The sequence below is a fragment of the Marinobacter sp. LV10R520-4 genome (assembly GCF_002563815.1).
Taxonomy (GTDB): Bacteria; Pseudomonadota; Gammaproteobacteria; order Pseudomonadales; family Oleiphilaceae; genus Marinobacter.
In genome coordinates, this window is record NZ_PDJM01000001.1 from 1,382,717 (window position 1) to 1,496,553 (window position 113,837).

The window sequence follows — 113,837 nt, forward strand, 5'->3', positions numbered from 1 at the left end:
CTCCAGGCCACTCTTCAGACCCTGCGACACCACCAGTATCACCAGTGCCATAAACACAGTGTGCCAAGCCAGCAGCTGCACAGGGCTGGCCAACAGACCGCCGAACAGATCACCAATGGATTTCGCAGTGCCACCGGTAAAGTCGCCCATGGCCGCATGGCCAACGTAAGACGCCGCCCAGCCACCAATCACCGAATAGAACGACAGAATGGCAAAAGCCGCGATCATGCCGATCACCGCCGAAATGCGCCAGGCTGGCGATTTCAGGTTACGCTCGGCCACCAGGCGCATGCTGGTGATGGGGTTGTGGCGACCGTTGCGGCCAATGAACACCTCCGCCATCATGATCGGGACACCGATAACAGCGATGCACAATAAGTACACCAGTACAAAGGCACCACCGCCGTTCTCACCGGTTACATAAGGGAATTTCCAAATGTTGCCAAGGCCAACGGCAGAGCCGGTTGCCGCCAGAATAAAGGCGAAGCGGGAGGACCAGAGACCACGGGACAAACCTGTGTTGCTGCCCGAGGTCGTTTTCGACTGAGTCATGTTCTTGTCCTGTGCTTTGGGCTAAAGAATGAGTTTAAAAAGGATCGCCCTGGTTCAGGCTAGGACTCTTGTGGCGGAATTTTGCCAGCACTGGCCAGCTGATGCCAGCCAATTGCTCAGATTCTGCCTTCAGCCCCGCTCCAGCGAACCCGTAACCACGAGTTCAGCCACAAAGACGCCAGAATAATAGCGCCGCCCACAGCCAGGCGCGGAATATCTGCGTCGCGGTTCCAGATCAGCAGATTCACCAATAAACCGGCAGGCACCAGGGCATTATTCATCACCGCCAGGGTGCCGGCGTCAACGTAGCAGGCGCCACGGTTCCACAGAAACAGACCCAGGCCCGATGCCGCCAGCCCGAGCCAGGCCAGAATGCCCCACTGCGTGGGTGTGGCGGGCAACTTGTCGGCGTTGCCAAACATCAGAAACGACGGCAGCGCCACAATTAAGGCGCCAAAGAAAAAATAACCAAAGGTGCGCCAGGCCGGAATGGGCAAGGGGTAGCGTGCCATCACGTGTTTGTAGCCCACCTGGCCCGCGGCAAAGGTGATATTGGCCACCTGCAGCAATAAAAAACCGGTGATGAAATCCTCACTCAGGCCATCATAACGAATAACGCCGGCGCCCAGGGTGGCCACTGCGGCCGCCACCAGCCCCGCCGGGGAAAAACGCCGGTTCAGGGCGTCGTCCGCCAGGGTCACGTACAGAGGGGTGAAGATGGAAAACAACAGTACCTCTGGCACCGACAGATAGCTAAAAGCTTGGTACAGGCACACGTAGGTAATGCCAAACTGCAGCATACCGCTGACCAGAATGCCTTTTTTCAGCCCATCAGGCACACCGCGCCAGCGGGTAAGCGGTAAAAACACCAGCGCCGCCAGTAACACCCGGGTAAGAACGGCAAAGTAGCTGTCTACCCTGCCCGCCAGAAACTCGCCGATCAAACTGAACGAAAACGCCCAGAGAACAGTAACAAATACCAAAAAACCCATACCCGCTGCGCCGACAAAAATGAAGGGCGACATTTTACCTGCTTTTGCGACCGATTACAGGACGCAAAAAAGCCTTGGTATTCTGTCTGGCCATCGCCTATGCGGACAATGCGCAATGCCCCTGAGCGCCCAGATCCGGTAACATCCGCTCCCCGATAGACGGCGCCTGACTGGTCATTCAGAGCCGCCACCGAATTCGACCGTATTTCGGACACTTGTTATGGATGAACTGCACCAGCCACTGCCCGCTACTCGCCAGCTTTTCGCTACGCGGGTGCTGCTGGAATGGAAAACTCTGGCGGTACTGGGCGGACCTATTCTGGTGGCGCAGGTTGCACAAATGGCCAACGGCGTGATTGACACCGTCATGGCCGGCCATGCCAGCGCTCAGGATCTGGCCGCCGTGGGTATCGGTTCCAGCTTATGGATGCCACTGTTCCTGTTTTTCTGGGGCGTTCTAAGCGCCCAGCAGCCGATCATTTCCGGCTATAAAGGCGCCAACAAACTGCGGCGAATTATGCCAACGGTCTGGCAAGGGCTTTATATTGCCGCCGCTGCATCTGTGATCATGATTGTTTTGCTAACCAACGTGCATCCGGTGTTAACCCTGCTAAAACTGGAACCCGCCACCGCCGGCATTGCCCAAGGCTACCTGGACGCCTTCGCCTGGGGCATTCCGGCGCTGCTAATAATCACCGCGCTACGCGGGCTGACCGATGGCTTGGGCCATACCCGGGTGATTATGGTGTTCTCACTGATCAGCACCCTGTTCAACCTGCCGCTGAACTATTTGTTCATCTATGGCGGTTTGGGTATTCCCGCTATGGGCGGTGTCGGCTGCGGCTGGGCCACGTCGCTGTCTAACGGTATCGCAGCAATCGGGTTACTGATTTACCTGAATCGCAGCCGGGTGTATCAGAATTTTCGTCTGCTGGCCTATGTCGCCCGCCCCAATCCGCGGGTGCTGCATTATGTGCTGCGACTGGGTTTGCCCATTGGTTTTACCATCTTTGTGGAAGCCAGCATGTTTGCAGTGATCGCATTGTTTCTGGCGCCTTTGGGACCCGTGGTGGTGGCCGGGCACCAGATTGCGTTAAACGTGGTGTCTTTATTGTTTATGTTGCCGCTGAGCCTGGGCATGGCCATCACCCTGCGGGTGAGTTTTCTGGTAGGCGCGGGCTCGCCCGAATCTGCGCGCCTGCTATCACGCAGTTCGATTATTTTGGCCGCCTTTATTTCACTGCTGTTTGCGATTGTCCTGTTTGTATTCCGCGCGCCCATTGCCGCGCTCTATTCCAGTGACCCCGAAGTTCAGGCGGTCAGCGTTACTCTATTGATGTACGCCGCATTCTTTCAGGTGGCGGATGTTATTCAGGTTACCTGCATCAGTGGCCTGCGGGGTTATAAAGACACCCGCATTCCGATGATCATCATGCTGTTTTCATTCTGGGTTGTGGGCATGCCGCTAGGCTATACGCTGGCGTTTACCAGCGTTCTGGTGCCGGCAATGGGCGCCGCGGGCTTCTGGGTAGGGCTCACTGGCGGGCTTATCTCCGCCAGTGTGCTGATGGGCTGGCGCCTGTTCAGCTATAACTGGGGCTGGGCCAGGCCCAAAGCTTCTGCGTGATGGTGCAGATGGTCGTCAATAAAAGACGCGATAAAGAAATAGCTGTGATCGTAGCCAGACTGCATGCGCAGGGTTACCGGATGGTTAACGCTGTGGCAGGCCTGCACCAGCGCCTGCGGATTCAGCTGCTCTGCCAGAAATTGGTCCGCAGTGCCCTGGTCAATCAGTAACGGCAAGCGTTCCTGGGCATCCGCGATCAGCAGGGTGGCGTCCCACTGTTTCCACTTCTCCTGGTTGTCACCCAGATAGCCGGCAAAGGCTTTCTGGCCCCAGGGGCATTTCACCGGGTGGGCAACGGGTGCAAACGCCGATACCGAGCGGTAAAGCCCGGGGTTTTTCAGCGCACATATCAACGCTCCGTGGCCGCCCATCGAATGGCCGCTGATGGATTTTTCAGCGCTGACGGGCAACTCGCTTTCTACCAGTTGGGGCAATTCCTTCACTACGTAATCGTACATACGATAGTGCAGAGCCCAAGGCTGCTCTGTGGCATTCACATAAAAGCCTGCACCGCTGCCAAAATCGTAGCTGTCGTCTTCCCCCGGCAAATTGACGCCTCTCGGGCTGGTATCCGGGCACACAATCGCCAAACCAAGCTCAGCGGCCAGTTTCTGTGCGCCGGCTTTTTGCATGAAATTTTCATCATTGCAGGTCAGGCCCGACAGCCAGTACAACACCGGTACTTTACAGCCCGGCTCTGCCAGCGCCTGCGGCGGCAGGAAAACAGCAAATTCCATCGGGCATTTCAGGGCGGCGGCGGTGTGGCGGTAACGACGGTGCTCGCCGCCAAAGCTGGCGTTGGTTGAAAGCAGTTCCATGGTGTTCTCGGCAGTGATGTGTTTGACCAAGCCTAACCCTCAGTCATCGGAGTTAGCAAACCTTGGTGTGCCCACGCTGCAACCTGCATTGACAAGGTGTTCCAAAATGGCGCTGCGGGTGACTATACCTACTAGTTTGCCGTGATCAACAACCGGGTACACTTTCGGTTTGCCAGCACCGAGTTTCTGGGCAAGGTCAACAATCGACGTGCCAGGTGAAATCGACAAGGGCTCACGGAACATAACATCGTCCACGATTGGATCACCCTCACAGTGATAATTGCTCACCAGCAGCGCATGGATACAATCCTGCTCAGACACAAAACCAAGCAAACGCCGACTCGCATCGACCACCGGCAGCCCGGAAATATGATTCTCCAGCAACGCCTTAACCACTTTGGTCAGGGGTGTCCCGCAGCGGATGGGCTCAATATGATTGGACATAACATCGGAAACTCTGAGTGCACACATGGGCAATTCCTCACATTTCTGTTTGACCCGGCCGGCATTGGCCAAACCTTAACCCTGTGTTGTAAACATAGGCAATATTCGCCGAATTCTCCAGCTTTCACCAAGTGCCGGTTTACACAGACCAGTAATTGAGTAAGCTCAGTATGTTATACCCATTGTGGGTGGAATCAAAAAATCAAACCATGGCACATACACATCGAACCATGGCATATATAAAAAGGGATTCTCATGGAAACTATTGAAAACGTATTTAGTGCAATTAACGGGCTGGTCTGGGGGCCACCCATGTTGATACTCATTCTTGGTGTGGGGCTGTTTTTAAGTCTCGGCCTGAAGCTGATGCCCATATTCAAGCTCGGTGCGGGTTTCCGCCTGATGTGGAACGGTCGCAACGCCACAGATGCGGAGTCAGATGGTGAAATTCCGCCGTTTCAGGCTTTGATGACCGCCCTTTCAGCCACTGTCGGAACCGGTAACATCGCCGGCGTGGCAACCGCGGTTTTCCTCGGCGGTCCGGGGGCCCTGTTCTGGATGTGGCTAACAGCCCTGGTGGGCATGGCGACCAAGTACTCCGAAGCGGTGCTCGCGGTGCGCTTCCGCGAGGTCGATGAGCGTGGCTCTTATGTCGGCGGGCCCATGTATTACATTCGTAACGGGCTTGGCAAAAAATGGGCCTGGATGGGCGTGCTGTTTGCGATTTTCGCCGCTATTGCCGGTTTCGGCATTGGCAATACTGTACAGGCCAACTCGGTTGCAGACGTAATGGAAGCCACATTCGGCCTGCCACACTGGATCAGCGGCGTTATCCTGATGGTTCTGGTGGGTATGGTACTAATTGGCGGCATTCGACGCATCGGGCAGGTTGCCAGTGCGCTGGTTCCTATTATGGCCATATCGTATCTGTTGGCTGGCCTGGTTGTACTGGCCATTAATTTCGCCGAGATTCCTGCCGCATTTGGGCTAATCTTCGAGCATGCGTTCAGCCCCATCGCGGCAGAAGGCGGCTTTGCCGGTGCGGCCGTCTGGGCAGCCATCCGGTTCGGTGTTGCAAGGGGTGTCTTTTCCAACGAGGCCGGTTTAGGTTCTGCGCCTATCGCCCACGCGGCAGCGCAAACCAAGAACCCGATCAATCAGGGTATGATCGCCATGCTGGGCACCTTTATTGACACCATCATTATTTGTACGATTACCGGTCTGGTCATCATCACTTCTGGTGTATGGACATCCGGCGAATCCGGCGCGGCACTCACTTCCATGGCGTTCTCACAGGCGCTTCCAGGCGTTGGCGGTTATGTGGTGGCCATAGCTCTGGCTGTCTTTGCCTTTACGACCCTTCTTGGCTGGTCATTCTACGGTGAGCGCTGCGTCGAATTTCTGTTCGGCGTAAAGGCTATAGTGCCTTATAGAGTTGCCTGGGTCCTCGCTATCCCGGTTGGCGCAACCATAAACCTGGGCCTGATTTGGCTGGTGGCAGACACGTTGAATGCCATGATGGCACTGCCCAATCTGATTGCCCTGGCGTTGCTCAGCCCGGTGGTGTTCAGACTGACCAAAGAACATTTTGAGAAAGAAAAAGCGGCAGGCCTTTGATACAACAGCCATTACGGCTAAGAACTAGCAGACCTGTGCCGGATGAGGTGAATCAATTAGCCCTTGCATTCCTGTCATCCGGCACCAGTTATTTTCGTATACAAAAGATAAACGCGCCCGACGGTTAACCTGCCGGAACCTCAAGCAACGCGATCAGATACTGCATCGAAGGAGAGCGAACATGAGTTTACGCCTTGGAGATACTGCACCGGATTTTGAACAGGATTCCAGTGAAGGCAACATCAGTTTCCACAATTGGCTGGGCGACGGCTGGGGCGTGTTGTTTTCACACCCGGCAGACTTTACCCCAGTGTGCACCACCGAGCTGGGCCTGACCGCCAAGCTGAAGGGCGAGTTTGCCAAGCGCAATGTGAAAGCCATGGCGTTAAGTGTTGACCCCGTTGATTCCCACCACGACTGGATCAAAGACATCAACGAAACCCAGGGTTGCACCGTTAACTTCCCGATCATTGCTGACCACGACGGTAAAGTGGCCGAGCTGTACGACATGATTCATCCCAATGCCAACAGCACGCTGACCGTGCGCTCGCTGTTCGTGATTGATCCGAACAAGAAAGTGCGTTTGATCATCACTTATCCGGCCAGCACTGGCCGCAACTTCAACGAAGTACTGCGGGTTATCGACTCCCTGCAGCTGACCGATGAGCACAAAGTAGCGACCCCGGGTAACTGGGAACGCGGCGGCGACGTGGTTATCGTGCCTTCACTGCAAGACGAAGACGAAATCAAGCAGCGCTTCCCGAAAGGCTATAAGGCGGTTAAGTCGTACCTGCGTATGACTCCAGACCCGACCTCTAACTGGTCTGGCGGTTAAATCGCACTGTTTGCATTTGTAGAAATGCAAAAAGGCCGGGCTGCTAACGCAGCCCGGCCTTTTTTATATCAACGCCCAATCAGAACGCAGGTGCTCTTAGAATGCAGGAACCACAGCACCCTGATATTTCTCGTTAATAAAGTCTTTCACGTCTTCGGATGTTAGCGCGGCTGACAGCTTCTTCATGGCGTCGCTGTCTTTGTTGTCTGGGCGTGCCACTAAAATGTTGACGTAAGGTGAATCCGAACCTTCGATGATCAACGCGTCTTTGGTCGGGTTCAGGCCAGCTTCCAGCGCGTAGTTGGTGTTGATCAGGGCAACGTCTACCTGGTTCAGGATGCGCGGCAGGGTAGCGGCCTCAAGTTCCTTGAATTCCAGGTTCTTCGGGTTGTCGGCAATATCACGCGGTGTCGCGGTGATTTTGCTGCCTTCCTTCAAGGTGATCAGTCCGGCTTTTTGCAGCAGCAAAAGGGCACGTCCACCGTTGGTAGGGTCGTTAGGAATGGCAACCACGCCGCCGTCTTTCAGTTCGTCCAGAGATTTGATTTTGCTGGAGTAAGCGCCGAAAGGCTCAACGTGAACACCGGTAACCGTGACCAGGGTGGTGCCACGGCCGGCGTTAAACTCGTCCAGATACGGCTGGTGCTGGAAGAAGTTGGCGTCCATGCGCTTCTGGTCAACCTGAACGTTGGGCTGGATGTAGTCGGTGAATACTTTTACGTCTAGCTCTACGCCCTGCTCGGCCAGCATCGGTTTCACAAATTCCAGGATTTCCGCGTGGGGGACCGGAGTCGCAGCAATGCTGAGTTCTTCGGCGCTGACAGCAGCAGAGAAAGTGGCCGCTGCAGCCAGGGCAATCAGGGTCTTCTTGAAGGTCATCGGTGTTCTCCTTGGGTGAATCTGAAGGTTAATTCGCCGCTATTTACGACTGAAATGTATAACTAGACGATCGCCTAGCATTTGTAGCAGCTGTACGAAAATTACTAGCAGCGCTACGGTGATGACCATAACGTCGGTTTGGAACCGTTGATAACCGAAACGAATGGCCAGGTCGCCCAGGCCGCCTCCGCCAATCACGCCGGACATAGCCGCGTAAGACACCAAGGTTATTGCAGTGACGGTAACACCGGCGATGATGCCCGGAAGTGCTTCCGGCAACAAGGCGCCGAGGACAATTTGCCGCACGTTAGCGCCCATGGCCTGGGTGGCTTCGATAATGCCGCGGTCCACTTCCCGCAGCGAGGTTTCTACCAGGCGGGCAAAGAAGGGTGCGCCACCGGCGACCAATGGCGGTATGGCTCCCGCAACGCCCAGGGACGTGCCTATCATCATCACGGTGAACGGAATCATCACAATCAACAGAATGATAAACGGCACCGAGCGCAGTACGTTCACCACAAACGACAGCACCGCGTAGGCCAAGGGCTGTTCCAGCAGCTGGCGTTTGCCAAACAGGAACAGCAGCACGCCAACGGGCAGGCCAATCACCACGCTGAACAGCAGCGACATAGCCACCATAATCAGGGTGTCCCAGCTGGCAATGCCGATTTCCACCCAGTCTACGTTGCTCAGTAAATCCTGCATCAGGGCTTCCATCAGTTCATCACCTCTACGTGCACGTCTGCGGCTTCCAGCGCTGCCATGGCCACAGCCAGGTCGCCACCTACCAGTGCCAGAGTCAGCTGGCCGTAAGGCGTATCTTTAATGTGGTCGATGCGCCCGGAGATAATGCTGAAATCAACCCCGGACTTGCGCGCCACGCTGCCCAGTAACGGGTCGTAGGTCGACTCGCCTTTGAAGGTCAGGCGCAGAATGCGGCCTTTGGCCTTTTTAAAATCCTGCTGCAATGCCAGGCTATCGATATTTTCGCTTTCGAAAACAAAGTCGCGGGTGGTGGGGTGTTGCGGGTGCAGAAACACATCGCTCACCGGCCCCATTTCCACCACGCGGCCTGCATCCATCACTGCAACCCGATCACACACCCGGCGCACTACGTCCATTTCGTGGGTAATCAGCACGATGGTTAAACCCAGCTCGCGGTTGATGTCGGCCAGCAGCTTCAGCACCGATTGTGTGGTTTGCGGGTCTAGCGCGCTGGTGGCTTCGTCGCACAGCAAAATGGTGGGTCGGCAGGCAAGAGCTCGGGCTATGCCCACTCGCTGCTTTTGGCCACCAGAAAGCTGTGACGGGAACTTTGTGGCGTGTTCAGACAGGCTGACCAGCTCTAACAACTCCGCAACCCGCTGCTGGATCTCGGTTTTTGAATAGATGCTGGCCAGTTTCATGGGGAAAGCAATGTTGTCGTTAACCGTCTTCGATGACAGCAGGTTAAAGTGCTGGAAGATCATGCCAACGTTGCGGCGAAAAGCGCGCAACTGGGCGGCGTTATAATGGGTAACGTCTTCGCCGTCGATCTTGATGCTGCCGCCGGTCGGGCGCTCCAGCAGGTTAATCAGCCGTACCAGGGTGGATTTTCCGGCGCCGGAGTGGCCGACAATACCGAACACTTCACCGGTTTCAATGGCGAAGCTGGTGGGGTGCAGCGCAGGTACGGCCTTGCCCCCCACCTGGTAGGATTTCTCTATCTGGTCAAATACGATCACGGATCAGCCTTGTTGCGCCTTGGGCGTCAGTGTCTTGTAGGTGCAAATTTTAAAGGCCGCAATTATAGACTATTCGCTGATCAAACCCGAGTCCGCATTAACCGGCTGAGGCTCGTTCCACTAAAACAACGGTGCTTAGTGCAAGGCCCGCAACTCGCGGGGGTAGAGCGCTGCGCTTACTTCTGGTTCTTCCAGCAGGTCTGAAAGTTGGCGGTCGGTGGCGGTTTCCTCGCCTTCGTTGGGCAGTGGGTCGAAAAGGGTACTGAGCCACGCTGCGACCGAGGGCGCTTGATCGCGCTGGTAATCGGTGGACAAGGCTTTGATTTTACGGAAACCAATAATCCGATGATGCCGTGGGTCACGAATTTGCTCAAAACCACGCCAATAGATGTGGTCACGGGTGTGCAGTTGCACAAACAGGGTGTCGATGGGACCATCTGCTTCGTCTTCCGCATCCGCCTCGATGTCGTTCTCGCCATTAGGTTCTGTGCCCGCAGCAGAATCGGTCGCCGGCCCTGGCTTTTTGTTGCGGATGGTGGTCCAGGCCGGGTAAAGCACCGCTACCGCGTCAGCTTCTACGTGCTCCCTGGCAGCGCGAAGAATCAGCCCCCAACGGGCTTTGTCGGCGTCGGTTTCCAGAGATTGAATGGGTAAATCGTAGCTGTGTTCGCTGGCCAGCACTATGGCCATCATCGGGGCATCTAACTCTCCCATGGCTTCCGCCTGGGCGACCGATACCAGTTCTTCGATTGCCATCGGTTGGTTCATAATGCTCTAGCCTCCTCGATGCCATCAGAATAAAACAGGGAGAACCGCACTCCCTGTTTATCAGCATAGCCTGTTACAACATGGAAAGATAAACGTGAGGGCGATAACAGCAGATCACAAGCCCCGGCAAATAATGAATCCTCTTTCAACCGTCATCACTTTTGCTATTGTGAGCCCACATCCATACCTTTAACGACGTTGGCCGGCCAATGGGTCAATATTCAAACACTCAATGTTCGAAACCGCCTTTATGACACCTATTTTTTTTCCCATAACCCGGCTGTTACAGGCTGCCCTGCTGGCAACGCTGCCGTGGTTTTCCAGCGACGCCGCAGCTAGCCCTGGCAAGGCCGACGCCTGGACCGATGTGGTGCGGGCCGCCCCGTATTGGTCCAGCCAGGGAGTGTATCGCAACGTGCTCACCATTCGCAGCTGGGTGTTGAACGAGTCCAGCTACTGCACCAACCAAAGCCGCCACATTTTTTACGATATGCGCGGCCAGTTTTTAGGCTGGAGCGAAGACGCTGACACCGTCGAAGCCAACCAGCAGCAGCTCAACAACACCCGCCAGGACATGTTCAAGGATGGCCGCAGCAGCGCCTGGGCCGCCGGCGCGGCGGATGTGACCGGGTATCCATTTGCACTGGCCTGCGACCAACCCCACGTTGATCTTCCCGGCTCTATTACCCGCTACCTTGGCCAAAAAGAGGAAGACCGCCTGTGGGGCGCGTGGGATGACATCAAGGTGGGCGGCCAGGGCGATTCAGTGTCGCTGCACCAAACGCTGATGGCCGTGTACAAAAAGCGTAATGAGCAGCAACGTTTAAGTGAACTCCCGCCGGCGTTACCGCGCTATTTAGCCGGGCAATTACTGATCGAAAGCGGCGGCCAAACCCGGGCTCATTCAACGGCCAACGCCCGCGGCATTATGCAATTGTCGCCTGCAGCGCTGTCGGACTGCCGTATTCCGCCAGAGAACTATTGGCACAGACTGGCACAGATGGACTGCGCTCTGCAGTTGAACAATCAGAATGCGCGTAATTTGCGTCCGGCATTTACCGATCGCTTTGGTGAGTTGCCCGCGCAAAAACGCGATGAACTGTTCAGTTTATTGCTGGTTCAGGCCTACCACGGTGGCGCGGGGCGAGTGAAAAGCCTACTGCAAGATGAGCTACTAAGCCGGCCTGCAGCGTATTTTGCCCGCCACCAGGCGCGCTATTCAGCGGGGGATATCGCGTTCGGCATGATTTTCCACAACCTGGGACGGGATCGTTTTGGCCTGTCGTCACTGTACTACGTAGCTGACGTACAACTGGCTACAGAAGCCCTCTGTGAACAAAACGAGTTGAAAAACTCCGGGTTCTGCCAGTGGAAATAACGCTGCTTCCAGGTGGCCTGGACGTGGGCGTTGCTCTGCTGCTGTTACTGGCCTCGGTGCTCGGCTCGATGATCAGCGCCAGCTTGGGTGCCGGTGGCGGTTTGCTGCTGATCGTCATTATGGCCGGTTGGATGCCCCCAGCCGCCATTATCCCGGTGCACGGGCTGGTGCAGCTGGGTTCAAACTGTGGCCGAGCCGCACTGACCTGGCGCCATATCGACTGGAAAGTAATTGCCGCTTTTGCTCCCGGCGTCGTGCTTGGAGCCAGCCTGGGTGCGTGGTTACTAGTGGATCTACCCGCTCAAATCTGGCAGCTGACCATTGCACTGTTTGTGCTGTTTTTGTGCTGGGGACCCAAGCTGCCGAAAGCCGCCATCGGCGCTCCAGGAATTGTTATAGCCTCGGCGTTTACCAGTTTTATCAGCCTGTTTGTCGGGGCCAGCGGGCCACTGGTCGCAGCGTTTATCAAACAGATTCACCGCGACCGCTTTAGCACCATCGCCACGTTTTCAAGCGCCATGGCTCTGCAACACGCGCCGAAAGCCCTTGTCTTCGGACTGACCGGGTTTATGTTGAGTGACTGGCTGGTGTTGATCGTGGCGATGATTGGTTGCGGCTTTATCGGCACCTGGCTTGGCCTACGCCTGTTGAAAGCGTTCAGCGATCAGCGCTTTGGCACGGTGCTGAATCTGCTGCTGACAGCCTTGGCTCTGCGTCTGCTTTGGCAGGCCGCTGCCGCAGGCGTTTGGTGGTAAATGATATCCGCAGGTTTTAGGCGCCTGACACCAAAACCACAACCACCTGATTACGGCCGCGGCCTTTGGCCAGGTACGAGCCCTCGTCGGCACGGGCCATAATGGCTTTTGTGCTGGTGTCAGTGGGGTTGATCTGGGCAAGGCCAATACTGGCGGTTACGCTATAGTGTTCGCCTTTGTGTTCAACGACCAGGGCTTCGATCCCTGCGCGAATCCGCTCCGCCAGAGCCTCGGCGCGTTCCATACCGCAGCTGGGCAGAAGTATTCCAAACTCATCCCCGCCCAGGCGCGCAACAGTGTCAGACTGGCGAACGGTCTGCCTTAGCAAGTCAGCCAGGCGGCGCAGAATCTCGTCACCGGTGAGGTGTCCGCCTTTGTCGTTCACCGGTTTGAAGTAGTCAAGATCAATCAGCAACATCACAGTAGCCACTTTATTCTGGCCGGCTTCTGCCAACGCTTTGTCCAAACCGTGGCCAAAAGCGCGGCGGTTTAAAAGCTGGGTCAGTGGATCGTGGGACGCTTCCCACGATAGGCGCTCGTTTTCTCGTCGGCGCGCGCTGTCGTCGCGCAGTACAAACACCAGGCGTTCTTGGGACTCACCGTTGCGAACCTTCAGCATGGTTAGGTCGATATCAAACTCACCGCCGGCGTGATTGCGCAAAATGGCGTAGAGATTATCGATCTTCTGGCTGGCCCGGAATTTCTCCAGAGTATAGCTGCAATCCTGATCATTGATCGACACAAGATCAAAGAAATTAGTTGGCCCAGTGATTTCACGTATCCCCAGCAGTTGCAGCGCGGCGCCATTGGCGTAACGCACAGCGCCAGTGTTATCCGCCATCAACACGCCCTCTTGCAGCACGCCGATAATGCTTTGTGCCCGGCGCTGCTCATCTTCCAGCGCGCTGGCCACGGCTAGTTCCCGGGTGACATCCCGCATGACGGTGATGGTGCCCAGAGTACGATCTTCGGTTTCGATCACCGCCGACATCATGTCAACCCACAAACCATCGTGCCCGCCAAACGCCGCCAGTTGGACGCGGCCATGAAAGGTTTTTTTCTTGTGCAAATCACGCTGCCAGCCGGTAATTAACGTTTTCCGGTCGCTATTTTTCAGGTAACCCATCATTGGCGTATCAATAATCTCAGCGGCCGAACGGCCAAGAATTACCTCCAGCGCAGGGTTGGCAAATTCGATCCGGCCCAACACGTCAGTTTGGGCAATACCAATGGGCGCGCTTTCGGTCAGCGAACGGTAAAAAGCTTCGCGTTCTGCCAGCGACAGCATGGCGCTCTCACGTTCGATCATCAAGGTGTTGAATATAGTGGCTACGCGCTGGATTTCGATGCTACCGGGAATGGCAACCGGCAGCGAACGCAAGCCCAGGTGGCGGTCCTGTACTTGCTGGCCCAGCAGTTTCAACGGGCGCATCAGCTTGCGAAAACGCCAGCCAGCCATGGGTACCAGCACCAATAAAATGACCAACAGCGTCCAGGCCAGGCCAATGGCGATACGGCCAATCGGCGCAAAAGCTTCCTTTGTAGGCCAAACCGCAGCTACAAACCAGGGTGCCTGGTCCAGCTGCCGCACCGACATAATGGTTACGTCGCCATCGCCGTTATCGGTTTTAGTGGTTCCCTCGAATCCACCCATGGCTTGTATCAGAATCGGGTTCTCCGCTCGCAAGGGCACCATAAACTGCCCGGAACGCCCGTTGACCAACGTTGTACCACTGTGGGTAGCAATACCAATATAACCGGTTTGCGCAAAGCGGATGTTTCCGAATTTATTCAGAATATGTTCGTCTTCAAGCAGCATAACGCCGCCAATCACCCCGATAAAACGCTGGTCATGGTTGAACACCGGCGCACCGATCATAACGACAGGTTTATCTTCGTAAGAAGAGATGTAAGGCTCGCTGATGATCGGTGTCATGAGCGTAGATATGCGCTTAAAATATTCGCGGGTGCTAAAATCTAACCCTTTAGGCAAGCCAATGCGTGGAAATTCCGCCTGCAGAAGACCCTCGGCATCGAGAATGAACAGGCTATCAAAAAGGTGCAGCAACTCGGTTTGGCGCGACAATAACAACTCGGCCCGGTCACGGAACACCAGTTCGGTCATGGTCAGGTTTGTTGCCACGTGGCTAATAATATTCAAGCGCATGGAAAGTTTATCGTCCAGTTCATAGGACACCAGAGCGGCTATGGACTCAACCTGTGCCTTTGCCTGCTGCTCCAGTTCCCGCTGGCTCAGCAGCCCACCTACCAGCATCACCGTCAGCGCAACCACCAGAATCACGACAGCAACCAAAGCGGTCGCCCGATTCACCAGACTGCCTAACCAGCGTTTAATCAACACAGTGATATTTGCACATTTTTGAATGACCGGCACTCATGGCTCCCTGATCACAGCGTGTTTGTAAATAGCTGCTCAGTTTAGCAGACCCGTACACCCACAAAATACATGGAATAGGCTTATAACCGCACGGCAGACAGCGCTTGGCGGCCATGCTCATTCTACGCTGGCAACAACTTGCCCGCGCCGCAATAACTGGCCCAGACCGCGGGCAGCTCTTCGCCCTGAATCTCTTTCAAGCCTAACAAAAAACCATAAACCACTGATCTTAAATGACGTTAACAATCTGGCACAGGGTTTGATTAGATTACCGGGTCCACGTTAGGACAGCAGGAATGCAACCTTTAAACACGTCACGGAGCAGACAATGCCAACTCCTTGTTATATCAATATCGAAGGCCAAACCCAGGGCCACATCACCGCCGGTGCTTTCACCGCCGATTCCGTCGGCAATATCTATGTAGAAGGCCACGAAGATGAAATTCTGGTGCAGGAATTCAGTCACGTCGTTACGGTGCCTACCGATCCACAATCTGGCCAACCCTCAGGCCAGCGAGTGCACAAGCCGTTCAAATTCACCTCGGCCCTGAATAAAGCCACACCGCTGATGTACAACGCTCTGGCGTCTGGTGAAATGTTGCCAAAAGTGGAACTGAAGTGGTACCGCACCTCGGTAGAAGGCAAACAAGAGCACTTCTTCTCGACCATTCTGGAAGACGCCACCATCATCGATATCAACTGCAACATGCCCCACTGCCAGGACACCTCCAGCTCTGACTTCACCCAACTGGTTACCGTGTCGCTGTCATACCGCAAAGTCACCTGGGAGCACGGCGTGGCCGGCACTTCCGGCGCTGACGACTGGCGCACGCCAATCGAAGCCTAATCCGGCTTTGTAGGTCGCTGGTGCCTTGCAGCGGATAACACACATCCGCCACAGGGCATTAGCGCTTAAAGGCACTGGCAAACTAGCCATTGTGCTCATAATCTTGTAAAACCTGCAGTGAATTCATAGCAACGCGCTGCCACTCGTAATGACGACATCTATTTCACAGTTCCAGGTAATAAACCTTGGCCGGCTTATGTGCCAGGCTACCGACCAAATTTTGTGGCAACCCGCTGCCGGCTGGATTAATGCACAAGGCAAGGCGAAGTCACTGCTATGCCGTGTGGGGTCCGGGCAGGCTACCTATCACCGTTACGACACCCGCAGCCATACCCACGTCATCAACTACGGGCTACGCATGATTTTGGCCAAATACCAGCCAGAAACCGCCGTTAGCTGGCTGTCGGCGCGGGAAATTCGGAAAAGAGGTTATTTTGACGGTGAGGTAAGCCCGCTTAATCTGCTGGCCCATACCTGTTGCCACGAGTTTGCCCATCTGCTGCAACAGGTGGCAGGCCAGCGCCACTTCGGTTCGGTGCACAATCGCCATTTTTACGACATTCTGGACCAGCTGCATGACAGCGGAGCAGCCCAGGGTACCCGGGCATTTTTACAGCAGCAGGCGGGCGAGCGCGGGCTAAGCCTGCCGGCGCAGCCGTTCGCGCCAATCCACGCCGAAGCCGGGGTTTCCCAGCGCCAATGGCAGGTAGGTGATCCAGTGAGTTTTGGCGAAGGGCAGCGCCAGCGGCAAGGCATCATTAGCAGGGTGAATCGTAAGACCTGCACGGTGAAAGGGACCGGTGCTAGCCGCGGGCTGCTCTACCGGGTACCCAAAGTTATGCTAGCCGCCCATTAAAACGCGGCAATCAGTTAAGCAGGCTGCCGCGATTACGCTCTGAAATCTGAGTGTTCAGTGTCCAAAAATCGTACAGAACGCCCACCAGAAACAGGCCGCCGGTAAGCAGGTAAAGAATTCCGGTTATCCATTTTCCCATGTACATCCGATGCAGGCCCAGCAAACCGGTAAACGTCAGCAGTAACCAGCTAACGTTGTAACTGATGGGGCCTTCGGCAAAACGGTAATCGGCTTCTTCATCCATACTTGGAATCAGGAAAAGGTCGACGATCCAGCCCACCAGAAACAGGCCAAATGTGAAGAACCAGATGGTGCCGGTGATCGGTTTGCCGTAATAAAAACGGTGCGCACCCAGAAAGCCGAAAATCCAGAGTAGGTAGCCAAAAAACTTACTGTGTGTATTCGGTCTTTGCATAGTTTTCTCAATAGTGCTTTAGAGCGTGCTTTAGAAAATGCTTTAGAGAATGTTCTGAATTGGCATTAACGCTTTAACCCTAGCCCAACTATGACTCTATATGGGCCTGAGCTGGCGCCGAATCAACCCCCGCCAGTGCCAACCACACCGCTCTGGATGACTTCTCCCTTGCGCCACAAACGCCACTCTCCGGGCTGATACACATCCCACTGTTCATCAGAGGTCAAAGGTTCGGTCACCACCACGCTGACAATGTCATTGGGGGTGGTCTCTGCTTCAAAGTCTATAGTTACGTCGGTGTCTTTCAGTCGCGCCGGCCCAAAAGGTGCGCGGCGGGTAATGCTGGCCATTTTGGTGGAGCAAAAAGTGAACAGCCAGTCGCCGTTGCTGAGCAGGAGGTTGAATACGCCCTGGCGACCATAGGCCGCTGACAGCTGAACCAACTGGTCCACCGTATCCTGCTCGGTGCTGTGGCGGTCGCTGTTATCGCGCAAATGGTTCAGTAAATCACAGAACAGGGCTTCACTGTCGGTGCTGCCAACGGCCTCATAAAACCCCGGTTTCGCGCTAAAATCCGACAGCTGGCCATTGTGAGCAAATACCCAGTAACGGCCCCAGAGTTCACGCATGAACGGGTGGGTGTTGGCCAGGCAAATTTCACCCACATTCGCTTGGCGAATATGGCACAGCGCCACTTCGCTTTTAATGGGATGGGTTTGTACCACCTCGGCAATGCGGGAATTGGCACTGGCGTCGACATCGTGAAACGCCCGTACGCCCTTACCTTCGTAAAAAGCCACGCCCCAGCCATCTTTATGGGGCCCGGTGTCGCCACCACGGCGGGTCAGGCCGGTGAAGCTGAAACACAGATCGGTCGGGGTGTTGGCACTCATCGCCAGCAGTTCACACATAACGCAGTTTTACCCTCGGCAAATCAGACATAATTCAAATATACAGGGTTTGGGCAGCACGCGTCCTGCGAACCCCAATTCATTCCATGGCAGCAGCACCCAATTTGGGTACAATTAGGACTGATCTACGAATTTACGCTGATAACGCACACCCTACGGAAATCACTATGGAATGGAGTATTACCCACCTCTGGCTGATTCTGGCGCTCTTACTGGGCCTGGCCGAGCTGACATCCGGCGTTATGGTGCTGTTGGCCCTGGCGATTGCTGCTGCATTTACGGCGGTACTGGCGTTTTTCGGCTTTTCCCTGGAGTGGCAATTGGTGGGAATGGGCTTATTTTCGGGCATCCTGGTGCCCGTTGTTGTTCGCTGGCTGAAGCCGCATTTCTCGCCTAAAGGCGTAGCCTATGGCACGACCGGCACCGGCGTAGATCAGGGAAAGCAATTCCACAGTTTACGCCGTGGTTTTGACGACGCCACCGGCATCAAAGTAAACGGTGACTTTTATCGCCTGCGGGTACGATCGGGCGGACAAACCGAACTGCCAGAAGGCACAGCGCTTATTTTTGACCACTTCGATGGCACCACCGCCATTGTTGAACTTGCAACCCCCAAGGAACTGTAACCATGGAAGAGTTTCTAACCCCCGGGCTGGTCATCAGCCTGATTGTTGTCGCCATTGGCGTTTTTATCATCACCAAAGGCCTGGTGATTGTGCGCCAGTCTGAAGTGATGGTTATTGAGCGTTTGGGCTCTTTTAACCGAATTTTGGAAAGCGGCGTGAACATTATCATTCCGTTCATCGAACGGCCGCGCGCCATCACCATGATCCGCTATGTGCGCACGGGCCAAGATTACCAAACCGTGATAAGTGATGAAGCACGCATCGACCGACGCGAAACCGTGATGGATTTTCCCGGCCAGCCGGTGGTTACCACTGACAACGTAACCGTGTCGATCAACGGTGCGCTGTATTACCAGATTATTGACCCGCGCCGCGCCGTGTATGAAGTCGCCAATATGAGCCAGGCGGTGGAAGTGTTGGCCAAAACCACCCTGCGTTCGGTGGTAGGCAAAATGGAGCTGGATAAGCTGTTTGAATCCCGCGCCGAAGTCAACAACGCCATTCAGGCCGAAATGGAAGAGCCAGCGTCCAAATGGGGTGTAAAACTGACTCGGGTAGAAGTGCAGGACATCAGCATGCCCGAAGAAGTTGAAGAGGCCATGCGCCTGCAAATGGCCGCCGAGCGCAAACGCCGTGCCACCGTGACCGAAGCCGAGGGCGAAAAAACCGCCGCCATCGCCAAGGCCCAAGGCCAGCGCGAAGCGGCCATCCTGAACGCCCAGGGCGACAAAGAATCCGCTATTCTGCGGGCCCAGGGCGAACAGGAGTCCATTCGCTTGGTGCTGAGCGCCATCGGCGACAGCGAAGACAACAAGCAAACCGTTATCGGCTATTTGCTGGGGCAAAGCTACATCAAGGTGTTGCCCAATATGGCCAAAGACGGCGAGCGAGTATTCGTACCTTACGAATCGTCTGCGCTGCTGGGCTCTATGGGTATGTTCCGCGACCTGGCAGGTAGCCCGGAAGATGCAGTGCGCAGTACCCTGAAAAAAGATGGCCTACGCGCTGGAATGCTGGGATCTTCCGGCCAGTCCTGAGGCTTTCTTGCACTTGACCTGCTGGGCCTTAGCCCAGCAGGTTGTCTAAAGGCTGGTCGTAGCTAGGGGCGAAAACCTCCAGAAAATACGCCACTTCGGGCAAGATTTCTTCCGTCAGCCGCCGGTGTATCTGCGCCGCGGCTGGCTCAAACTCGCGATTTCCTGTCGCCACTTCAGCACGGCATTTCAGCCACGCCGATAATCGGTCTGCGGCTTTAATGATTGCCTTCTCTTCCTTTCCCAAAGCAGATTCCTGTACGTAGGGCGCAAACGCTTTTTGCAACTGTGGCGGTAATAACGCCAACAGTTCGGCCTCGGCTTTGTGCTCGATGTCTCCGAACGCCTGGCGCATCACCTTCGAGTGATATTTCACCGGTGTCGGCAAATCCCCGGTAATCACCTCGGTGGCGTCATGATAGAGCGCCGCCGCCGCAATACGGTCGGCGTTCACCGAACCGCCAAACTGTTCATTACGGATCAGCGCCAGGGCGTGGGCCAGAGTTGCGACTTCCCAGGAATGGGTAGCGACGTTTTCATCGATAGCGTTGCGCATCAGGCCCCAGCGCTTTATCCAGCGCAGGCGGGAAATATAGGCAAAAAAATGGCTCACAGGGCGGCTCATATTAGTTAGCGGGCGTCCAGAGTGAAATTTACGGCAATATTGCCATTGGCATCCACGCTGGCGTTGGTTTCGGGTGCGCGCACGAAGATCTGTTTCGAGTTTACACCGTGAGTATTCACCAGTAACTGGCGCAAAGCCATGGCGCGGCTATCAGCAAGGGCGCCCGGTGACTGTGCACCGGCGCTGGTGTCGGCTTCGGGCGCTGCGGTGCCGCGAATATTCAGAATAAGCTCTGGTTTTTGATTTAAGACCTGCGCCAATGCCGCCAGCTTTTGGGTGCTGGCTTCAGTCAGCTCGATACCCCCCGGCGCAAAGCTGACCTGTTGCACCTGCTCGCCCCCCAGGCCTGCGATATCCGCCAACGAGCCTATCAGGGCAAACGGCGACGTAGCTGCTTTTGTCAGCACGTTAACGAAGGCACTCATCATTACTTTGCCCATCTGAAATTCGGGGTCTGCCAGATCGCCATTTATCGGCACGTTTAATTCAATCACATTATTGCCGTCGCGCAGCAGCGCCAGCCCCAGTTTGATGGGCACGCTGGCCGCCTGTTCGCTGGCAATGGGCTGTCCCAATTCCAGACGATTCAGAATAATCTGATTTGAGGCATTAATACGGGTGCCCTGAAGCTGATAGTCCAGCTTAAGATCCATTTTACCGCCCGCAATGCCATAACCCAGGTAACGGCCGGAATAAGGTGACAGACGCGGTAGCTCCAGATTTTCCAGATTCAACACCAGGTCACTTTGCTGGTCGGTACCCAATGTGGCAATAGAGCCGCTCATATCAACATTGCCCACCTGATTGACCTTACCTTTCAAGCTCACCCGGCCCTGCTGTGGGGGAATATTACTCAAACCACTGAGGTTGCCCTGAAGCTGCCCGAAGCGGGTGGTCAGTTCCGGTTCCAGAGTGCGGTCGGTGTAGTTCACATCAGCGTTGTCTAACTGCAGCTCGCCAATGCGGAATATGAAACCCTGGTTTTCGTCAGTATCCGCAGCAGTCGGCTTATCAACCGGAGCTGCGGTTAGCAGATTGGTGATGTCGTGACTGCCATCGTCGTTACGGGTAATGTTTGCGGCAAGGTCAGTCAGCGTTACGCGGCCAATTTCCAGACGAGCCGGGTTCACGTTGTATTCAACGGGTGCCAGCTGCAGCATTTGCCAGGCCAGCAGTGGTTGGTTGTTGCCGGGCAATCGGGTTTCCAGACCGGTCACCGACGCACTGCCGCTAAAAGTGCCGGTCAGAGGTGAACGCTGCTGGTCCAGATTCAGGCTGCCATCCACTGACAGCATGCCCGCCGGTAACTCTAATGCCATGCGCTGTTGCACGTAAGGCGCGAACGCAGGCAGTGCCAACTCATTGCCCATAATGGCCATTTCCAGATTAAATGGCTGCATGGTGAACTGGCCATTCACGTCCAGACTACCGCCACTGGCAAGAACGGCTTCTGCACGGTAATTTACCGGCTCGTCAAAGTGGTCCGTAAATGGCCCCAGGCTCAGGTTAAGGCCATTCAGTTGCAACTCTGCAGCGTTAGCGGGCACCTGGTCACGCCAGCTCAACTGACCATCGCGAATGTCTACTCCGGCCACCGACCAGCCAAATTCCGGGCCGCTACCTGGCGGACCAGAATCCCCGGCAGCATCGTTAACGGTGGCCCGGGAACCCGCAACCAGCCAGTCGATGTCACCATTGGCGCTGCGGTTCAGGCTCAATTCCGGCCCGTCGAACTCGATCTTGCCGGTTTCTATTCGCCTCGCGGCAAGGTCAAAACGAATCTGGTCGACAGTAAGGGCACCGCTGCGGAAGGCTACGTCACCAGGCTCGGCCCCCAACGCCAGAGAGGCATCATCAAACGTCAGCTTGCCGTGCTGGGTTAACAACTCCATGGGTTGCCCTGCCTGCCATTGATAATCGGTGCTAAGACTGACTTGGCCGGAGCGCAACTGGTAGGGCATATAGGGCGCTAGCAGGTACGACAGCACACCCGGCCCCAGGTTATCAATACTCAGACTGCCGCGGGAATACATCGGGTCTACCTCAAAACTGCCCCGCCAACTCAATGCTTGCTGGTCCAGCATGGCTTCCAGCCGATATTGGCCAATATCGCCGGGCCGCGCCCAGGTCGCCAAATTCTGCAAACTAAAGGTGAGCGGTGTTATGCGGAACTCAACGCTGTCACTCTGACTGCCATTTTGACTGCTTTTCTGGCCGCTTTTCTGACGAAAGTCCCGTAACACCAGCGTGCCGGCACTCAAGTCACCCTGCTGCAAATAGATTCGGGGGCTGTTCGGCCCGGTATCGCTTTGAATATCGGCCGTGTCTGCCGGCTGCCCGGCGCGGGCCGGAGCTCGTTGCCAGTCACGCAGCAGGTTCAACTGCCCGCTTGCCAACACATCCAGCCGCAACATGGGTTGTTCCAGCTCCACAGCCTGAAAACCGGTGGTGCCGCTAAACAAGTCAAACGCGTTCAGATTCACATAAAGCCGCTGAAAGGCCAGCACAGGCTCACCACTTGCGTCGTTGGCCTGAAGATTCTGCAGCTCTACGCTGAACGTAAAGGGATTGGCATGGACCTCGCCTACCGTTGCCTGCCAGCCCAGCTGTTGCTGAGCGTAGTGCGACAAGTTTTTCTGCACCCACCAAGGCAACAGCAGAAAGCCGCCCAGCGCGTAACACAGCAACAGAACAATCAACACAACCACAGCTAACCGGGGCCACAGGCTGCGTTGACGAATCTGGCGAACAGGGCGCTCGGCCACAGGGGTCTCCTTGAAAAATAGTCAATGTATTGGAAGGATAGACGCCAAACAGGTCCTTTGTCAGCTCTCGTGAACCCAATAAGGTCCCGTTTCGTATACGTCCTGTGGGATAATGCTCGCAAGGCACACGCACACATCGCAAACGAGGAAGGTTGATGGACATTGGAGATATGCGCCGGGATTTCGAAAGCGACGGTCTGGACCGGGACCAGCTGGATGACAATCCTATTCAGCAGTTTCAAGCCTGGTTTGAAGATGCTCGGAAAGCCGACATTCTGGAACCCAATGCCATGTCGCTAGCCACCGCCGGCAGCGATGGCCTGCCCGATTTGCGTACCGTGTTGCTGAAATACTTCGACGACCACGGTTTTGTATTTTACACCAATTATGGCAGCCGTAAGGCTCGTGAAATGGAGCAGAATCCACAAGCTGCCCTGCTTTTTCCGTGGTTAGGCCTGAATCGCCAGGTGCGCATTCAAGGCAAAGTCGAAAAAGTCAGCAAAACCGAATCTCTGCGCTATTTCGCCTCGCGCCCCCGCGGCAGCCAGATTGGCGCTTGGGTGTCAGAGCAGAGCAAGGCCATTACCTCCCGCGGGCTGCTGGAACAGAAAGTCGCGGAAATAAAACGCAAGTTTAGTGACGGTGAAGTGCCGCTGCCTAGTTTTTGGGGTGGCTTCCGGGTGGTGCCCCACAGCATCGAGTTCTGGCAGGGTCGCCCCAGCCGACTGCACGATCGCTTCGAATATAACCGCACTGAACAAGGCGGTGATGAACCTTGGGCCATCGAAAGGTTGCAACCCTGAGTGACACCGACTGTATGGCTGTGCCATCAAACCACAAGCACTCGCTTTGAACTGCCACCCTGGTTAAATGCCAGTGAACATACCAGAGCTTTGCCTTGTCAAGGCACTCGGCGTGCCGAGTTTCTCAGTAGCCGCTGGTTGATTCGCCAGGCACTGGCGGGTGCCAGCGGCGAGGCGCCTAGCGCGTGCTCGCCAAGCGCGGGGCGACCTACAGAGTCGCAGTACCCTCCTGACTGGCGGCTGTCGCTCAGCCACAGCAACGGAATAGCGGCCTGCGCAACGAACCTGCAAGGCGAGGTAGGCCTGGACATAGAACCTTGTCAACGCCGCCCAAACTGGCAGAAAGTCGTGCAGCGCTGGTTTTCACCGGTTGAACAGGAATGGCTGCTGGCTCAAGACGACGCCTTGGAATTTCTAAAAGTATGGACACTGAAAGAAGCCTGGCTGAAAGCCACTGCCCGCGGCATTGCCGGCAATCTGCAAACCCTGGAGGTGCGCCGCGGGTTCGAACTTTACGGCGACCAGTGCGACAGCGCTCGGCCATGGCAGGCCTGCTGCATCTATGTAGACGGCTTTTTGGTCACGCTGGTGTATCGCCGATTAGCAACAGAGGCGCCTGAAACGCCTCTTACCTGGCCTCCCATCCGTTTGCTGGAGCCGCCCCTGGACGACTACAGGCTGACTCCGGCAGACACTCTGGACTCTCTCTGGGAACCGCTGCTTCAGCGCCCGATACGCTCTATGGCCTCCCTCGATAGATGATCTCAAACAACTGATCCTGCGTATCTAGTTCGGTAAGAAGTAAACCGGAGAGTAACTGTGCGTATTACCCTGGAACAACTGAAAAATCGCAAAAATGCGAGCATCGAACTAATGGAAATACTGTCTCTGGAAGGCCAGAGCTATATGGCACGGCTCACAGTCGACGGCCAAGAAATGATTCTGTCTGATGAGCAGGGTACAACTTCGCAATTTCGTAGCACCTGGCATGCCCAGGACATGTTGAGCAATTTACACATACTCGAAACTCAAGTCGTTCATGTATCAGCGTACAATGAAATGGTTGGCATGGAACCTAGCAGCGTTGAACCGCTGAGGGTTCGAGTACAGAGGCAAAAGCCGTGATTGCAGTGGCCCGATTGGCCATTTTTGTTGGCTTGGCCGGCCTGGTTCCCTTTATCAGCGCAGTTTTAGCGCTGTTTTTTATGCCCCATCACAGCTTGGTGGTCAGCAGCTGGTTTTACGTGTATAGCGCTGGAATACTGGCCTTTATGGCGGGTGTTTACTGGACCATCGCGCTTCAGCGTGAAGACCGCTGCTACCCAATGTCACCGCTGGTGTCGATGTTGTTCAGTCAGATATTTTTTATTGCGGCAGGTGTGGGCTTATTAGTGTCCTCGCCGTGGAAAGCCGTACTGTTCACATTGGCATTTTTGGGGTTGTATCTGGTGGACGCACGCTGGATGAAGGTTTACTGGCCAGCGTGGTATCTTCGCCTGCGCTTGGGGCTAACGCTGACAGTGGTGGTGTGTCAGGTAATTGTTGCCACCTGGTTCTTTGCCGCTCATTACGGCTGATATTTCCCAGAACCAAGTGGTTCGCTCCGCTGACAAACCTATACGCGAGGGGGTTTACTAACCTAGAGTGCGCTTTAATCCAAAGCGCACTGCTCGGCCGAGGCAATCGCATATTCGTGATTGTGGGGTTCTATCAACGCGGCGTGCAGAGCCACAATCGTAGCCTTGTAGTTGTCTTCATCAATGACAAACTGAATATCCACCTGGCGCATGCACTGGTGCAACGCCAGCACACTGATGTCTGCATCGGCCATCGCTTTTACCGATCTTGCCAGAATGCCCGGCACTTTTATGTCACTGCCAATGGCCGATACCAGCGCCACTTTGCGAGTATTCACCTCAGCATTGGGAAAAGTCTCTTTCAGCGCGTTCACCACCCGCTTTACGTGTTTCAGCGTAGTACTCACGTAATGGGTAATGGTGTTAGCGTTGGTGTCTTTTGACACAAAGCGCACCTTAAAGCGGGTCAGCACGTCCAGAATCTTGCGGTCTGAACCTGGCTCGCCCTGCATGTCTTGATCAAACACCTCAATGGCGAAGATGCCCTTGGCACCGGCAATAATTTCTACCTGGGGTTTTTCGCTAATGTAATCTTTAGTGATCAGAGTACCGGTATGTTCCGGCTCAAAGGCGTTCATCACCCGCAGTGGAATATCATTCTGGCGCAGGCCTTTACCGGCACGTGGGTGAATGGCTTCCATACCCAGGTTGGCCAGTTGGTCGGCCACGTCATAGTTGGTGCGACCCAAAGGTACTACTTTATCGGCACCCACAATGTTGGGGTCAGCCGAACTCAAATGGTATTCCTTGTGAATAACGGCTTCACGGGCCTCGGTGATCACCGCCACCCGGCTGAAGGTCATTTCACTGTAGCCGCGATCAAAGGTACGCATCAAGCCTTCCTTGCACTGCGCATAACCGGTAGCAATGGGCAGCTCACGGCTTAAGTCTACTGCATCGAACGCCTGTTTGAGCTTCTCATCCAGCGGCAACAGTCCTGCATCGCGCCAGCCGGTCAAGTCTACAAAGCGGGCGTTGATACCTTCCTGCTGCAGCTTCAACGTAATGTTGAAGGCACTATGGGCTTCGCCGATACCGGCCAGCATTTCACGCACCGTCAGCAAGTGTTCTTCAAGCTGAAACTGACCATAGGAACACAAGCGCTGCAGGTCGATCAGGCAGCCGCGTACGCCTTCAACCCGATCCGTAATGAACTGGTCGGCCTGCTGTTTCAGCATCGAATCTTCAAACATCTCGCCGTTGATGTCGATAAGCAAGCGCACCAGCTTGCTGAGATCGTCGCCCCAAGCCCAGTCCGATTCCGCATCGGCGAACAAGGCGTAAACGCCAGGCTCACCGGTTTTTTTATGCTCCAGTAACTCGTTGGTGACACCGGCGTAGGCCGATACCACAAAGATGCGCTGATACAGCTCGTCTTTGCCGCGATTACCAATAATGATGTTGTCGCGGACAGCTTCGTAGTTGGTCATGGAGGTGCCGCCGATTTTTTCGACGGTGTGTAGTTGCGTAGTCATAATGTTGCCTTTGCTATCCATTCTGTGGAGCACGTTTGTGCGGTGTTTACAGCGGCCCGGATTCAGGACACCTTTTTCATGCGTTCCTGCATGATTTCATCCACACTTTCAGCCAGCAGACGCGCGCCTTTTTTCAGGTCGTCTTCGCTGGTGGTCAGCGGCATCAGGCATTTGATCACTTCGTCATTAGGGCCACTGGTTTCGATAATCAGGCCTTTCTCAAAGCAGCGGCTGGTGATCGGATCGGTAATGTCTGCGTTCGTGGCCTCAATACCGCGCATCAATCCGCGGCCTTTAACCTTAAACTCGCCAGGGTACTTGTCACAAATAGCCTGAAGCGCATCACCCAACACTTTCGACTTGGCTTTCACTTCATTGGCAAAGTTGTCGTCTTTCCAATAGGTTTCCACGGCCGTGCGGGCGGTAATAAACGCCATATTGTTACCACGAAAAGTACCGTTGTGCTCGCCGGAATCCCACACGTCCAGCTCTGGCTTGAGCAACACCAGCGCCATCGGCAAGCCATAACCACTGAGTGATTTCGACACAGTCACCATATCCGGCTTGATACCGGCAAACTCAAAGCTGAAAAACTCGCCCGTGCGGCCATTGCCGGCCTGAATATCGTCCAGTATCAGCAGAATGTCGTGTTTCTTACACAGGGTTTCCAGACCTTTCAGCCATTCGGCACGCGAGGCGTTCAAGCCGCCTTCGCCCTGTACCGCTTCTACTATAACGGCCGCAGGCAGTTCAACACCGGAAGAACTGTCAGACAACAATTTGTCCATCACTTCCAGAGTGTCGATGTTTTCGCCCAAATAGCCGTCGTAAAACATGAAATCAACGCCGGACAGCGGCATGCCAGCACCGCCGCGATGATGCTTATTGCCGGTGGCGGCAACCGCTCCCAAGGTGACACCGTGGAAACCGTTAGTGAACGAGATAATACCGGTACGCCCTTTTACCTTGCGCGCCAGTTTCAGAGCGGCTTCTACGCAGTTGGTGCCAGTGGGGCCGGTGAACTGAATTTTATAATCCAGACCGCGGGGATCCAGAATGTACTTTTTGTAGGATTCAATAAAGTCATGCTTGGCCGTGGTGAACATATCCAGGCCCTGGCTAACACCGTCGGCTTCGATATATTCCAGCAGGGCTTTTTTCAACACATCGTTATTATGGCCGTAGTTCAGTGAACCGGCACCGGCTAAGAAATCCAGATACTCTTTGCCATCTTCGGTGTACAAGTGAGCATTTTTGGCGCGGTTAAAGATGACCGGGAAAGCACGGCTATATACACGTACTTCAGATTCAACGGTTTTGAATAATTCCATGGTGTTACCTCTTGGCATGTCGGATTCAAGGGGGCACGCTATGCCAAGCTAACCGAAGTGAGCTTGGCGGCTGGCGAATTCACTCTGGCATTAGGGCTCAGCCGGGTTGGGTAAAGGGCCCAATGCGCAGCAAAATTTCGGATTCGTGCTGACCGCCAAAGTGCACGTCTTTCGTGAAGTGCTCCCCAAAGGTCAATTCGGCGCCCATATCCCGGGCGAACGAGCGGAACAGCGCCCAGGAAGCGTCGTTGTCAGCGGTAATGGTGGTTTCCATATGGCTAATGTGGCTGAGTTCCTGACGAGCCACAATCGCCTTAAGCATGCGCTTGGCGAGCCCTTGGCCCCGGCCTTTCTGGTGAACCGCAACCTGCCATACAAATACGGTTTCCGGCTTCTGGGGGGGAACGTAACCGGAAATAAAGCCGACCAGATCGCCGTCTTTCTCTGCAGCCACTGCCGTGTCGGCAAAGTCGCTGCACTGCAAAAGATTGCAGTAAATTGAGTTCGGATCCAGCGGTGGACATTCCGTTACCAGCTGGTTCAGCCGGAAGCCATCATCCTTCCCAGGTTTGCGCAGGTTAATGGCGGTGGTATTCGATCCTTCTGATGTCATAACGAATCTGTTTACCTTGAAAATTTAGAATTGAATTATATAGACCACAAATTAAATTTCAAGTTTACTCTAAAGTAGACGGACAACTATGCTATCCACAACAGCATAATTCATCAGAATAATAGCCGTCAATACCGAGATTCGATAGCAAGTTTTGATTATTTTTTGTACGGAATCGACGAACTCGGAGGCTTTAATCTGTGCCGACGCAAAAAGCTCCAGGAGAAATCACGGAAGAGTTATGAAAACAAATTCTTAGGCCCCGAAAGACCAACTACTTACGAATTTAGCCAGGGAACCGAAACCGAGCGGAACCGACATAATCACGCCACAGGCCACTGAAAACCCCAAAGCAATGTGGCTTCGGTGATATTCATTGCTGTTTATTCCCTTCGGTTCGGATTTCCAGGTGGGGTAGATACCATACAATCCAGCGGGTTCAACCTCATCAGGAACAAAAATCATGTCAGACAAACCCCAGGTACTCATCACAAACATCCGCCAGCGCGCAGCCGAAGGGCTAAATGTCGGCGATCGCTTTACCATAACCCGCCGTTTCAGCCCCGAAGACATCGCGTCCTTCGCGACAATTTCCCGAGACTTCAATCCGATCCATTGCGACAGCCATTTTGCCCAGCTAAAAGGTATGCGCGAACCGATTGCTCACGGCCTACTCACGGCAAGCCTGATCACCGAAATCGGCGGCCAGATTGGCTGGCTTGCCTCCGGCATGTCGTTCAAGTTCAAACGGCCGGTCTATGCCAACGAGACGCTGACCTGTAACTGGATCATTCAAGAGATCGATGAAAAAGGGCGCGCCAAGGCCGGGATCAACGTCAACAATGGCGACGGAGTCACCGTTCTGGAAGCAGAAATAACCGGTGTACTGCCCAATGAACACGAGCGAAAACGCCTGGCCGAATTACTCAACGAAGGGCACTGATGGCGAACTTCAAGCTTTCCAAAATACCGGAATTAAGTCCGTCAGGCCTGGGTGGTGGGGCTTTCTTTCCGCCCGGAAAAGGTGTCTGAGCGCAGCGAGTTCTTTTCCCAGGAAAGAAAGCCCCGCCGCCCAGGCCGTTAACTCCAATGCCAGAATGACCAAGCCCAAACACCCAAAACAAAACCTAAGCAGGCGCCGAACAACTGGCCCCATAGCGATAGCAGGAAAAGCACCGATGATGGCGCAACATAACGCGCTCATCCATGCTCTGGGCCAGCGAGCCACCCAAATCGTACTGCGGATCATCATCCACCAACGTACAGGCATACACCCGCACATCGTCACCCTTCTTCACCAACATCCGCGTGTACGTGCACATAAAATGCGCGCGGCTATCAACGGTGGGGTATTTCTCCATGCAGTTTTCAGTAATCTCCGGACTACCGTCCTCCGAACCTGGCGTACCCAGGTCTGGAAACGCGGTAAACGCCAGAGTCTCAGGAATGCCCCATTCGCGAAAAATCTCGCGGAACGCAGCCTCTACCTTGGCCGGCACTTCGTCAACGTCGGTCTGGCGGGCAATAGACACCTTAAAACCCTGCTTAACCAGCCAGTGCACGCCCTCTAAGGCCTGATCAAAACTGCCTTCACCGCGGTCTTTGTCGTGGCGGGCGCGGTCGGGGAAATCTAGGCTGACGCGGAAATGAATAGGGTAAGGATTGTTCAGCAGCGGCAGCACCTGATGTCGGCGTTTCAAGAGCGGCTCGGTGGCGTTGGTCAATACAAAACATGGCCGGTGCTGGCTGGCGTAATCCAGGATATTCACAAAATCCCGAATCACAAACGGCTCGCCGCCGGTGAACGAAAACTGCTCCACGCCCATGTCCATAGCTTCGTGGATAAACGGCTTCACATCGCTCAGCTTCATCCCGGGAATGCGGCCATCACCGGGATGACTGCCTTCCAGACAGAACGGGCAAGCCAGGTTGCAGGCGGTGCCGGTGTGAATCCACAGCTCTTTTAGCGCGTTCGCATCAATATATCCGCGAGGATCGCCGTTGCGAGTATGGGTCCAGCTGTCAGCCGCACGGGGCTCTAAAACTTCCACCAACGGGATGCGCGTGCGGGTCGCCTTAACCGGCGTGCTGGCTAGGGTGAGGGGCATACAGACTCCATAGTTAAAAAATTCGACACTCGTTATATTAAACATTCAGACAACATTGAAACAGACGTCAAGCAGCAGCCATCAGACCGGCGCTGACGCTGAACGTTTCTCAACCGCGACGCCAACTGTGAATCTTTTCCGCTATGGCCAGCAAACGCTGGGGCGCATTGGCCTGTTTCCACTGGCCCGCCGTGGCTTTGGCCGCTTCATTCCAGGTCGGGTACGGGTGAATCGTGCCAAGAATTTTATTCAACCCCAGGCCGTGCTTCATCGCCAGAGTGAACTCCGCCAGAATTTCGCCAGCGTGGGAACCCACCACCACCACGCCAAGGATTTTGTCTTTGCCCGGTGGCGTCAGCACTTTTATAAACCCGACGCTGTCGCTTTCGGTAATGGCACGATCCAAGCCGCCCAGGTCATAACGGGTAAGCTGATAGTCGATCTTCTGCGCCTTAGCCTCCGCTTCGCTCAAACCCACACGGGCCACTTCCGGCGAGGTAAAAGTAACCCAAGGCATCACTCTGTAATCCACCTTGAAGCGCTTAAACGATCCAAACAGGCCGTTTACCGCCGCGTACCAAGCTTGATGGGAAGCCGCGTGGGTAAATTGATAAGGCCCGGCTACATCGCCACAAGCAAAAATGTTGGGAAAGCGCACGCTCAAATCGTCTTCAGTGGGTAACATGCCGCTTTTTTGCGGTTCGATACCCAGCGCTTCCAGGTTCAGGCCTTCAGTGTTCGCGGCTCGCCCTACGGCCACCAATACCTCGTCAAAGGCAATACATACGCGATCGCCCTGATAGTCGCAGTAAGCGATTTTTTCGCCGTTTTCGACACAAAATTCGACCGCCTTGTGATTCAGGCGCACGTCAATACCGTCGGCGCGGAATTGCTCCAGCACCAGTTCAGCTACGTCGGCGTCTTCCTTGGCCAAAATCTGATTGCCGTGTTGCACCAGCACAACCTGCGAGCCCAGGCGCGCAAAAGCATGGGCCAGTTCGGAGCCGATGGGTCCACCACCCAATACCAGCAACCGCTGGGGTTGCTGTTCCAACTGCCATAGATTGTCAGAATGCAGCGGGTTCATGTCCGCCAGCCCCGGTATGTCCGGCACGGCCGGCTTACCGCCGGTGGCGATAACAATACTGCGGGCCGTCAGCCGTTCGCTGCGGCCATCGTTATGCTGCACTTCCAGTTCCCAGGGGCTAACGAAGCGCGCGCTGCCAAGCATTACGTCTACTCCCAGCGAACGGTAACGCTCCGGCGAATCGTTTGGTTCAATGGTTTTTATAGTCTGCTGCACCCGTTCCATGATGGCTTTAAACGAGCCTTTCACCGGCACTGATTCCAAGCCATACCGATTGGCATGGCGCAGGGTGTCGGCGGCTTTAGCGCTGCGAATCAGCGCTTTGGAGGGCACGCAGCCGGTGTTCAGGCAGTCACCACCCATTTTGTGTTTTTCTATCAAGCCCACTTTGGCTTTCACCGCCGCAGCAATATAAGCCGATACCAGGCCGGCAGAACCGCCGCCAATCACTAGCAGATTGTAGTCAAACTTTGCCGGCTTCTTCCAGCCTGCGTAAACCTTGCGACGACGGAGAAAGCCCACCACAAATTTCGCAATCAGCGGGAAAAGCCCAAGCAAGGCAAACGACAGCAGCAAATCCGCAGAAACGATATCGCCAGTGGACTGAATCTGACCCAACTGTGTGCCGGCATTCACAAACACAAACGTGCCCGGCAACATGGCAACCCAGCTAACCAGTGCGTAGGTCCGCAGCTTCATCCCAGTGAGGCCCATCGCCAAGTTGATCAGAAAGAACGGGAACACCGGCACAAGACGCAGGGTTGCCAGATAGAACGCACCGTCCTTTTTAATGCCACGGTCCATTTTAGCGATGGTTTCCCGATAGCGCTCCCGCAGGGTGTCGCGCATGAGGAATCTCGCCACCAGAAACGCCAGGGAAGCCCCCAGCGTTGAGGCAATGGAAACCGCCGCCAAGCCATACAGGTTACCGAAAAAGGCACCGCCGGCCAGTGTCATGATGGTCGCCCCCGGCAGGGACAGAGCTGTGACCACCACATAAATTGCGGCATAACCGACAACGGCTACAAGAAGGTTCTGATCAATCCATTGCGCCAGAGCGCCCTGATTCGCCTGCAAGCTCTCCAGAGTCAGCAGCTTGTGCCCGTCGAAGCCGAGAAAAACACCCGCAATCACGGCGATAACTAAAATGAGTAAAAGCTTGCTACGCGTCATATCCATGCCTTTTAAGATGTATAAACCAATACGCTGTTCACGCTAAGACACAATCACCGACTGGATGTTACATAGCGATTGAACTAAGGTTTTTGAACATTCGTTCCAGAATACTGAAACTTTCCCTTAATCTGAAACACTATACAAACATAACGACCAAACCCAGACTGATAAGGAACGGAATCCCATGAACACCGCAGTGCATCCGGACCCCCAAAGTTCGCTGATCGAAGACCTGAAAAGAGGCGATTCATCTGCCTACAAAAAAGCCGTTCGAGAATATTCCCCGGGTATGTTGGCCGTCGCCCGGTTTTACCTGGATTATTCCAGTGCTGAAGAGATTGTTCAGGATTGCTGGGTGACGGTGATCGATGCCATTCACAAATTTGAAGGCCGTTCCGGCCTGAAAACCTGGTTGCACCGAATTGTCGCCAACCGCTGCAAGAACAAGCTCCGATCCAGCAAACGCGAAGTAGCCATTGATTTTTCCGAAAGTATGGAACCGGAGCTTGCCAACCGCTTCAATGCAAAAGGCCGTTGGGGCCTACCTCCTTCACTTAAGTTCCATGAGTCCGCAGATACCTTGATGGAGAATGACGCGCTCAGCGATTGCCTGGACAAACACCTGTCCGCGCTACCAGAAACCCAGCGCTCAGCCCTGATGCTGTACGAAGCTCACCAACACAAATCCGAGGACGTCTGTAACATTCTGGATGTCAGTGCCTCTAACCTTCGTGTCCTTTTACACCGTGCCAGGCAGAAGATCTTTCTTATGGTGGAAACCTTCCAGGAGACGGGCGAATGTTAATGTGCAGGGACCTGGCCGGAATCGCCAGTGATTACATTGATGGTGAGCTGACCGGCCGGCGGAATCTGTCTGTGAAAATGCATCTGATGATGTGCAAGCACTGCCGCTCGTTTATCGGTAACCTTCGCGCCAGCACGGATCTTATGAAGGTGCACTCCTCCAGCAAGCCGGACGAGGAATTCATACGTCGGATTGATAAACGGGTAGCGGAAGCGCTCAAGACACGAAAACCCCGTGATGGGAATAATGAGTGATTGTTCAAAATTCGTTCTAAAGTGCCATTGGCGACGTGCTGCGGATGCGGTTCACTAAAAGCCTTATATTAACTTCAAAAAGCGAGAACCCAATAATGATAAAAGTCAGCGTACTCTACCCCAAGGCTGCAGATAGCACGTTCGACATTGCCTATTACCGTGACACTCATATGGCGCTGGTTCGTGAAAAACTCGGGGGCGCGTGCAAGCGAACAGCCATCGAATCAGGCCTGGCAGGAGGCACGCCGGAAGAGGCGCCCACCTACATCGCCATGGGGCACCTGTATTTTGACTCCCTCAGTGTTTTCGAGGCGGCGTTCGGGCCCCACGCCAAAGAGATCCTGGGGGATATCCCGAATTTCACCAACGTACAGCCGACGGTTCAGATCAGCGAAGTCATCGAGTAAGCGCATACGTTCTCTGCCCTGCAGTTTCAGAGCCCCGGCGTAAGTACGGATCTCTGCTGATACTGTTTTATGGATCAGCGCTGTAACAGTCGTTCCAGTCGCCTATCTGTGCTATCGCTAACAACAGAAACATCATCGGGGCAATGCATGCTACTGAATTGGCTTTCGAGGCGCCTGGCCGCTTACCTTTCAAAAGAAATCGCCCGACACTCCATCAGAACGTCCACCTGGGGCGCGATGGTGAATACTCTCCAACCCGGAGACGTTCTGCTGGTAGAGGGCAACACGCGGATCAGCGTTGCCATCAAGTACCTGACTCAGTCCACCTGGTCTCACGCCGCGCTTTACCTTGGACCGAATGCCGGACTTGGAACAGCGGTCGATGGTGAAGCCCACGGACTCATTGAGGCGGACCTTGAACACGGTATCCGTCCGCTGCCACTTTGTTATTACCGGCACGCCCACACCCGCATCTGCCGCCCGGTCGGGTTAAGCGACAAGGACCTCCGAACGCTTACTGAATACGCTTCCAGCAGACTCGGCCATCAGTACGATATGAAAAACGTGTTTGATCTGGCCCGTTACCTTTGGTCAACGCCTCCGGTGCCAACCCGCTACAGACACAAACTGCTGGCGTTCGGAAGCGGCGACCCCACCCGGGCGATCTGTTCAACGTTCATTGCCGAAGGTTTCCAGCAGCTGCGCTATCCGATTCTGCCGGTGGTGAAAACACTTCCCGCCAACGATCCTGACTGTGCCGACTGCGTGCATGAGCGTTTCCGGGTGCGGCATCATTCCTTGTTCACCCCGAGGGACTTTGATGCCTCACCCTATTTCCGGATAATCAAACCCACCATTGAAGGCGAATTCGACTACCGAGCCATCGCCTGGGAGGACGGTTAACTCTGAGGCTGCCAGCAATCAGAACCTGCATCTGTAATTCTTTGCCATCCAAAAAAAGTGGGGCGCGCGGCCCCACCCAAGATCGACAATGGACTTGTCAATGCAAACAACGCTACTGCTTATCGATATACTTCTGCTGCTCCTGGGGAGTGTATTCGGTCAATGCTGCCAACTCCTTGGAATCCCATTCAAGAGGCTCGGCGACCATCGGTGCCACCATGCATATCTGGACCATTTCATCCAGGTGCACCCTGTCCATACCGAAGTCCCGCTTGCCCATGGCAACAAAATGCGGGTACCGATTCTTGAAAGTGTCGAGGTAGACCATGCCGTTCGTATGGCCTTCCAGATATCGCAGCGTTGAGGGGTGAACGCCAAAATCAGAGCTGACCTTCACCCCGGCCTGTTCGGCCAGCATCCCGATGATGGCCATATGGTGGATGGTGTGGCTGGCCAGAAACACCAGCTCACGTTCCACGCTTGTCTTCACAGTCTGATGCTTACCGGCACTGTTATGGCGCATGTTCAGCTCATCCGCACAGGGTCCTTCAAATCGACTGCGAAGGGCCTCAACGGTCTCCTCCAGGCAATCCCGTGCCGCCCGTCTGTCTTTTTCCAGGGACAGATCCCGGTTGCGGTTCTCGTAGTCAAGCAGACCGCCAGCACCAGAGGTGGCTGTCAGCAGCGCGCTGTAGTGATCGATAATGTGCCGGACATGCTTGCCGATAACGTGTTGATTTCTGAAACCAAAGCACTGCCGGTAAAAAGTTCCCGCCATCTGATCAAGCAGCTGGACAAGCTGCCCGATCGCATGAACATTTTCATCAACGATCTGGCCCAAGGCCCGGTTACTGTCTGAAACTGGCTGTTTCATCGCACTTATCCGTTTTACGTTGTTCTTTACGGCGCTGTTAACAGTCGTGTGGACACAAGACAGACTCATGCCCACACTTGTTCGCTCATCAGCCCTTGGCTTTACCCTCGGCCTCTGCTTCGCCCGCAGCGACCATCAGATAGTTAGCGTCAAGGGTGGTTTCGGCGGCCGATACGTTGAACGCCGAAGCGCCGACAATAACCTGCAGCGGCAACCCCAGCGCCGAAATCTGGTAGTCGGTGCCCGAGGGCAGCAGCGCGCCGCGGCTATGGTCAGCCTTCAGACAGGCTGACAACGCCAGGGTCGGGCCCGCAATCAGACCGGCGTCTATGGCAATTTCCTGCGCTTCGGCGGCATGCGTCGCCGCTGAGGCAACGCCAGACAGGGGCAGACGGGAACAAAGCACCCTGCCCTCCAGAATCAGGGTGAAACCCGGTGTATCGCGCACGATTTCCAGCCTGGCAAGCAACTCGGTCCCGGCGACACCGGCAACCGCCATAGGCTCAAGCAAGGCTTCGATCCGGCCAATCAGCGGCGCACTGTCCGTGAACAACCGCACCCGGAAGCGTCCGCAGTCCAGTACTCTCGAAAACGGCGTGGATTCAGGGCTCGGCGAGGTTGCCGGTGCTGCCGGCTGGTTAGCGGATGCGTCGGACTGGATCAGGAATCGGTTATTCACCCAGTCGGACAGCCGTGGCAGCGCCATGAAAGGCAGATACGCTGCCGGGTCTGCCCCGGGAACCAGGTTCTTGAAGCCGCCGCTGCGGGCTATTTCATCTTGGGATTCCCGCACCAGCCGCTCAACCACCGAGCCGGTTTCCAAAGCAACAGGCTTGCTATTAAGGCCCACGATTTCAACCATGTCGGCAACCAGTGAGCCCTTGATGCCCTCCTCAATGTCGCCGCCGCTTTCCGGCCCGGCGCACACTTCCAGGGAGGGGCTCAGGTTGCACTCCAGCACCCAGGGTTTGAGCTTTTCATCGACCAGGCAGTCAATACCCATCAGCTCATAACAGCCCCGGGGATCCGCGCCCACCACCCTTGAGCGTTCTCGCATAGGTTCCAGGGCTGCCAGGCAGGTCAGGGCCACCAGGTCTTCAATTTTGGCAAACAGGGCTTTGTCATCATGGCCATGTTCCCGAAGCCACTCCCGGTAACGCTCAAAGTCCACGAACTCCACCGGCACCTCGGCGTCCAGGTTCAGGGCATTAACGTCCGGGTTGGTCAGATAGCTGTAGGGATTGTTTGCGTTTTCCTCGTTATAGGGCGCGGAAGCCAGCTTGGCAAAACCCTGCCGGTAGAGATACACCCGAAAGGGCGACACCGAGGACACCAGAACATAAAGACGGAGAACATACTTCCGGCCATGCATGGTATCGGGATTTTCGAGGTATTCCTGAACCATCCAGGAGGATTCCAGCGGCACATCGGCCGGGTCCCCAACCAACTGGATACCTTTACCTCGCGCGGCGTTCTTCGGCTTCAGAATCCAGCGTTTACCCGGATTGTCCAGCGCTGCCTGCTGGAACGCGTGGTAGTCTTCCGGCATAGAGAACACCCTGGGCACAAACGCGAGGCGTTCGGTCAGGTGTCCGCTCCCTTTGTCCTGTCGTTCAACCCGCTCGCGCAGGTCCATCAGGCTGCGGTAAAGGCGGCTCTTTACTGTGAGCGCATTGTTGCCCGGAATGTGATTGATTTTCCGTTCCGGCCCGACCTCGCTGAAGTCGTTCTGATCCGGCATGCCGGTATACCAGCAGGCGTCCCACTTCTCAGCACTTTCTGCCTTTTGCCACTGAGATTTGTCCAGCGATTGCTCAAAGAACCTGTCCTGCTCGTAGGACCTGTTGCCACCCATCCAGTAGTATCGAGTCATGGTGCCGCGCGCTCCGTTCCGATTGACCACTGTCCCGACACCTCGCAAGACAATGATTTATTAGCGTTTCAAGGATTCAGACACATGATAATTACAACTTTTACACCACGGGCTGAATTTTTTTCATCGGCTCAGAACCCCCTTCTTGAAAGCTGGCTGCCGGAAGCCGGAAAATGTGGCAGGGGCCGCAATGAGGTGCCTGTAACAAAGCGGGTAACGGGCGTGTCTTTTCAGTATTAAAAAAAGCGTGGAGACCAACCACCTCGTTTCATAACCTACTGACTTGGCTGCCAGGAACCTTGAACTTCAAGGCGCGGCATGGTTTGATTGGCCAAAGGCGCCAAACTTATCCTTAACAGGAGCCCAGACCATGACAACGCAAAAGCCCGCAGACTTCCCTTACCCGTCACACTTCGCGGATGTACTGGGTTCGCGCATGCACTATGTGGAACATGGCAACGGCGACCCGATACTCTTCCTGCACGGGCAGCCCACCTGGTCTTACCTTTGGCGAAAGGTTCTGCCCGAACTTGAGGGCAAGGGTCGCCTGATTGCCGTTGACTTGATCGGCTACGGGATGTCTGACAAGCCCGATATCCCCTACGACATTGACGACCACATTCGTTACCTTGACGGCTTTATTGAGGCCCTGGGCCTGGATCGCATTACCATTGTCTGTCACGACTGGGGATCGTTTTTCGGCTTTCACTACGCCCACCGTCACCCCGAGCGCATCAAGGGGCTGGCGTTCATGGAGGCCATGCTGAATCCAATACCGGGGTACGACGCATTTGATCCCCAAACCCGGGCGTTTTTCCAGACCCTGCGTTCATCGCAGGCCAATGCCGAGCGAATGATGATGGACGAGAATCAATTCGTCGAGAATATCCTACCCGCTATGATCTGCAGACCTCTAGAACCGCAGGAGCTTGATGCCTATCGCGCTCCCTGGACAGATCGGCAATCCCGCAGGATTCTTTGCACATTTCCACAAAATTTGTGCATCGGTAAGGAGCCGGCGTCTGTCTACCGGATGCAAACGGCCTACATAGAATGGCTTGGGCAAACGGACCTGCCCAAGCTGCTGATTCACGCGGAACCCGGGTTTCTGATCCCAGCGCCGGCTGTGGACCAGTATCGCCAACAGTTACCCAACCTGGAAACAGCGTTTGTGGGGTCTGGCCTGCACTACATCCAGGAAGACCAACCACAGAAAATTGGCCAGGCTATCGCTCAATGGATGGGCCGTTGCGGGTTGTGACGGACTGGCCGGTGCCCGTTAACCTGGCCCCGAGCCAGATCCCTGCCAGCATGATGCCGCTCCAAAGGCGCCAGCGGTAGCGAAACTTCCAGTAAACCAGTGCCGAGACCAACACCAGGCTACTCACGCTAAACCAGGGCAGCAGCCCGAGCTGGTAGGGCGTACTCCGGAGGTCTGGCTCGATGTCCGCCACGATCAGCAATAGCCATCCAGCCAGCCAAACATGGTCAGCAGCATGCGCAAATCTCCGCTGGAGAGACGGGTTGCGGTGGAGATGGAACAGGCGCCATTGATCGCTGAACCAATGCCGAACACAAAACCACCCAAGGGAGTAGACCAGTGAAACGGGTAGACGGCCAGAAAGGAGCGATCGTGATACGCAATCAGAGGGGTAAACAGATAGATCCAGAACCCGGCCATAAGGATGGCTGTCAGCCGCAAACGTCTGCCTCTGACCCAGTCGCTGACGCCACGGACCATGCAGAGACCGGTTACCTGGGCGGTGTAGCCAATCACCGCAGCAATGGCCAGTGCTATCAAAACTGCAAACATGAGTACCCTCCGCCCGTATCCTGATGATCAGGACACGGAAACAGGGTAAATGTTACCAAAAGGGACTCTTTAACATCTGCCACAAACCAGTGTCAGTGTAGATGTACTGGCACTTCGGAAAACCTCACCAACAGTAAAGAACCGGCTATGAAACATTCGAAAGCTCTGCTGACCTTCATTCTGCTGTTTAGCAGTAGTCTTCTGTGGGCATCCGAACCAGCGGCAACGGTAAATATGGGCAACCAGCTTAGGTTTGAACCGGCATCCATCACTATTAAATCAGGAGAAACGGTTGAGTTTGTAAATGGCTCACTGCTGGTCCACACCGTCACTGCAGACCCCGCTAAAGCCAGAAGTGCGGACAACGTCTCATTGCCAGCGGGAGCAAAGCCCTTTGACTCTGGTAATCTGGCGTCTGGTGAAAGCTTTAGCCATACCTTCATTTAGCCCGGCACCTACCAGTATTTTTGCATTCCTATATGAGGCTGCCGGAATGACGGGTACGATCATCGTGCAATAAATTCCCGACAGCCATCGTTTTGAGCAGTTTAGTGCTCCAACGTTTTCTTGAGTTGCTCCAGCAGCCCGGCATAAATGCCGTGACAAAATTCAGCGGCCGCCTCATCATTGCCTTTCCAACTTGAATACCACTCCACGAAGGTGCCACCATCGCCTTCCGTTACCGAACGAACCCGGACGTGCCCCTCGTAGCTGCTGATTTCATCCGGAGAAACTGGAGATCGGCCCTCATCGATGCTGTAGCTAATCTCGCGATTGTCGTCGTCGAGAGCATGCAGGGTCTGATAAGTGGTTACCACACCACCGAAGCCGCTGGTGTCACGCTCGATCCCGCCCATGGGCATAGCAACGGCCAGCTCTTTATTGAAGAAGTAGGGAGCCATGCCGAACACTGCGAGCCTTGAAGTGACGCCATAACCCAGTACGCTGCCCAGGGCCTGTACCGAGACTTCGCGATCCATGGGTCCGTCGTCGGATCGCTCCCGCAATACAAGCTGCTCACGCCAGATAGTTTGGCCCTGGGCCACCGGCAGAGCCATGCTGAATATCAGAACCGACAGCAGCAGGGTAAGTTTTCCAACCGTGGCAATGTCCTTGTTGGCATCAAATCAGTGTAGAACCTTGTACCTGCTCCCACGTCAAGGTGCATTCCCCTTTGTCACCCGCCTCGCCGGCGATCGCCTGGACCCCAAGCAACCGTCCTGAGCCACGCTCGGCCACCATCTTGATAAAACCGCCAGTCTCGAAATTCACCAGCGCCCGTGGCACGTTTTCCAGATTGAGCGAACGGGTGTCCACTTTGAAGCCCCGCCTGATGGCCTCGGCTGCTGTCAGGCCGACAGTAGCCACCTGGGGATCGGTAAAGACCACCGCCGGCATGGCGCTGAGGTCCAGCCGTGCATCGCCACCGGTCATATTCACCGCAGCCCGGCTGCCTCCGGCTGCTGCTACATAAACAAACTGGGGCTGATTGGTACAGCCGCTGGCGGCGCAAATGCCTGGCACTCTTACTCATTCACGATCGCGGTCCCTTCGTGGATCTCTAAATCGATCGCATCCGGGATGGGGGTGCATGCGAAGCTCATGCGATTTTGGGGCCGTCGATATTGGCGGGTATTACTGGCCCCCTCTTTTTCTCATATCCGGGCTGTCCAACTACCCGTTAGCATCACTGAAATAGCCCTGGGTGCCCTGTTGCGCCATGGCATCGGCAATCCGCCGGACGCCCTGGAGATAGGCTGCCGTGCGCAGAGGTACGGCTTTCTCGTCCGCCAGGTCAAAGCATGCATTCGCTTCACGCTCAAGACGCTGGCGGAGTTGCTTTTCGACCGTATCCCCCGACCAGTAATCACCCATTCGGTTTTGAACCCATTCCAGATGGCTGACAATAACGCCGCCGGCATTAGCAACGATGTCAGGGATCACCGTGATGTCTCGGTCTTGCAGAACCCGGTCACCGCCAGTGCTGATGGGGCCGTTAGCGATCTCGACAATGGTCTTGGCCCGGATATGGTCCGCATTGGCGTCCGTTATCTGGTTTTCCAACGCGGCCAAGACCAGGACGTCGACATCCAGTTGCAGCAACTCGTCACCACTCAGGGTCTGCATCTCCGTCTCCGCGACGTCGCAAACGGAATCGCCACAATAGACCATGCCTTTGAGTTCGCGGGTACGATTTTTGTGACGCAGGATTGGCTCAGGATCCAACCCGTCCTCATTGTAAATGGCACCCTGGGAGTCGGACAATGCAACAATTTTATAGCCGGCATGGTGTGCCAGACGAGCAAAATGCTGGCCGGCATTGCCGAATCCCTGAATGGCCACACTCAATTCGTGAGGCTCTTTGTTCTGCCGCTTCGCCCACAGATCCAACACCTGCAACGCGCCTGCACCGGTGGCCTCCTCACGGCCGATGGAGCCCCCCAGCCCGAGGGGTTTACCGGTAATGACACCGGGGACGTGCCGCCGGGCGATCTGGGCGTATTCATCCACCATCCAGCCCATGACAATGGCGTTGGTATTGACGTCGGGTGCGGGAATATCGCGGTCGGGTCCGATCACATCGTGAAATGCGCGGATGTAGCCACGTGATAACCGCTCCAGTTCCAAGCGGGAGAGGGTCTTCGGATCAACACAAATACCGCCTTTGGCACCACCAAACGGGAGATCGACTGCAGCGCACTTTAACGTCATCCATAAGCTCAGTGTCGCGACCTCATCCTCGGTTACGCTCGGATGGAAACGAATACCGCCCTTGGTTGGTCCACGGGTATCGTCGTATTGCACTCGCCAGGCCGGAAAGACACGCAATGAGCCATCATCCATGCGCACCGATAAACTTGCCTGATGGATGCGTTTAGGCTGCCCCAAGCGGCGGCGACTATCGTCAGCCACCTCCAGTCGTTCGTAAATGTCGGCCATTCGGGATAGTGCGTCTTCAAGCAAGTGGTTGGTATTATTGCTCATGATCACCTCGATATCTCGATACGAAAAGAATGGGATGGACAGAAAAGCCTGTTCGGTCGGCTACTGTCCCAGTGCCGATTTTAACTTAAGGCCGGTTTAAATCGCTCAATTCGGTTCCACCCGCCCGCCCCGGCCTGTCGGGAGGTAAAGAAGAGGACGTCGCAAAAAAGAAGCACTTCGAATGTATCCCTCTGCGGCCGCCAATGCTAAAAAGATTACAGCATTCTCCGGCTGGAGCGAAAGCACACCCCTATGGCGTCTCCGCCTTATCCCGCACAGCAGGATAGCTGGGTGACGTCTTTGGTAAACGTCTGGGCACATAATTTCAACCCCTCGACCATGGTCAGATAGGGGAACAACTCATTGGCTATGTCATTTACCGTCATGCGCGCACGCAACGCCATCACGGCGGTCTGAATCAGTTCACCTGCCTCTCCTGCCACGGCCTGAACACCCAGTAATCGGCCACTTTCACGCTCAGCGACGATCTTTATGAATCCCCCGGTATCGAAGTTGACCAGGGCCCGTGGCACGTTATCGAGGGTCAGGGTGCGGCTGTCGGTGGCGTAGCCTCTCGCTTCGGCTTCCGCCTCGGACAGACCGACGGTCGCAATTTGCGGATCGGTAAAGATCACCACCGGCATGGCGCTGAGATCCAGCCGTGCATCGCCACCGGTCATATTCACCGCAGCCCGGCTGCCTCCGGCGGCTGCTACATAAACAAACTGGGGCTGGTTGGTACAGTCGCCAGCGGCGTAAATGCCCGGCACCCGAGTCTGGAGTTGCTCGTTCACGATGACGGCGCCGTGATCGGTCTCTACGTCGATCGCATCCAGGTTCAGCATTTCAGTGTTCGGGGTGCGACCCACCGCCACCAGAAGTCGATCGGCCCGCAGCTCCCCGACATTCGAGGCGACAATGAACTCATCATTGGTATAGCTGATCTGGCTCGCCTGCGTGTCATTCAGGACGCTTATACGCTCAGCCTGGAACGCTGTTTGAATGGCTTCTCCAACAGCGGGGTCTTCACGAGATAATAGCCGGCTGCGTGCCAGAATCGTCACCTCGCTGCCCAGCCGGGCAAACGCCTGGGCCAGTTCCACCGCCACCACCGAGGCCCCGATGACAATCAATCGGTCCGGAATGGTGTCACTGGCAAGCGCAGTGGTGGAGGTCCAGTATGGCGTATCGGGCAGGCCCGGAATCGGGGGAATGGTTGGTCGCGCACCGGTACCAATGAACGCACGGTCAAAGCCGATCTCGTGTGCCTTGCCGTCAGTACCCTTGACCAACAGCGTACGGGCATCCATAAAACGAGCCTCACCCTGCACGACCGTGATATCAGGATTGTCTTGCAGGATCCTTTCATACTTGGCGTGACGCAGTTCATCGACACGGGCCTGCTGTTGGGCCAGCAAAAGGGACCGGTCGACCATGGGTTCAGTTGCCGTGATGCCCTCATCGAACGGACTTTTGCGGCGCAAATGAGCGATGTGGGCTGCCCGGATCATGATCTTAGAGGGCACACAGCCAATGTTGACGCAGGTTCCGCCGATGGTGCCGCGCTCGATCAGTGTCACTCGGGCACCGCGTTCAGTCGCCTTCAGGGCGGCGGCCATGGCACTACCGCCGCTGCCAATCACTGCAATGTGCACGTTGTTGTCACTCATAAACGTTACTCCTTAGTCGATGGGCTATCGCAGCAGGCATCGTGTTTCTTCTTGCGCCATAAGGCATAGCAGGTCAAGCCAATAAAAAAGGCGAGCGCGGGCAACAGCACGTAGTCGAGATAACCGGTCAGTGCAGCCAGGCCTACCGTCCCAAGCAAAATCACCAATATCGGCGTAAAGCAGCAAAGCGCAACCAGTACGGTGCCAATAACACTCACCCGCAACAGGGTTTTGGGGTTGTGCATGGTTACTCCTGTGTCGCCTGGATTTGTTTCAGCGTGGACGGATAGCCTGCGTTAGTCGTGGCTTGAGTCAGTGCCTCAACGGAGGTTTTCGCATCGTCGAAGGTGACCGTAGCATCACGTTCTTCATAACGGACATCGACAGCGCTCACTACCTCGACCCGGTTGAGAGAAACTTTGACGGTGATTGGGCAGGCCCAATGAACCATGGTCGGAAGGGTTCCAGGGCGGCCAGGTTGCCGATCCAGGCGCCGGAAATACCCAACGCAATTAACACCAAGGGGCCAAGACAGCAGGCAGACGCCACGACAGCTGCAATGCCCCCAGCAATCAGCGAACCGCGACCTGCTTTGGCTTCTGACATTACAATGGTTCCTTTCATGACATGGATGACGGCGTTAAGGTTACTCCCGTAGTCAGCTACAGAATCAACCCATATGTCTAAAAAAATACGCTCAATGACCATTGGAACCTTGGCCAAGGCCTCCGGTATGGGGGTGGAAACCATCCGCTATTACCAGCGCAGGGGGCTGGTAGCAGAACCTGAAAACCCTATGGCAGCATTCGTCATTACGACGAGCAGGCATTGGCACGCCTTCACTTCATTCGAACCGCCCAATGGTTGGGGTTCAGTCTGGATGAAATCGGAGAGTTGCTTAAGCTGGAAGACGGCGCCTATTGTGATGAAGCTCGAGCCCTGGCTGAGCGCAAACTGGATGATTTGCGACGCAAGATCGCCGCCTTGCGACAGATGGAATCCACTCTGGATAGCCTAGTGGAAAGTTGCCGGTACAGTGAAGACCCGCAGCGATGTCCGATCATTCATTCGCTGCAGGGTAAACGCAATGACCGAGCGCGAGTTGATTAAAAGAGCACAGAGCAATCTTCTGAACATCAAGTTCTGAGGCTGTTCATCCTCGCTTTAAAAATCGGGCCATCCGGGGCCTTTATGCTGGGCATAACATAGCAACCGAACCTGGAGTAGGCCGAGGCTTCCGTGCGTCTCTGCGACGCACTCCATCAACACGCCCGCTTTTACCGGATCCGTTACAATAACTTTGCCTTCTCTCTTGGCGATCGGAAAGGCGAGCATGGCAACGGTGGGGAGCATTCATTGTAACAATCAGACTCACAGCGTGTCGTTTATTACTGATCAACAACAAAACTTCATCATTAGAAAACAGGGTTTGCTTTATGGTTTTCCGCCACATTTTTATTCTTTCAGGTCTGGTGCTAAGCGCTGTATTGCTCCTCGCCGGTACTGTATGGCCGGGGGTGAACTGGGCCTGGGTGATCATCGGGCCGTTGATTGTTCTGGGTATACATGACCTTATCCAGAACAAACACACTCTACTCAAGATCTATCCGATTGTTGGCCACTTCCGTTACCTGTTCGAGTCAGTTCGGCAGGAGATGCAGCAGTACTTCGTGGAATCCGATCTAGATGGTGCACCGATCAATCGGGAATTTCGCAGCCTGGTTTATCAGCGCGCCAAAAAAGCTAACGATACTCGCGCCTTCGGCACCATCTTCGATGTTTATCGCGACGGTTACGAATGGATAAACCATTCCGTGGCACCCAAGGCGTGCCTCCCGGTCGATCTGCGGGTTACTTTTGGTGGGCCAGAATGCACCAGGCCCTATGAGGCGTCCTCGTTGAACATCTCCGCCATGAGTTATGGTGCCCTGAGCCGCAATGCCGTAATGGCACTCAACCGGGGTGCGAAACTCGGAAATTTTGCCCACAACACCGGCGAGGGCGGGATCAGCGAGTGGCACCTTGAGTACGGTGGTGACCTGATCTGGCAGATTGGAACCGGCTATTTTGGTTGCCGCACGCCAGACGGGGTATTCGATCCGGACCTGTTTACAAAGCAGGCGACACAGGATGTGGTCAAGATGATCGAGATCAAACTGTCCCAGGGTGCCAAGCCCGGGCATGGCGGTCTGCTGCCAGCCGCCAAGCTTACCGAAGAAATTGCCCGTATCCGCATGGTGCCCATGGGGGAGGATGTATTGTCACCACCCGGGCACTCGGCTTTCTCCAGTCCCGTGGAATTATTGCAATTCGTCGCCCAGCTCCGCAAACTCTCGGGTGGCAAGCCGGTGGGATTCAAGCTGTGTCCCGGTAACCGGCGGGAGTTTCTGGGTATCTGTAAAGCCATGCTGGAAACCGGCCTGCGGCCCGATTTTATTACCGTGGACGGCGGTGAAGGCGGCACTGGCGCCGGGCCGGTTGAACTGACAAACTCGGTGGGCATGCCGCTGCGCGATGGCCTGCATTTTGTGCACAATGCCCTACGAGGTATCGGCGTACGTGACAAGATAAGGATTATCGCCTCCGGCAAGGCCTTTTCCGCGTTTCATATGCTGCGGATGATGGCCATGGGGGCAGACACCGTGAATTCAGCCCGCGGCATGATGCTGGCACTGGGCTGCATCCAGTCCCGCAGATGTAATACTGACAAATGTCCTACCGGTATCACCACCCAGAATCCCGCCCGCTACAAACAACTGGATGTCACCGACAAAGGCGTGCGGGTTGCGAACTACCACCACACATCCATGGAAGCCCTGGCGGAACTGATCAGCATCATGGGCAAGGATCAACTGAAAGATCTGGAGCCCTCAGATATTAATCGGCGGGTCAATCAAGGCAGCGTCAAGAACTATGCCGAGCTTTATCCCTGCATTGATGAGGGGTGCCTCTTACACACCAACTCTGCACCGAGTGCCTGGGCCAGTGACTGGCACCAGGCAACGACCGACCACTGGCACTGACGGCTTGAGCAGCCAGTATCTTCACAAGACCGCCTGGGGCCTTAGACTGCAATTTGGACGCCGTTACCAGCTTTCCCCGAAGGGCCGGATATCCAGTTCGAAGGTCCAGGCCGAAGCATCCTGATGACACAGCGTCCAAATAGCATCCGCCACGGCGGAGGGCTTGACGAAAAAATCATCCGGTTTGTCATGCAGCCACTCACGGGTACGTGGCAAATCCATCACGCCGTCAATCAACACATTGGCCACATGAATTCTTTCCGGCCCCAACTGCCGGGCAAGGGATTGCGCCAGGCTGCGCTGGGCCGCCTTGGCCGAAGCGAAAGGCGCGGAATTCGCTCTGCCCCGGGTTGCCGCAGACGCACTGGTTACCACGATACTGGCAGTATCATGCTGGCGCAGCTGCGGCAAAACCGCCTTGGTCGCCGCTACAAGGCCCTGGACGTTGATGCGCCAGTTGGCCTCGAAGTCCTCTAGGCTGGCCTCCTCCACATTCTTGAAAACACCACCCCCGGCATTGTAGAGCAGCACCGATACCGGTCCGAGTTTCTGCTCAATCGCTTGGAACGTTGAATCCACGCTACCCATCTCTGTGGCATCGTACTCGTAGGCATGGGTATTCGGAATTTGTTGCACCAGAGATTCAAGATAGTCCCGACTGCGCGCCAGCATCGCCACCTGGAAGCCCCCTTCGCTGAAACGGCTGGCCAACGCTTCACCGTTACCGGGACCTACCCCAATGATCACACACACTTTGTTCATCAAACGCTCCTTTTTTAACTATCTCGGACACCTCCTAGCGACGTACTATCAACCGACGACGCAATGAGCGCCACTTCCAACATGTGCCCTTACGCACGCGTGAGTTCGAGTTTCTTGCCCTCATCCACGCGCGGCGCTCGCCTGGTCGTCCAAAAACCGCACGATACAGGTAGCCACCTCGCGGGGGTTTTCCTCCATGATCCAATGCGCTGCATCCGCGATCCATTCGAGCTTTGCATTCGGAATGGCGTCGGCCAGGCGCTGGGCATATTCGGGTTTCTGAAACGGATCCATGTCGCCCCACAGCACCAGCGTCGGCATATTGATCGTGTCCAGTTCCCGCGCAATCGCCATGGTGTATTCGGGGTTAAGCCGGCGGAAGTTGCGGAAAAGAGCTGCCTTACCAGCCTCTCCTGCCCAAGGGCTCAGCATAATCGCAATTGCCTCATCGCTGAGCCCGTCAGCAGAGACCACACCCTGAGGCAAGAAATTGCGCAGCATCTTGTCAAACTCCTCGACGCTCATGCCCGCCTCGGCATCGGGGTCTTGCAGTGGCTCGAATTCGGGAATGGGCCAGCTGTCGAAACAGATTGCGCTGGCCAGAATGAGGCTGTTCAAACGCTCTGGATGACGTACCGCAACGATTTGCGCGACGCCGCCTCCGATGTCATGCGCTGCCAGATCGACGCGGCCGAGACCGAGCGCATCCATGAACCCAATCAGAATGCGCGCCTGCGCCGCGATCGAGACATCAACGCGCTCCGGCTTGTCCGACCGACCATAGTTCAACATATCCAGTGCGATGACCCGCCGGGTTTGCGCCAGCGTGGGGATCACATTGCGCCAAAGCAGGCTGGAGGTCGGAATGCCGTGCAGCAGAACCAGAGGAGGACCATCACCTTCGTCCAGATATGCGATCCGGTGGCCTTCGACCATGAGGAAACGGTGGGTATGGCGGTTATCAGTCATCGGGTAGCTCCTTTCTTTTGGGTTACGCACTGCATGATTTCCTTGGGCACCTGCATAAGCGCATCAATGTTCGAAAGTCGACCCGTGGGCTTGAGCGTGCAATTCAGCAAAAGCGCCTTCAGGCCGGAAAAATCCATCCCGTGGCTCGCGCTCAGGCTTTCGTTGTGCCGGGGCGCAGGGCGGCGTAGGTGACGCCGAAAACGGCGCCGAAGATCACATGCAGTATCAGCGTGGCTACCGGCACCATCATGCCCGACAGCATGCCGATCACGTCGAGATCCGGCATCATGCCCATCATTCCTTTAAGCATCATCAGCGCCGAAAGGACGACAGTGGCGATAACTCCGGCGGCGACGCCGGCGATATAGGTATTTATGCGGTCTTTCTCCTTCTATTATTTATTATCGGTTGGAAGGTATTAATAACCATAAATCTTGACCGCGGAACGTGTCAATCCTTCGGGCCTATTGACTCGTAAATACGTAACGCACTTCTACATAGTCATTATTGAACGTGCGCCCAACACACTTGGCGCATTTAAACAGCTATCCACTTGTGCGGCGGCAGCTCGGTATCACTGTCGCTTACCATGGCTCTGACGCAGAATGGCAGTCCGCTTCTCGGTGGTTAAATTGCGTCTAGGCTTTCATGGCGACGCCTTATCTAATGTGCTACACCTGAATCCTGAGTCCGCCTCCTTTAAATTTTCATACAAGGACGAGCAAAATGATGAAAGCATCCGACTTATTTGTAAAAGCATTGGAAAATGAGGGAGTCCAGTACATTTTTGGCGTTCCCGGCGAAGAAAATCTCGATTTACTGAATTCATTAAAGAACTCGAGCATCCGCTTGATTATCACCCGCAATGAACAAGGCGCGGGTTTCATGGCCGCCACCTATGGCCGTTTAACCGGTCAGCCCGGCGTCTGCCTGGCAACCCTTGGGCCTGGCGCAACCAATCTGATCACGCCGGCGGCTTTCGCCCAGCTGGGCGCCATGCCGATGCTCATGATTACTGGGCAAAAACCAATCAAAACAAGCAAGCAAGGTCGCTTTCAAATCCTCGATGTGGTGGATTTGATGCGCTCGGTCACCAAATTCACCAAGCAGATTGTCAATGGCAACACTATCGCCTCACTGGTGCGCGAGTCGTTTCGCTTGGCCATCGAAGAAAGGCCGGGGGCCGTGCATCTGGAATTACCGGAGGACATCGCCGACGAGGAATGTGCGGAGACGGTTTTTCCGCCCATTGGTCATCGCCGCCCCCACGCCACGCAAGACGTACTGCGCGAAGCAACCAGCATGATCGAGGCGGCAAAAAGCCCGCTGCTGCTGATCGGTGCGGGTGCTAACCGCAAACGCGTCAGCGAGGCATTGACGGCTTTCGTCGAGGCCACCGGCATGCCGTTTTTCACGACCCAAATGGGCAAGGGTGTTATCGACGAACGCCACCCACTGTATCTGGGATCAGCCGCCTTGTCCGACCACGATTTTCTGCATTGCGCCATTGACCGGGCGGATCTGATTATCAATGTGGGCCACGATGTTGTGGAAAAGCCACCGTTCTTTATGGAGCATGACGGCCAGCAAGTACTTCATGTGAATTTCTCACCCGCCGAGGTGGACGCGGTGTACTTCCCCCAGCTCAACGTGGTGGGGGATATCGCCTTTTCCGTGCAACAACTGGCGAGGCTTATTAAAAACAAACAACATTGGGACTTGTCCTTTTTCAAAACCATCAAAACAGAAGTAGACCAGCATCTGTCGAAGTATTTTTTCGATACCCGGTTCCCGATGCTGCCGCAACGTTTAGTACATGTGCTGCGAGAAACCCTGGCGGAAGATGCAGTGCTTAGCCTGGATAACGGCGTTTACAAAATATGGTTTGCCCGCAACTACAAATGTTACTCCCCCAACACCATGCTGCTGGATAATGCACTGGCTACGATGGGCGCGGGCCTGTCCAGCGCCATAATGGCTAAAATGCTGTACCCCAATACTCAAGTCGTGGCTGTTTGTGGTGATGGCGGTTTCATGATGAATTCACAGGAGCTGGAAACCGCTGTTCGCCTGAAGCTTAATCTCGTGGTGATCATCGTCAACGACAATGCCTACGGCATGATTAAGTGGAAACAGCATGCCATGGGTTTTGACAATTTTGGCTTGGATTACGCCAACCCGGATTTTGTTACTTACGCCCAAAGTTACGGCGCCCACGGCTACCGGATACAAAACGATGAGCACTTTCAACAAACTCTGGACACCTGCTTGATGTCTACCGGGGTTCACGTCATTGAACTGCCCGTGGATTACTCACTCAATCACGAAATCCTCAACGTCATGCTTAAGGAGAAAACCTGCCAACTGTGAACACAACCAACAGCATGGAAGTGTTGCGGCCTTATGATCAAAGCGTCATCCGCGAGATTCCTATGGACTCGGCGTAAACGGTCATGGGTGCCCCGGCTTAGGCGCGTCAACTGTTTCAGGATCAGTCGCGCTGGCCTGCATTAGAACCACTTCCTGATCCCGGATTTACGAATCTACGCAAGGCCCCGGGGCGGATAGTCCTGCTTCTGAATGAATGCTATGCCGGATGTCAGCATCTGCAGATCCGGCCTTGAAAAGGGGGCATTGGCGACATCCATAATCTGAAGCGTGCCATCCGGGCGAACCAGATAAGTACCAGGCTCGGCAAAGGGTTGATCAGTCTCGGCACTGCTCAAAGGATCCGAAATGAACAAACCCAGGGCACGGGCATCACGGATCGCCAGCCCGTAACCTACGGCGAAGCTCAGGTCATTATCGTCGCGGAACTGCCTGGCCTTTTCCTCCGGATCCGTGGAAATGGCAATGATATCCACATTGATCTTGTCAAACTCGTTCTTAGTGGTTTCTATCTGGCTCAGGTAGGCCTTACAGATAGGACAATGCAAACCACGATAGACCACAACCAGTTGCCACCGGCCATCATTCGGGCGTCCAGGCTCGATGGCCTGATCATCCAGTATCTTCACAAGACCGCTTGGGAATAACTGCCCGACTTTCGTTTGCTGAGTCATATTGCACCTTGATGGTGTGAGTGAATATTGTCTCTCCTGACTCTGATATGTTGGCTATTCGCTCATTTTCAACCCCGACAGACCGCATCGCGAGTTCTAGGCATCAGCCACAGCTGCAGGTTTCACGAAGAAATCGCCCGCCTCGTCGGTCACACCGGCTAGTTTGTCAGGAACTGGTCAGTCTCGTGTTGAGGGGCAAGGTGCCCCACAAGGCGCGCAAGCCGTTTCGTCCCTCTGGCTTAACGCTGTCTCCACGTTACCCTGCCCGGAATTAAATGCATAGGTTGGACTGTTCAGATGATCCACCAAGATCAGCGCCAAAATCATCGCGAGAATCAACAGGATACGGGTGCGATTGTAGGCTCGTTCCATAATTTTCTCCCGCATCAATTTGGCAACCGGAACCAGGGCCGTAGCCGGATACCAATCAACGACCCGACGAAAGCGCTGGCGAACCATACCCAGGCATGCAGGCTGGCCGAGGCAATGCCAGAAAACAGCGCCCCGATGTTGCAGCCAAAGCCTAGGCGGGCGCCATAGCCGAGCAGCAATCCGCCCACCACTGAGGCCAGAAACTGCCGGCCTTCGGGCCTGTTGCGACTGGCTTCATTGAAGCGGTTAGCCAGGCCCGCCGCGAGCATGGCGCCGAGCAGCAATCCGAAGTTCATTACCGATGGGATGTTGGTGAGCACCGAATCCTTGAGAGCCATCGCCGGGTAGTCCCATTGCCAGAACTCGAACTGGGACATATTCACACCCACCACCTCCAGCGCCTTGGCGCCCCAGACGTTAAACGCGAAGGTAATGCTCCAGGGTGCGCCACCGATGGCGAGGGTGAGGGCATTGCCAGCGGCCAGAATCAGGATCGCCCAAGTAAATGGCCAGCGGCCACTGAGCAACGTTCTCAGCACGCCGTGGTGTTGGCTTTTCCACAGCAGTTCATCCCGTTCAATCGAGCCATGGGCCTTGCGCTCAATGCGATTGACCCACCAGGCAAGGAGCCCGAGCGCGGCAAACTGAACGAGGATGGCCCCGCTGACGCCGAAGGTGTTGACCAGTGGCACCGGATCGAACCCCGGCTGATCCAGCCACCAGGGCAGATGAATGGAACCAACAACGGTACCGGCGATAAAGAACACCAGCGTCACCACCATCCGTATATTACCGGCACCAACGGTGAACAGGGTGCCGGAGCCACAACCACCACCCAGTTGCATTCCCATACCAAACAGGAAAGAGCCCAAAACCAGAGAGGTACCTACCGGCGCCACCGCACCAACCAGACCTTCCTGGCCACTGTGCAGCATGGGCACCATGATCAGTGAGGTCACGCCGAACAGCAGTAACTGAGCCCGCATGCCGGCACCGCGTTTTTTAACCACCAGATTGCGCCAGCCGGCAGTGAAGCCAAAAGCTCCATGATAGAGCGCCATGCCAAGCACCGCGCCCACCACAAACAGTGCCACCATGAACGGCGCCGTTTCCAGCCAGATTAGCCCACCCAACAGAGCAAGGCCGACCAGGGCGGTTGATACAATAAAGCGGTCAACCTGCCATACCGGCTGTTGAATACTAGGCTGCAGAACTGCGGAATCAGTCATTACGTCGCCTCTCAGTTAAACCAGTCCAAAACTTTACCCAATCCTTTTTTGGCAACCTGGATCGGACGACTGCGGTCCAGAGACCATTCCGCCATGGAGCCATCGTAGAGGGCAACCTCTTCAAACCCAGCCAACTCACTCAATACAAACCAGTCTGTGGCGGCCCAATGGCCAGTGTTGCAGAACGCGATGGTGCGGGTGCCAGGGTTCAGTTCGGCCTGGTTTACCCGCTCGGTGATGCTGGCCTGGTTGAGATACCAGACTTGACCGCGTTCACCCAAAAAATCTCCATGGGGCATGCTTCGTGCGCCGGGAATTGTGCCCAGTGACTTGACCGCTGGCGACTTATTTTCACCCCGGAAATAATCCGAAGGGCGTGCATCTACCAGCTGGGCCTGGGTGCCCCGGGCGTTCTGTACTTCCTCCAGTGAAGCAATCAGATTCTGCTGGAGTGATCCTTTGAATTTGGTCACCGCACCCTGACCACTCTCACCGCTGGCCACCTCGAAGCCGGCAGCCTGCCAGCCAGAAAAACCGCCGTTGAGAATGGTCACGTCATTATGGCCCAACACCCGGAAGGTCCAGTATACCCGGGCGGCGCTGCCAAAATCCGTCGCGCCAGTACCGGCCGGGACAACAACAACGACATCGTCATTACTGATCCCGAGGCCACCAATCAGGCGCTCCAGGCTGGTAACCGGTGGCAAGAGGCCAGCCACGCCACCCCGGCTTTCACGCCAACCATCCCCAGTGTAGCTACTGTACACAGATCCTGGAATGTGGGCCTTCTGGAAACTGCTGCGGTCACCACCGTTATCGATGCCGGAACGAACGTCCAGCACCACCAGATTATCCTGATTGAGATTAGCGTCCAGCCAGCTGGCATCCACCAGAGGCGGCGTTCTGTCGCTTTCAGCCACTGCCAGTGAACTGACGGCAAAAGCCAAAACCACTACCAAGATCCGAACCATGATGCTACTCCTGTGCTGATAATTCTTGAGCAACCATTCTAGTTTTAATCCTCTGGAATGAATAGACCCCTATCTATTGCGTTTTGTTATAAGGAAATCTCTGGATTTTTTGTCCGATAAGCGACAAAAGCCGCTATTATGAGAAATAGCGGCTTTTAAATGGGCGGTTTTTGACGATCAATGACTAACGGAATTCGGAAAAGTTAGCTCGCAGGTTCAAAGCCTCCCTAAGCATCCAGATGCAGCCAGCGCGCCAGCCGGGAGTGCGAGCGTCTGCCGAGATACAACGGCAGGGTGCTCATGACCACCAAAATGACAGCAGCGGCCACGACCGTCAGCATCGCATTGAGTTCAAAACTGTGGCCCAGTCCGGCAAACACGAAGGTCATGGGTAGCATCCCGATGGTTGTCGCGAGCGCGTAACGCCAGAGCGAGATCGCAGTGACACCGGCTGCGTAACTGATCAGGGCAAACGAAAACAGCGGAATCAAGCGGGTCAACATCACCGCAACGAACAGAAAGCGCTGGGAACCCCGGGTTATCGCCCAGCTGGCGAAGCACCAGCCAAATCACCGTCATCAAGAGCGCGACAACGACTAACACGGAAACTCGGAAAACCCATTTCGAACGGTTCATCCGGGTATACTACCCGTCTTTTAGACGACGGGAAGGGGCGGCGAAAAATTGCAGACCGTGCGGGACCTGCCACGTGGCCTGCCCGGTCATTACTGGCTCTTGCTCCAGGCAAATTTCTTGAACGGCTCATCCACCGGCGTTTCGGCGATGTGGTTGATGTAGTTACTCATTACCTTCTGGGACAGCACCATAATGACTTCCAGCACCTGGCGGTTTTTGTAACCGGCCTTGAAGAACGCTTCCAGATCATCCTGGCTAACATTGCCCCGTTTGTTCATAACGGCCAGCGTGAAGGTGCGCAATGCTTCCAGTTTGTCGCTGGGCAGCGGTGTTTCATCACGCAAGGCGTCGATAATGTCATCAGACACTTTCATCATTTTGGCAATGCCGGTATGCGCGGGCACGCAGTAATGGCAGGCATTTTCGACGTTGATGGTTTGCCAGACCACGGTTTTCTCGTCGTTGTCGAAGCTGCTGTCCAGAACCAGCTGGTGCAGTTTCTGATACGCCTCAAGCACCTGAGGTGACTCCGCCATTACCGCATGAAGCCCCGGGATCATGCCCATGTTCTTCTGTGAGTTTTCCAGAAAAGGCTTGGACCCTTCCGGCGCACTGTCCATATCATGCTTTTTAAAATCTGTCATGTTCACCTCCAGATTAATGAGCGATTGTTCAATTACTTGGTCACCGTACCTGTTGTTGAGCGATCAATCAATATATAATTGATTCCGCTGAACGCCTTTTAATGACTTGTGCAGCAGCCTTTGGCCGAGACTGCACAGCCACATCGAGAAGTTGAACACCATGGCAAGAATCGCACGCTACGACAGACAATCCGCACTCGATAAAGCCGTCGTTCTGTTCTGGCAGAAGGGGTACCACAATTCCTCTATCAAACAGGTCGAGCATGCTCTTGATATGCGCCCGGGGAGCATCTATGCGGCGTTTGGCAGCAAAGACGGTCTGTTTCTCGAAGCGTTGGCCTGCTATGTCAAAGAGTCCGGCGACCATCTTTCCAGTCACCTTGCAAAATACACCTCCATTATCGAGGGCCTTCAGGATTACCTGAGAAACATTTCTCTGGCCTGTACGCCGGGCGGTCCAATGCCATCGCGCGCTTGCATGGTGGTAAAGACCCTGCTGGAAACCAGCAACACCCATCTGCCGATCAACCAGGAAGTTAATCGGGTACTTGATGCCATCGAACACCGCCTCGGAGAAGTGCTGGAGCAGGCCAAAAGTAATCGCGAACTAAAACCGGACGTGGACTGCAAACGTCTTGCCCGCCTCCTTCAGGCGCAAATCATTGGTTTGCGCTCCTTCGCACAGAGAGATACCTGCGCTCCCAAAGTGGTCGAGCTGGGCGAGGATATGGCTGGCATTCTGGACTATTATCGGCTTTAGCCTGGACCTCAGGTCTAACCTTTTCAGCCCTTCGATTTGCCGGAACTGAATAACTCTCCTAACGCGAAAGGAGCGCAGAAGCCGCGAGGTGTGCCAAAGCGGCTGCCGATATCACGCTGCGATGCGGCCTCTACAGGAAACGGCGATGAGCCGCCATGAGCGATGGCGACAGGTCACGCTCTTTCTCAAGAAGGTTCTTGACGGAGGCGATTGCCGAATCAATGTCGATATTGTCTATTTTCAATGTCTGCCCGCACTGGGATGGTTTTGTAAGACAGTCATTACCGTGGACGGCGGTGAAGGCGGCACCGGCGCCGCGCCGGTGGAACTGACAAACTCGGTGGGCACGCCGCTGCGCGATGGCCTGCATTGCATTGGCCACATGAATTCTTTCCGGCCCCAACTGCCGGGCAAGGGCCCAACCAATCAGTCGATCGTGACAATAATACCGCCAGCCGCGTCGGCATCGTCCTGATCATGTGTTACCAGCACCGCGGGCACATTCTGTTGCCGCAGGTGCTCAAAAACGACAGCGCGCAATTCCCGCCGCAAGGGCGTATCCAGCTTGGAAAAGGGCTCATCCAGCAGGATAGCCCGGGGCCGGGAAAGGATCAGCCGAACCAGCGCGACCCTTGCCCTCTGTCCACCTGAAAGCGTCTCGGGGTCGCGGTGTCCGAACCCCGCCAGGCCAACACTGGCAAGCGCTTTTTCTACCCGCTCGGCGACGTCGTCTTTTCCACCGCGAGCGCCAAATCTTACGTTTCCGGCTACTGATAAGTGCGGAAACAGCAACGGGTCCTGAAACAGTAAGCCGACCCCGGTCTGTTCTGCCGGTCGGCCGGTAATATCCTCACCGTCCAGAATGGCTCGGCCGGTCGCGTGAAAGCTGGGCGACATGAAACCGGCAATCCAGGCCAGCAGCGTCGATTTGCCAGAGCCGGAAGGGCCCATGACGGTCAGCACTCCGCCAGGACTGATGGTTTCGTTCAGATGAAGCAGACGATTCCCATGGAGCTCCAGGGCAACGCCCTGAAGTTGTAAGCAGCCAGCCTCAGCTAAAGGGCCTGCATGCCCCGACGTTCTTTCCATAATAACCTCGGAATCAGTAATGCCAGCACAAAGCCGATGAAAGGTGTAATTGCCTGCACCATGGCCCAGACCCCGATAAGGCGGCGGTCCCCGCCCGATGACAGTGCCACCGCCTCCGTCGTCACCGTGACGATGCGCCCACCCCCCAGCATCTGGGTAGGCAGGTACTGACTGACGCTGATCGCCACGCCCAGAGCCATCGCGGTTAGCACCGGCCTCAGCATCATCGGCAATCGAATGCGCCAGAAAGCCTGATTGACCGAGAGTCCCAATGATCGGCCCAGAATGACCCACCGGAAATCAAAGCGACGGTAGGGTTCCACCAGCGTCAGATAGACGTAAGGCAACACGAAGAGCAGATGGGCCCAGACCACTACCCAAAGCGCCGGAGCCTGCCCCGCCATCTGGCTTAGCACGGTAATGCCAGACAAAAAGCCCACCTGCGGCACCAGCAATGGTAGATAGAGCAGCCAGAGCGCGCGGGTAGCCGGTCGGTTCCGGCGCTGCTCATGCTCCAGCGCAGCGAGCACCATGGCCACAGCCAGCGCGGATGCCGCCGTCGCGATGACCATGGTCATCCAGAACGGCCGGGCCAAATCCGGCAGTGCCTGCAGCCAGTGGCTCAGGGTAACAGACCCTGGCCATGCGTCGGGAAAACGCCAGAAGCCGGCGACGGAATTGAGCGCGAGGGCGAACAGCCCCAGCACCGGCAACAGCGTTGCAATCAACATGAGTCCCCGGCCGACCAGCCATAACGTGCCGTCAGATCGTTGCCGGTTCCCGCCGGCGACCCAGGCATTGAAACCCGTGCCAATCAGTTTCTCCAGCCCCCACCAGGCTGACAACGCCGATGCGGTCACCAGAAGCTGAAGCAAAGCTCCCGCCGAGGCCAGGAAGCGGCGGGTAAGATCCGGGTCATTGAACCACTGCACCACCTGAACACTCAGGGTGGAAGGCAGATTAGGCCCCAGAATCATCGCCACATCCACCGTGGACGTGGCAAACGCCAGCACCGCATACACCGGCAGGCGAATCAGCGGGTACAGTGCCGGGGCCACCGCTTTAAACCAGGCAACCCGGGGCAGGTAACCCAGGGAACGTGCCAGCATGACGCGCTGAGCTGCATTGAGCTGGGGCAGTCCGGCCAGGCTGACCAGCAGCAGGAATGGAATTTCCTTGACCACCAGGCCGCTGATCAGCGACATGCCAAAAGGATCGTTCAGCAACAGCCAGTCCGGTGGTCGCTCAAACCCGGTCAATGACGGGGACAGCCACCGCAGCATCAGGCCAGACGGCGCGACCAGAAAGGCAAACCCGAACGCCGCAGCGGCATGGGGAACCGACAACAGCGGTGACACCAGCCGCTGAATCCAACGATCAAACCGGGTATTGGCAATGGTCGAAAGAAACAGGAATACGATGATCAGCGCCAGGCCGGTTGCCAACAGGCCACTACCGAAACTCACGGCAATCGACCGCAGAATGCCGGGCGTTGCCGCCAGCTCAAGCCACGGACGAAGCGACCAGTCATCGCCCCCAAGTACAGGCAAGTAGCCAAAAGCCGGTGGCACGGTAAACAAGGTGCCTCCTACCACCGGCAAGACCAGACTGAGAACAATAATCCAGGGTGCAAGGCGCAGCATTGGCAAGCTCAGGTCATCATCAAATGGGGTCAGTTGCCGCTGTATCGCTCAAGCCAGGCGGTTTCCAGGGCCTCAACCCAGCTGGCATGAGGTTCCTCCACGACCTGCTGGAGCTCTGCCGGTGTCACTCCGCCCTTGGGCGACGGCAATGCTTCGAACAGGGCTTTCTGTTCGGCGTCCAGTTGATCCATAGACAGCACAGTCAGGAAGCCCCAGTTGTCCGGATGCTGCGCGTAGGCTTGGGCCTCCGGGGACAGCAGAAAATTCGCCACCACCATGGCGGCTGACTTATGCTGGGCGTTGAAGGGTATGGCCAGAAAGCTGACGTTGCCGATGGTGCCCCCGTCTAGCACATAGCTCTTCACCGTTGGCGGCAGCTCGTTGTTGGCGATGGCGGCTGGCACCTCGGCGGGCCAGAAGGAGAAAGCCAGGCTGAGCTCGCCATCCCCCATCAGGCGGCGTAGGGACGGACCGTTGTCGGGAAAATTACGGCCGGACCGCCAAAGGTGTGGGTGAAGCTGGTCCAGGAAACTCCAAAGGGGCGCTGTGACCGCCTCGAAATCTGCCTCGGCAACCGGTCCATACAGCGCGTCTCCATCGCCTGTCAGTTCAATTAAAGCCTGTTTCAGGAACGTGGTGCCCAGATACTGAGGCGGCTTGGGATAGGAAAACTCACCAGGATTTTCCTGCGCCCATTCAAGCAACTCAGGCATCGAGCCCGGAGGGTTGTCCGTCAGCGATGTGTCGTAATAGAACACCACCTGCGCCTTGCCCCAGGGCGCCTCCATGCCCTCCACCGGCACGGTAAAGTCGGTCGTTACGGCAGGGTTGTTTTCGGGGTCTGTCAGGCTGAAGTTCGGCAGTTTCCCGACCCAGGGGCCAAACAGCAAGCCTGCCTCTTTAAGCGTTGCGAAGTTCTCGCCGTTGACCCAGATCAGGTCAACAGCGCCTTCGGAGGTGTTGCCTCCCTGTTTCTCTGCAACAACCCGTGACACGGCTTCGGCGGTATCGCCCAGCTTCACGTGGACAAGGTCGATGCCGTAGCGTTCCTCGACCTGCCCCGCGGCCCAGCGGATGGTGTTATTGGTATTCGATTCTCCGCCCCACGCGTTGAAATAGACCGTTTGTCCGCGCGCCTGCTCAACAATGGCCGGCCATTCATCGGGTACTGCGGCATGGCTGCCCAGCGGCAGCGCCAGGCTCACGGATAACGCCAGTAAAGTAGACTTCATCAGGACCTCTGTTTGTCGTTGTCGCTATTAGTTGGTTAAAAACTGTTCAGCTCACCGGCTAAGCCAGCAGCCGTTTCAGATCATCGAATTCCGATACGATGGCGTCAATGACCGCCGGTTCCAGGTAATGGTTCGCCCGATCCCGCACATGAGCATTGAGGGCATCTTCATTATTGGATTCAGACCAGTTCTGGCCCCTGTCCGGCCCGGATGTATCCCGGGACAATGCCAGCCACTTTGCGCACCAGGTCGTTGACCACAACCACATGAGCCGGCGAAGCGGCACATGCCAGGGCCGATGATCGGCGCCTCTGGCACCAAAAGCCTGCTCCCACGACTGATACGCGTGGGCGATATCGTGAACCCCCAGAACGGCGTAAGAGTTCATGTCCCAGGTGGTCGAGGTGTACAGAGTGCTATGGGCCAAGTCGAAGCCCGGGTAGCTGATGCGACACTTTTCAAGGTCCACCATCCAGGCGGCGCCTTTTTTGTCGACCAGAAAGTTGCCGGGGTGGGCATCAAAGGTGATCAGGCTTTCTGGCGGTCGCTCATCCAGGCCGGCCAGTCTGGTAGCAATCTCAAGCTGTTCCCCCACCCTGTTTTGAACGCAAGCGGACACACCGGCACGCGCCAGGAACTCCGCCTGAGTCCGGATTTCCCGAATCATGCTGACCAACGGATCTTCAGGAAGGCTCAGGCGCCGGTGACTCGCTTGCGGCACATCAACACAATGTATCCTCGCCAATGACAGGCTCAGAGACGCCACATGCTCAGGCAACGCCAATGGAACACCATCCACATAATCCAGCACCAGAGCACCCCGGGGCAGCGCCGGGCTTACCGGTAACACCTGGTGCAATGCCGGCGTTACCAAAGAGGGTGCCGCCGCCTGAAAACAGATTGCTTCGTGGGCCAGATGCGGTTCCGGGTCCAGGCCCACCTGGCTTTGCTTGGGAATACGCAGTAACTGGCCGCTGTCGCCAAGACGCACATGGGCGTGGGCCAACCCGGTGTCCGGGAGGAAGCGCAGGGATTGTCCGCGCCAGACGGTGTCCGCAAGGCGCTTTTCAAGGCCCGTTTCCGATACGCCGAGAGCGTGGAACAGTCTGCTTTGCCCGTGGTTCAGATTCCGGGTCACGATACTGCCACGACACCATGTCGACTGGCACGCCGCTGATTGCGCAGGTCATCCAGCAACGGGCCGAGTACTTGGGCGAAATAGCGGTCACAGCCGATACAGAGATTCTGATAGGGCGAACCATCCGGCATTTCTGTGCGGGAAGCCTCAACAAAACGGTCAATGCTCCAGCCTTCGGTGATGCCCATACGCTCCGGCTTGCCGGCGTTGATTGCCTCCAGGGCGGGATGGCCTTTGAGGCTGTCGAGTATGTCGTATAAAGGTTCTTCCACCAGGTTGCCGATGGGGCTTTTGGTCTTCAGGCAACAGGGGTAAACATCCCCGGTGGGATCAATGGACACTTCGGAACCGGAACGACCATATTCAAGGAAATTGAGGCCGCCGGACCAGGCATTGCAGAAATTGTCGGTGAGGTTGGCCTTGGACAGACTGTTTTCCCAGGCTCGCCCCCGGGGCCAGAGTTTTCCGATCCAGGCATCATCGGTGGCGCCGAAAGCGCTGTAAACGGGGCCTTCCTCGTCCATCCACTCACGATGGTCGGACTTCAGGCCAGAGCGGTGCATACCCGCGGCCTCGAATTCGCGGATAAGGGAGTCCAGCAGCGTGTCCTTGCGATCGCCTGCCATACCCACGTGATAGTCGTCGAGGCCGGACACCGAGATCATCCATACACCCCTGTCCAGCAGTTCACGAATGATTTTTGGCGTCAGCAGGTCTCCAGTGGTCTGAACCACAATGTTTACCCCGCCACGATGCTGGTAGCGGGCAGTGATTCTTTCGAGGGCCGGGTAAAGCAGACGCTCCCGCACTGGGTCGGTGAGCACATCGCCACCGGAGAGAATAATGCGGCTGCGTCGCTTGGGAATCGCGCCATCAGGCAGTGGTTTACGCCAATCCTCATAGGCCATCTCCCGGGGAAGATGGTCCACAATCTGAGGCATGTTGCGCTCGGCCTCTTGCAGAACATCCTCCAGCTCGTCTCGAACGTAGGGGCGGAAACGGGTTTCGTAGCAGTGTTTGCAACGTCGGTGACAATGCCAACAGAGGACGTAATAGATGGATTCCACGGTCGTCGATCCTTGCTCGGTTAGAAAATTCAACAACTTCAGCCTTCAGGACACATAATTTTGATGAAAGTTACAGCCTCCCGCTGAGAAATAATGGAAACATCTTCAATCCGTTAACACCTTACCGGCAACGCCATCCCAGCCCGCCCCTGGCTCAAGATCAGATAACTGAACTTCAGCGGTCATAAAACCTTCATCACACTGTCATAAGCTCCCCCTAAGGTCATAGGCAACTTAACTTGTATAGACATGCCTATGAGCCTTTACATCCTGCAACGCGAAACCGGCCATGCACTCTACCGCCAGATTGCCCTGCACCTGGAACGTGATGTTCTGAACCAGTATGCCCCAGGTGACATGCTGCCCTCGGAAAACGAAATGGCTGACCGGTTCGGCGTCAACCGTCACACCCTGAGACGCGCGATCGATGTTCTGGTTGCCGACGGCCTGCTGGAGCGACAGCACGGTCGGGGCGTGTTCGTCATCAATAACCAGATCGACTATCCGCTGAGTTCCGACACCCGGTTTACCGAAAATCTGACCGCCATGGGGGCGGCGGCAGGCGGACGTGTTGTGCGTAAACAGGTTCTGCCAGCCACAGAGCGAGTGGCCGATCGCCTGGCCATTACGGCGGGTTCGCCGGTGATCTGGATTGAAAGCGTGCGAACAGTAAACGGCTCGCCCGTCTGCGTGAGTTCGCACTTTTTGCCGGAGGCACGTTTTCCGCTGGTGCGGGACAAATACGATGGTGGGTCTTTGCACGGGTTTCTGGCCGAACATTACGGCTGCTCGCTCAAGCGTGTTCAAAGCCTGGTAACGGCGATGCTCCCGCAGGGCGATGACGCAGGACTTCTGGCAATGCCCAGGACACAACCCGTGCTGCGGGTAAAGAGTACCAACGTGCATGAGCAGGATCTGACCCCGCTCGAGTACGTGATTACCCGGTTTCGCGCAGACCGAATCCAATTGTGCATCAACCCATGACTGTTTGCTAACGGTCGAATACCTGAATACACACCCTACGGGAACTTACCTAATGTATCCGAAACTGCACACTCTTCTCAAATACGCGGTGTCCGTGCTGACTGCCATCATCATGCTCGGTTCAAACACTGCCATCGCCGCCAATGACGGTTCCAGCGATCGGCCTTTACGGGTGGTTCTAATTCCCGCCGACGGCGGCACCGAAGACGGCAGCCGCAAAGACTTCGAACCCATCTTCAATGCCGTATCGGAAGCCACGGGGCTGAACTTTGAATTAAAAGTTGGCCAGAGCTACGGCGCGGTGGTTGAGGCTATGTGCAACGGTTCTGCCGACATTGCCTGGCTCGGGCCTGTCGCTTATCTGCAGGCGCATGACCGTGGTTGCGCCAACCTTCTGGCCGTGGCTGTCAGCAAAGGCAAGTCAGTTTATTATTCCGGCATTTTTGCCCGAAATGACAGCGGCATCAGCGAAATAGCCGACATCCGGAATAAAAAGATCGCTCTGGGTGACATCAACTCCGCCTCCAGCTTCAACATTCCTGTCGCCATGATGCTTCGCGCAGGCATTGACCCTGCCAGTGACACAGCCAGCGTTACCATGGCAGGCAACCACGCCAACGTTTTGTCCGCTCTGTCCCAGGGCCTGGTGGATGTCGGTGGAGCTTCCTTCGATTCCTATGAGAAAGCTCTGAATGCCGGGGCCATCGATGGCGCCGCTGTAAAAGTTATTGCCAAGAGCGCTCCCCTGCCTTATCCGCCATTGGCCATACAGCCGCAGGTGGATGCCGATATCAAGGACCGCCTGAAGCAAGCCTTTAACAGCGTGCATAACTCGCCAAACATCAAACCGGAGCAGATTCGTGGTTATGGCGGCAAGCGTGTCGACCGTTACACAAGCGACGTCAGCGAAGAAACCATGGCTGAAGTCGGCGACATGCTGAATGCAGTCACCCGCGACGTTAAACAGGCCATCCTCGCAGCCAGCAGCAACCGCTGAAACCAACGATGTTTGCCTGCCCCAGCGGGGGCAGGCATTCACCAGGAGAAATAACAATGAACCAGACACCCCGACCCATGGTAAAGCTCAGCGCAATCGATAAGACCTGGGCAGACGGCACCCGCGCACTGAATGGCGTTGGTCTGGAGGTTCCCGAAGGTCAGTTTTGCGTCATTCTTGGCCCTTCAGGTGCGGGCAAGTCCACTCTGCTGCGATCGGTCAATGGTCTTATGCGCCCCACCGGAGGGAGGGTTCAGGTGGACGGTGTTGAATTGACACCCGCCAACGAACGCGAGCTTCGCAAAAGCGTGGCTATGATTCACCAGCATTTCAATCTGGCGACCCGCGCCAGCGTAGCAGCCAACGTTTTGTCCGGTGCCCTGCCTGATGTATCACTGGCGCGTGCCTTATGCGGATGGTTTCACCCCGAACAGCGCCAGAAAGCCTGCCATTATCTCGAACGGGTGGGGCTGAAACCGGAACATCTTCATCGCCGCGCAGGCAAGCTGTCCGGCGGCCAGCAGCAGCGCGTCGGTATCGCCCGTGCCTTCATGCTGGACCCCAAGGTCGTTCTTGCCGACGAGCCAGTGGCCAGTCTCGACCCGCAGATATCCCGGGATATTCTGACGCTGCTTAAAGATGCCGCGAGGGAACTCAACGCCACCGTTATCTGCAGCCTGCACCAGGTAGATCTTGCCCGGGAATTCGGTGACCGGATTGTGGGAATGCGTAACGGTGAGATCGTGTTTGACGGCGCACCGGAAGAGTTTGACGACCAGCGCCTTCGCAGGCTTTACCAGAATGCCGACTGGGGCGATGGCGAACCCTCCCAATTACAGGAAGAAACGCCCGAGCTTTATGCCGCTGGGGGTATGTAATGATTGACCGACCGATTCCTGTGCCGCCCCAGGGTACGCGATTGCAGTGGCATCTTGACCAGCCGTTTCGCCTCAAGCACCTGGTGATCGCGATATTGATCTTCGCTCTGCTGCTTCTGACAGGACACCGGACCGAAATGGACCGGATGGTGGCCATGACCACCCAGGCTGTTGGCAATCTGGTAGGACTGAACGACGAATCACAGGTTGTTCGCGGCCTGAGCAAGGTGGCCGAGTCCATGTGGCCACCCCAGCTGGCAACATCGGACCAAATTGCACGGATGAACGATTTCAATCCCAACGATCTGCCCTGGTTTGCCCGCGTGGAAACCAAAGAAACCACCACCCAGCGCATTAACGAAGAAACATTGCAGCTCCAAAGCACAACGGAAACCACCGAAGTTCTCTACGACCCTCTGGGTTATGTAAAGACCGTGATGATCAAAATGGTGGAAACCCTGGAAATGGCGCTTTGGGGCACCATTCTGGCCGTCAGCCTGTCGATTCCGCTGGCCTGGTTTGCCGCCAGCAACTACTCCCCCAACCGGGTGACCTACACCCTAGCAAGAGGCTTCATAAGCCTGCTGCGTTCAGTGCCGGAACTGATTGTTGCGCTGTTTCTGGTGTTGGCCTACGGCTTTGGCCCCATTGCCGGGGTACTCGCTCTTGGCCTGCATGCCGCCGGTTTTCTGGGCAAGTTCTACGCCGAAGACATCGAAAATGCTGACAAGCAACCGCAGGAAGCGCTGGAAGCCATTGGCGCGGGCAAGATCAAGACAGTTCTGTATGCGGTGATGCCACAGGTATTACCCCAATACGTCGCCTACACCGCTTACATACTTGACCGGAACCTGCGAATGGCAACGGTGGTCGGGCTGGTGGGTGCGGGCGGTATTGGCCAGGAGCTAAAAGGCCGCTTCGATATGTATGACTACGGCCATGTGATGACCATGCTGATCGCCATCTTCCTGTTCGTTTTCCTACTCGACCAGCTTTCAGCCCGCATCCGGTCCCGGATGATCTGAACCGGCACCCTGTTAGCGCTCACCAAACAGATATAGATATCCGCATAACCAAGGAGTACCAAAGACCATGAATCACAACCCTCCAGGAACAGACGGGCCGCCTGCCCGCAACCAATGGCTCCGCTATTGGGCAGCCGTGCCGGCAGAACAGGCCGAAGCCCTGGCAGCGGACATAGCGGCGGAATACACAGTTAAGGATGTGACTTTGCCGCAAAGCGGGCTTGGCCTGCTGCAACTGCCGGATTCGGCCCTCAACGATCTGTATTTCCTGGGTGAAGTACCGGTCAGCCATGCTCATGTGGAGGTCATCAGCCATGACGGCATTCACGCCGAAGGCGGTGCTCGCCTGCTGGATGACCGGCAATCACTGGTAAGGGCATTGGCCGTTCTGGATGCCACGCTGGCTTCCCGCTTATCGCACCACGAGCAAGCCCTCGATCTGCTCAAAAAAGGTATGGCAAAGATTCAGGAAACTGAGGCCGAACGCCACGCCATGCTGGCAGCAACCCGTGTGGACTTTTCCCTACTTGGTGAAGGAAGTGATGACGATGATGAATAGCACCAACACAGCCGAACAACACAACAGCGTGTGGAGCCCGCTCTACCAGCAGCGGGGGTTCCGGGCCCTTATGACGGCCTTCGCCTTTCCCGGGCGGCGCCAGCCACTACCGCCATGCACCGACGCCAAAGGCCCGACCTGTGTCGCTGCCATTCTTTGCGACAAAGAAGTCACTCTGGCAGACCCTCATCAATTGATTCAGCCGGTGGATATCCGCCGGCTGGGCACGGTTGAAGCCGAAACCGACCACGCCAGTTTTATAGTCGCTGACGGCAGCAGACCACCGGCTTTTGACCTCACTCTCGGCACCCTGGGTGAGCCCGAGCAGGGCGCAACTATCATTATCCGCGTCGCCAGCCTCGAAGACAGTTCCGATTTCCCTCTGATTCTCCGTGGGCCGGGTATCGACGGTCAGCAATCGCTGGCTGTTCGGGGCCTGAACGGCGACTGGCTGATCGCAAGGGCACGATGGAACCAAAACTTTCCGATGGGCGTTGACCTGATTCTGGTGGACGACACTCAGATGGTCGCGTTACCGCGAACCACCCAGACCAGTGGAGGAAACGACTGATGGGGTACGTTGCAATCAAAGGCGGTGAAAAAGCCATTGACGGCGCCGCCGATGCGCTGGAAGCACTTCGCGGTGGCGGACAACCTTCAGGCTCAGACCCGTTGTCTCTTCATGCCATTGAACACCAGCTGCGGCTGCTGACCTCACGGATCATGTCTGAAGGCGGGCTGTATCATCCGCAGCTTGCGGCTCTGGCCATCAAACAGATGCAGGGTGACACCCTGGAAGCCGGTTTCGCTCTGCGCGCTTACCGGTCAACCAGGCCCAGGCTGCTGGAAACCCCGCCCCAAGACACCGGGCAGATGCGGCTGATCCGACGAATTTCCAGTGCGTTCAAGGATATTCCTGGCGGGCAAATGCTGGGGCCGACCCACGATTACGCCCTACGCCTGATGCGATTTGAGCTGGCCGAGGAGTCACCGGAACCTTTCCGGCAGATGGCGTCACAGTTTATGCAAAACGCGCCCCGGGAAGCACTTCCCGATAGTTTCCCGAAAGTACTGGATGCGCTCCGCGCAGAGGGCCTGCTGCCGCCAAAACCAGAACACCGGAACCCTGCGTTCGACATTACCCGGGACCCGCTGATCTTCCCCGTCAGCCGTTCTGCGGCGCTTGCCACCATGGCCCGGGCAGAAACCGGCTCGATGTTGGCCATTGCCTACTCCAACATGCGCGGATACGGCGATGTCCACCCCACAGTGGCGGAGTTACGGGTGGGCTATCTGCCCGTGATGCTGCCCCACCCGGTGACAGGTGAACTGACGGAGGCCGGTGAAGTACTGATGACCGAATGCGAGGTCATTGCCATGTATGAACCAGACGAGACCGCAACAGGCAAAGACGCAGCACCCGAATTTACGCTGGGGTACGGCGCCTGTTTCGGCCACAACGAAACCAAAGCCATCAGCATGGCCATCCTGGATCGCGCCTTACAAAAGGGCATGCGCGACGGCCCTGCAAACGCGTCCGAAGACCCGGAATTCGTGCTGATGCACATAGACGGTGTGGACTCCATGGGCTTTGCCAATCACTACAAAATGCCCCACTACGTTACCTTCCAATCCGACATGGACCGGCTGCGTTCAACCCGCAGCAAATATCAACAGTGCCGCCAGGACCAACAGGAGGTGAACCATGAATCCGAACTATAAACTGCCCGCTGCCCAGGACGGCTACAACTTTGGCTTTCTTGATGAGTTCGCCAAGCGTGAAATACGCCGGGTTATCCTCAAGGCTATCAGTATTCCCGGTTATCAGACCCCTTACGCCTCACGGGAAATGCCGATGGGCCGTGGCTTTGGCACCGGCGGATTGCAGCTGACCCTGGCGATGATCGGCCCGGACGATGCGCTTAAGGTGATTGACCAGGGCTCTGACGATTCCGTAAATGCCGTCAATCTGCGCAAGTTTGCGGAGCTGACCTGCCCTGGCATATCCACCACGGAAAGCACCACCGACGCCAGCCTGATTCAGTCCCGTCACCGCGTGCCGGAGATTGCCCTGCGGGAAGACCAGATTTTGAACCTTCAGGTACCCTACCCCGATCCGCTGGTCATCGTGGAGCCGTCGGAGGCGAGGCGCAAAGTCATGCACGGCGAAGGCGATTACGCCCGCCTGCTGACCAAGCTCTACGAGGATCTGGTGCAATTCGACGAAATCACCATTTCCCACCGCTACCCCACGCGAATCAATGGCCATTACGTGATCGACCCCAGCCCCATACCCCGTTACGACGTACCACGACTGCACCACTCCAAGGCGCTGATACTGTTTGGTGCTGGGCGCGAGAAGAAAATTTACGCGGTGCCGCCCTACACCGCAGCCGAGCCGCTGGTGTTTGACGATGTGCCGTTTCGCACGGAGAACTTCCATACGCCCGGCGGGGAACGACGGGCCTGCGCCCGCTGTGGAGCCACCGACAGCTTCCTGGATGAGCTGAACCTGGAGCAAGGTGGCAAAGCCTGGCAATGCTCGGACACCGACTACTGCAACCGCCAACTGGCTAAAACCGAAGCCCGGGAGGTCACTCAATGAAACCGATTCTTGAGGTAGAGGGCCTGACCCGCATTCACGGTACTGAATGCCCGTCCTGTTTGGACCTGACCGGCCCGGAGCACGATACCAACGTCTGCCCCGCCTGCGGTTCGGTCGTTGCAGCGGCCAATGTCAGCTTCAGCCTTCAGCCAGGCGAAATTCTGGGCATCATGGGGGAGTCCGGAAGCGGCAAATCCACGGTTGTGAAAACGCTCTACTTCGACCAGGCACCGAGCCGGGGAACTGCACGCTTTCGGGACGAAGAGCAGATCCACGAACTGTTCCACCTCAACGGAGCGGAGCAACGCTGGCTGCGTAATCACCGATTCGGCATGGTGTATCAGAACCCGAATCTGGGTCTGAATTTCAGTATTTCAGCCGGCGGCAACATCGCCGAGCGATTACTGATGAACGACATTAACCACTACAGCGACATCCGCCGACGAGCCAGCGAATTGCTTAGCCGCACAGACGTGATGGTGGGTCGCATGGACGAGTCGCCCAGGCAGTTTTCCGGCGGCATGCAGCAGCGGGTCCAGATCGCCAAGGCACTGGCTACCCGGCCGCCATTGCTGTTGCTGGATGAAGTCACCACAGGGCTGGATCTCTCCGTACAGGCGCGGATTCTGGACCTGATTCTTGAAATCCAGCACGAGCTGGACACCGCCATGATTGTGGTGACTCACGATCTGGGCGTCATCCGCCTACTGGCCAGCCGAACGCTGGTCATGAAGCACGGCCGGATAATTGAGTCGGGGCTGACCGATCAGGTTCTTGAAGACCCGCAGCACGCTTACACCCAACAACTGGTGGCATCCACTCTGTGAGACATAAAGACATGACACCCATTCTTGAGATAACCGGGCTGGCCAAACAGTTCAACCTGCACGAACAGAACGAAACCGTTCCTTCCTGTTCCGACGTGGCACTGACCGCCTTTCCGGGCCAGCTGACGGCACTGACCGGGCCTACCGGGGCGGGTAAGTCGTCGGTGCTGAAGTGTATTTACCGCACTTACCTGCCCAGCGACGGAACCATCAAGTTTCACAAGGCCGACGGCACCACCGTGGACCTGGCCCGCGTCAGTGAACAGGACATGCTGCAACTGCGCCGCACCGAGTTGGGCTTTGTCACCCAGTTTCTGCACTGTGTTCCCCGCCGCCCCGCGGAAGAAGTCATTGCGGAGCCCTTGATTCTCAGAGGCGTTCCACCTGCCGAAGCCCTTGCACAGGCCCAGGATCTGCTGGCCCGGCTGAACGTGCCTGCACGCCTGTGGCGTTTGCCTCCGGCAACCTTTTCAGGCGGTGAAAAGCAGCGGGTAAACCTCGCCAGAGGCCTGATTACGAAACCGCGACTGCTGTTGCTGGATGAGCCTACCGCAAGCCTTGATAAGGCTACGACAGCCCAGGTGATCGAGCTGATCCGGGGATTCAAACAAGCTGGTGTGGCCATGATTGCCATTTTCCACGATCCGGAACTGGTAGCCGCTCTGGCAGATACCGAATATCGCCTGACACCGCCCCAAAGCCTGCCCCGGTCAACCCCCGCTCTGGAGACCGTACAGCCATGAAACCCCAACTACTCACAAATGCCCGGATTGTTTTGGAAAACGCCGTAGAAGAGCAAGCCGATCTGCTGATTGAAAACGGCACGATTATGGCAATCGGCCCAACCAACACCCGCAATGCGGAGCGGGTGGATCTGCAGGGCTGCCTGCTGGCGCCCGGCCTGATCGATTTGCACTGCGACGCTCTGGAAAAAGAAGCTGAACCCCGGCCTGGGGTTCATTTCCCCTTTGCGTTTGCCTGCGCTTTAGCCGATAAACGCAACGCCGTTGCTGGCATAACCACGGTTTATCACGCGCTGTCATTCGCTAACCACGAGCTGGGCGTGCGCAACAATGACGTTGCCGCCGATCTGGCACGGGCCATGGCGCGGCATCAGACATCAGCGATGGTGGACAACCGTATCCATGCCCGCTATGAAGTGACCGATGAGTCGGCCCCGGAGATTCTGAACGGTCTGCTGGCCGAGGGGGTTTTGCAGATGTTGTCGTTTATGGATCATAGCCCGGGGCAAGGGCAGTTTCGGGATGTAGAAGCCTATCGGAACTATCTGGCCAAAACTTACAGGACCACCTCCGACGATGCGGATGCCATTCTGGACCAAAAACGCCTGGCCGCCCGGGGCGCCATGTCCCGCATGAAACAGCTGGCCGAGCAGGTCCGGCATTATGGCATTCCTTTGGCCAGCCACGATGACGACAGCCCGGAAAAGGTGGCGATTCTGAAAAGCTTGGGGGCTTGGATTTCGGAATTCCCCATAAATCTAAAAACCGCCGTTGCGGCCAGGGAAAACGGCTTGTCGACTCTGTTCGGCGCGCCAAACATTCTGCGCAACGCGTCGCAATCCGGCAATATGAAAGCTATTGAAGCTGTTCAGGAACAGGTAGCCGACTGCCTGTGTAGTGATTATTCACCGGCGGCACTATTACCGGCGGTATTGTACCTGGCCGAAAACGGCCAGCTTTCCCTGCCGCAAGCCTTCGCTCTGGTCACACGTAACCCCGCCCGAGCCACGGGCCTTGACGATCGGGGCGTGATTGCACCGGGCAAGCGAGCAGACCTGATCGCCATCACCGGCACCGGGCTGCTGGCACACGCAAACCGTGTCTGGTCCCGCGGGAAGGAGGTTCTACGATGGCAAACGAACTGATCTTTATTATCGGCCCCTCGGGCAGCGGTAAAGACACCCTGATCGGCCTGGTCCGGCAGCGGCTCGGGCGCGAACCCGATGTCTGCTTTGCCCACCGTTACATCACCCGGCCCGCCTCAGCCGGGGGCGAAAACCACATAGCGCTGACCGAAGATGAATTCCTGGCACGCCAAAGCGCCGAACTTTTTGCCATGAGCTGGCACAGTCACGGCTGCCATTACGGCATTGGCATTGAAGTCAACCAATGGCTGGCCATGGGACTGACAGTGGTCGTCAACGGCTCCCGCGGCTATCTGAGCACAGCCTTGCGGCTTTACCCGGAGTTGTGCCCGGTGCTGGTGGACGTCTCGTCGGAGGTGTTGAGGGCTCGTTTGATCCAACGTGGTCGTGAAACACAGGAAAGCATCGAACAGCGACTCTCTCGCAACAGCGAGTTTGGCGTAGAATCCGGTAAAGACTGCCTTCGCGTAGATAACAACCACTCACCGGGCGCGGCCTGCGAGCGGCTGCTGTCCATTATTAACCGGTATCGGGAGAAGACAGCTTGCGCGTAACCTTTCTGGGAACCGGCGGAGCCGGAGGTGTTCCACGTTTCGGGTGCGCCTGCCCCGCCTGTCAGCGGGCAAAGGCTGAGTCGCGGTATATCCGCCGCCCCTGCTCAGCTTTGATTGAAGATGGCAAACAAAAAATACTGCTGGATGCAGGCCTGATGGACCTGCACGATCGCTTTGAACCGGGCGAGCTTTGCGCCATTGTTCTGACCCACTATCACGCCGATCACGTGCAGGGATTGCTGCACCTGCGGTGGGGCAAGGGCAGCCCGATTCCGGTTTACGCTCCACCGGACCAGGAGGGCTTCACCGACCTGTTCAAACACCCCGGTATTCTGGACATTCGCAGTCTGACCGCTTTCGAAGCGCTCGAGCTGGGCGACTTCAGCCTGACGCCCTTGCCGTTGAACCATTCAAAACTTACCTTTGGCTACGCCATCGCCCATCGCAACGGTGCCCGTTTTGCCTATCTGACCGACACCCTCGGGCTGCCGCAGGATTCCGATCATTTCCTCAAACAATGGGGGGCAAACGACATTGCCGTGGATTGCAGTCATCCGCCTGCTGCCCCATCAGGCAAGCCCCTGCGAAACCACAACGATGTTCCGGCCGCGCTCGACATAATTCAACGCAGCGGAGCGTGCCGGGGCTGGCTGACACACCTGAGCCATGAAACCGACTGCTGGCTAATGGATAATCCGGGCGCACTGCCGGGGTCGACCACGGCCGCTATGGACGGCCAGGTCGTCGACCTCGCCAGCGACCATTCGCCATGATGATCAGTGCAGCTATCGCACTGACGGCTTCGGTGCTCATGCATGTGCTTTGGAACCTGATCGCCCGGCATCAGCCCGCTGCCGCCTGGCCACTTTGGTGGGCACTGCTGGCACATCTTGTTTTGTTAGCGCCCTGGGGGTTTTACGCGCTGTGGCAGGCCGACGCCTGGTCATTCTCGTTTCTGGGGCTGATGGTCATTTCCGCCAGCGCCAACGCGTGTTACTTCTTCGGTTTATGGAACGCGTACCGGCACGCACCTGTGGCCATGGTTTACCCACTGGTGCGAAGTGCGCCGGTGCTGATTGCCCTTTGGTGGCTGATACTCACCGGAGACTCTCTCAACCTCATGGGCTGGTTAGGCATCCTCATCAGCGTTGCAGGGCTAGCCCTGGTGGCGGGCGGTAAGTTGGGCAATAAGGAACGGGCTGCTATTCCCTGGGCCGCTCTGGCTATGGTTTCCACCAGCGTCTATTCCATCTCCGACAAGCTGGCCACCGTTCATCTGCCGGGGTTCGCCGCCATCATCGGGTTTATATCAGTGGGATACAGTGCAGCGTTTATCGTGCTGACCCTGGCCCTGCGCCAACAAACCGGACGCTGGACTCCGCCGCAACGACTGCCAGTGCCGATCACGATCATTGGCGGGCTCTGCGTTGGCCTGGCCTATGCCCTAGTCATCCACACCATGCGCTTTTTGCCATCGGCCGAAGTTGTTGCCTATTCCAATACCGGCATCGTGCTTGCCACCCTGGCGTCCATCTATCTGTTCGGCGAGAAAACGCACGCGGGGAGGCGGCTGTGCGGCGCGGCTGTTATCTGTGCCGGGTTGTTGTTACTGGCGCTTTAAAAAACCTTGCCTGCTGTCTCTCTCGCTGGCCATACCTGTCTCATTGAAGCGATTTAAAACCGTGAAGAAAGTCGCGGACGTAAAAGTACCCGCAAAATAATCAGCAAACGAAAAAAGCCGCTATTCCTCGGAATAGCGGCTTTTAAATGAACGGTTTTTGGTGATCAATGACTAACGCAATTCGGGAAAGTTAGCTCGTAGGTTCAGGGCCCAGTCGTAGTGGATGAACTTTATATCCGATGTGCCAACAACCCCTTCCACCACTGCAGAATCCGCCCAGTCCTCAATAAAAGCCTTTGTAGAACCGGATGCCTCGTTAAAATCGTCTTCATACCACTTGAACAATTCCGTCACGTACAGGGTATCGCCTTGTATTTTCAGATGGCGGTCGGTGTTCAATGCGCGCCGGGTGTTCTCAGCAAATAAGCGCTCAAGATTATCAGCAGTATAGAGCGTGTCCCGCAGAGGTGGGCATCCAACAGAGGCACAGTTCACCGCAAAGTGACCCGCGCATCCTTCCAGCCCCGGGATTGATAATCCTTGCCCAGCAAAACGCCCTTTTCGATCTGGCTCAGGCTGAAGCGTTCACCACCAATCACAAAGCTCTCCCGCTCAAAAACACTGTCGACAAACGGATTTACCCGGCCGCCGTAATCCCAGACGGAGGAAACAAGCTGGCCATCTGGCCGTTCGGTAAGAATCTGTTCGAGCATGAAGAAATTGTAGGCATTAACCCAGAAAGCCACGGACTCTTTCTGAGCCTCCAGGGTTCCAGTATCAAATTCCGCCAGAGCTTTGCGCTGCTGTTCCAGCGTCTGTGCCAAATCTGTATCCGCCAAGGCGGCTTGGTAATCAAAAGCAGAGACCAGCCCGTTACCGGGCAAGGTTTCTTCAATAAGATAATTGGACAAAAGGCTTTGGTAGGGTTGGTAGAGGCCGGGATTGATATCCGCCCATACCAGGCCCGGCAATAGAACCCACCCAAGAAAGCTTGTCACTAATTGATATCCACGCATAATTACTCCCAAGTCACTCTCACGTCACTCTCACGTCAGTTTCATCAGTCATACTTCAAAATCATGGCTACAGACAAAGACAACGACGTTCTGTTACACAGGCAATGATCGAACCCTCAGGCCTTCGTATCCAGACGCAAAAAACGAGACAGTCGGGAGTGGGGGCGCCGGCTGAGATACAGCGGCAAGGTGCTCATGACGACCAGAATAACAACAGCGGCCACCACGGTCAGCAAAGGGCTCAGCTCAAAGCTGTGACCCAGTCCGGCAAAAACGAAGGTCATGGGCAGCATGCCAAGAGTGGTCGCGAGCGCATAACGCCAAAACGAGATTGCCGTCACACCGGCTGCATAACTGATCAGCGCAAACGAAAACAGCGGAATCAGGCGCGTTAGCGTCACCGCCATGAACAGAAAACGCTGAGAACCGGTGGCTGAAAATACCGGGTTACCGCCCAGTTTTCGCCGAACTGCCTCACGCCCCAGTACCCGCGCCAGATAAAAAGCAATGATAGACCCGGCGAGGGCACCCGACACTGCGATTGCAGTTCCGGTGAACACGCCGTAAACGAGACCTGAAGCAGCACTGATGGGCAGTGTCGGAATCGGTCCGACAACCACCGCGAGGATCATCAACAGCATCAGCAACAACGGCCCGGACATACCCTGCTGGTTAAGCCACTCAGCCAACGCTTCTGGCGCCAGACTAACAGGCATACCCAATTGACGAAGAAGCAGCCAAATGGCCCCCATCACGAGTGCGACTATGATCAGAAAAGTGAGCCGGAAAGCCCATTGTGAACGGTTCATCAGAGTATTCTACCGGCCACGTTGAAGGCGGGAAGGGTTTTTTCGAATTTTCAACTGCGTCATCACGGTACTTGTTACTGAGCGATCATTCAATCTGCCCGCTATGCCGAGACTGGCGGTGCGGAGCTGGCCAAGCATATGGCTGGCTACAATATGGCGCATATTCTTGACGCTTACTGACCCGCCACGAGAACAGACTGGCGTCAGTCGCGGGTAGACGGACAAGGCGCGCCACAAGGCGCACAAGCAGACTCGTCTTTTTGTGACAGCGCAGTTTGCACATTGCCCTGGCCCGAGTTGAACGCAAACGTCGGGCTGTTCAGGTGGTCGATCACAATCAGTATCAAAATGGCACCCAACAACGCCAGAACGCGACCTTTACGGTAAGCTGGATTCATAACTGTGCTCCCGTTGTCAGTTCGGCAGGCGAACCAGATCCAGGCGTGCAGGCTGGCCGAACCAATACCTGAGAAAAGCGCACCGATATTGCAACCAAAACCCAAGCGAGCACCGTAGCCCAGCAACAGGCCGCCCACCACGGCCGCCAGAAACGGGCGACCTTGCAGCTTGTTGCGACTGGCTTCGTTGAAACGATTAGCCAACCCTGCGGCCAGCATGGCACCCAACAGCAGGCCAAAATTCATCACCGATGGAATGTTGGTGAGCAGCGAATCCTTCAAAGCCATGGCGGGGTATTCCCACTGCCAGAACTCAAACTGACCCATGTCGACACCGATGGCTTGCAGTGCTTTAGCGCCCCATACGTTGAACGCAAAGGTGATGCTCCAGGGCGCCCCACCGATGGCCAGGGTAAGAACATTACCGGCGGCCAGAATCAGAATGGCCCAGGTGAACAGCCAGCGGCCGGTCACCAGAGTGCGCCAAAAACCTTGATCTTTCTGTTTCCACAAGAGCTCATCGCGGGCCACCTGGCCGTGGGCTTTGCGTTCAATGCGACTGACCCAGCGAGCAACTTCACTCATGCCATTCTCTCTTGCTGTCTAAAACATCACGCGGAATCAATTAAATACGTCGAGCAGTTTCGCTAAACCCGTCTTCTCCGCCTGCATTGGCCGATCGCTGTCTTGAGACCACTCGGCCATGGAGCCGTCATACAGCGCCACTTCGTCAAATCCGGCCAGTTCACTCAGCACAAACCAGTCGGTGGCGGCCCAGTGGGCGGTGTTACAGAAGGCAATAGCGCGCTTGTCGCGATCCAGATTGGTGCTCTGCAGTTGGCCGGCAATGGTGTCGGAGTTCAGGTACCAGGCTTTGCCCTGCTGGCTGAGAAAGTTCTGATGGGGAAGATTCATCGCACCAGGAATGGTACCAGCAGCTTTGGTTGCAGCTCGCCTTTGAAAGCACCGAAAGGACGCTGGGCGCCTTCACCACTGGCCACTTCAAATCCGGCCTCGTTCCAGCCGGCGAAGCCGCCGCTCAAAATGGTCACCTCATCGTGACCCAGTACCTTGAAAGTCCAGTACACCCGGGCAGCACTGCCAAAGTCGGTGGGGCCGGTACCGGCTGGCACGAGTACAACCGTATCGCCATTATTGATGCCCAGGCCGCTGATCAGCCGCTCCAGGCTGGACACCGGGGGCATAACACCGTTTACGCCATCACGGCTTTCACGCCAGCCATCGTCGGTGTAGCTGCTATAAACCAAGCCAGGAATGTGAGCTTTGCGAAACGTGCTGCGGTCGCCGCCGTTATCAATCCCGGAACGGATATCGACAATAACCAGTTCAGACTGCTGGCGCTGCTATTGCAGCCAGTCGGCATCTACCAGCGGAGGTAAGTCGCGGTCAGCAGCTGTTGCCAGCGAGCTGAACAGAATAAGGAAGGAAACAAGAAAACGGGCCATAACACCACTTCAAACATAGGCTCAAACGAAGTGGCATTATGATCGTCACAAAAAAGAATTAATACACAGACTTTTATTCTTTTTTAGAATAACCTAATCATAATCATTTCTGGCACTCGGGCAATTCGGGATTCAGCGTGTAGTGGCCAACCACCCGAGCGCTGTCTAGCACATGGCCTTTCATGGCCTTGCGTACCGCTTCGCCGTCAAACTCGCCGCTAAGGCCCAAAGACTCTACATCTAGCGCAAACACTTCATAGTGATAGTGGTGCAGCAGTTCGTCATTCCAGGGCGGGCACGGGCCGTCGTAGCCAAAGTAGGTGCCGGCCATATCCGGATTGCCTGCCAGAAACTGGGTGAAGTTGTTCACACCGCGCACGCCTACCGGGCCGCCGCCGAACTCTTTGCCCTTCGGAGTAACGCCGTCGCTGTCTTCGCCTTCCGGCAGGCAGCGCATGCGAGCAGGAATATCTAACAGCAGCCAGTGGAAGAAGTCCACCCGTGGAATGTCTTTGGAGATGGTTTTACCTTCCTGGTTGGCATCGTCTGCGATGCTGGGGACATCTGGATCGAACATAATAATCGCAAAGCTGCGCGTGCCTTCCGGCACTTGGTCCCAGACCATTTCCGGGCTGCGGTTGGCGCCAAAACTCATGTGGTCGTCTTCATTGAACACGCCAAAGGCGAACTTCTCTGGCACCGCTTTACCGTCTTCAATTCCTGACACTGTCAGTTTCACGTCAAATTCTCCTTAACTCTGGCTGATTTTGGCCAGTGATTGATCATCAGTGATTGATCGTCAACGTTTTTCACCATCATTGTGGCAGAATTCCAGCAGATCTGTGATACAAAGGCCAACCATATAACAGCCATTTTTTATCAACGGTCACTTTTTAGTCATCACTACAGCATGGAACCATAGTCTGCCTTATGTTCAATAACGGAGAAATCATTCATCATGTGCGAGATGCCATGGGCAGTGTGCTGGTCATTGACGAACGCAAACATCGTGTTCTCACGTTTAACTCCATTTTTGAACAGAGCAAGATAGACCGCCGCACTCCCCACCTGCCCGTGCACGAATACAGTCGCGCCATGATGCTGCCTGCCGCCTTCTATATGCCGGCCCGGGTAACCGTTCTGGGCCTGGGTGGAGGCGCGCTGGCGAGTGCTTTTCATCATCTGAACCCCGAATGCACCGTACACGTGGTGGAACTGCGACAGATTGTGGTGGATGTGGCGCGGGAATTTTTCAGCCTGCCGCAAACCGACCGCATGCAGGTTACCGTCGCCGACGCCCGCGTTGCGCTGGAGCAAATGCCCGACGCCAGCAGCGATATGATCCTGGCCGACCTGTACAACGCCGACCGTATGAGCCCTGCCCAGTCACAGCGAGTTTTTATGGACAGCTGTGCCCGCGTACTCACAAACGACGGCTGGCTGGCGCTGAACTACCATCGGCCACCCGTACCCAACGACGCCTGGTTCCGCCAGCTGAGGAAACACTTTCCGGTGTTGTTGGTGTTCCGCAGCAAAACCAACAACACCGTGCTTTACGCCAGTAGGCAGCCACTTGAAGCCATAAATGCCAAAGATCCGAAGCTGAACGCTCTTGAGCGCACGCTGCCGATTGGATGGCGCAAACTGATGGCCAAAGTGAGCCGCCTGGAATAAAAATGAGTCGCTTGGAGTAATGCGCATGGCGCGTTAATATCACACACTTGCCATGGGTCTCAGTCACGACAACAAAGCGCTTTTATACGCCAGCAGCAAGAGCGCTTTGTTCTCTTTTCTGTAAAGGCCCAATGCGATGATTGCTCCGAAAAATAAAACCAATAATAGTAGTCCCCACCACATAGTGATCGTTGGCGGCGGTGCCGGCGGCCTTGAGCTGATCACCAGCCTTGGCAACACATTGGGGAAAAAAGGCAAAGCCCGCATTACCCTGGTGGATGCCGGCCTGACCCACGTCTGGAAACCTCTGCTGCACGAAGTTGCCTCTGGCTCCCTAGACGCCAATGCCAACGAAATCAATTACCGCGCCCACGCTCGCAAACATCATTACGAATTTCAGCTCGGCCGCATGAGCGGTCTGAACCGCGCCACCAAAACCCTGGTGGTTGCGCCATTTATGGGCGAAGACGGCGCAGAAGTCGTGCCCGAAAGGGAAATTGCCTACGACACGCTGGTGATTTCTGTAGGCAGTACCGCGAACGATTTTGGCACCCCCGGGGCTCAGAAAAACTGCTTGTTTCTAGACAGTCTGATACAAGCCCGGCGCTTCCATAACCTGATGTTGAACGCATTTTTGCGCAAAAACCACGAAGCTCAGCAAGGCCGCCAACACCGCCTGCACATCAATATTATTGGCGCCGGCGCTACCGGTGTGGAGTTGGCAGCCGAATTGCGCCTGGCCTCGCGCGAACTGCCGGTGTACGGCATGAACCACCTGCGCGCGTCCGACGTGTCTATTTCAGTGATTGAAGCGGCCGACCGTATTTTGCCTGCGTTGCCCACACGACTGTCTTCTGCGGCAACTCGCGAGCTGGAACATCTGCATGTGAAGGTGCTAACGGGCCAGCCGGTCAGCGAAATAAAAGAAGACCTTCTTGTGATGAAGGACGGCACCGAGCTGCCATCCGACATGACCATCTGGGCTGCTGGCATCAAGGCACCGGTGTTTCTGAGTAATCTGGAAGGTATCGAAGTGAATCGTAATAATCAATTGGTGGTACTGCAAACCCTGCAAACCACCCATGACACAGATATTTTTGCTCTTGGCGATTGCGCCGCCTGCCCTCAACCAGGCTCGGAGCGCCCGGTACCCGCTCGCGCCCAGGCTGCACACCAGCAAGCAGACGCGCTGTTCAAAACTCTGTGCAACCGCCTGCAAGGCAAAGCAGCCGTGCCATTTGTATACAACGACCACGGCTCGCTGATCAACTTTAGCCGCTACACCACCGTAGGTAATCTGATGGGTAATCTATCGGGTCGCGGTATGTACATTGAGGGCAAGGTAGCACGATTGTTTTACGTGTCTCTGTACCGTATGCACCAGGTGGCCCTGCACGGTTTTCTGCGCACCGGCGTTATCTGGCTGATGGACAAAGTCAGCCGTGCGATGCAGCCACGTTTAAAGCTGCACTGAGGAGTATCGGGTGGCGCTGCGCCCGTCCGGCAGTTTTCGACTGTGACTGTGCGCAGGCCATGATTCGCTCTATTTGATGGCCGCTACTCTCATTGCCAGCGCCGTTCGACTTGTCACTTCGGTCTTGCGGAATAGGGCATGAATCTGGTTTCGAACTGTATTCGGACTTGAGCCCAGCTCTCGTGCAATCTGTTTGTTACTGATACCGCTGGCAACGAGTTTGAGGATTTGCACTTCCCTGGTCGTGAATTGATACCAGTCCAGCCCTACATCATCCTGCTCAGAAGGAGCACAAGGCGGAAAGTCATCAACGGCGTATATTTGCCCGGCTTGCTCAACCAGCTCGGCCACTATGCGCTTGACAGTTTCGACGTTGTTCCAGCGCTTGGTCGAGCTAATGACGGCAAACAGGAGACTGTGATCACCAAACTGGCTAGCGTGTACGGCAAAACGCCGGCCAAGTGTCGGTTCCTGCTTCAACAGTCGTCGACCAATACACGTGCATTGACCCAAATCCACCAGCGATGGCGTTCGCATCGCCATCCACAGCGCAACAAGCGACGCGCAGTGGCTCTTCAAGGTTTCGGGCTCTTCGTGAATTTCGCCTTCAAGAAAGAGAATTTCTCTAAAGTGCACAATAGGGCCATTTACATCTGCAATACCAACGGCGGTGCAGTCGACGTCCAGTTCCAGAAAGGATGGAGCCCTCATGCTTTCTTGCAGCACTTGCCAACTATTACTATTCTTGACACCTTCCATGATGTTCAGCCCTTCCTTAAGAGATGTGTCTAGTTCCCCCATTGTAGAGCCATCTGTTGAAAGACTGGTACATTTAGCAACATCCGTTTTCCGCGGAACAAGAGGCTTCTGCCTGCCCACCATCAAAAGGCGCCAGTCCCTTGGTCACCTTCGGATCACGAAGTGTTGACGTGTTACAACCAAAGGTTACTGCTCGTGCCAGCGGTGGCTCATTAACACTGCGCAACCCCAGAAAAGCGCCCTGATAAGGCGCCCGCATCATCAAACCAAAGGTTTTTGCACAGACTGCGACCCGTTCACCGCGTCGGTACACATGTCCATCATCGTCCTGCACCTCAAGCCAGGGGCCGCGACACATTACGGCCTGCCCCAACTCCCAGCATGGACCCTGCTTGCCTTTGTAGGCCTTAATGCTGCACATCCGCACGTCTACATCACCAATTCGGTCAATGATGTTTGCTGCCGTTGACCAGTGAAACGTAATGCCGTGGAAACCGGCTTGCTGAAATGCAGCTATTACAGCTGACTCCGAGGGTATTTGAAGGGCTGCTCCGACAGGAGCTGATTTAACGCTATGGCGGGCGGATACCGGTTCATCACCTACCAACAGAGTACAAATTATACTGCCGGTTGCACTCAGTGTGCGAAATGCCTCTGACATCAGCTTGCTTTCATGGTCGACATCGACGCGGTTAAGGGTAAAATCCATGAACAGGTGATCAGCCCAGCCGTCTGCGACTGCGGGTGACCGCTCAGCGCTGGATCGCAGTTTTTCCTCCAATGCGAGGTAGGCATCGATATCACGCATCACAGCGCCCTGAAGCAGTAACTCAATAGCCTTAGCGTCACGAGACAAATCGGCAAGCGCTACCAGGCGAATCCCACTGGCATTATCCACCAACGCGGTGCTGGTGCGAAGTCGTCGCGGATCACTGTCCGCAATGATCAATTTGCCGCGTATACTGCCTGCACAGAGGGACAACAAATCGGAATAAGCCGCTCCCCACCATAGGATGTTGGGCGTAAAACCAAGCTCATCTGTGTCCTTGAGCTGATTACCCAGAACAGTGGCGGCATGGTACAGCTCGCGCTGCCAGAGATTCAGTCTCAACGCTGCGGTCTCAAGCATGCTCATTGACGTTAATGTCCCGGGTGTTGGAGTGTTCGCGGTATTCAATATGCTCCGGCAAGTCTGCACCAAAGCGCTCATAGTAGCGCGGTATGAGTACAGATGAAGAGACAAATCGATCCTGACAGATTTGCAGTGTGTCCAGGGTTGTTTCGGTAAAGCTCAGCCCATGCTGGCACAAAGCCTTGAGCCATTGACGATCAAACTGCCAGGGATAAGCGCCGATTTCGAGATTAGTTTGGGCAAAGATCAGATAGCTCCGCTGGCGAACATTTATTGCTTTAAGATCAACCGCCTTGAAGCTTTCGTAAAAGATCACCGTCCTGGGCCTTAGTACTTCACAGAACAGTCGCCATATATCTTTCATGGATGGAGTGATCTGGTTATCGACTACCAGATTCACGTATTCACTTTCAGGCACCCATCGAACGATACTTGCCACACTTGATTGGAACACATCCTGATGCAACAGGTTGAGGGCTTGGTTTGTGGCTACTGTATGCAATTCAGCATGATGGCGATCGCTAAGCAGTCTCTCGATACCCATCCACTGTTGATAAAGGCCATAGCGCTTACCGCTGTACCGACCATCCACTGAGCTACCGATAACAACCGAGGGTCTGATAACGACAAAAGGAATACCACACTGCGCAACCACACGCTCGGCGGCTCGTTTGGTCAAGGTATAGTTGGTTGGATCGCTTCGCGGCTCAGGCAACGCCGTTTCTGATATGAGTTCACCGGAATAGCCTGCCGCGTAGGCCGTCGAAACGAAGATAAAAAAACCCACGCCGGCGCCTTTCGCTGCGATTGTCAGCCTTGTAGTGAAATCAACGTTTATGGCCTTCAACGCTTCATTGTCAAAGTAATCAAGGCAGCCTGCGCAATGGATCACGGTATCAACTTTACCTGAGCGGAGCATGTCCTCGAGCAATTCTACCGACGCTGTCTCGGCACCCTGCCAATGAACGATAGTCAGACGCATCTGAAATTTGTCTGGAATCCGGCCCAAGGCCATCAGCTCACGCTGAATTTCTTGCGGAATGTTGTCGCCAGTATTGCTTTTCCGGGTGGGGATAATCACGTGATCCGCCCAACCATCGCTCAGCAGTTGAGCTGCCATGAGTGAACCGAGATGCCCCGTACCTCCAGTGAGCAGGACGCGTTTGCCGCGACGTGGCGTCTGAAGCGGCGTTTTCATTGAATCCCCTGAAGTGCTGCGTCTTTTTTGGTTTCAGTCGCTTTGGACAGTGCGTTCAGTATCATTGCCTGATCTGGCGCACCACCATAGGAGACCAACGTCTGGTCAACGATGATAATCGGAAATGCGCTGAGGCCATGCGTCATAAATAGCTCGGAAACCTGGCTGGCAAGCTCTCCTGCTTTTACGCTCAGCTCTGCTGAAATTTTTGGCAGAATGGATTGGGCCGTTGTTACGGTAATGGTAATGACTGGCCAGTCCAGCGTAGTTTCCGCTAACGCATTGCGCGCTGTCGCTTCGATCTCCTCATCCACCTGCGACGTGCCGGGCATGCAGCAACTGGCAGAGACCACCACGATGGCATCGGGACCCAGTGCACGTTTGACCTGATTAATGTCTTCTTTCGACGTTTTTTTGAAGAAATCGAGCATGTCTTACCCTCTTTGTTTGATTGGTTACACCACAAATGCGACAGCCAGTCCGAGAACCAATGCGCACGTAATGACGGTCAGCGTGTGAGCTATCACCAGTGGGAGTTTGAACAACCTGAACAGCAGCATGACCTCGGGTAGGCTGGTTCCTATCGCGGACACCAGAAAGGTTACAAGCGGTCCAACCGGGAAACCTTTCTCGATGAGCGCCAAACCGATTGGCAATGCGGTGATAGGCGAAATGTAGAGTGGCACGCCCAGCAGTGCGCATGCCAGGTAGAGCCAGCCAACCGGCAATTGATCGAGCAGACTCACCAGTGCTTGCTGCGGTACAGCGCCATAGATCAAGCCCCCAATCAGCAAGCCCACCAGCAGATAAGGCGCGACGGTGCGCAACTCCTGCTTTGCCGCTAGCCAAGCAAAGCGTGATGAGGGTTTCCAGCCCTGCCATTTCGCTGCAGCTTGACCCAGAAAAGCGGCACTGCTTTGTGGGGTTGGTTTCAGCGTGACGTAACGTGCCAGCCCAAAACTGCCTGCTGTCACGCCAGCTGCAGAGGTCAAAACCAGGCCCAGGAAAACAAACACGACAGCCGGGATAATACCCACAGTGAGCAGCAGCAAGATAAATACACCCTCGCTCACTACGGGTGAGGCCACCAAAAAGGCAAAACTCGGCACGAAGCCAACTCCTGCCCTGAGCATTCCGCTCAGCACAGGAATTGTTGAGCAGGAACAGAAGGGAGTTAGTACTCCACCGATACTGGCAACAAATGCCGATCGCCAACTGGAGGAACCCATCAGTGAACCTTGTGCCGCCTGAAATGAGACCCGCTGTTGCAGCATCACGACCGCCCAGGTGATCAACAAAAAAAGTCCAACAAGCAAGGCACCGTCCATGAGCAAAAACTCAAAGAACGGGCGAATACCTTGCATTAAGGTGGTTGTGCCGAACATGTAAGCCCTTCCTGAGCTGTCGAGCGCAGACGGGGTAAACGCCTTAAGCGTTAGCCATATCTGCATGCATGGACGGTGTGCCGCCATAGGTTTGCATTGACTCGATCAGAACGGCGGTTACCGCAGGATCGAAATTGGCCCTATCGAGCGTTTCTACGTAGGTGTCCAGTGCTTCGATACGAATTCCGTCGATATCTGTTTTCATGAACCACTGGGGCTCAACGATTTCACGCATGACGTTGTAGTCGTGACGCTTGCCCAGACTGGCCAGCATCAGAATGTGCTTGGACTCCTCGTACGCTTGTTTGACGGTTTCGATCTTGCTCTCGGTGTCCGGCATTAACGGAACCATTTCGGAATAATTCTCAATAGCCATGACCTCACCGGCGATGGCATTGGAGGCAATGTACGCAAGCAGGTTGAAATAACCATCGCTTTTGTCGTGTTCATTACCAAGTTCATCGCGGCGGCTCGCCGCTCGCAAATTGGCAGGTCCGGACTGAGTTGACTCTGTATGACTGGACATCTCGTTCATGTTGCTTCTTCCTATCAGGCTTCAAGGACAATCCCTTGAGAACATGATCGGATGTGATGCCCCAGCAAAACAATAGAACATATATTCTATTCAGCCTGTATGCCTTTTCACATTAAGGCGGCGCCCATCAGCATTGCCGGCTCAAGCACAATGTCGGCGCTGCTAAGTGAAATGGGCAAGGCCTACGAACAAGAAACTTCCGGTATAAGAATCGATGTACAGTCAGGCGGTAGCTCCCGAGGCGTCATGGATGTTCGGGCCGGCACAGCGGCACTGGGCATGGTTTCTCGAGAGCTGAAAGCGGAGGAAGGGGATCTTCACAATGTTCTGATCGCCCGCGACGGCATCGGCATGATCGTCAACGCAGACAATCCTGTCACTGGTCTGAGCAAAAAGCAGGTCATCGATATTTACACCGACCGAATCACCAACTGGAAAGACGTCGGTGGCGATGATCTGGCCATTACTGTGGTGAGCAAAGCAGAGGGACGTTCAACACTGGAAGTATTCAGTGACTATTTCGGCATTTCCTACCGACAAATACGCCCCGACGTCATCATTGGCGACAACCAACAGGGCATTCAAACCGTTGGCAGCTCAGTCGCTGCGATCGGTTATGTGTCTATTGGCTCGGCAGAGTACGAGGCGGAGCAGGGCGCCGCTATTCGCTTGATTGCGCTTGACGACCAGTTTCCATCTACCGAGAGTGTGGCGTCGGGCGACTACCAGATCAGCCGCGAGCTGAATCTGGTTTATAAAGAGCCAATCACCGAGCAGATCCGGGACTTTTTAACGTTTACCCGCTCCAGTAAGGCGGCTGAACTGGTCAGCCGCATGTATTTTATTCCGGTGACTCCATGATCGTCAGTCCCTGCTGAGCTGGCGAACCCATGACACCCGCGACCCTTTCAGTGACCTCATCAAAACGACAAGGATGGTTATTTTGGCCAGCCTTGAGCCTGCTCGCCTTGATGGCTGCACTGGTCATCTTTCTGATCGTCGCTTTCCTGCTGCGAGAAGGTTCCCCGCTGATTGCGCAGGGCGGAATCGCCAGGTTCTTTACCGACGACGGCTGGTGGCCGCTCGAAGCAAGTTTCAACATGACTCCCATGTTGCTGGCTAGTCTATACCTGACCATCGGTGCACTTTTCGTGGCAACGCCACTCGGCGTGGCTATTGCTCTTGTCACGACATTCAAGGCTCCCGCGAGACTTGCGCAACTACTGCGTAACCTGGTGGAAGTCAGTGCTGCGATACCGACTGTGGTCTATGGTCTGTGGGGTGTGACCTCAATCGTGCCTATTTTGAACATGTGGAGCTCCCCCGGCGCCAGCCTGTTGGCTGGCATTCTGGTGGTAGCCTTAATGATTATTCCAACTATAACGATCCTGACCCAATCGGCACTTCAAACAGTACCCCAGGCCTACATTCAAGGTTCTGCTGCGCTTGGCGTGTCGAGCAGTCAAACCCTGCTCCGAGTTGTCATTCCCGCCTCCAGCCAGGGCATTTTTTCCGCGATGGTACTCGGCGCTGCCCGTGCAATAGGTGAAACCATGGTGGTGCTAATGGTCTGCGGCAATATTGTGCAAGTGCCGACGTCGCTGTTTGATCCGGTGCGCACGTTGACTGCCAATATCGCCTTAGAAATGCCCTATGCCATGGGTGATCACCGCGCCTCCCTGTTCGTTGCAGGACTCGTTATGTTGCTGCTGGTCAGCGCGCTGGTGGCCTTGGGATACTCAATTCTGGCAGGCGGGTTGACGCTGGCTTGCATGATCTTGCCTACATTGGCACGTTCCATGGCCTTTTCCCTGGAGTCCGCCGCTTCTGCTCATCGCGCTGGCGGAACTGCACTAGGGCTATCGCGACAATCAGTTTTATGGCACGTGCTTGTACCGGTAGCCCTGCCCGGCATTTGCGCAGGCATTGTACTGGCCTTGACCAGAGCCCTGGCAGAAACCGCCGTACTGCTGTTCACCAGCGGCTATTCGGACCGTATGCCCGAATCACTTCTGGATTCCGGCCGCAGTATTTCTGTGCACATTTACGACCTTTCAACCAACGTACCAGGCGGCAGCCCCAATGCTTATGGTTCAGCCCTCGCGCTTCTGTTGCTGCTGGCCATGCTCAGTTTTAGTGTGCATGCCATAACACGCTGGATGCAGCTGCGCATGACGGGCACCACAACACGGAGTCACTAAATGATGAACAATGAGCATCGTGCAATTACGCTTGTGCCCCCGGCAAACACCGCTCCGCGTGCGCCCGAGAACATCACTCAACTGAATGTTCTAGCGGGCGATTACATCGAAATCGAAAATCTGTCGGTGAGCTATGGCAACTGCACCGTCGTGGAGAAGGTGACGCTGCGCGTTCAGCGTAACTCAGTCATGGCATTGATCGGTCCGTCCGGATGCGGAAAGTCCAGCCTGCTTTACTGCTTGAACCGTCTGAACGATCTTGTGCCTTGCTGTTCCGTGGAGGGGTCAGTCAACTTCAGCTGGATGGAAACCAAGCTTTTGGGGAAAAACTCAACCCAGCTGCGCCGACAGGTCGGGATGTTGTTTCAACGCCCCAACCCTTTCCCGTTCTCGATTCGCAAGAATCTTGAATTTGCCCTAAGGCAGCATGGTATCAAAGCCCGTATCGAGATCAACAACCTTATTGAATCCGCGCTACGCGAAGTCGGCTTATGGGACGAGGTTCACGATCGGCTCGACAGTTCAGCCATGGCTCTGTCGGGTGGTCAGCAGCAACGCCTCTGCCTTGCGCGCGCTCTGGTAATGGATCCAGATGTGTTGCTGATGGATGAACCCTGCAGTTCTCTGGACCCGATGTCGACAGAGAAGATTGAAACGCTGATTCGCAACCTGTCCAAGCGAAGAACCATTGTCCTGGTTACCCACAGCTTAAGTCAGGCACGGCGTGTGGCTGATGAGGTAGCAGTATTCTGGAAGGTTGATGGGGTCGGCAAGTTGATTGAGTGTGGCAATTCCAAGGACGTGTTTGAGCGACCTCAGCATCCCTTGACTAAAACCTATTTAGAGTTCGCCTGAACCGCGCTGCAGCTCTGTCACCACAGCTTGGTATATCTGTTCCATTGTCGACTGAGCGCTGCAATTCCTACTATAGCAACATGAAAACACATGTCCCTGATCCGTTAGATTATCCCCATGCGCGAGTGCAATCGCTCCCGCTTCATGTTCACGATCTACTGAAACATGTCGTGCTGCAGCAGGGCATCTGTGTGCCCAGGGGAACCGGCGAGCTTATGGCCCGCGGACACTGGGTTGCCCATTACCCCAGCGGTAACGGTGAGTGGCTGGCCACGGGCGACTTTGCGATCCTGAACGACAGTGCCCAGCTGGAAATTATCGATCGAATGGAGGATGCCTTGATCAGCAATGGCAACCCCCTGTGTTCAGCGCTGATTGAACACCAGGCGCGATTGGTCCCCGGTGTCGCAGATGCTGCGTTGCTGGTCACCGGGCTCGACAACGGTCACTGCGTGTTGGCCTGGATTGCCGCAGCCGACTCTGATCCTTCCGCAGTTGATCTTGAACTGCAACAACAGATTGCCAGTGCTTTCGACGGCTGAAGCCCAACGCAATGCAAGCGGGTGGACAGTTTTCCCTACACCCCGTCTGCAAAGGTTCAGAAGCACCTGCTTAAAGCCCAAATCGCCCGCCTTCATAACAATAACGAGGCTTTAACTCCCAGTTTTTCCTGCCGAGGTCATGAGTCATGACAGACATAACTAAAACACTCACAGCAGATCCGGCTGAGCACAGCGATAGCCCACTGCCCCTCGAAGGTTATCTGAGATGGGTGGTTAACCACCGGCTTTGGATCATCATGTTGATACTGGCGCTGTCAGCCTTTTTTGGTTTTTTTGCGGCCAAACAACAGGTCATTATCAATCCGGCCGCTGTGGTGCCGCAAAGCCATCCCTATATCATCGCAACCAACACCATTGAGCGAATTTTTGGCTCGAAATACCTGGTTGTGATTGGCCTGACGCCAACCGAGGGCAATGCCCTGCAGCCTCAGGTACTGGAGGCGGTAAGACGCATTACCGACGATCTGTATGGCGCCTCCTCAGTGACCAATAAGACACTGCTCAGCCTGTCATCCCGGCAAGCCAAAAGCATAGCCGGTCATGCAGAAAGTTTCGAGGCCAGGCCCTTGCTGGCTGAACCGATACCCCGCACGACAGAAGAGCTTGCAGCCCTGAAAGCCACAATTATGGCCAACCCCATCTACCGCGATGCGGTGATCTCAAGTGACTGGCGTACTGCTACCATAATGCTCGAGCTGAAGGAAAACCCCAATGGTTTTGGCGCTATGCTCTCGGAAGTGCACGAAATTCTGAGTCGGGAAGACCTGCCGGGCATCAACATTTCCCTGAGTGGCAATCCGGTTTTTCTTGAGCAGGCAGAAGTGTTTGCAGACCGCATAAACTGGCTGTTTCCTATCGCTGTACTGGTCATTGGCCTGTTGCACTTTGAAGCCTTTCGAACTGTTCAGGGTTTGATTCTGCCTCTGGTCACGGCCGTGCTGTCGGTAGTCTGGGGCGTCGGCATCATGGGTTTGATGAAGGTACCCATGGACATTTTCAACTCGCCCACGCCGATTCTGATCCTTGCCGTGGCCGCCGGGCACGCTGTGCAGTTGTTGAAACGCTACTACGAGCATTTCATCGACTTGGTCAATGTACAGAACATGGCACCACAGGCGGCCAACCGCCTGGCCACCATTCAGTCTCTTGTTGCGGTAGGCCCAGTGCTGGTGATCGCCGGTGGCATTGCCGCGCTGGGGTTCTTTTCATTGGTGGTATTTGAGCTGGAAACGGTGCGAGCCTTTGGTATTTTCACCGGCATCGGCCTGCTCTCTGCCGTGGTGCTGGAGTTCACCTTTACGCCGGCTGTGCGTGCCAGTTTAAAGCCGCCGTCGGCAACCCATATTGATACTGAAATGAAGCCGCGCATCTGGGATCGTCTGGCCGGCCGCATCGCCCAAACGGTTGTCAGCTCGGTCAGTCGTCGATGGGTGTTATTGCTCTTTGTAGTACTGATAGGCGTGGCTGTTGCTGGCTGGCCCAAAGTGCACGTCGACAACTCAAGCAAGAGCTTTTTCTCTGACTCGTTGCCCATCCAGCAGGACGATAATCTGCTCAACGCGCAAACCGGCGGCACTAATGTGCTGTACATCATGGTTGATACCGGACAGCCCGACGGCATCAAGGACCCGCAGATTCTGAATGCCATTCGTGCACTGCAGGTTGATGCCGCCGCGCGTCCGATAGTCGGCAAAACCCTGTCTATCGTTGATTTCGTTCAGCGCATGCATCAGGCCGCCCTCGGTGACCCGACGCAGCCTGTGCCGCTGCCCGATGATCAGGATCTCATCGCCCAATACCTGTTCCTGTACTCGATGTCCGGCGACCCTGAGGACTTTTCGGCCCATGTCGACTACGACTATCAACGAGCAAAGATCTCGATCATGTTACGCACCAACAGCAATGCTGAAATCGATCAGCTGGTCACTGAACTGAGCACCTTGGCCAATCAACGCTTTCCCGAACACGTGACCCTGTCCTATGGCGGGGAAGTGGCGCAAACGCTCGCCGTAACTGACGTCATGGTGCACAGTAAACTTTTGAATATCGGTCAGATTCTTACTGTGATCTTTCTGGTAGCAGTGATTGCCTTCCGCTCGTTTATTGCTGGTTTGCTGGTTCTCTCGCCGGCGCTTGTGGTGTTGTCAGTGGTGTTTGGTGTAATGGGCTACTTCGGCGTGCCGCTAAACATCCCCAATTCACTGATCTCAGCCATGGCGGTGGGTATCGGTGCCGATTACGCGATCTACCTGATTTACCGCATTCGCGAATATGCCAAGCAGGGCCAGAGTTTGCCCCACGCTGTCGAAATGGCCATTAAAACCGCTGGCAAAGCCTGCCTTTTCGTCGCCACAGCCGTCGCCGGCGGTTATGCCGTCCTGATGTTTTCCTACGACTACAAGGTTCATATGTGGCTCTCCACCTTTCTCGTGCTGGCCATGCTGACCAGCGTTTTGGCAACCCTGACGCTCATCCCGAGTGTGATTCTGACCTTCAAACCAGCCTTTATTTTTCGCCGGCGTTCCGGTGATGGCGGCGCTGTGCTGCTAATCATCCTGGCGTCCATCGGGTTCCTCACATACTCCCAGGTGGGTTGGTCTGCTGAGCAGGGGGCAGTGGAAATTATGGAGCGCAATGCTGCGGTAACACGCTTTAGCACCTCCACAGCGGAAGCGGAATTTGTCTTGCAGAACAAGAGCGGATCAACCCGCACGCGCCGGTCAAATATGGCCTCCAAGCTCCAGGAGAACGGCCAGGACACCATGCGCCTGGTCCGCTTCAACGCCCCGGCAGATATTCGCGGCACCACAACGCTGTTGATTGAACACACTGCCGCCGACGACATGTGGGTCTATCTTCCAGCTATGCGTCGGGTACGCCGCCTTGTGGCCTCCAACAAAAAGGACAGTTTTATTGGCACTGACTTCAGCTTCGGCGATGTGATGGGCCATAAAGTTGATGACTGGCAGCACAGCCTGCTGAGACAAGAATTGCGCGGCGGCGTCGAGCACTACGTCATCGAGTCACTGCCTATCAACGACAACCTACGCACCCATTCCGGCTATGCCAAACGGGTTACCTGGGTACGCATGGACAACTTTGCCACGACCTATGTGGAAGCCTTTGATGTACACAGCCAACCCTACAAGACCTTCAGTTTCTCCGATATCCAGCAAGTTGATGCCGAGCATGACAAGTGGCAACCGATGCGCGCCCGATGCACCAACTTGCAAAGTGGTCACAGCACAACCATCAGCTTCAGTAACTTCAAGGTCGGTGAGCCGCTCAACGACAAGCTGTTTTCCGCGAATAATCTGGCTATAAATTAAGGTACAAACGATGCGCCAATCTCAATTGTTACGCTGGGGAGCCGGCGCGCTGGCAACGCTGCTGATTACAACCCAGGGGTACGCCAGTTCGCCGCAGCTGAACGGTGAAATCACCTCAGGCCTGTGGTCATCCAATCGCATGCTGGACGACAGGCATGCGGTGTCCTCCAGTCGTCTGAAGCTCAATTACTATTGGCAGGCCTCCGACAACCTGCAACTGCGTTCTTCGCTCTCGGCACGCTCTTCACAAGAGCGGCTGAATGACAAGCGCGAAGGTGCCGGGGTAGATGAACTCTATATCCGCAACAGGGATTGGCCCTGTACTGCGGCGCTAGGCAAGAAACTGGTCATCTGGGGGCGAGCAGACGGTATCAATCCGACCGATCTGGTGTCACCCACCAACTACCGCCGCCTGACCCCGGAAACCAACGATCAGCGTACCGGCAACTGGGGCCTGCATCTCGATTGCGCCGCGGGTCAGGGTCGGCTGCAAATGCATGTGCTGGATCGTTTTCGCTTCAATGATGTGCCCTTGCGCGTAACACCCGGTGTGCAGTTTATTGAGCAAGATCCGAGCGTGCGCCCGACTCTGGCGATTAAGTATGACGTGCTCGCCTCCAGCGCCGATTGGTCAGTAAGCTTTATCGACGGGCACGACCCTTTTCCCACGTTCGCGTTACGCAATATTACACCCCAGGGCACCACTCTGGGCCAATACGCCACGCGTATGCGCATGCTTGGCAGCGACCTTACTCTGGTGCGCGGGGAAACTGCTTACAGAGCCGAGATTGCATGGGTCGACTTCCAACAGGCATCGGCTGCATCGGTTGCTCGCCGCAGACCTTACATCTCACTGATTGCCGGTGCCGAATGGTATCTTGGCGATCGCGAAACACTGTCGCTGCAGGGCTTCTTGCGACACTTGCGGTCGGTTTCAACGCCATCCAGCGATCCGCTGCTGAAACAGGTTCAGGAGGCGCAGTCACTTGTCAGCAACGAATTGGATACCAGCCAGTATGGAGTTACCTTCAGGTATGCCAGACCCTTGCTCGACTCAAAGGCAACTATGGATATCTTCGCGGTATGGACAGAGCCCCGGGGTGACTGGATGCTCAGAGGACGATTGAAGTACGCTTTGACGAACAGCTGGCGCATCAATACTGGTTTCGAGTTTTTTAGAGGCCCGGGGAATGCGTTCCTGGGGCAGTTGCGAAAAAATTCGTTAACCTTCGTCGAGGCAAGTTACCTGTGGTAAATCGATTGCAAAGCCTGCGCGTTTAAAACGGAGATACCCCCATGCAAATCTTGTTCATGTGTACCCATAACAGCTGTCGCAGTATCTTGTCTGAGGCTCTATTCAACCATTTGGCACCCGCCGGCATGACGGCAGTGAGTTCGGGCAGTTGGCCTAGTGGCCAAGTGAATGTCAGAGCACTGAAAACCCTCGAAGCCGCATGCATTTCAACCGACGGATTGACCAGCAAGGCATCGGATGTCTTCGAGCACTCACCACCAGATATTGTCATCACTGTGTGCGATCGTGCTGCCGGCGAGGCCTGTCCGGTCTTCTTCTTCGGCCCTGCACTGAAATTTTCAGAGGTGATCTGTGTAGACGAACGAAACCGATCAACGCTTCTGATAAGCCTCGGCCCAGGCCAGAGCAGCTATTGCAGGAAGGGGTTTGCTGTAGAAAAAACCCTGAGCCTGCTCACAACCCATTTCGATCAGTTTGTCCTGCATGGCCTGGGCTTCAATGCCCTCTGCCACTACCCGGCGCTTGAAGTTCTTTGACAAACTGATGATGGATTTTACGATCATCTCATCATCCGCATTGTTGAGCATGTCGCTAACAAACGAACGGTCGATCTTGATTTCCTGCGCCGGCAGGCGGCGAAAGTGGTCCAGCGAGGAATAGCCGGTACCAAAATCATCAAGGGATACTTGCACGCCCAGATCCCGGCATTTCAACAGAATGCCCATGATTCTTCCTGGATCGTTTAACGCCGTGGTTTCCAGCAGTTCAATAATCAGGCGCGAGCGTACATCTGGATCGCAGTCCTGCAAAGCCGCCTGCAAATCCTCTACAAAACCATCGCTAAGAAGATGCGTCGGGCTCAGGTTAATACTCAGAGAATAAGGCAACCCCAGCTGTTTCCATTGCTGCAGTTTGGCCACCGCGTCGGTAATGACAAACCGGCCCACCGCCGCGGCGTATTCAGTGTGCTCCAATTGTGGCAAAAAGCTGATCGGCCCAAGTAATCCTTTCTCTGGGTGATTCCAGCGAATCAAGGCCTCGAAGCCGTCCACCCGATGGTTAACCAGAACAATTTTGGGTTGAAGGTACATTTCAAACTGGCTTTCGCCCAGCGCCTTGGCGGTCTGCTCTAAAACCCGCACCTGCTCAACCCGGCTCACATACGTTTCGACATCAAAAATGCTGTAGCGATTGCGACCGGCATCTTTTGCCGCGTACATAGCCTGATCAGCATGCCTCAAGAGCAGATCCGGTGCGGACTGGTCCCTTGGGTATAAGGTAACACCCATACTGGCCGCAAGATCAAGCGTGACATCCTGGTGGTTTATCGGGCGCCGAATCGCTTCAAGCATACGCTCGTAAACCGCGTTATTTTCGACATCACGGATAATGGCTACAAATTCATCACCCCCCAAGCGGGCGATAATGTCGCACTCGCGAAGAACGTGCTGAAGCCGCGCAGCAACGGTTTTCAAAACCGCATCGCCTACTGAGTGACCGTAGTTGTCATTTATCTCTTTAAAACAGTCCAGGTCAATAAAACAAATGGACAGGGCGCCTTGGCGTTGGTCCGCGAGCGTCAGCTCCTGTTCGAACAGTTCGGTTAACCGCCTGCGATTGGGCAAACCCGTCAGAGGATCGAAATTTGCTGCCTGTTCAAGACCTTTCTGGTGTTCCTGCCGCTCCTTGTACATGCGTTTACGCTCAATCAACTGGCCCACCGTCTGCAACAGCGGCTCAAGCTCGGTGGCCAATTTATTGGTGTACCCCTCCGGGCGGTTGGCAAGCCCCACCAGACCAACACGGTTATCACCGGAAAATATGGGAACGCCCATATAACGGGTAATCTGCGGGTGGCCGGTTGGCAATTCCCCAGCCTGGCTATCGCTTTCAAACCCGTCACTTATCAACACGTCGTCTGACAGCATTGATGTATCGATCAGGCTATTCAGCCGTTCGAACAACAAACCCCTTGTTTTACGCTGCTGAGAGCGATCTGCTGATTCCGGGCTCCACGAAATATCGGTTATCGCGCCTACGCGTAGATAAGGGCTATTGTCGCTATTGGTCAGCATCTCGCCGATAAATCCGAACTGGCTGTCGGTCAACACCAGCAGATCGCTTAACAGAATTTCAAACGCGGCATCCTGATCGTCATCTGTGTGGAAAGTGTTCTGGGCCCGGTGAATGGCGCGGTTCAGCCGCGACACTGGAACCTGCTTTTGATATTGCGATGCGTGGTAAAAGCGCTCCACTTCATCTTCAATCAGGCTGGCGAGCGTTCTTAATACATCCAGCTCGTGTTCCGGAATGTCACGCGGTTTACGATCCATAATGCACAGAGTGCCCATTTTGAACCCACCGGGCTCCCGCACGGGCATACCGGCATAAAACCGAACGTGTGGTTCACCAGTCACCAGAGGGTTGCTGCAAAAGCGTTCATCTTTGGTTGCATCCGGGACGACGAACACCGAATCCTGCTTAATGGCGTGGTCGCAAAAAGCGACGCAGCGCGGTGTCTCGCTAACATCCAGACCACGTTTAGATTTGAACCACTGCCGCTTTTCATCCAGCAGTGAAAATAAGGCAATAGGGGTGCTGTAGAAGCGCCGCGCCAGGTTAATCAGGCGATCGAAGCGTTCTTCTGAACCTGTATCCATGATCGTCAGCCGCTCAAGTGCAGCGAGACGGCGTTTTTCCAGAGTTACTGGATCCACAAGCTTCCTCCCATAGTGCCGGGTAGATAGTGCTGCGGCCGTCTAAATCGACCGTCCTGTAATTTACGACTGAACCCTATATGCCGTTCGAGGTGTTCTCGGCATCAAGTATTCGCTCTAAGCACTTATCCACAGACTGTTTGCCATGCACAGTGATACTGACCGAGCTCGGCAGGCGCTAACGTGCCATTAACAATACCATGAATTTCACAGTTTGAGCTTTGGGTAAGCTGAGCCAGACTGCACATTTCGCAGCCTTCAATGCAGAGCCACGACCATACTCACTGGTGCGCGCAGCATTAATCGCCATAAATTAGCTTGCTATGTACATAGCCATAGATCCGCTGCCAGACAAGGGTATCGGCGGTTTATGCCTGGTCGATCCGCGAGGTTAAGCTCTTGAAAAACAGCGCTTTCAGCCACTTTCTTTTATCCCCCATGACACATCCAAGCTAGAACCTGGCGCTGGCAGAAGGGGATAGCAACGTACACAAGCTTGTGATGCAGCGAAAATCTAAGATACAGCCTGCAGCTTAGCGATGGTTTTTTGCGCCAACGGTGACAATTCTGCGCCTTCGCTGTTGGCGTAAGCGATCACCTGCTGCTTCATGCTGCGAGCCCAAAATTTCTGTAGGTGGCCGGCGGCAACGTCGGTCACCTGGTCGTCGTCACCATGATGTAAATTGTTGGCAATAATTTGGTCGATCATTTTGATCAGGTTGGTTAATTGCTGGTCACTCACAATGTATTCTCCTGAACGGTGTCATCGCTTCCGGTGTAGATGACGTGGCGGCCCGGGCGGGCAAAGCCGATAAGGTTCATGCCGCTTTCGCGGGCTTCTCGGATAGCAAGAGCCGTTGGCGCGGATACCGCCACCAACGTGCTGATGCCAACGCTGGCGCTTTTCTGCACCATTTCAAAACTGGCGCGGCTGGAGATCAACGCGAAACCTTTGTCAAAAGCCTGATCGCCACCCTCACGCAGGCGAGCTCCGATCAACTTATCCAGCGCGTTATGACGGCCAACGTCTTCTCGTGCCTGAACAATCTGCCCGCGGCTATCGCACCAGGCCGCCCCGTGGGTGGCACCGGTTTGCAGCTGTAATGGCTGGTGATTCTTCAAGCTATGAAGCGCAGCCTGAACCGCGTCGTCTGCCGGTAGCGGCTGCGCCGGAACCCGGGCAATCGCCCGCGCCACGTGGGCCAAAGATTCGGTGCCACAAAGCCCGCAACCGGTGCGTCCCACCATGTTGCGGCGCTGCTCGCGCAAGCGCGCATAACAATCACCCGCAATGTGCATGTCTATTTCTACGCCGTTTTGCGTGGGTTTTATCTCGATGCTGAACAGTTGCTCTGGCTTTTCAAGAATGCCCTCGCTGATGCTAAAGCCCAGAGCAAAGTCTTTAAGATCGCAGGGCGACGCCATCATCACCGCATGGGACACGCCGTTGTACACCATAGCCACCGGCACTTCTTCGGCGACCCAGTCTTGGCCTGGCGCCCTTTCAATACCACCGCGCACGTTCACCATCGCCGCACTCACCGGTGCAGGGCATTCACCAGTGAGTGCGGCTTTGGCGTCAGGCGATCCGTTATTTGAGGGCGCTGACATGGGCATCACCCGAGTGCTCCCTAGCCGGTTTCGCAAAATCCTGCTGGCGCTTGTCAAAGTCGACAAAGTTACGCTGCCAGTCAGATGGCTGGGACACTTTTTCTACCTGCACGGCGGTCACCTTGTATTCCGGGCAGTTGGTGGCCCAGTCCGAGTTGTCTGTGGTGATGACGTTGGCACCGCTGCCCGGGTGGTGGAAGGTGGTGAAGACCACGCCCGGTAACATGCGGGTGCTAAGCTTCGCCCGCAGCACGGTGTGGCCTACGCGGCTGCTGATACCCAGCCAGTCGCCTTCTTTTACACCGCGCAATTCGGCATCACTGGGGTGCAGTTCCAGCAGGTCTTCCTCGTGCCAGTCGCTGTTAGCGGTACGCCGGGTTTGTGCGCCTACGTTGTACTGCGACAATATACGGCCGGTGGTCAACAACAGCGGGAAGCGGCGGCTGGAACGTTCTTCGGTGGCCAAGTATTCGGTCACCGCAAAGCGGCCCTTGCCAATGGGAAAGTCCGAAGTGTGCATAGTGGGCGTGCCATCCGGATGTTCGTCGTTACACGGCCACTGAATGCTGCCCAGCCGTTCCAGCTTGTCGTAATTCACGCCGGTGAATGACGGCGTCAGCGAGGCGATTTCGTCCATTATTTCAGACGGATGGCTGTAATTCATCGGATAGCCCAGGGCGTTCGACAGCGCTACAGTAACTTCCCAGTCTTCCATGCCGGCAATCGGCTCCATCACTTTGCGCACGCGGTTGATACGGCGCTCGGCGTTGGTAAAGGTGCCGTTCTTCTCCAGGAAGGTGGAACCCGGTAACAAAACGTGAGCAAACTTGGCCGTTTCGTTCAGGAAAATATCCTGCACGATCAGGCAATCCAGGGCTTTCAGCGCTGCTTCCACGTGATGGGTGTTGGGGTCTGACTGGGCGATGTCTTCACCCTGCACGTACAGCGCTTTAAAGGTACCGGCGATGGCGGCGTCAAACATGTTGGGAATACGCAGCCCGGGCTCGTGATCGATCTCCACACCCCACACCGCCTTAAAGCGTTCGCGCACTTCCGGGTCGCTGACGTGCTGATAGCCCGGCAATTCGTGGGGGAAAGACCCCATATCGCAAGAGCCCTGCACGTTGTTCTGGCCCCGCAGCGGGTTCACACCGCCGCCTTCGCGGCCGATATTGCCGGTGGCCAGCGCCAGGTTGGCGATACCCATCACCATGGTGGAGCCCTGGCTGTGCTCGGTAACGCCCAGTCCGTAATAAATCGCGCCATTTTCGGCTTCGGCGTAAATTCGCGCCGCTTCCCGAACCTTGGCGGCCGGTACGCCGGTGACTTCTTCCATGGCTTCCGGTGAGTTGCGCTCCTCGGCAATAAAGGTGCGCCAGGCGTTGTAGGCCTCCGTATCGCAACGGCTGTTTATAAAATCTTTGTCTTCCAGGCCCTCGGTTATCACCACATGGGCCATAGCGTTTACCATGGCCACGTTAGTGCCGGGGCGCAGCGGTAAGTGCAGACCTTCATCCGCGTGAGGTGTTTTCAAAACGTCGATGCGGCGGGGGTCAATCACCACCAGCTTGGCGCCCTGGCGCAAGCGCCGGCGCATCAGCGAACCAAACACCGGGTGGGCGTCGGTGGGGTTGGCACCAATCACCACGATGGCGTCGGCTTTCATTACTGAATCAAACGTCTGAGTACCGGCGGATTCGCCCAACGTGGTTTTTAAACCGTAACCGGTGGGGGAATGGCACACTCGCGCGCAGGTGTCGGTGTTGTTGTTGCCGAACGCCGCCCGCACCAGTTTTTGCACCAGATAGGTTTCTTCGTTGGTGCAGCGTGAAGAGGTAATGCCGCCAATGCTTTCACGGCCGAACTCGGCCTGAATGCCCTTAAGCTTTTTGGCGGAGAACGCCAGTGCTTCGTCCCAGGACACCACTTGCCACGGGTCGTTGATGGATTCGCGAATCATTGGTTCTTTGATGCGATCTTTGTGAGTGGCGTAGCCAAAGGCAAAGCGGCCTTTTACGCAAGAGTGGCCGTGGTTCGCCTCGCCGCCTTTATAGGGCACCATGCGCACCACCTCTTCACCTTTCATTTCGGCTTTGAACGAGCAACCCACGCCGCAATAGGCGCAGGTGGTGATCACGCTGTGGGTGGGTTGGCCGGCCTCGATCACGCTCTTTTCCATCAGCGTAGACGTAGGGCAGGCCTGCACGCAGGCACCGCAGGACACGCATTCGGAATCCATAAACGGATCGTTCTGGCTGGCAGAGACTATAGAATCAAAGCCGCGGCCTTCGATGGTCAGCGCAAACGTGCCCTGTACTTCTTCACAGGCGCGCACGCAGCGTGAACACACGATGCATTTGCTGGCGTCGAAACTGAAATACGGGTTTGAATCGTCAATTTCTGCGTCCAGATGGTTTTTGCCATCAAAACCGTAACGCACTTCCCGCAGGCCCACCGTGCCGGCCACATCCTGCAACTCGCAGTCGCCATTAGCCGGGCAGGTCAGGCAGTCCAGCGGGTGGTCAGAGATGTACAGCTCCATGATATTGCGGCGCAATTTTGCCAGCTTTCCGGTCTGGGTGGTCACATCCATGCCCTCAGACACCGGCGTGGTGCAGGAAGCCGGATAGCCACGGCGACCTTCGATTTCTACCGCACACAGGCGGCAAGAGCCAAAAGGTTCCAGGTTGTCAGAGGCGCACAGCTTGGGAATGTTGATACCCGCAAGAGCCGCCGCCCTCAGCACCGAGGTGCCCTCCGGTACGGCAATTTCGCGCCCGTCGATAGACACCGACACCAAGGTTTCGGAGACCCTTGCCGGGGTACCGAAATCAAAATCGGGATTCAGGACGCTCTTGCCGGCTTCGTAATTTTGGGTGCCTGGATCGTAATAGTGCAACATGTCATGCCTCCACTGGGCGCGGGTTGGCCATCAAGTCTTCGGGAAAGTGTTTCATCACGCTTTGTACCGGGAAGGGCGTCATACCGCCCATGGCACACAGCGAGCCGTCTACCATGGTTTCGCACAGTTCTTGCAGCAACACCAAGTTGTCATCACGGTTGGTACCGGCACGGATGCGGTCAATCACTTCGACGCCGCGCACTGAGCCAATTCGGCAAGGCGTGCACTTGCCACAGGATTCAACGGCACAGAACTCCATGGCAAAACGGGCCTGCTCGCCCATATCCACTGTGTCGTCAAACGCCACTACACCGCCGTGGCCAATGCCTGCGCCCAATTTGGCGAAAGCTTCGTAATCCATGGGCGTATCCCACTGACTTTCCGGCAAATACGCCATTAACGGGCCGCCTACCTGCACCGCCCTCATGGGCCGGCCAGTAAAGGTACCGCCGCCAAAATCTTCCAGCACTTTGCGTAAACTTGCGCCGAAGGCCAGTTCAATCAGGCCTCCGTGTTTGATGTTGCCCGCCAGTTGAATGGGCAGGGTGCCCAAAGAGCGGCCCATGCCGTAGTCTGCGTAGGCTTTGCCGCCGTGGGCCATGATGTAGGGTACGGCGGCCAGAGACAGCACGTTGTTCACGACTGTAGGCTGACCAAAAAGACCCTTTATGGCAGGTAGTGGCGGCTTTGAGCGAACCAGCCCGCGCTTGCCTTCCAGGCTTTCCAGCAGCGAGGTTTCTTCGCCGCAAATATACGCGCCGGCGCCCAAGCGAACTTCCAGACGGAAGCTACGGCCGTTACCGCAGACGTTATCGCCCAAATAACCGAGTACTTTGGCTCTGCGGATGGCTTCGTCCAGCATCTTTTGCGACAGCAGGTATTCCGAGCGCACGTAAATAAAGCCCAGAGTGGCACCGACCGCCAAGCCGGCAATGGTCATGCCTTCTATCAGCATGTAGGGGTCGCACTCCATTACCAGACGGTCGGCGAAGGTGCCGGAATCGCCTTCATCGGCGTTGCACACCACGTATTTCTGCTGGTTTTGGGGCTCGTCCAGCACGGTCTGCCATTTTATGCCGGCCGGGAAAGCGGCGCCGCCACGGCCGCGCAGGCCAGACGCTTTTACTTCATCCACAATGCCCTGAGTGGTCAGCGCAGCTGCTTTTTTCAGGCCGGCAAAACCGCCGTGGGCAATATAGTCTTCAATACAAATCGGGTCGGTAATGCCAATGCGGGCGAAGGTCAGGCGCTGTTGTTGCTGCAAATAAGAGTGCTGGGAAATATCGCCCAGAAACAGCGGGTGTTCGGGGTTACCGTCAAACAAACCGGAGGCCACCAGCTCATCCACCTGTTCCGGTTCCACCGGGCCATAAGCCACGCGGCCATAGGGAGTTTGCACTTCCACCAGAGGTTCCAGCCAGAACAGTCCACGGGAGCCGTTGCGCACCAGATGAAGCTCGATGTTTTTTTGAGCTGCTGCCTGTTGAAGCTTCTGTGCTACGCGGTCTGCGCCCAAAGACAGGGCGGTGGTATCGCACGGCACATAAATTGTTGTTGTCATGGAGTTTGCTCCTGCCTTTATTTTAGCTGAAGAACAGACGTTGTGAGGGCGTCTACCAACTGGTCGAATTTCTGCGGCGTTACGCGGCCGATAATGTCATTGTTCACACGGATAGACGGGCCGCAGGCGCAGTTGCCCAGGCAATACACAGGCACAAGAGTGAACTCGTTGTCGGCGGTGGTATCGTGATAGCCCACACTCAGGCGTTCCTGAACATGACGCTCAAGAGCGCGCCCACCGCGAGCTTGGCAGGCTTCGGCACGGCACACCTCCAGCAGATTGCTGCCGGACGGGTGAGTGCGGAAATGGTGGTAAAAAGTGATAACACCGTGAATGTCGGCGCGGGTCTGCTGCAACATTTCCGCAATAATGGGTACAGCACCTTCCGGCACATAACCAACGCGGTCTTGTATGGCGTGCAATATGGGTAGAAGCGCACCAGGCTTGTGCTGAAGGGCTGCGACTTCCTGACGAATAACATCAGGGTTCCAATCGCCGGCAACAGGCGTGGACATAACCGCCGCCTTTGGGTCGGCTGTCTCTGACATATGCATAATTGTTCCTACCTGTTTTTATTTTGGTACAGTAGTGGATCGCTCAATAGTGCCTAAACTAGCACTCTGCCCCAACCTACGGAATATGAATAAAAGTGCATAACAAAAAATTGAACATCTCACCCGCCTGGATTTTTAGCACCGCTAACGGCGAACTGTTTGAGCCGGTTCTGTTTCGCCTGCTGAAAGGCATCCGCGACACCGGTAAACTCACCGCAGCGGCAGCAAGCGCGGGTATTTCTTACCGCCACGCCTGGAACCTGCTTAACCGTGGCAGCCATATTATTGGCTTACCACTGGTCATCATGCGTAAAGGCCAAGGCTCCCAGCTGTCGCCCCTGGGCGAAAAACTGCTGTGGGCAGAGCATAGGGTCGGCGCGCGCCTAGGGCCGCAAATAGACAGCATGACGGCCGAACTGAATGACCAGATTCAGCAACTGCTGGCCAACACAAAACCAACACTGCGCCTGCACGCCAGCCACGGTTATGCGGTGGCGCTGTTGCCTGAAGTGGCAGACCAGCTGAACATCAACCTTCAATACCGTAATCCTGCAGAAGCGATTTCGGCGCTCAATCGCGATGAATGCGACATCGCCAGCTTTCACCTGTCTACTTGTCCGCAGTTGGCTCGCCAAATTTTGAGCCACTACCGGGATTTACTCAGCGACGGCAGCCATCGACTGATTCGTTTTGTGACCCGGCGCGAAGGCCTGATGCTGCGCAAAGGCGAACATTCGCAGGTGCGCAGCCTGAAAGACTTCAGCCAATCCGGGTTGCGCTTTATCAGCCGCGACCTGCATTCCGGTACCCGTATCCTGTTCAATCTGCTGTTAGAGCAGCAGGGGCTGGATGCAAACAGCATTAACCGCAGTGGCCAGCAGGAATTCACCCACACCGCCGTGGCGGCGTTTGTGGCCTCCGGCATGGCCGATGTGGGCTTTGGCGTGCAGGCCGCGGCCGAACAGTTCGGCCTGGACTTTTTGGAACTGGCCTGCGAGCACTATTTGCTGATCTATCGCCCAGAACACCTGCCGCAAAGCACGCTTGACCACCTGATAGAGCTACTTCGTGCGCCCGAACTGCTTGAGCGCATCCATAGCGTTCCAGGCTATCAGCTCGACCAACCCGGCCAGATTACGGGGTTCGACGAGCTGATCGCTTCCGACCAATAGCCTGGAACCGGCCGACCCTGCTCGTTAAAACAACGCTGCCGCTTTAGCCAGAGCAATGTACAAGCCGATCAGGAACGGTATACCTACCGCCATCCAGGCCAGCACACCGGTAATCCCGAAAGCTCCACGAGCGGCGGTTTGGGCGTGAGACGACACACCGCTGTCGCGCTGCAACCTACGCTCGCCTTCCAGCTCTTCGTCGGTCATGTGCAGTGAATGGTCTACCGGCTTGATCAGGCTGTTACAGATCAGACCCACCACCAACAGCCCCGCCATAATGTACAGCGTGCGGTCGTACACCAAAGCTGGCTCTATTCCCGCCTCCAGTTGCACCTCGCGGATCAACGCGATAATCACCGGCCCAATAAGCCCTGCTGCCGTCCAGGCGGTTAACAGCCGGCCATGAATCGCACCCACCATCTGAGTGCCGAAAATATCGGCCAGATACGCGGGTACCGTGGCGAAACCACCGCCATACATACTCAGGATCACGCAAATGGAAATAACGAACATGCCCGCCATACCCAGGTGTCCCCAGGTGGGCAACAGGCAGTACATGGCAATGCCGAGCACAAAAAAGACGAGATAGGTGTTTTTGCGGCCGAGCTTGTCAGACAGCGACGCCCAGAACAGGCGACCAACGCTGTTGAACAGACTGATCAGGCCAACCAGCCCGGCAGCGGCTGCTACAACGGCGGTTTTCTGAGCGGCAGTGAGCGCCACTGCAGAATCCTTAATGCCCACAAGAGCGCCGCCGAAAACATCCTGCAGCATGGGGCTGGCCATGGAAATCACCGCAATACCCGCTGTTACGTTCAGAAACAGCACGCTCCAGATCATCCAGAACTGATGGGTTTTCCAGGCTTTGCTCAGGTGTACGTGGCCATGAGTGATCATGGCATTGGCCTGTTTACCCTGGGGTGATTCCCAACCCGTTGGCTTCCAACCATTGGGTGGCACGCGGAAGCCCAGAGCGCCGGCCATCATCACAAAAAAGTAGATAACGCCCATCACCATTAACGTGCTGGCCACGCCTTTGCCACCATCCGCCGAAAAGTAGCCCATCAGCCAAACCGCCAGCGGGGCGCCCACCATGGCACCGCCGCCGTAACCCATAATCGCAAAGCCGGTCGCCATGCCGCGGCGGTCGGGGAACCATTTAATCAACGTAGACACCGGGGTGATGTAACCCAAACCCTGGCCAATACCACCCAGCACACCGCAGCCCAGATACAACAGCCACAGTTGATGGGTCATCACACCCACGCCACCCAGAATCATACCTCCACCCCAGCATACCGCAGCGATGGCGCCGGCTTTACGCGGGCCGGCGTGTTCCAGCCAGGCGCCCCACACCGCGGCTGAAATGCCCAGCATGGCTATAAAAATACCGAAGGTGTAAGTCACATGGCTGACGGCCCAGTTGCAGGACGTGGTTGTCATGGCCTGAAGTATGCCGATATCGGCGCAGGCCACCGGGTCTGCAGTCGTCACCAAATTGGCCATGGGCAGCCAAAACACCGAAAAGCCGTAGGCCATGCCGATGCAAAGATGAATCGCTAGCGCCGCCGTGGGCACCAGCCAACGATTGAAATTGGGGCCTGCAACCGTGTTCTCACGGTCAAAAAAACCGGGTTTGGAGCGCGCCTCGTCGCCGTTTTGTAAACGGTCCTGTGTTATGCCGTCCATCAATCACCTCTATTTTGTTGTTGTCATTTTGTTATTTTTCACAGATTAAAATTGATCGCCCAGCACTGACATATGCACACGGAAACATATATTACTGACTGACAAACAAGCGAGGCGGAGTATTGATGTGATTCTTTAGATAGTCAAACAACAAATAGGTATTTAACCTATGAATTTTTATGCCTATTTAAACCTATCGGCAACCGCCCTGTAACGCCCAAAAACAACGCCAGCGACAAACCCGGCGTAACCCGTTTCAACTCTGCTTGTTAACCGTGCCGGCTATGGGCAGACTTACAGCAGGCCAACGCGATCCTTTTGCCTGGCCTTGTTTGCCATTCTTGATGTGGAGTTGTGATGGACCCGATGCTCACCCTGGTGGGTGCCCTGATGCTGGTGATCAGCATTGTTTTAAGCCCGCTGTCTAGCCGGGTGGGCATGCCGGTGCTGCTGATTTTTTTGGTGGTCGGCATGATGATGGGCGAAGACGGGCCAGGCGGCATTCGTTTTGATGATTACCAGCTGGCGTTTCTGATCGCCAATCTGGCCCTGGGCGTGATTCTGTTAGACGGTGGTATGCGCACCCGTGCTGAAACCTTCCGTGTTGGCCTGCGCCCCGCTTTGGTATTGGCTACCCTCGGTGTTTTTCTAACCGCTGTCGGCGCAGCCGTAGTCGCCTGGTGGGTGTTTGATTTGCACTGGATGCTGGCGCTACTGGTCGGCGCCATTATCTCGTCTACCGACGCTGCGGTGGTGTTCTCTATGCTGCAAGGCAGCGGCATTCATCTTAACGAGCGTGTCAGCGCCACGTTGGAAATCGAGTCTGGCAGCAACGACCCCATGGCCATTTTCCTGACGTTGTTGATGGTCACGCTGATTGGCAACGCAGGTGAGAACAACGTTGGCCCCGCCTTGCTGTTACTGGTGGAACAGTTTGGTATTGGCAGCATTGCCGGATTAATCGGTGGCGTCGCCGTCGTCGCGTTGGCCAATCGGATGCGCCTGGCGCCGCCGCTTTACCCACTGCTGGTAGCCGCCGGTGGTATCGCGGTATTTTCAGCCACCAACGCTTTGGGTGGCAGTGGGTTTTTGGCGATTTACCTGACCGGTGTGGTCATTGGTAACCGGCCGGTACGCATGATGCCGATGATTCTGCAGGTGCACGACGGTCTGGCGTGGCTGGCGCAGCTGTGCCTGTTCCTTATGCTCGGGCTTTTGGTCACCCCTTCCGAGTTACTGCCCCTGGCGGGCGGAGGCCTGATATTGGCGCTGGCACTCATTTTCGTGATTCGGCCGCTCACCGTATTAGCCACACTCTGGCCATTTGGTTTCAATCGCCGTGAGCTGGGGTTTATCAGCTGGGTAGGCCTGCGCGGTGCGGTGCCTATTGTGCTGGCGCTGTTTCCCATTATTGCCGGCCTGCCAGACGCGCAACTGGTGTTCCACGCCGCCTTCTTTATCGTGCTGGTGTCATTGCTGGTTCAGGGCACCACCATGGCGCCTTTGGCGCGCTGGCTAAAGCTGGAAGTACCCGCCGACAACGCGCCGTTTCGTCGCTTTCCTCTGGACGCCCCGGGCGCCGGCGATCATGAATTAATGCTGTTTCCATTGCGGGGCAAAAACTGGGAGCTACCGCGTCGCCTGGACCAGCTCAAGTTTCCAGATAACACGGCGGTGGCCGGCGTATTCCGAAACCGATTGTGCCTGCAATCACAAGCCGATCTTGAAGTGATTCAGGGCGACATTATCGCCGTATTTGCCACGCCAGGCGTTTTACCGGAACTGAACAAATCACTCAGCGGGGCCTACACGCCCGGCCACTTGGCCGAACGTGCGTTCTTTGGCGACTTTGTGCTGAACGGCGACGCTCTGCTGGGCGATGTAGAGCAGGTTTACGGCATTGAATTTGATGAGCTGCCGCCCGACTTGTCACTCGCTGAATGCTTTGCCCAACGGACCAAGGGCCGCCCGGTTATTGGCGACCTGGTTGCTCTGGGGCCGGTTACGCTGGTGGTGCGTTCAATGAACGGCGACACCGTTGCCAAGGTGGGCCTGAAAATGGACGCCCAGCAAAACGCAGCCGAGGCAAAACATAACAACACCGAAGATGAAAAAACCCATTAACAACTGCACCTTCAGTCATGATATAAACATTCTAAATTAACATTAATCATTGGTAAGTCGGTTTTATGAGTCTGGGTCGATTGTTTGTTTTATGTTCACTGCTGCTGACTTTACTCACGCCCCAAGCTCTGGCTTCGGATTTGCTGGCGCGAGCAGACACCCGTCTTCCATTTCCGCATTCGTCAGACACCGGCCAACTGCCGTCCATTACCAAAGTACTGGTGCAAAAAGGCGAGCGTTCACTGCAGTTACTCAGTGGCGAGCAGGTTATCCGCCAATATCGCATTTCACTGGGCGACAACCCCCAGGGCCACAAGCTTTACGAGGGCGACAGCCGCACCCCCGAAGGCGAATACTCCCTGGACTGGCGCAACGCCGGCAGTTCATTTTATAAGTCTATTCACATTTCCTACCCCAGCGCCAAAGACCGTGAAATGGCCGAAAACTGGGGCCTGAACCCAGGCGGTAGCATCATGATTCACGGCCTGCCTAACGGCACCGAAGACGATTTTGCCTTTGCTTTTTTCGGGCTTGACTGGACGGACGGCTGCATTGCCGTCAACAATCAAGAGATTGACGAAATCTGGCAACTGGTAAGCGACGGCACCCCGATTGAAATCCTGCCATGAGGCCCCTGCTAGAAAGGAGGCCCTTGCTAGAAAGTCAGCTAAGTGCCGGCATTAGAATAATTTTCTGATATGAAACGCGGTGTAAGATTACGTTGTTGTCATAAGCTTCGGACATTTACCTACGCTTAGTTAACATTTGGTGGCAGAGTGATTTACACTGTCGATAGCTTCGGTGGTCAATCGCTTATCAGACCTGTATTGGCAGGAGGCAAGTTGGCGGGATGTCAGCTATATTGATTATCGGACTTCGGGAAATACAACGACTAATAAGGGGATTTACAATGCGTAAACTGACGATCGCTGGGCTTGCACTGGCAGCTGCTTTGACTGCAGGCTGTGCCACTACTGATGACGCCGCTATGAGCGAAGCCAACGCTACAGCTAATTCAGCTGAGCAAACAGCTGAAAATGCAATGAACACCGCCAACAGCGCCGCCAGCTCTGCCCGCTCTGCCAAGCAGACAGCTGAGCAAGCTCTGGCTGCTGCCAATGCTGCTCAAAAATCTGCTGACGAAGCCAACGAGCGCGCCAAGCGCATGCTTGACCAAGCCAGCAAGAAGTAAGCTTTGCACTATAAAAAAGGCCGGTAACTCCGGCTTTTTTTGTGTCTTAATTTTGTATCTGAAGCAACCACGCTTGGGCGCTCTCTGGCACCTGCGCTTAAAAATACAGCTGTTGCCCAGCATTTTCTGGGGCCTTTACAGACTCACCTTTCGCCACCGATGTGATTTTCTCACCAATCACCATAGGCAAACCGCTTGCCTGATCAACTGCAATCTCAATCGCCCTGCGCCGTACTTCCACTTCCGGGTGAGCAATAGCCAGACGTTCCAATTGTTCCACAGTAGCCAGCCAAAGCTTGTTGCGATCCGCTGCCGAGTAATCTTCCTGGGGTCGATGCACTTCCAGCCACACCTGTCCATTGGCAACACCTACTTTCACCGATTGGCGTACTATTTGTACCGGTGTGCCCTTTGTAATCTGATAAGCAAAACGCGAAATGTCTTCGTTATACATGCGAAAACAACCGTGGCTGACCGCCATGCCAACACCGAATTTTTTATTGGTGCCATGAATCAAATAACCTTGCTCACTCAGCATAAGCGCATGGCTACCCAACGGGTTATCTGGCCCCGGCGGAATCATGCGCGGCAGGAAATCGCCAACAGCGGCGTGCTCGGCACGAATACTCTCAGGCGGATACCAGGCTGGTGAAGTAAGCGCCATGGTCACCTGAGCGTTGGTTAACGGTGATGGGTTTTCTTCGGTACCAACGCCCACCGGGTAAACCTGAACGCCGCTGTCGGTAAAGTAATAAAGGCGATATTCCGCCAGGTTGATCACAATACCTTCGCGCTTCGCATCCGGCATAACATAGTGCCTGGGCAGAGTAATGCTGGTGCCTTCGCCGGGCAACCACGGATCTACTCCAGGGTTGGCTTTCACCAGCTCCAGATAGCCCAGAGCCTCAGCGATACCTATATCTGCAAAGGTGTCTTCGTAGCGGGTTTTAAACACACTCAACTGCCCGGCCACATCGCCCTGAATACTGTAGGTAGCCACTCTTGCTGTTTTATCAGCCGGAAGAGGTTTGGCTGCGCCTTGGGCCAGCAGCAAAGGCGCAAAGGCTGCACTCAGCAACAGTGTCAATAAACGCATTTTCACACCCATACAATTCTACTCAAAGACAAAAATAGACAAAAATAGACAAAAATAGACAAAGTTCAGACCCTGGACCCAGCCAGGAGTTCCATTACGCACAGGCCACAAAGGGAGCCCGGCGGCAGAACAAGTAGATTACTGGCGCTTGGCTGCAGAAGGCAATCAATACCGGCGCTTTCAGATGCGCATTTTCCACACTGGAATAATCGCCAATGCCAAAAATACCGTCAACAGCCCCTAGGCAAACTGAAACGCTTCTACCGTAGGCATCCCGTTTTGATGATCACTGTGTTCGATTGCCAATGCGACCATGTTGACACCAAAGGCCCCGCCAAGCTGTCGGGTAAAACTGATAGTGCTGGACCCTGCGCCCAGCTCCTCCGGTGCCAAAGGATTGAGCGCACCCATCGACAGTGCCGGTAGCATTAACAGACCGGCCTCGGTGGCGCTGGAACCCAATGCGGCCTGAGCGATAAACCATTGGCGGCGCCGAGCAGTAGCAACCCCTGCCATAACCGTGGCGACGGCGAGCCAGCGCCAATGCTCGCCGTAGCGCTGTTGCAGCCCCGCTACCGAATTGTCAGCCACCGTTTACCTTTGCTTGTGCGCGTTTTCCAGAATCGTTCCAAAAACCCGCAGCGTCACTTCGATGTCTTTTTCGCTGACGCCTTCCAGCATTTCGTCACGCAGGCGATCTGCGCGAGTGGTCATCTCGTCCATAAACACACGGCCACCGTCGGTCAGATGCAGGCGGCGGGCGCGGCGGTCGTTCGGGCAAGGGCGGCGTTCAATCAACTGCTGGCCTTCCAGGCTGTCTAACAGGCGCACCAGCGTCGGATTTTCAATGGCCATTAAACTGGCCAGTTCGCGCTGGGTTAAACCTTCGCCACCAGACTTTAAATAGAACATGGTGCTCCACCGCGCCTGGGTAACGCCCAGATCTTTCAACCGTTCGTCCAGCATCTTGCGCCAGCGCCGGGTAACACGTGCAATGGTAAACGGGAACTGCTCTCTCATCGGTGATTGCTCCTAGGTTTTGGCAAGCCGCCAGCGTCATGAAAGCCGCAGAGCTAACAATGCCAGAACCTTACTTTATGAAAAATTCGATAATAGCATGCTAACCATGCGCTTAAATACAAGTTTGCAATAGTAAGCAATATTTGAAAGCAGGGAAACCGCAGCGCCCGCCTTTTTAGCGGGCAGGCGCATTCTGGAGGCTATCTTTGGCTATTGAGCTTTCATCCGGTTCGCCGTTTGCCGCATCCACTACGACCTCTGGCGAATCGGTAAACTCCGCGTTGCGGGGATCCATTTCGGCCAAAACCATAGACGTTTCGGGCATAGCCGGCACAAAGTGTTCCTGATCCTCCACCCGGATGTCCTCGGTGTGAGTAATGCGATAACTGGTCGCCGCGGCCAGCACAGTCAGCGCAGCGGCATAGCCATAAAACAGGCCCTGTGGGCCCAAAAGCTGTATCAGTTTAGACAGCACTACAGGTCCGATAACGCTGCCAATGCCATAACTAAGCAGCAACGTAGCACTGGCGGCAACAATGCGAGAACTTTCCATACGGTCATTGGTGATCGCCACGGCTACCGGATAGATGCTTGCAGACAGGCCTGTAAATACAGCCACCGCCAGCGTTAGTGCCAGTAACTGATGGCTACCCAACATACTGACCACCAGCGCAGCAATGGCCGCCAGTACCGATATCCAGAACATGATTCGACGGCGGTCAAAGCGATCGCACAAAATCCCAATCGGCCAGGCCAGAAGCATGGCGGCAAGAATAGCGCTGGCCATGAAGTTGGCGGTCTGGCTTACATCCAGACCCACCAGGGTGGCGTAAACCGGCCCCAATGCATAAAAACTGCCAATCAGTATGCCGGCCATCACGGCTCCGGCTACGCCGGTGAACGACTCGCGCGCCAAAGTAAACACCGAGAGTCTC

Annotated in this window: 111 protein-coding genes and 8 pseudogenes (2 of these 119 running past the window's edge); 52 read left to right on the forward strand and 67 right to left on the reverse strand. The window is 55.7% G+C overall.

Annotation, left to right across the window (positions count from 1 at the left end):
* On the reverse strand, positions 1-552 hold the 5' portion of the coding sequence (locus ATG98_RS06530) for a sodium-dependent transporter (protein ID WP_098420103.1). 846 nt of this gene lie to the left of the window's left edge; 552 of the gene's 1,398 nt are visible here — the first part of the coding sequence; it begins with the start codon at positions 550-552; the stop codon falls past the left edge of the window.
* 116 nt (positions 553-668) lie between these two features.
* Entirely contained in the window at positions 669-1,544 is an 876-nt protein-coding gene (locus ATG98_RS06535) for a carboxylate/amino acid/amine transporter (RefSeq protein ID WP_098424389.1), read from the reverse strand.
* A 220-nt stretch (positions 1,545-1,764) separates the two neighbouring features.
* Here ATG98_RS06535 and ATG98_RS06540 point away from each other — a divergent pair, with 220 nt between their 5' ends.
* Entirely contained in the window at positions 1,765-3,171 is a 1,407-nt protein-coding gene (locus tag ATG98_RS06540; protein WP_098422447.1) for an MATE family efflux transporter, read from the forward strand.
* Here ATG98_RS06540 and fghA read toward each other — a convergent pair.
* Together fghA and ATG98_RS06550 are read right to left on the reverse strand one after the other, a co-directional pair.
* Positions 3,132-3,989 carry an S-formylglutathione hydrolase gene (gene fghA / locus ATG98_RS06545; RefSeq protein ID WP_098421761.1) on the reverse strand — a complete coding sequence of 286 codons (858 nt, stop codon included), beginning with the start codon at positions 3,987-3,989 and terminating at the stop codon, positions 3,132-3,134. The two genes, ATG98_RS06540 and fghA, sit on opposite strands and share 40 nt — an antisense overlap.
* A 39-nt stretch (positions 3,990-4,028) precedes the next feature.
* Entirely contained in the window at positions 4,029-4,460 is a 432-nt protein-coding gene (locus ATG98_RS06550) for a CBS domain-containing protein (RefSeq protein ID WP_098422448.1), read from the reverse strand.
* A 228-nt stretch (positions 4,461-4,688) separates the two neighbouring features.
* On the opposite strand from ATG98_RS06550, the gene ATG98_RS06555 reads away from it, so the two are divergent.
* Positions 4,689-6,050, forward strand: coding sequence for an alanine/glycine:cation symporter family protein (locus ATG98_RS06555; protein WP_098422449.1), 1,362 nt, complete (start codon positions 4,689-4,691; stop codon positions 6,048-6,050).
* 181 nt (positions 6,051-6,231) lie between these two features.
* On the forward strand, positions 6,232-6,885 hold the full coding sequence (locus tag ATG98_RS06560; RefSeq protein WP_098422450.1) for a peroxiredoxin: 654 nt from the start codon (positions 6,232-6,234) through the stop codon (positions 6,883-6,885).
* A gap of 96 nt (positions 6,886-6,981) precedes the next feature.
* On the opposite strand, the gene ATG98_RS06565 is transcribed toward ATG98_RS06560, so the two are convergent.
* From ATG98_RS06565 to ATG98_RS06580, 4 genes are all read right to left on the reverse strand, one after another.
* Positions 6,982-7,764 (reverse strand): MetQ/NlpA family ABC transporter substrate-binding protein, encoded by a 783-nt coding sequence (locus ATG98_RS06565; protein WP_098422451.1) that lies wholly within the window; start codon positions 7,762-7,764, stop codon positions 6,982-6,984.
* A gap of 39 nt (positions 7,765-7,803) precedes the next feature.
* A complete protein-coding gene (locus tag ATG98_RS06570) occupies positions 7,804-8,481 on the reverse strand; it encodes a methionine ABC transporter permease (protein WP_018404280.1) in 678 nt (225 codons plus the stop codon).
* Positions 8,481-9,488: a methionine ABC transporter ATP-binding protein gene (locus ATG98_RS06575; protein WP_098422452.1), complete on the reverse strand. Its 1,008-nt coding sequence runs from the start codon at positions 9,486-9,488 to the stop codon at positions 8,481-8,483. Before ATG98_RS06575 ends, ATG98_RS06570 begins: the two co-directional genes overlap by 1 nt.
* 135 nt (positions 9,489-9,623) lie before the next feature.
* Positions 9,624-10,256, reverse strand: coding sequence for a hypothetical protein (locus tag ATG98_RS06580; protein WP_098420114.1), 633 nt, complete (start codon positions 10,254-10,256; stop codon positions 9,624-9,626).
* Positions 10,257-10,488: 232 nt separating this feature from the next.
* On the opposite strand from ATG98_RS06580, the gene ATG98_RS06585 reads away from it, so the two are divergent.
* A complete protein-coding gene (locus tag ATG98_RS06585) occupies positions 10,489-11,634 on the forward strand; it encodes a hypothetical protein (protein ID WP_098420116.1) in 1,146 nt (381 codons plus the stop codon).
* Positions 11,625-12,389 carry a sulfite exporter TauE/SafE family protein gene (locus ATG98_RS06590; RefSeq protein WP_098420118.1) on the forward strand — a complete coding sequence of 255 codons (765 nt, stop codon included), beginning with the start codon at positions 11,625-11,627 and terminating at the stop codon, positions 12,387-12,389. Before ATG98_RS06585 ends, ATG98_RS06590 begins: the two co-directional genes overlap by 10 nt.
* Before the next feature lie 16 nt (positions 12,390-12,405).
* On the opposite strand, the gene ATG98_RS06595 is transcribed toward ATG98_RS06590, so the two are convergent.
* Positions 12,406-14,784 carry a GGDEF domain-containing protein gene (locus ATG98_RS06595; protein WP_228706034.1) on the reverse strand — a complete coding sequence of 793 codons (2,379 nt, stop codon included), beginning with the start codon at positions 14,782-14,784 and terminating at the stop codon, positions 12,406-12,408.
* 331 nt (positions 14,785-15,115) lie between these two features.
* Here ATG98_RS06595 and ATG98_RS06600 point away from each other — a divergent pair, with 331 nt between their 5' ends.
* Positions 15,116-15,634: an Hcp family type VI secretion system effector gene (locus ATG98_RS06600; RefSeq protein ID WP_098422453.1), complete on the forward strand. Its 519-nt coding sequence runs from the start codon at positions 15,116-15,118 to the stop codon at positions 15,632-15,634.
* A gap of 148 nt (positions 15,635-15,782) precedes the next feature.
* Positions 15,783-16,490: a hypothetical protein gene (locus tag ATG98_RS06605; RefSeq protein ID WP_228706035.1), complete on the forward strand. Its 708-nt coding sequence runs from the start codon at positions 15,783-15,785 to the stop codon at positions 16,488-16,490.
* Between the two features lie 10 nt (positions 16,491-16,500).
* On the opposite strand, the gene ATG98_RS06610 is transcribed toward ATG98_RS06605, so the two are convergent.
* Positions 16,501-16,905 (reverse strand): NINE protein, encoded by a 405-nt coding sequence (locus ATG98_RS06610; protein ID WP_098420123.1) that lies wholly within the window; start codon positions 16,903-16,905, stop codon positions 16,501-16,503.
* A 122-nt stretch (positions 16,906-17,027) separates the two neighbouring features.
* Complete coding sequence (locus tag ATG98_RS06615) at positions 17,028-17,816, reverse strand: class II glutamine amidotransferase (protein ID WP_098420125.1); 789 nt, start codon at positions 17,814-17,816, stop codon at positions 17,028-17,030.
* A gap of 167 nt (positions 17,817-17,983) precedes the next feature.
* Between ATG98_RS06615 and ATG98_RS06620 the strand changes: the two genes are divergently transcribed.
* Together ATG98_RS06620 and ATG98_RS06625 are read left to right on the forward strand one after the other, a co-directional pair.
* Entirely contained in the window at positions 17,984-18,442 is a 459-nt protein-coding gene (locus tag ATG98_RS06620; RefSeq protein WP_098422454.1) for an NfeD family protein, read from the forward strand.
* Between the two features lie 2 nt (positions 18,443-18,444).
* Positions 18,445-19,479: an SPFH domain-containing protein gene (locus tag ATG98_RS06625; protein WP_098420128.1), complete on the forward strand. Its 1,035-nt coding sequence runs from the start codon at positions 18,445-18,447 to the stop codon at positions 19,477-19,479.
* Between the two features lie 28 nt (positions 19,480-19,507).
* Here ATG98_RS06625 and yfbR read toward each other — a convergent pair whose 3' ends face one another.
* On the reverse strand, positions 19,508-20,101 hold the full coding sequence (yfbR, locus tag ATG98_RS06630) for a 5'-deoxynucleotidase (RefSeq protein ID WP_098422455.1): 594 nt from the start codon (positions 20,099-20,101) through the stop codon (positions 19,508-19,510).
* A gap of 5 nt (positions 20,102-20,106) precedes the next feature.
* The gene (locus ATG98_RS06635) at positions 20,107-22,866 is read right to left on the reverse strand and encodes a DUF748 domain-containing protein (protein WP_098422456.1); all 2,760 of its coding nucleotides are present in this window, start codon (positions 22,864-22,866) and stop codon (positions 20,107-20,109) included.
* 155 nt (positions 22,867-23,021) lie between these two features.
* Here ATG98_RS06635 and pdxH point away from each other — a divergent pair, with 155 nt between their 5' ends.
* The 4 genes from pdxH to ATG98_RS06655 are packed head-to-tail and all read left to right on the forward strand — an operon-like array spanning position 23,022 to position 25,246.
* On the forward strand, positions 23,022-23,669 hold the full coding sequence (gene pdxH / locus ATG98_RS06640) for a pyridoxamine 5'-phosphate oxidase (RefSeq protein ID WP_098420133.1): 648 nt from the start codon (positions 23,022-23,024) through the stop codon (positions 23,667-23,669).
* Entirely contained in the window at positions 23,670-24,431 is a 762-nt protein-coding gene (locus ATG98_RS06645) for a 4'-phosphopantetheinyl transferase family protein (protein WP_228706036.1), read from the forward strand.
* A 57-nt stretch (positions 24,432-24,488) separates the two neighbouring features.
* Entirely contained in the window at positions 24,489-24,794 is a 306-nt protein-coding gene (locus tag ATG98_RS06650) for a DUF6482 family protein (RefSeq protein WP_098422457.1), read from the forward strand.
* Positions 24,791-25,246 (forward strand): DUF3429 domain-containing protein, encoded by a 456-nt coding sequence (locus ATG98_RS06655; protein WP_098420137.1) that lies wholly within the window; start codon positions 24,791-24,793, stop codon positions 25,244-25,246. The genes ATG98_RS06650 and ATG98_RS06655 overlap by 4 nt, the downstream gene beginning before the upstream one ends.
* 74 nt (positions 25,247-25,320) lie before the next feature.
* Here the strand turns inward: ATG98_RS06655 and ATG98_RS06660 are convergent, their stop codons facing one another.
* The 3 genes from ATG98_RS06660 to ectA all read right to left on the reverse strand — a co-directional run bounded on the left by ATG98_RS06660 (position 25,321) and on the right by ectA (position 28,725).
* Entirely contained in the window at positions 25,321-26,781 is a 1,461-nt protein-coding gene (locus tag ATG98_RS06660; protein ID WP_098422458.1) for an aspartate kinase, read from the reverse strand.
* Between the two features lie 62 nt (positions 26,782-26,843).
* Positions 26,844-28,112, reverse strand: a complete 1,269-nt coding sequence (gene ectB / locus ATG98_RS06665; RefSeq protein WP_098420140.1) for a diaminobutyrate--2-oxoglutarate transaminase — start codon at positions 28,110-28,112, stop codon at positions 26,844-26,846.
* Positions 28,113-28,209: 97 nt separating this feature from the next.
* Positions 28,210-28,725 carry a diaminobutyrate acetyltransferase gene (ectA, locus tag ATG98_RS06670; RefSeq protein WP_098422459.1) on the reverse strand — a complete coding sequence of 172 codons (516 nt, stop codon included), beginning with the start codon at positions 28,723-28,725 and terminating at the stop codon, positions 28,210-28,212.
* Between the two features lie 463 nt (positions 28,726-29,188).
* Here ectA and ATG98_RS06680 point away from each other — a divergent pair, with 463 nt between their 5' ends.
* Complete coding sequence (locus ATG98_RS06680) at positions 29,189-29,668, forward strand: MaoC family dehydratase (RefSeq protein ID WP_098422461.1); 480 nt, start codon at positions 29,189-29,191, stop codon at positions 29,666-29,668.
* Positions 29,669-29,852: 184 nt separating this feature from the next.
* On the opposite strand, the gene ATG98_RS06685 is transcribed toward ATG98_RS06680, so the two are convergent.
* Positions 29,853-30,833, reverse strand: a complete 981-nt coding sequence (locus ATG98_RS06685; protein WP_098422462.1) for a radical SAM protein — start codon at positions 30,831-30,833, stop codon at positions 29,853-29,855.
* Between the two features lie 109 nt (positions 30,834-30,942).
* Complete coding sequence (locus ATG98_RS06690) at positions 30,943-33,093, reverse strand: FAD-dependent oxidoreductase (RefSeq protein ID WP_098422463.1); 2,151 nt, start codon at positions 33,091-33,093, stop codon at positions 30,943-30,945.
* Positions 33,094-33,280: 187 nt separating this feature from the next.
* Between ATG98_RS06690 and ATG98_RS06695 the strand changes: the two genes are divergently transcribed.
* The 4 genes from ATG98_RS06695 (at position 33,281) to ATG98_RS06710 (ending at position 35,465) form a co-directional block, all read left to right on the forward strand.
* Positions 33,281-33,901 (forward strand): RNA polymerase sigma factor, encoded by a 621-nt coding sequence (locus tag ATG98_RS06695; RefSeq protein ID WP_098420151.1) that lies wholly within the window; start codon positions 33,281-33,283, stop codon positions 33,899-33,901.
* Complete coding sequence (locus ATG98_RS06700) at positions 33,895-34,155, forward strand: zf-HC2 domain-containing protein (RefSeq protein WP_098422464.1); 261 nt, start codon at positions 33,895-33,897, stop codon at positions 34,153-34,155. The genes ATG98_RS06695 and ATG98_RS06700 overlap by 7 nt, the downstream gene beginning before the upstream one ends.
* A 95-nt stretch (positions 34,156-34,250) precedes the next feature.
* The gene (locus tag ATG98_RS06705; protein WP_098422465.1) at positions 34,251-34,562 is read left to right on the forward strand and encodes an EthD family reductase; all 312 of its coding nucleotides are present in this window, start codon (positions 34,251-34,253) and stop codon (positions 34,560-34,562) included.
* Between the two features lie 147 nt (positions 34,563-34,709).
* Positions 34,710-35,465: a YiiX/YebB-like N1pC/P60 family cysteine hydrolase gene (locus ATG98_RS06710; protein WP_179888071.1), complete on the forward strand. Its 756-nt coding sequence runs from the start codon at positions 34,710-34,712 to the stop codon at positions 35,463-35,465.
* Between the two features lie 112 nt (positions 35,466-35,577).
* On the opposite strand, the gene ATG98_RS06720 is transcribed toward ATG98_RS06710, so the two are convergent.
* Both ATG98_RS06720 and ATG98_RS06725 read right to left on the reverse strand, forming a co-directional pair.
* Positions 35,578-36,339, reverse strand: a complete 762-nt coding sequence (locus ATG98_RS06720) for a DinB family protein (protein WP_228706037.1) — start codon at positions 36,337-36,339, stop codon at positions 35,578-35,580.
* 88 nt (positions 36,340-36,427) lie between these two features.
* On the reverse strand, positions 36,428-38,212 hold the full coding sequence (locus ATG98_RS06725) for a tubulin--tyrosine ligase family protein (RefSeq protein ID WP_228706038.1): 1,785 nt from the start codon (positions 38,210-38,212) through the stop codon (positions 36,428-36,430).
* A 370-nt stretch (positions 38,213-38,582) separates the two neighbouring features.
* Between ATG98_RS06725 and ATG98_RS06730 the strand changes: the two genes are divergently transcribed.
* Complete coding sequence (locus ATG98_RS06730) at positions 38,583-39,473, forward strand: haloalkane dehalogenase (RefSeq protein ID WP_098422466.1); 891 nt, start codon at positions 38,583-38,585, stop codon at positions 39,471-39,473.
* On the opposite strand, the gene ATG98_RS22255 is transcribed toward ATG98_RS06730, so the two are convergent.
* Both ATG98_RS22255 and ATG98_RS06735 read right to left on the reverse strand, forming a co-directional pair.
* Positions 39,439-39,675 (reverse strand): hypothetical protein, encoded by a 237-nt coding sequence (locus tag ATG98_RS22255; protein WP_228706039.1) that lies wholly within the window; start codon positions 39,673-39,675, stop codon positions 39,439-39,441. The genes ATG98_RS06730 and ATG98_RS22255 overlap by 35 nt on opposite strands.
* Positions 39,669-40,025 carry a YeeE/YedE thiosulfate transporter family protein gene (locus ATG98_RS06735; protein ID WP_228706040.1) on the reverse strand — a complete coding sequence of 119 codons (357 nt, stop codon included), beginning with the start codon at positions 40,023-40,025 and terminating at the stop codon, positions 39,669-39,671. The genes ATG98_RS22255 and ATG98_RS06735 overlap by 7 nt, the downstream gene beginning before the upstream one ends.
* Positions 40,026-40,172: 147 nt before the next feature.
* On the opposite strand from ATG98_RS06735, the gene ATG98_RS06740 reads away from it, so the two are divergent.
* The gene (locus tag ATG98_RS06740) at positions 40,173-40,472 is read left to right on the forward strand and encodes a plastocyanin/azurin family copper-binding protein (protein ID WP_098420155.1); all 300 of its coding nucleotides are present in this window, start codon (positions 40,173-40,175) and stop codon (positions 40,470-40,472) included.
* 101 nt (positions 40,473-40,573) lie between these two features.
* Here the strand turns inward: ATG98_RS06740 and ATG98_RS22260 are convergent, their stop codons facing one another.
* The 7 genes and pseudogenes from ATG98_RS22260 to ATG98_RS06775 form a co-directional block, all read right to left on the reverse strand.
* Positions 40,574-41,005, reverse strand: a complete 432-nt coding sequence (locus ATG98_RS22260; protein WP_228706041.1) for an SRPBCC family protein — start codon at positions 41,003-41,005, stop codon at positions 40,574-40,576.
* A 196-nt stretch (positions 41,006-41,201) separates the two neighbouring features.
* Positions 41,202-41,549 (reverse strand): annotated as a pseudogene (locus ATG98_RS06750) (mercuric reductase); the annotation flags it as partial.
* Between the two features lie 150 nt (positions 41,550-41,699).
* Complete coding sequence (locus ATG98_RS06755) at positions 41,700-43,010, reverse strand: Glu/Leu/Phe/Val family dehydrogenase (protein WP_098420156.1); 1,311 nt, start codon at positions 43,008-43,010, stop codon at positions 41,700-41,702.
* 266 nt (positions 43,011-43,276) lie between these two features.
* A complete protein-coding gene (gene merA, locus ATG98_RS06760) occupies positions 43,277-44,680 on the reverse strand; it encodes a mercury(II) reductase (RefSeq protein WP_098422467.1) in 1,404 nt (467 codons plus the stop codon).
* A 5-nt stretch (positions 44,681-44,685) separates the two neighbouring features.
* A complete protein-coding gene (gene merF / locus ATG98_RS06765) occupies positions 44,686-44,925 on the reverse strand; it encodes a mercury resistance system transport protein MerF (protein WP_098420160.1) in 240 nt (79 codons plus the stop codon).
* Between the two features lie 2 nt (positions 44,926-44,927).
* A pseudogene (locus ATG98_RS06770) lies at positions 44,928-45,131 on the reverse strand (cation transporter); the annotation flags it as partial.
* A pseudogene (locus ATG98_RS06775) lies at positions 45,113-45,286 on the reverse strand (mercuric transporter MerT family protein); the annotation flags it as partial. The pseudogenes ATG98_RS06775 and ATG98_RS06770, both read right to left, overlap by 19 nt.
* 73 nt (positions 45,287-45,359) lie before the next feature.
* Here ATG98_RS06775 and ATG98_RS06780 point away from each other — a divergent pair.
* Both ATG98_RS06780 and ATG98_RS06785 read left to right on the forward strand, forming a co-directional pair.
* Positions 45,360-45,790: pseudogene (locus ATG98_RS06780) on the forward strand (MerR family transcriptional regulator).
* A 326-nt stretch (positions 45,791-46,116) separates the two neighbouring features.
* Positions 46,117-47,703 carry an FMN-binding glutamate synthase family protein gene (locus ATG98_RS06785; protein WP_098420164.1) on the forward strand — a complete coding sequence of 529 codons (1,587 nt, stop codon included), beginning with the start codon at positions 46,117-46,119 and terminating at the stop codon, positions 47,701-47,703.
* A gap of 63 nt (positions 47,704-47,766) precedes the next feature.
* On the opposite strand, the gene ATG98_RS06790 is transcribed toward ATG98_RS06785, so the two are convergent.
* The 3 genes from ATG98_RS06790 to ATG98_RS22265 all read right to left on the reverse strand — a co-directional run bounded on the left by ATG98_RS06790 (position 47,767) and on the right by ATG98_RS22265 (position 49,723).
* Entirely contained in the window at positions 47,767-48,465 is a 699-nt protein-coding gene (locus ATG98_RS06790) for an SDR family NAD(P)-dependent oxidoreductase (RefSeq protein WP_098420165.1), read from the reverse strand.
* Positions 48,466-48,585: 120 nt separating this feature from the next.
* Positions 48,586-49,434, reverse strand: a complete 849-nt coding sequence (locus ATG98_RS06795; RefSeq protein ID WP_098420166.1) for an alpha/beta fold hydrolase — start codon at positions 49,432-49,434, stop codon at positions 48,586-48,588.
* A gap of 151 nt (positions 49,435-49,585) precedes the next feature.
* Positions 49,586-49,723, reverse strand: coding sequence for a DUF1440 domain-containing protein (locus ATG98_RS22265; protein WP_228706042.1), 138 nt, complete (start codon positions 49,721-49,723; stop codon positions 49,586-49,588).
* 437 nt (positions 49,724-50,160) lie between these two features.
* On the opposite strand from ATG98_RS22265, the gene ATG98_RS06805 reads away from it, so the two are divergent.
* Positions 50,161-51,804: an acetolactate synthase large subunit gene (locus ATG98_RS06805; RefSeq protein ID WP_228706043.1), complete on the forward strand. Its 1,644-nt coding sequence runs from the start codon at positions 50,161-50,163 to the stop codon at positions 51,802-51,804.
* A 173-nt stretch (positions 51,805-51,977) separates the two neighbouring features.
* Here the strand turns inward: ATG98_RS06805 and ATG98_RS06810 are convergent, their stop codons facing one another.
* The 5 genes from ATG98_RS06810 to ATG98_RS06835 all read right to left on the reverse strand — a co-directional run bounded on the left by ATG98_RS06810 (position 51,978) and on the right by ATG98_RS06835 (position 56,348).
* Positions 51,978-52,496 carry a redoxin domain-containing protein gene (locus ATG98_RS06810; protein WP_098420169.1) on the reverse strand — a complete coding sequence of 173 codons (519 nt, stop codon included), beginning with the start codon at positions 52,494-52,496 and terminating at the stop codon, positions 51,978-51,980.
* A 386-nt stretch (positions 52,497-52,882) separates the two neighbouring features.
* Positions 52,883-54,097 carry a YeeE/YedE family protein gene (locus ATG98_RS06820; RefSeq protein ID WP_098422469.1) on the reverse strand — a complete coding sequence of 405 codons (1,215 nt, stop codon included), beginning with the start codon at positions 54,095-54,097 and terminating at the stop codon, positions 52,883-52,885.
* A gap of 11 nt (positions 54,098-54,108) precedes the next feature.
* A complete protein-coding gene (locus tag ATG98_RS06825; protein WP_098422470.1) occupies positions 54,109-55,068 on the reverse strand; it encodes a sulfurtransferase in 960 nt (319 codons plus the stop codon).
* A gap of 227 nt (positions 55,069-55,295) precedes the next feature.
* The gene (locus tag ATG98_RS06830) at positions 55,296-55,559 is read right to left on the reverse strand and encodes a VTT domain-containing protein (RefSeq protein WP_267283829.1); all 264 of its coding nucleotides are present in this window, start codon (positions 55,557-55,559) and stop codon (positions 55,296-55,298) included.
* A 234-nt stretch (positions 55,560-55,793) separates the two neighbouring features.
* On the reverse strand, positions 55,794-56,348 hold the full coding sequence (locus ATG98_RS06835; protein ID WP_018405385.1) for a carboxymuconolactone decarboxylase family protein: 555 nt from the start codon (positions 56,346-56,348) through the stop codon (positions 55,794-55,796).
* A gap of 160 nt (positions 56,349-56,508) precedes the next feature.
* On the opposite strand from ATG98_RS06835, the gene ATG98_RS06840 reads away from it, so the two are divergent.
* Together ATG98_RS06840 and ATG98_RS22925 are read left to right on the forward strand one after the other, a co-directional pair.
* Complete coding sequence (locus ATG98_RS06840) at positions 56,509-57,108, forward strand: TetR/AcrR family transcriptional regulator (RefSeq protein WP_098420172.1); 600 nt, start codon at positions 56,509-56,511, stop codon at positions 57,106-57,108.
* Positions 57,109-57,388: 280 nt separating this feature from the next.
* Positions 57,389-57,475 (forward strand): annotated as a pseudogene (locus tag ATG98_RS22925) (glutamate synthase-related protein); the annotation flags it as partial.
* 59 nt (positions 57,476-57,534) lie between these two features.
* Here the strand turns inward: ATG98_RS22925 and ATG98_RS06850 are convergent.
* The 5 genes from ATG98_RS06850 to ATG98_RS06870 are packed head-to-tail and all read right to left on the reverse strand — an operon-like array spanning position 57,535 to position 63,277.
* Positions 57,535-58,197 (reverse strand): ATP-binding cassette domain-containing protein, encoded by a 663-nt coding sequence (locus tag ATG98_RS06850; RefSeq protein WP_098420176.1) that lies wholly within the window; start codon positions 58,195-58,197, stop codon positions 57,535-57,537.
* The gene (locus tag ATG98_RS06855; RefSeq protein WP_098422472.1) at positions 58,164-59,840 is read right to left on the reverse strand and encodes an ABC transporter permease; all 1,677 of its coding nucleotides are present in this window, start codon (positions 59,838-59,840) and stop codon (positions 58,164-58,166) included. Before ATG98_RS06855 ends, ATG98_RS06850 begins: the two co-directional genes overlap by 34 nt.
* A gap of 29 nt (positions 59,841-59,869) precedes the next feature.
* Entirely contained in the window at positions 59,870-61,072 is a 1,203-nt protein-coding gene (locus ATG98_RS06860; protein ID WP_098422473.1) for an ABC transporter substrate-binding protein, read from the reverse strand.
* A 58-nt stretch (positions 61,073-61,130) separates the two neighbouring features.
* Entirely contained in the window at positions 61,131-62,210 is a 1,080-nt protein-coding gene (locus ATG98_RS06865; RefSeq protein WP_098422474.1) for a phosphotransferase, read from the reverse strand.
* Positions 62,207-63,277 carry an SPASM domain-containing protein gene (locus ATG98_RS06870; RefSeq protein ID WP_143751442.1) on the reverse strand — a complete coding sequence of 357 codons (1,071 nt, stop codon included), beginning with the start codon at positions 63,275-63,277 and terminating at the stop codon, positions 62,207-62,209. Before ATG98_RS06870 ends, ATG98_RS06865 begins: the two co-directional genes overlap by 4 nt.
* A gap of 255 nt (positions 63,278-63,532) precedes the next feature.
* On the opposite strand from ATG98_RS06870, the gene phnF reads away from it, so the two are divergent.
* From phnF to ATG98_RS06940, 14 genes are all read left to right on the forward strand, one after another.
* Entirely contained in the window at positions 63,533-64,261 is a 729-nt protein-coding gene (gene phnF, locus ATG98_RS06875; RefSeq protein WP_228706044.1) for a phosphonate metabolism transcriptional regulator PhnF, read from the forward strand.
* A gap of 52 nt (positions 64,262-64,313) precedes the next feature.
* Positions 64,314-65,258, forward strand: a complete 945-nt coding sequence (locus ATG98_RS06880; RefSeq protein WP_098422476.1) for a phosphate/phosphite/phosphonate ABC transporter substrate-binding protein — start codon at positions 64,314-64,316, stop codon at positions 65,256-65,258.
* Positions 65,259-65,314: 56 nt separating this feature from the next.
* Positions 65,315-66,136, forward strand: a complete 822-nt coding sequence (phnC, locus tag ATG98_RS06885) for a phosphonate ABC transporter ATP-binding protein (protein ID WP_098422477.1) — start codon at positions 65,315-65,317, stop codon at positions 66,134-66,136.
* Positions 66,136-67,161 (forward strand): phosphonate ABC transporter, permease protein PhnE, encoded by a 1,026-nt coding sequence (gene phnE, locus ATG98_RS06890; RefSeq protein WP_098422478.1) that lies wholly within the window; start codon positions 66,136-66,138, stop codon positions 67,159-67,161. Before phnC ends, phnE begins: the two co-directional genes overlap by 1 nt.
* Positions 67,162-67,228: 67 nt before the next feature.
* Complete coding sequence (gene phnG / locus ATG98_RS06895; protein ID WP_098422479.1) at positions 67,229-67,720, forward strand: phosphonate C-P lyase system protein PhnG; 492 nt, start codon at positions 67,229-67,231, stop codon at positions 67,718-67,720.
* Positions 67,710-68,291, forward strand: a complete 582-nt coding sequence (phnH, locus tag ATG98_RS06900) for a phosphonate C-P lyase system protein PhnH (RefSeq protein ID WP_228706045.1) — start codon at positions 67,710-67,712, stop codon at positions 68,289-68,291. The genes phnG and phnH overlap by 11 nt, the downstream gene beginning before the upstream one ends.
* Complete coding sequence (locus tag ATG98_RS06905; protein ID WP_098422480.1) at positions 68,291-69,442, forward strand: carbon-phosphorus lyase complex subunit PhnI; 1,152 nt, start codon at positions 68,291-68,293, stop codon at positions 69,440-69,442. Before phnH ends, ATG98_RS06905 begins: the two co-directional genes overlap by 1 nt.
* Positions 69,426-70,325 carry an alpha-D-ribose 1-methylphosphonate 5-phosphate C-P-lyase PhnJ gene (locus tag ATG98_RS06910; RefSeq protein WP_098422481.1) on the forward strand — a complete coding sequence of 300 codons (900 nt, stop codon included), beginning with the start codon at positions 69,426-69,428 and terminating at the stop codon, positions 70,323-70,325. Before ATG98_RS06905 ends, ATG98_RS06910 begins: the two co-directional genes overlap by 17 nt.
* The gene (locus ATG98_RS06915; protein ID WP_098422482.1) at positions 70,322-71,152 is read left to right on the forward strand and encodes an ATP-binding cassette domain-containing protein; all 831 of its coding nucleotides are present in this window, start codon (positions 70,322-70,324) and stop codon (positions 71,150-71,152) included. The genes ATG98_RS06910 and ATG98_RS06915 overlap by 4 nt, the downstream gene beginning before the upstream one ends.
* Positions 71,149-71,895, forward strand: coding sequence for a phosphonate C-P lyase system protein PhnL (phnL, locus tag ATG98_RS06920; protein WP_228706046.1), 747 nt, complete (start codon positions 71,149-71,151; stop codon positions 71,893-71,895). The genes ATG98_RS06915 and phnL overlap by 4 nt, the downstream gene beginning before the upstream one ends.
* A complete protein-coding gene (locus ATG98_RS06925) occupies positions 71,892-73,040 on the forward strand; it encodes an alpha-D-ribose 1-methylphosphonate 5-triphosphate diphosphatase (RefSeq protein ID WP_098422484.1) in 1,149 nt (382 codons plus the stop codon). Before phnL ends, ATG98_RS06925 begins: the two co-directional genes overlap by 4 nt.
* On the forward strand, positions 73,025-73,594 hold the full coding sequence (gene phnN / locus ATG98_RS06930) for a phosphonate metabolism protein/1,5-bisphosphokinase (PRPP-forming) PhnN (protein ID WP_098422485.1): 570 nt from the start codon (positions 73,025-73,027) through the stop codon (positions 73,592-73,594). The genes ATG98_RS06925 and phnN overlap by 16 nt, the downstream gene beginning before the upstream one ends.
* Positions 73,585-74,367, forward strand: coding sequence for a phosphonate metabolism protein PhnP (gene phnP, locus ATG98_RS06935; protein WP_098422486.1), 783 nt, complete (start codon positions 73,585-73,587; stop codon positions 74,365-74,367). The genes phnN and phnP overlap by 10 nt, the downstream gene beginning before the upstream one ends.
* A complete protein-coding gene (locus ATG98_RS06940; RefSeq protein ID WP_228706047.1) occupies positions 74,364-75,215 on the forward strand; it encodes an EamA family transporter in 852 nt (283 codons plus the stop codon). Before phnP ends, ATG98_RS06940 begins: the two co-directional genes overlap by 4 nt.
* A 171-nt stretch (positions 75,216-75,386) precedes the next feature.
* Here ATG98_RS06940 and ATG98_RS22275 read toward each other — a convergent pair whose 3' ends face one another.
* From ATG98_RS22275 to ATG98_RS06965, 8 genes and pseudogenes are all read right to left on the reverse strand, one after another.
* A complete protein-coding gene (locus ATG98_RS22275) occupies positions 75,387-75,614 on the reverse strand; it encodes a hypothetical protein (RefSeq protein WP_228706290.1) in 228 nt (75 codons plus the stop codon).
* A gap of 48 nt (positions 75,615-75,662) precedes the next feature.
* Positions 75,663-75,710: pseudogene (locus ATG98_RS22695) on the reverse strand (hypothetical protein); the annotation flags it as partial.
* Positions 75,707-76,213, reverse strand: coding sequence for a DUF547 domain-containing protein (locus tag ATG98_RS06945; protein ID WP_267283830.1), 507 nt, complete (start codon positions 76,211-76,213; stop codon positions 75,707-75,709). The pseudogene ATG98_RS22695 and the gene ATG98_RS06945, both read right to left, overlap by 4 nt.
* 134 nt (positions 76,214-76,347) lie before the next feature.
* On the reverse strand, positions 76,348-77,040 hold the full coding sequence (locus ATG98_RS06950) for a TVP38/TMEM64 family protein (RefSeq protein WP_098420182.1): 693 nt from the start codon (positions 77,038-77,040) through the stop codon (positions 76,348-76,350).
* Positions 77,041-77,243: 203 nt separating this feature from the next.
* Positions 77,244-78,023: a YeeE/YedE family protein gene (locus ATG98_RS06955; RefSeq protein ID WP_228706048.1), complete on the reverse strand. Its 780-nt coding sequence runs from the start codon at positions 78,021-78,023 to the stop codon at positions 77,244-77,246.
* Between the two features lie 36 nt (positions 78,024-78,059).
* Positions 78,060-78,353, reverse strand: a complete 294-nt coding sequence (locus ATG98_RS22280; protein ID WP_267283831.1) for a sulfurtransferase — start codon at positions 78,351-78,353, stop codon at positions 78,060-78,062.
* Positions 78,350-78,784, reverse strand: coding sequence for a sulfurtransferase (locus tag ATG98_RS22285; RefSeq protein WP_228706257.1), 435 nt, complete (start codon positions 78,782-78,784; stop codon positions 78,350-78,352). Before ATG98_RS22285 ends, ATG98_RS22280 begins: the two co-directional genes overlap by 4 nt.
* Positions 78,785-79,007: 223 nt before the next feature.
* Positions 79,008-79,643, reverse strand: coding sequence for a YbhB/YbcL family Raf kinase inhibitor-like protein (locus tag ATG98_RS06965; RefSeq protein ID WP_098420186.1), 636 nt, complete (start codon positions 79,641-79,643; stop codon positions 79,008-79,010).
* A 191-nt stretch (positions 79,644-79,834) separates the two neighbouring features.
* On the opposite strand from ATG98_RS06965, the gene ATG98_RS06970 reads away from it, so the two are divergent.
* Together ATG98_RS06970 and ATG98_RS06975 are read left to right on the forward strand one after the other, a co-directional pair.
* A complete protein-coding gene (locus tag ATG98_RS06970) occupies positions 79,835-80,578 on the forward strand; it encodes a spermidine synthase (RefSeq protein WP_098420188.1) in 744 nt (247 codons plus the stop codon).
* Between the two features lie 136 nt (positions 80,579-80,714).
* Complete coding sequence (locus ATG98_RS06975; RefSeq protein WP_098422487.1) at positions 80,715-82,052, forward strand: NAD(P)/FAD-dependent oxidoreductase; 1,338 nt, start codon at positions 80,715-80,717, stop codon at positions 82,050-82,052.
* A 69-nt stretch (positions 82,053-82,121) separates the two neighbouring features.
* Here ATG98_RS06975 and ATG98_RS06980 read toward each other — a convergent pair whose 3' ends face one another.
* From ATG98_RS06980 to ATG98_RS07005, 6 genes are all read right to left on the reverse strand, one after another.
* Entirely contained in the window at positions 82,122-82,811 is a 690-nt protein-coding gene (locus ATG98_RS06980) for a helix-turn-helix transcriptional regulator (RefSeq protein ID WP_179888073.1), read from the reverse strand.
* A gap of 73 nt (positions 82,812-82,884) precedes the next feature.
* Positions 82,885-83,946: a hypothetical protein gene (locus ATG98_RS06985; protein WP_098422489.1), complete on the reverse strand. Its 1,062-nt coding sequence runs from the start codon at positions 83,944-83,946 to the stop codon at positions 82,885-82,887.
* On the reverse strand, positions 83,933-85,141 hold the full coding sequence (locus ATG98_RS06990) for an SDR family oxidoreductase (RefSeq protein WP_098422490.1): 1,209 nt from the start codon (positions 85,139-85,141) through the stop codon (positions 83,933-83,935). Before ATG98_RS06990 ends, ATG98_RS06985 begins: the two co-directional genes overlap by 14 nt.
* Complete coding sequence (locus ATG98_RS06995; RefSeq protein ID WP_098422491.1) at positions 85,138-85,572, reverse strand: hypothetical protein; 435 nt, start codon at positions 85,570-85,572, stop codon at positions 85,138-85,140. The genes ATG98_RS06990 and ATG98_RS06995 overlap by 4 nt, the downstream gene beginning before the upstream one ends.
* 24 nt (positions 85,573-85,596) lie before the next feature.
* Entirely contained in the window at positions 85,597-86,526 is a 930-nt protein-coding gene (locus tag ATG98_RS07000) for a permease (RefSeq protein WP_179888075.1), read from the reverse strand.
* A 43-nt stretch (positions 86,527-86,569) separates the two neighbouring features.
* A complete protein-coding gene (locus ATG98_RS07005; protein WP_098422493.1) occupies positions 86,570-87,061 on the reverse strand; it encodes a hypothetical protein in 492 nt (163 codons plus the stop codon).
* A 99-nt stretch (positions 87,062-87,160) separates the two neighbouring features.
* Between ATG98_RS07005 and ATG98_RS07010 the strand changes: the two genes are divergently transcribed.
* The 7 genes and pseudogenes from ATG98_RS07010 to ATG98_RS07040 form a co-directional block, all read left to right on the forward strand.
* On the forward strand, positions 87,161-87,922 hold the full coding sequence (locus ATG98_RS07010; RefSeq protein ID WP_098422494.1) for a phosphate ABC transporter substrate-binding protein: 762 nt from the start codon (positions 87,161-87,163) through the stop codon (positions 87,920-87,922).
* A gap of 29 nt (positions 87,923-87,951) precedes the next feature.
* Entirely contained in the window at positions 87,952-89,262 is a 1,311-nt protein-coding gene (pstC, locus tag ATG98_RS07015; RefSeq protein ID WP_098422495.1) for a phosphate ABC transporter permease subunit PstC, read from the forward strand.
* Positions 89,263-90,117 (forward strand): phosphate ABC transporter ATP-binding protein, encoded by an 855-nt coding sequence (locus ATG98_RS07020; RefSeq protein ID WP_218925845.1) that lies wholly within the window; start codon positions 89,263-89,265, stop codon positions 90,115-90,117. It begins immediately after the preceding gene.
* Positions 90,118-90,308: 191 nt separating this feature from the next.
* Positions 90,309-90,659, forward strand: a complete 351-nt coding sequence (locus ATG98_RS07025) for a long-chain fatty acid--CoA ligase (protein WP_143751444.1) — start codon at positions 90,309-90,311, stop codon at positions 90,657-90,659.
* 146 nt (positions 90,660-90,805) lie between these two features.
* Positions 90,806-94,009: an outer membrane lipoprotein-sorting protein gene (locus ATG98_RS07030; RefSeq protein ID WP_098422497.1), complete on the forward strand. Its 3,204-nt coding sequence runs from the start codon at positions 90,806-90,808 to the stop codon at positions 94,007-94,009.
* A 10-nt stretch (positions 94,010-94,019) separates the two neighbouring features.
* Positions 94,020-95,264 (forward strand): hypothetical protein, encoded by a 1,245-nt coding sequence (locus ATG98_RS07035; protein ID WP_098422498.1) that lies wholly within the window; start codon positions 94,020-94,022, stop codon positions 95,262-95,264.
* A gap of 41 nt (positions 95,265-95,305) precedes the next feature.
* A pseudogene (locus tag ATG98_RS07040) lies at positions 95,306-95,599 on the forward strand (arsenate reductase ArsC); the annotation flags it as partial.
* Positions 95,600-95,635: 36 nt separating this feature from the next.
* Here ATG98_RS07040 and ATG98_RS07045 read toward each other — a convergent pair.
* The 6 genes from ATG98_RS07045 to ATG98_RS07070 all read right to left on the reverse strand — a co-directional run bounded on the left by ATG98_RS07045 (position 95,636) and on the right by ATG98_RS07070 (position 104,603).
* On the reverse strand, positions 95,636-97,981 hold the full coding sequence (locus tag ATG98_RS07045) for an EAL domain-containing protein (protein WP_098420211.1): 2,346 nt from the start codon (positions 97,979-97,981) through the stop codon (positions 95,636-95,638).
* Between the two features lie 514 nt (positions 97,982-98,495).
* Positions 98,496-98,723, reverse strand: a complete 228-nt coding sequence (locus ATG98_RS07050; protein WP_098420213.1) for a formate dehydrogenase subunit delta — start codon at positions 98,721-98,723, stop codon at positions 98,496-98,498.
* Positions 98,720-99,592, reverse strand: a complete 873-nt coding sequence (fdhD, locus tag ATG98_RS07055; protein WP_228706049.1) for a formate dehydrogenase accessory sulfurtransferase FdhD — start codon at positions 99,590-99,592, stop codon at positions 98,720-98,722. Before fdhD ends, ATG98_RS07050 begins: the two co-directional genes overlap by 4 nt.
* Positions 99,573-102,494: a formate dehydrogenase subunit alpha gene (gene fdhF, locus ATG98_RS07060; RefSeq protein ID WP_098420217.1), complete on the reverse strand. Its 2,922-nt coding sequence runs from the start codon at positions 102,492-102,494 to the stop codon at positions 99,573-99,575. Before fdhF ends, fdhD begins: the two co-directional genes overlap by 20 nt.
* Position 102,495: 1 nt before the next feature.
* Positions 102,496-104,055, reverse strand: coding sequence for a formate dehydrogenase beta subunit (locus tag ATG98_RS07065; RefSeq protein ID WP_098422499.1), 1,560 nt, complete (start codon positions 104,053-104,055; stop codon positions 102,496-102,498).
* A gap of 17 nt (positions 104,056-104,072) precedes the next feature.
* Positions 104,073-104,603, reverse strand: a complete 531-nt coding sequence (locus ATG98_RS07070) for a formate dehydrogenase subunit gamma (protein ID WP_228706050.1) — start codon at positions 104,601-104,603, stop codon at positions 104,073-104,075.
* A gap of 101 nt (positions 104,604-104,704) precedes the next feature.
* On the opposite strand from ATG98_RS07070, the gene ATG98_RS07075 reads away from it, so the two are divergent.
* Positions 104,705-105,781, forward strand: a complete 1,077-nt coding sequence (locus ATG98_RS07075) for a substrate-binding domain-containing protein (protein ID WP_098420223.1) — start codon at positions 104,705-104,707, stop codon at positions 105,779-105,781.
* 24 nt (positions 105,782-105,805) lie between these two features.
* Here ATG98_RS07075 and ATG98_RS07080 read toward each other — a convergent pair whose 3' ends face one another.
* On the reverse strand, positions 105,806-107,470 hold the full coding sequence (locus ATG98_RS07080) for an OFA family MFS transporter (RefSeq protein WP_098422501.1): 1,665 nt from the start codon (positions 107,468-107,470) through the stop codon (positions 105,806-105,808).
* Between the two features lie 357 nt (positions 107,471-107,827).
* On the opposite strand from ATG98_RS07080, the gene ATG98_RS07085 reads away from it, so the two are divergent.
* The 3 genes from ATG98_RS07085 to ATG98_RS07095 all read left to right on the forward strand — a co-directional run bounded on the left by ATG98_RS07085 (position 107,828) and on the right by ATG98_RS07095 (position 110,786).
* Positions 107,828-109,594 carry a potassium/proton antiporter gene (locus ATG98_RS07085; RefSeq protein ID WP_098422502.1) on the forward strand — a complete coding sequence of 589 codons (1,767 nt, stop codon included), beginning with the start codon at positions 107,828-107,830 and terminating at the stop codon, positions 109,592-109,594.
* A 65-nt stretch (positions 109,595-109,659) separates the two neighbouring features.
* The gene (locus ATG98_RS07090) at positions 109,660-110,223 is read left to right on the forward strand and encodes a L,D-transpeptidase family protein (protein ID WP_098420229.1); all 564 of its coding nucleotides are present in this window, start codon (positions 109,660-109,662) and stop codon (positions 110,221-110,223) included.
* Between the two features lie 281 nt (positions 110,224-110,504).
* Entirely contained in the window at positions 110,505-110,786 is a 282-nt protein-coding gene (locus ATG98_RS07095) for an Lpp/OprI family alanine-zipper lipoprotein (RefSeq protein ID WP_098420230.1), read from the forward strand.
* Between the two features lie 97 nt (positions 110,787-110,883).
* On the opposite strand, the gene ATG98_RS07100 is transcribed toward ATG98_RS07095, so the two are convergent.
* The 4 genes and pseudogenes from ATG98_RS07100 to ATG98_RS07115 form a co-directional block, all read right to left on the reverse strand.
* Positions 110,884-111,894 carry a L,D-transpeptidase family protein gene (locus ATG98_RS07100; RefSeq protein WP_098420232.1) on the reverse strand — a complete coding sequence of 337 codons (1,011 nt, stop codon included), beginning with the start codon at positions 111,892-111,894 and terminating at the stop codon, positions 110,884-110,886.
* Between the two features lie 228 nt (positions 111,895-112,122).
* A pseudogene (locus tag ATG98_RS07105) lies at positions 112,123-112,314 on the reverse strand (MFS transporter); the annotation flags it as partial.
* A 162-nt stretch (positions 112,315-112,476) separates the two neighbouring features.
* Positions 112,477-112,902 carry a MarR family transcriptional regulator gene (locus tag ATG98_RS07110; RefSeq protein WP_098420234.1) on the reverse strand — a complete coding sequence of 142 codons (426 nt, stop codon included), beginning with the start codon at positions 112,900-112,902 and terminating at the stop codon, positions 112,477-112,479.
* Positions 112,903-113,077: 175 nt separating this feature from the next.
* Positions 113,078-113,837, reverse strand: partial view of an MFS transporter gene (locus tag ATG98_RS07115; RefSeq protein ID WP_098420235.1) — the 3' portion only. It continues 566 nt past the right edge of the window; the window shows 760 of its 1,326 coding nt (coding positions 567-1,326); the start codon falls outside the window, past its right edge; the stop codon is at positions 113,078-113,080.

What these genes read in the sequence shown, in the direction of transcription:
- ATG98_RS06535 (WP_098424389.1), bottom strand. Translation starts at nt 1,544, where the DNA reads ATGGGTTTTTTGGTATTTGTTACTGTTCTCTGGGCGTTTTCGTTCAGT.
- ATG98_RS06540 (WP_098422447.1), top strand. Translation starts at nt 1,765, where the DNA reads ATGGATGAACTGCACCAGCCACTGCCCGCTACTCGCCAGCTTTTCGCT.
- fghA (WP_098421761.1), bottom strand. Translation starts at nt 3,989, where the DNA reads ATGGAACTGCTTTCAACCAACGCCAGCTTTGGCGGCGAGCACCGTCGT.
- ATG98_RS06550 (WP_098422448.1), bottom strand. Translation starts at nt 4,460, where the DNA reads ATGTGTGCACTCAGAGTTTCCGATGTTATGTCCAATCATATTGAGCCC.
- ATG98_RS06555 (WP_098422449.1), top strand. Translation starts at nt 4,689, where the DNA reads ATGGAAACTATTGAAAACGTATTTAGTGCAATTAACGGGCTGGTCTGG.
- ATG98_RS06560 (WP_098422450.1), top strand. Translation starts at nt 6,232, where the DNA reads ATGAGTTTACGCCTTGGAGATACTGCACCGGATTTTGAACAGGATTCC.
- ATG98_RS06565 (WP_098422451.1), bottom strand. Translation starts at nt 7,764, where the DNA reads ATGACCTTCAAGAAGACCCTGATTGCCCTGGCTGCAGCGGCCACTTTC.
- ATG98_RS06570 (WP_018404280.1), bottom strand. Translation starts at nt 8,481, where the DNA reads ATGGAAGCCCTGATGCAGGATTTACTGAGCAACGTAGACTGGGTGGAA.
- ATG98_RS06580 (WP_098420114.1), bottom strand. Translation starts at nt 10,256, where the DNA reads ATGAACCAACCGATGGCAATCGAAGAACTGGTATCGGTCGCCCAGGCG.
- ATG98_RS06585 (WP_098420116.1), top strand. Translation starts at nt 10,489, where the DNA reads ATGTTCGAAACCGCCTTTATGACACCTATTTTTTTTCCCATAACCCGG.
- ATG98_RS06600 (WP_098422453.1), top strand. Translation starts at nt 15,116, where the DNA reads ATGCCAACTCCTTGTTATATCAATATCGAAGGCCAAACCCAGGGCCAC.
- ATG98_RS06605 (WP_228706035.1), top strand. Translation starts at nt 15,783, where the DNA reads ATGACGACATCTATTTCACAGTTCCAGGTAATAAACCTTGGCCGGCTT.
- ATG98_RS06610 (WP_098420123.1), bottom strand. Translation starts at nt 16,905, where the DNA reads ATGCAAAGACCGAATACACACAGTAAGTTTTTTGGCTACCTACTCTGG.
- ATG98_RS06615 (WP_098420125.1), bottom strand. Translation starts at nt 17,816, where the DNA reads ATGTGTGAACTGCTGGCGATGAGTGCCAACACCCCGACCGATCTGTGT.
- ATG98_RS06620 (WP_098422454.1), top strand. Translation starts at nt 17,984, where the DNA reads ATGGAATGGAGTATTACCCACCTCTGGCTGATTCTGGCGCTCTTACTG.
- ATG98_RS06625 (WP_098420128.1), top strand. Translation starts at nt 18,445, where the DNA reads ATGGAAGAGTTTCTAACCCCCGGGCTGGTCATCAGCCTGATTGTTGTC.
- yfbR (WP_098422455.1), bottom strand. Translation starts at nt 20,101, where the DNA reads ATGAGCCGCCCTGTGAGCCATTTTTTTGCCTATATTTCCCGCCTGCGC.
- pdxH (WP_098420133.1), top strand. Translation starts at nt 23,022, where the DNA reads ATGGACATTGGAGATATGCGCCGGGATTTCGAAAGCGACGGTCTGGAC.
- ATG98_RS06660 (WP_098422458.1), bottom strand. Translation starts at nt 26,781, where the DNA reads ATGACTACGCAACTACACACCGTCGAAAAAATCGGCGGCACCTCCATG.
- ectB (WP_098420140.1), bottom strand. Translation starts at nt 28,112, where the DNA reads ATGGAATTATTCAAAACCGTTGAATCTGAAGTACGTGTATATAGCCGT.
- ectA (WP_098422459.1), bottom strand. Translation starts at nt 28,725, where the DNA reads ATGACATCAGAAGGATCGAATACCACCGCCATTAACCTGCGCAAACCT.
- ATG98_RS06680 (WP_098422461.1), top strand. Translation starts at nt 29,189, where the DNA reads ATGTCAGACAAACCCCAGGTACTCATCACAAACATCCGCCAGCGCGCA.
- ATG98_RS06685 (WP_098422462.1), bottom strand. Translation starts at nt 30,833, where the DNA reads ATGCCCCTCACCCTAGCCAGCACGCCGGTTAAGGCGACCCGCACGCGC.
- ATG98_RS06690 (WP_098422463.1), bottom strand. Translation starts at nt 33,093, where the DNA reads ATGACGCGTAGCAAGCTTTTACTCATTTTAGTTATCGCCGTGATTGCG.
- ATG98_RS06695 (WP_098420151.1), top strand. Translation starts at nt 33,281, where the DNA reads ATGAACACCGCAGTGCATCCGGACCCCCAAAGTTCGCTGATCGAAGAC.
- ATG98_RS06700 (WP_098422464.1), top strand. Translation starts at nt 33,895, where the DNA reads ATGTTAATGTGCAGGGACCTGGCCGGAATCGCCAGTGATTACATTGAT.
- ATG98_RS06705 (WP_098422465.1), top strand. Translation starts at nt 34,251, where the DNA reads ATGATAAAAGTCAGCGTACTCTACCCCAAGGCTGCAGATAGCACGTTC.
- ATG98_RS06710 (WP_179888071.1), top strand. Translation starts at nt 34,710, where the DNA reads ATGCTACTGAATTGGCTTTCGAGGCGCCTGGCCGCTTACCTTTCAAAA.
- ATG98_RS06720 (WP_228706037.1), bottom strand. Translation starts at nt 36,339, where the DNA reads ATGAAACAGCCAGTTTCAGACAGTAACCGGGCCTTGGGCCAGATCGTT.
- ATG98_RS06725 (WP_228706038.1), bottom strand. Translation starts at nt 38,212, where the DNA reads ATGACTCGATACTACTGGATGGGTGGCAACAGGTCCTACGAGCAGGAC.
- ATG98_RS06730 (WP_098422466.1), top strand. Translation starts at nt 38,583, where the DNA reads ATGACAACGCAAAAGCCCGCAGACTTCCCTTACCCGTCACACTTCGCG.
- ATG98_RS06735 (WP_228706040.1), bottom strand. Translation starts at nt 40,025, where the DNA reads ATGTTTGCAGTTTTGATAGCACTGGCCATTGCTGCGGTGATTGGCTAC.
- ATG98_RS06740 (WP_098420155.1), top strand. Translation starts at nt 40,173, where the DNA reads ATGAAACATTCGAAAGCTCTGCTGACCTTCATTCTGCTGTTTAGCAGT.
- ATG98_RS22260 (WP_228706041.1), bottom strand. Translation starts at nt 41,005, where the DNA reads ATGGATCGCGAAGTCTCGGTACAGGCCCTGGGCAGCGTACTGGGTTAT.
- ATG98_RS06755 (WP_098420156.1), bottom strand. Translation starts at nt 43,010, where the DNA reads ATGAGCAATAATACCAACCACTTGCTTGAAGACGCACTATCCCGAATG.
- merA (WP_098422467.1), bottom strand. Translation starts at nt 44,680, where the DNA reads ATGAGTGACAACAACGTGCACATTGCAGTGATTGGCAGCGGCGGTAGT.
- merF (WP_098420160.1), bottom strand. Translation starts at nt 44,925, where the DNA reads ATGCACAACCCCAAAACCCTGTTGCGGGTGAGTGTTATTGGCACCGTA.
- ATG98_RS06785 (WP_098420164.1), top strand. Translation starts at nt 46,117, where the DNA reads ATGGTTTTCCGCCACATTTTTATTCTTTCAGGTCTGGTGCTAAGCGCT.
- ATG98_RS06790 (WP_098420165.1), bottom strand. Translation starts at nt 48,465, where the DNA reads ATGAACAAAGTGTGTGTGATCATTGGGGTAGGTCCCGGTAACGGTGAA.
- ATG98_RS06795 (WP_098420166.1), bottom strand. Translation starts at nt 49,434, where the DNA reads ATGACTGATAACCGCCATACCCACCGTTTCCTCATGGTCGAAGGCCAC.
- ATG98_RS22265 (WP_228706042.1), bottom strand. Translation starts at nt 49,723, where the DNA reads ATGATGCCGGATCTCGACGTGATCGGCATGCTGTCGGGCATGATGGTG.
- ATG98_RS06805 (WP_228706043.1), top strand. Translation starts at nt 50,161, where the DNA reads ATGATGAAAGCATCCGACTTATTTGTAAAAGCATTGGAAAATGAGGGA.
- ATG98_RS06810 (WP_098420169.1), bottom strand. Translation starts at nt 52,496, where the DNA reads ATGACTCAGCAAACGAAAGTCGGGCAGTTATTCCCAAGCGGTCTTGTG.
- ATG98_RS06820 (WP_098422469.1), bottom strand. Translation starts at nt 54,097, where the DNA reads ATGACTGATTCCGCAGTTCTGCAGCCTAGTATTCAACAGCCGGTATGG.
- ATG98_RS06825 (WP_098422470.1), bottom strand. Translation starts at nt 55,068, where the DNA reads ATGGTTCGGATCTTGGTAGTGGTTTTGGCTTTTGCCGTCAGTTCACTG.
- ATG98_RS06835 (WP_018405385.1), bottom strand. Translation starts at nt 56,348, where the DNA reads ATGACAGATTTTAAAAAGCATGATATGGACAGTGCGCCGGAAGGGTCC.
- ATG98_RS06840 (WP_098420172.1), top strand. Translation starts at nt 56,509, where the DNA reads ATGGCAAGAATCGCACGCTACGACAGACAATCCGCACTCGATAAAGCC.
- ATG98_RS06850 (WP_098420176.1), bottom strand. Translation starts at nt 58,197, where the DNA reads ATGGAAAGAACGTCGGGGCATGCAGGCCCTTTAGCTGAGGCTGGCTGC.
- ATG98_RS06855 (WP_098422472.1), bottom strand. Translation starts at nt 59,840, where the DNA reads ATGCTGCGCCTTGCACCCTGGATTATTGTTCTCAGTCTGGTCTTGCCG.
- ATG98_RS06860 (WP_098422473.1), bottom strand. Translation starts at nt 61,072, where the DNA reads ATGAAGTCTACTTTACTGGCGTTATCCGTGAGCCTGGCGCTGCCGCTG.
- phnF (WP_228706044.1), top strand. Translation starts at nt 63,533, where the DNA reads ATGAGCCTTTACATCCTGCAACGCGAAACCGGCCATGCACTCTACCGC.
- ATG98_RS06880 (WP_098422476.1), top strand. Translation starts at nt 64,314, where the DNA reads ATGTATCCGAAACTGCACACTCTTCTCAAATACGCGGTGTCCGTGCTG.
- phnC (WP_098422477.1), top strand. Translation starts at nt 65,315, where the DNA reads ATGAACCAGACACCCCGACCCATGGTAAAGCTCAGCGCAATCGATAAG.
- phnE (WP_098422478.1), top strand. Translation starts at nt 66,136, where the DNA reads ATGATTGACCGACCGATTCCTGTGCCGCCCCAGGGTACGCGATTGCAG.
- phnG (WP_098422479.1), top strand. Translation starts at nt 67,229, where the DNA reads ATGAATCACAACCCTCCAGGAACAGACGGGCCGCCTGCCCGCAACCAA.
- phnH (WP_228706045.1), top strand. Translation starts at nt 67,710, where the DNA reads ATGATGAATAGCACCAACACAGCCGAACAACACAACAGCGTGTGGAGC.
- ATG98_RS06905 (WP_098422480.1), top strand. Translation starts at nt 68,291, where the DNA reads ATGGGGTACGTTGCAATCAAAGGCGGTGAAAAAGCCATTGACGGCGCC.
- ATG98_RS06910 (WP_098422481.1), top strand. Translation starts at nt 69,426, where the DNA reads ATGAATCCGAACTATAAACTGCCCGCTGCCCAGGACGGCTACAACTTT.
- ATG98_RS06915 (WP_098422482.1), top strand. Translation starts at nt 70,322, where the DNA reads ATGAAACCGATTCTTGAGGTAGAGGGCCTGACCCGCATTCACGGTACT.
- ATG98_RS06925 (WP_098422484.1), top strand. Translation starts at nt 71,892, where the DNA reads ATGAAACCCCAACTACTCACAAATGCCCGGATTGTTTTGGAAAACGCC.
- phnN (WP_098422485.1), top strand. Translation starts at nt 73,025, where the DNA reads ATGGCAAACGAACTGATCTTTATTATCGGCCCCTCGGGCAGCGGTAAA.
- ATG98_RS06940 (WP_228706047.1), top strand. Translation starts at nt 74,364, where the DNA reads ATGATGATCAGTGCAGCTATCGCACTGACGGCTTCGGTGCTCATGCAT.
- ATG98_RS06950 (WP_098420182.1), bottom strand. Translation starts at nt 77,040, where the DNA reads ATGAACCGTTCACAATGGGCTTTCCGGCTCACTTTTCTGATCATAGTC.
- ATG98_RS06955 (WP_228706048.1), bottom strand. Translation starts at nt 78,023, where the DNA reads ATGAGTGAAGTTGCTCGCTGGGTCAGTCGCATTGAACGCAAAGCCCAC.
- ATG98_RS22280 (WP_267283831.1), bottom strand. Translation starts at nt 78,353, where the DNA reads ATGAATCTTCCCCATCAGAACTTTCTCAGCCAGCAGGGCAAAGCCTGG.
- ATG98_RS06970 (WP_098420188.1), top strand. Translation starts at nt 79,835, where the DNA reads ATGTTCAATAACGGAGAAATCATTCATCATGTGCGAGATGCCATGGGC.
- ATG98_RS06975 (WP_098422487.1), top strand. Translation starts at nt 80,715, where the DNA reads ATGATTGCTCCGAAAAATAAAACCAATAATAGTAGTCCCCACCACATA.
- ATG98_RS06980 (WP_179888073.1), bottom strand. Translation starts at nt 82,811, where the DNA reads ATGGAAGGTGTCAAGAATAGTAATAGTTGGCAAGTGCTGCAAGAAAGC.
- ATG98_RS06985 (WP_098422489.1), bottom strand. Translation starts at nt 83,946, where the DNA reads ATGAGCATGCTTGAGACCGCAGCGTTGAGACTGAATCTCTGGCAGCGC.
- ATG98_RS06990 (WP_098422490.1), bottom strand. Translation starts at nt 85,141, where the DNA reads ATGAAAACGCCGCTTCAGACGCCACGTCGCGGCAAACGCGTCCTGCTC.
- ATG98_RS06995 (WP_098422491.1), bottom strand. Translation starts at nt 85,572, where the DNA reads ATGCTCGATTTCTTCAAAAAAACGTCGAAAGAAGACATTAATCAGGTC.
- ATG98_RS07000 (WP_179888075.1), bottom strand. Translation starts at nt 86,526, where the DNA reads ATGTTCGGCACAACCACCTTAATGCAAGGTATTCGCCCGTTCTTTGAG.
- ATG98_RS07005 (WP_098422493.1), bottom strand. Translation starts at nt 87,061, where the DNA reads ATGAACGAGATGTCCAGTCATACAGAGTCAACTCAGTCCGGACCTGCC.
- ATG98_RS07010 (WP_098422494.1), top strand. Translation starts at nt 87,161, where the DNA reads ATGCCTTTTCACATTAAGGCGGCGCCCATCAGCATTGCCGGCTCAAGC.
- pstC (WP_098422495.1), top strand. Translation starts at nt 87,952, where the DNA reads ATGACACCCGCGACCCTTTCAGTGACCTCATCAAAACGACAAGGATGG.
- ATG98_RS07020 (WP_218925845.1), top strand. Translation starts at nt 89,263, where the DNA reads ATGATGAACAATGAGCATCGTGCAATTACGCTTGTGCCCCCGGCAAAC.
- ATG98_RS07030 (WP_098422497.1), top strand. Translation starts at nt 90,806, where the DNA reads ATGACAGACATAACTAAAACACTCACAGCAGATCCGGCTGAGCACAGC.
- ATG98_RS07035 (WP_098422498.1), top strand. Translation starts at nt 94,020, where the DNA reads ATGCGCCAATCTCAATTGTTACGCTGGGGAGCCGGCGCGCTGGCAACG.
- fdhD (WP_228706049.1), bottom strand. Translation starts at nt 99,592, where the DNA reads ATGTCAGCGCCCTCAAATAACGGATCGCCTGACGCCAAAGCCGCACTC.
- fdhF (WP_098420217.1), bottom strand. Translation starts at nt 102,494, where the DNA reads ATGTTGCACTATTACGATCCAGGCACCCAAAATTACGAAGCCGGCAAG.
- ATG98_RS07065 (WP_098422499.1), bottom strand. Translation starts at nt 104,055, where the DNA reads ATGACAACAACAATTTATGTGCCGTGCGATACCACCGCCCTGTCTTTG.
- ATG98_RS07070 (WP_228706050.1), bottom strand. Translation starts at nt 104,603, where the DNA reads ATGTCAGAGACAGCCGACCCAAAGGCGGCGGTTATGTCCACGCCTGTT.
- ATG98_RS07080 (WP_098422501.1), bottom strand. Translation starts at nt 107,470, where the DNA reads ATGGACGGCATAACACAGGACCGTTTACAAAACGGCGACGAGGCGCGC.
- ATG98_RS07085 (WP_098422502.1), top strand. Translation starts at nt 107,828, where the DNA reads ATGGACCCGATGCTCACCCTGGTGGGTGCCCTGATGCTGGTGATCAGC.
- ATG98_RS07090 (WP_098420229.1), top strand. Translation starts at nt 109,660, where the DNA reads ATGAGTCTGGGTCGATTGTTTGTTTTATGTTCACTGCTGCTGACTTTA.
- ATG98_RS07095 (WP_098420230.1), top strand. Translation starts at nt 110,505, where the DNA reads ATGCGTAAACTGACGATCGCTGGGCTTGCACTGGCAGCTGCTTTGACT.
- ATG98_RS07100 (WP_098420232.1), bottom strand. Translation starts at nt 111,894, where the DNA reads ATGGGTGTGAAAATGCGTTTATTGACACTGTTGCTGAGTGCAGCCTTT.
- ATG98_RS07110 (WP_098420234.1), bottom strand. Translation starts at nt 112,902, where the DNA reads ATGAGAGAGCAGTTCCCGTTTACCATTGCACGTGTTACCCGGCGCTGG.